The 110214-nt window shown below is 43.1% G+C and carries 90 protein-coding genes, 2 tRNA genes and 1 pseudogene; 13 read left to right on the top strand and 80 right to left on the bottom strand.

What is annotated here, in order from left to right; all coding sequences use genetic code 11:
• Nucleotides 1-288: 288 nt before the first annotated feature.
• The 14 genes from metF to H8704_RS09020 form a co-directional block, all read right to left on the bottom strand.
• A complete protein-coding gene (gene metF / locus H8704_RS09085) occupies nucleotides 289-1146 on the bottom strand; it encodes a methylenetetrahydrofolate reductase [NAD(P)H] (protein WP_249298048.1) in 858 nt (285 codons plus the stop codon).
• A gap of 80 nt (nucleotides 1147-1226) precedes the next feature.
• A complete protein-coding gene (gene metE, locus H8704_RS09080) occupies nucleotides 1227-3494 on the bottom strand; it encodes a 5-methyltetrahydropteroyltriglutamate--homocysteine S-methyltransferase (RefSeq protein WP_249298047.1) in 2268 nt (755 codons plus the stop codon).
• A gap of 174 nt (nucleotides 3495-3668) precedes the next feature.
• Nucleotides 3669-4568 (bottom strand): LysR family transcriptional regulator, encoded by a 900-nt coding sequence (locus H8704_RS09075; RefSeq protein WP_022465299.1) that lies wholly within the window; start codon nucleotides 4566-4568, stop codon nucleotides 3669-3671.
• A gap of 36 nt (nucleotides 4569-4604) precedes the next feature.
• Nucleotides 4605-4907, bottom strand: coding sequence for a Dabb family protein (locus H8704_RS09070; protein ID WP_022465300.1), 303 nt, complete (start codon nucleotides 4905-4907; stop codon nucleotides 4605-4607).
• Nucleotides 4908-4929: 22 nt separating this feature from the next.
• Nucleotides 4930-5664, bottom strand: a complete 735-nt coding sequence (gene pflA / locus H8704_RS09065; RefSeq protein ID WP_249298046.1) for a pyruvate formate-lyase-activating protein — start codon at nucleotides 5662-5664, stop codon at nucleotides 4930-4932.
• A 220-nt stretch (nucleotides 5665-5884) separates the two neighbouring features.
• A complete protein-coding gene (pflB, locus tag H8704_RS09060) occupies nucleotides 5885-8137 on the bottom strand; it encodes a formate C-acetyltransferase (protein WP_249298045.1) in 2253 nt (750 codons plus the stop codon).
• A 246-nt stretch (nucleotides 8138-8383) separates the two neighbouring features.
• Nucleotides 8384-9007, bottom strand: coding sequence for a DUF5104 domain-containing protein (locus H8704_RS09055; RefSeq protein WP_249298044.1), 624 nt, complete (start codon nucleotides 9005-9007; stop codon nucleotides 8384-8386).
• Entirely contained in the window at nucleotides 9004-12450 is a 3447-nt protein-coding gene (locus H8704_RS09050; RefSeq protein WP_249298043.1) for a VWA domain-containing protein, read from the bottom strand. Before H8704_RS09050 ends, H8704_RS09055 begins: the two co-directional genes overlap by 4 nt.
• Before the next feature lie 307 nt (nucleotides 12451-12757).
• Nucleotides 12758-15121, bottom strand: a complete 2364-nt coding sequence (gene yicI / locus H8704_RS09045; RefSeq protein ID WP_249298042.1) for an alpha-xylosidase — start codon at nucleotides 15119-15121, stop codon at nucleotides 12758-12760.
• A 171-nt stretch (nucleotides 15122-15292) separates the two neighbouring features.
• On the bottom strand, nucleotides 15293-15817 hold the full coding sequence (locus H8704_RS09040; RefSeq protein ID WP_249298041.1) for a nitroreductase family protein: 525 nt from the start codon (nucleotides 15815-15817) through the stop codon (nucleotides 15293-15295).
• Between the two features lie 4 nt (nucleotides 15818-15821).
• Complete coding sequence (locus H8704_RS09035; RefSeq protein ID WP_249298040.1) at nucleotides 15822-17198, bottom strand: MATE family efflux transporter; 1377 nt, start codon at nucleotides 17196-17198, stop codon at nucleotides 15822-15824.
• 23 nt (nucleotides 17199-17221) lie between these two features.
• Nucleotides 17222-18193, bottom strand: a complete 972-nt coding sequence (locus H8704_RS09030; protein ID WP_249298039.1) for a C-terminal binding protein — start codon at nucleotides 18191-18193, stop codon at nucleotides 17222-17224.
• A gap of 17 nt (nucleotides 18194-18210) precedes the next feature.
• Nucleotides 18211-19314, bottom strand: a complete 1104-nt coding sequence (locus tag H8704_RS09025; RefSeq protein WP_178659286.1) for a pyridoxal phosphate-dependent aminotransferase — start codon at nucleotides 19312-19314, stop codon at nucleotides 18211-18213.
• 17 nt (nucleotides 19315-19331) lie between these two features.
• On the bottom strand, nucleotides 19332-20336 hold the full coding sequence (locus H8704_RS09020; RefSeq protein WP_022465308.1) for a dimethylarginine dimethylaminohydrolase family protein: 1005 nt from the start codon (nucleotides 20334-20336) through the stop codon (nucleotides 19332-19334).
• A 357-nt stretch (nucleotides 20337-20693) separates the two neighbouring features.
• On the opposite strand from H8704_RS09020, the gene H8704_RS09015 reads away from it, so the two are divergent.
• Together H8704_RS09015 and H8704_RS09010 are read left to right on the top strand one after the other, a co-directional pair.
• Nucleotides 20694-21416 (top strand): amino acid ABC transporter ATP-binding protein, encoded by a 723-nt coding sequence (locus tag H8704_RS09015; RefSeq protein ID WP_118678912.1) that lies wholly within the window; start codon nucleotides 20694-20696, stop codon nucleotides 21414-21416.
• A gap of 44 nt (nucleotides 21417-21460) precedes the next feature.
• Entirely contained in the window at nucleotides 21461-23101 is a 1641-nt protein-coding gene (locus H8704_RS09010) for a M20/M25/M40 family metallo-hydrolase (RefSeq protein ID WP_022465311.1), read from the top strand.
• A 108-nt stretch (nucleotides 23102-23209) separates the two neighbouring features.
• On the opposite strand, the gene H8704_RS09005 is transcribed toward H8704_RS09010, so the two are convergent.
• The 10 genes from H8704_RS09005 to H8704_RS08960 form a co-directional block, all read right to left on the bottom strand.
• The gene (locus H8704_RS09005; RefSeq protein WP_118678884.1) at nucleotides 23210-24049 is read right to left on the bottom strand and encodes a polysaccharide deacetylase family protein; all 840 of its coding nucleotides are present in this window, start codon (nucleotides 24047-24049) and stop codon (nucleotides 23210-23212) included.
• Complete coding sequence (locus H8704_RS09000) at nucleotides 24042-24896, bottom strand: polysaccharide deacetylase family protein (RefSeq protein WP_182439787.1); 855 nt, start codon at nucleotides 24894-24896, stop codon at nucleotides 24042-24044. The genes H8704_RS09005 and H8704_RS09000 overlap by 8 nt, the downstream gene beginning before the upstream one ends.
• A gap of 137 nt (nucleotides 24897-25033) precedes the next feature.
• Nucleotides 25034-25699: an amino acid ABC transporter permease gene (locus H8704_RS08995; protein WP_022465314.1), complete on the bottom strand. Its 666-nt coding sequence runs from the start codon at nucleotides 25697-25699 to the stop codon at nucleotides 25034-25036.
• A gap of 31 nt (nucleotides 25700-25730) precedes the next feature.
• Nucleotides 25731-26567, bottom strand: a complete 837-nt coding sequence (locus H8704_RS08990) for a substrate-binding periplasmic protein (protein ID WP_249298038.1) — start codon at nucleotides 26565-26567, stop codon at nucleotides 25731-25733.
• 78 nt (nucleotides 26568-26645) lie between these two features.
• Nucleotides 26646-27383, bottom strand: coding sequence for an aspartate/glutamate racemase family protein (locus H8704_RS08985; RefSeq protein ID WP_118689617.1), 738 nt, complete (start codon nucleotides 27381-27383; stop codon nucleotides 26646-26648).
• A 113-nt stretch (nucleotides 27384-27496) separates the two neighbouring features.
• The gene (locus H8704_RS08980; protein ID WP_249298037.1) at nucleotides 27497-28753 is read right to left on the bottom strand and encodes an aspartate aminotransferase family protein; all 1257 of its coding nucleotides are present in this window, start codon (nucleotides 28751-28753) and stop codon (nucleotides 27497-27499) included.
• A 24-nt stretch (nucleotides 28754-28777) separates the two neighbouring features.
• On the bottom strand, nucleotides 28778-29887 hold the full coding sequence (locus tag H8704_RS08975; RefSeq protein WP_249298036.1) for an iron-containing alcohol dehydrogenase family protein: 1110 nt from the start codon (nucleotides 29885-29887) through the stop codon (nucleotides 28778-28780).
• Nucleotides 29888-30027: 140 nt separating this feature from the next.
• A complete protein-coding gene (locus H8704_RS08970) occupies nucleotides 30028-30678 on the bottom strand; it encodes a GntR family transcriptional regulator (protein ID WP_249298035.1) in 651 nt (216 codons plus the stop codon).
• Nucleotides 30679-30718: 40 nt separating this feature from the next.
• Complete coding sequence (locus H8704_RS08965) at nucleotides 30719-31324, bottom strand: cytidylate kinase-like family protein (RefSeq protein ID WP_249298034.1); 606 nt, start codon at nucleotides 31322-31324, stop codon at nucleotides 30719-30721.
• Between the two features lie 116 nt (nucleotides 31325-31440).
• Nucleotides 31441-32370, bottom strand: coding sequence for an AEC family transporter (locus H8704_RS08960; RefSeq protein ID WP_249298033.1), 930 nt, complete (start codon nucleotides 32368-32370; stop codon nucleotides 31441-31443).
• A 261-nt stretch (nucleotides 32371-32631) separates the two neighbouring features.
• On the opposite strand from H8704_RS08960, the gene H8704_RS08955 reads away from it, so the two are divergent.
• Nucleotides 32632-33087 carry an Lrp/AsnC family transcriptional regulator gene (locus tag H8704_RS08955; RefSeq protein ID WP_022465322.1) on the top strand — a complete coding sequence of 152 codons (456 nt, stop codon included), beginning with the start codon at nucleotides 32632-32634 and terminating at the stop codon, nucleotides 33085-33087.
• Between the two features lie 4 nt (nucleotides 33088-33091).
• Here H8704_RS08955 and H8704_RS08950 read toward each other — a convergent pair whose 3' ends face one another.
• The 8 genes from H8704_RS08950 to H8704_RS08915 all read right to left on the bottom strand — a co-directional run bounded on the left by H8704_RS08950 (nucleotide 33092) and on the right by H8704_RS08915 (nucleotide 39831).
• On the bottom strand, nucleotides 33092-33922 hold the full coding sequence (locus H8704_RS08950; RefSeq protein WP_249298032.1) for a DUF4392 domain-containing protein: 831 nt from the start codon (nucleotides 33920-33922) through the stop codon (nucleotides 33092-33094).
• Nucleotides 33915-34697 carry a LamB/YcsF family protein gene (locus tag H8704_RS08945; protein ID WP_249298031.1) on the bottom strand — a complete coding sequence of 261 codons (783 nt, stop codon included), beginning with the start codon at nucleotides 34695-34697 and terminating at the stop codon, nucleotides 33915-33917. Before H8704_RS08945 ends, H8704_RS08950 begins: the two co-directional genes overlap by 8 nt.
• A 12-nt stretch (nucleotides 34698-34709) precedes the next feature.
• Nucleotides 34710-35507, bottom strand: coding sequence for a putative hydro-lyase (locus tag H8704_RS08940; RefSeq protein WP_330605911.1), 798 nt, complete (start codon nucleotides 35505-35507; stop codon nucleotides 34710-34712).
• Nucleotides 35508-35549: 42 nt separating this feature from the next.
• Nucleotides 35550-36470 carry a 5-oxoprolinase subunit C family protein gene (locus tag H8704_RS08935; RefSeq protein ID WP_249298030.1) on the bottom strand — a complete coding sequence of 307 codons (921 nt, stop codon included), beginning with the start codon at nucleotides 36468-36470 and terminating at the stop codon, nucleotides 35550-35552.
• 11 nt (nucleotides 36471-36481) lie between these two features.
• Complete coding sequence (gene pxpB, locus H8704_RS08930; protein ID WP_022465327.1) at nucleotides 36482-37201, bottom strand: 5-oxoprolinase subunit PxpB; 720 nt, start codon at nucleotides 37199-37201, stop codon at nucleotides 36482-36484.
• A gap of 23 nt (nucleotides 37202-37224) precedes the next feature.
• On the bottom strand, nucleotides 37225-38064 hold the full coding sequence (locus H8704_RS08925) for an aminotransferase class IV (protein ID WP_022465328.1): 840 nt from the start codon (nucleotides 38062-38064) through the stop codon (nucleotides 37225-37227).
• 251 nt (nucleotides 38065-38315) lie between these two features.
• The gene (locus tag H8704_RS08920) at nucleotides 38316-39419 is read right to left on the bottom strand and encodes a metal ABC transporter substrate-binding protein (protein ID WP_249298029.1); all 1104 of its coding nucleotides are present in this window, start codon (nucleotides 39417-39419) and stop codon (nucleotides 38316-38318) included.
• Nucleotides 39409-39831 (bottom strand): Fur family transcriptional regulator, encoded by a 423-nt coding sequence (locus H8704_RS08915; RefSeq protein ID WP_022465330.1) that lies wholly within the window; start codon nucleotides 39829-39831, stop codon nucleotides 39409-39411. The genes H8704_RS08920 and H8704_RS08915 overlap by 11 nt, the downstream gene beginning before the upstream one ends.
• A gap of 183 nt (nucleotides 39832-40014) precedes the next feature.
• Here H8704_RS08915 and H8704_RS08910 point away from each other — a divergent pair, with 183 nt between their 5' ends.
• Genes H8704_RS08910 through H8704_RS08900 form a run of 3 tightly spaced genes read left to right on the top strand, consistent with a single transcriptional unit; the run spans nucleotide 40015 to nucleotide 42191 of the window.
• Nucleotides 40015-40698: a rhomboid family intramembrane serine protease gene (locus H8704_RS08910; RefSeq protein ID WP_249298028.1), complete on the top strand. Its 684-nt coding sequence runs from the start codon at nucleotides 40015-40017 to the stop codon at nucleotides 40696-40698.
• A gap of 19 nt (nucleotides 40699-40717) precedes the next feature.
• Nucleotides 40718-41740 carry an SCP2 sterol-binding domain-containing protein gene (locus H8704_RS08905; RefSeq protein ID WP_249298027.1) on the top strand — a complete coding sequence of 341 codons (1023 nt, stop codon included), beginning with the start codon at nucleotides 40718-40720 and terminating at the stop codon, nucleotides 41738-41740.
• Between the two features lie 25 nt (nucleotides 41741-41765).
• Entirely contained in the window at nucleotides 41766-42191 is a 426-nt protein-coding gene (locus H8704_RS08900) for an HIT family protein (RefSeq protein ID WP_022465333.1), read from the top strand.
• A 116-nt stretch (nucleotides 42192-42307) separates the two neighbouring features.
• Here H8704_RS08900 and malQ read toward each other — a convergent pair whose 3' ends face one another.
• From malQ to thrS, 5 genes are all read right to left on the bottom strand, one after another.
• On the bottom strand, nucleotides 42308-43807 hold the full coding sequence (gene malQ, locus H8704_RS08895; protein ID WP_249298026.1) for a 4-alpha-glucanotransferase: 1500 nt from the start codon (nucleotides 43805-43807) through the stop codon (nucleotides 42308-42310).
• 39 nt (nucleotides 43808-43846) lie between these two features.
• Nucleotides 43847-44386, bottom strand: coding sequence for a flagellar export chaperone FliS (locus H8704_RS08890; protein WP_182439789.1), 540 nt, complete (start codon nucleotides 44384-44386; stop codon nucleotides 43847-43849).
• 30 nt (nucleotides 44387-44416) lie between these two features.
• Nucleotides 44417-45745 carry a flagellin N-terminal helical domain-containing protein gene (locus tag H8704_RS08885; RefSeq protein ID WP_249298025.1) on the bottom strand — a complete coding sequence of 443 codons (1329 nt, stop codon included), beginning with the start codon at nucleotides 45743-45745 and terminating at the stop codon, nucleotides 44417-44419.
• 14 nt (nucleotides 45746-45759) lie between these two features.
• On the bottom strand, nucleotides 45760-49068 hold the full coding sequence (locus tag H8704_RS08880; protein ID WP_249298024.1) for a DUF6240 domain-containing protein: 3309 nt from the start codon (nucleotides 49066-49068) through the stop codon (nucleotides 45760-45762).
• Between the two features lie 147 nt (nucleotides 49069-49215).
• Nucleotides 49216-51204 carry a threonine--tRNA ligase gene (gene thrS, locus H8704_RS08875; RefSeq protein ID WP_249298023.1) on the bottom strand — a complete coding sequence of 663 codons (1989 nt, stop codon included), beginning with the start codon at nucleotides 51202-51204 and terminating at the stop codon, nucleotides 49216-49218.
• Between the two features lie 595 nt (nucleotides 51205-51799).
• Between thrS and H8704_RS08870 the strand changes: the two genes are divergently transcribed.
• Together H8704_RS08870 and H8704_RS08865 are read left to right on the top strand one after the other, a co-directional pair.
• A complete protein-coding gene (locus H8704_RS08870) occupies nucleotides 51800-52546 on the top strand; it encodes an NAD-dependent protein deacylase (protein WP_249298022.1) in 747 nt (248 codons plus the stop codon).
• An 18-nt stretch (nucleotides 52547-52564) separates the two neighbouring features.
• Complete coding sequence (locus tag H8704_RS08865) at nucleotides 52565-52831, top strand: TIGR03905 family TSCPD domain-containing protein (protein ID WP_022465340.1); 267 nt, start codon at nucleotides 52565-52567, stop codon at nucleotides 52829-52831.
• A gap of 146 nt (nucleotides 52832-52977) precedes the next feature.
• Here the strand turns inward: H8704_RS08865 and pyk are convergent, their stop codons facing one another.
• Nucleotides 52978-54399, bottom strand: coding sequence for a pyruvate kinase (pyk, locus tag H8704_RS08860; RefSeq protein ID WP_022465341.1), 1422 nt, complete (start codon nucleotides 54397-54399; stop codon nucleotides 52978-52980).
• 215 nt (nucleotides 54400-54614) lie between these two features.
• Between pyk and H8704_RS08855 the strand changes: the two genes are divergently transcribed.
• Nucleotides 54615-55481 carry an AraC family transcriptional regulator gene (locus H8704_RS08855; RefSeq protein ID WP_118679689.1) on the top strand — a complete coding sequence of 289 codons (867 nt, stop codon included), beginning with the start codon at nucleotides 54615-54617 and terminating at the stop codon, nucleotides 55479-55481.
• Between the two features lie 16 nt (nucleotides 55482-55497).
• Here H8704_RS08855 and H8704_RS08850 read toward each other — a convergent pair whose 3' ends face one another.
• From H8704_RS08850 to H8704_RS08775, 16 genes are all read right to left on the bottom strand, one after another.
• Complete coding sequence (locus H8704_RS08850; protein ID WP_249298021.1) at nucleotides 55498-56931, bottom strand: ABC transporter permease; 1434 nt, start codon at nucleotides 56929-56931, stop codon at nucleotides 55498-55500.
• Entirely contained in the window at nucleotides 56918-58738 is a 1821-nt protein-coding gene (locus tag H8704_RS08845; RefSeq protein ID WP_249298020.1) for a COG1361 S-layer family protein, read from the bottom strand. The genes H8704_RS08850 and H8704_RS08845 overlap by 14 nt, the downstream gene beginning before the upstream one ends.
• 44 nt (nucleotides 58739-58782) lie before the next feature.
• Nucleotides 58783-59505, bottom strand: a complete 723-nt coding sequence (locus H8704_RS08840) for an ABC transporter ATP-binding protein (RefSeq protein WP_022465345.1) — start codon at nucleotides 59503-59505, stop codon at nucleotides 58783-58785.
• Nucleotides 59506-59731: 226 nt separating this feature from the next.
• Entirely contained in the window at nucleotides 59732-60706 is a 975-nt protein-coding gene (locus H8704_RS08835; protein ID WP_249298019.1) for a leucine-rich repeat domain-containing protein, read from the bottom strand.
• 126 nt (nucleotides 60707-60832) lie between these two features.
• A complete protein-coding gene (locus H8704_RS08830) occupies nucleotides 60833-62731 on the bottom strand; it encodes a GGDEF domain-containing protein (RefSeq protein WP_249298018.1) in 1899 nt (632 codons plus the stop codon).
• A 35-nt stretch (nucleotides 62732-62766) separates the two neighbouring features.
• Nucleotides 62767-63072, bottom strand: coding sequence for a hypothetical protein (locus tag H8704_RS08825; RefSeq protein ID WP_249298016.1), 306 nt, complete (start codon nucleotides 63070-63072; stop codon nucleotides 62767-62769).
• Between the two features lie 18 nt (nucleotides 63073-63090).
• Nucleotides 63091-63663, bottom strand: coding sequence for an RNA polymerase sigma factor (locus H8704_RS08820; protein WP_249298015.1), 573 nt, complete (start codon nucleotides 63661-63663; stop codon nucleotides 63091-63093).
• Between the two features lie 93 nt (nucleotides 63664-63756).
• A complete protein-coding gene (locus H8704_RS08815; protein WP_249298013.1) occupies nucleotides 63757-66441 on the bottom strand; it encodes a CotH kinase family protein in 2685 nt (894 codons plus the stop codon).
• Nucleotides 66442-66765: 324 nt separating this feature from the next.
• On the bottom strand, nucleotides 66766-68115 hold the full coding sequence (locus H8704_RS08810; protein WP_022465351.1) for a glucose-6-phosphate isomerase: 1350 nt from the start codon (nucleotides 68113-68115) through the stop codon (nucleotides 66766-66768).
• A 118-nt stretch (nucleotides 68116-68233) separates the two neighbouring features.
• On the bottom strand, nucleotides 68234-69580 hold the full coding sequence (gene dnaB, locus H8704_RS08805) for a replicative DNA helicase (RefSeq protein ID WP_022465352.1): 1347 nt from the start codon (nucleotides 69578-69580) through the stop codon (nucleotides 68234-68236).
• A gap of 23 nt (nucleotides 69581-69603) precedes the next feature.
• On the bottom strand, nucleotides 69604-70053 hold the full coding sequence (gene rplI / locus H8704_RS08800) for a 50S ribosomal protein L9 (protein WP_022465353.1): 450 nt from the start codon (nucleotides 70051-70053) through the stop codon (nucleotides 69604-69606).
• Between the two features lie 12 nt (nucleotides 70054-70065).
• Nucleotides 70066-72123 (bottom strand): DHH family phosphoesterase, encoded by a 2058-nt coding sequence (locus H8704_RS08795; RefSeq protein ID WP_249298012.1) that lies wholly within the window; start codon nucleotides 72121-72123, stop codon nucleotides 70066-70068.
• 207 nt (nucleotides 72124-72330) lie between these two features.
• Nucleotides 72331-73191: a class I SAM-dependent methyltransferase gene (locus H8704_RS08790; protein ID WP_118679667.1), complete on the bottom strand. Its 861-nt coding sequence runs from the start codon at nucleotides 73189-73191 to the stop codon at nucleotides 72331-72333.
• A gap of 66 nt (nucleotides 73192-73257) precedes the next feature.
• Entirely contained in the window at nucleotides 73258-73872 is a 615-nt protein-coding gene (gene ispF, locus H8704_RS08785; protein WP_249298011.1) for a 2-C-methyl-D-erythritol 2,4-cyclodiphosphate synthase, read from the bottom strand.
• Nucleotides 73873-74058: 186 nt separating this feature from the next.
• Nucleotides 74059-74132: transfer RNA gene (locus H8704_RS08780), tRNA-Met, on the bottom strand.
• A 28-nt stretch (nucleotides 74133-74160) separates the two neighbouring features.
• Nucleotides 74161-74233: transfer RNA gene (locus H8704_RS08775), tRNA-Val, on the bottom strand.
• 163 nt (nucleotides 74234-74396) lie between these two features.
• Between H8704_RS08775 and H8704_RS08770 the strand changes: the two genes are divergently transcribed.
• On the top strand, nucleotides 74397-75263 hold the full coding sequence (locus tag H8704_RS08770; RefSeq protein WP_249298010.1) for a VanZ family protein: 867 nt from the start codon (nucleotides 74397-74399) through the stop codon (nucleotides 75261-75263).
• A 275-nt stretch (nucleotides 75264-75538) separates the two neighbouring features.
• On the opposite strand, the gene H8704_RS08765 is transcribed toward H8704_RS08770, so the two are convergent.
• The 5 genes from H8704_RS08765 to H8704_RS08745 all read right to left on the bottom strand — a co-directional run bounded on the left by H8704_RS08765 (nucleotide 75539) and on the right by H8704_RS08745 (nucleotide 81482).
• Nucleotides 75539-76147, bottom strand: coding sequence for a phosphoribosylanthranilate isomerase (locus H8704_RS08765; RefSeq protein ID WP_249298009.1), 609 nt, complete (start codon nucleotides 76145-76147; stop codon nucleotides 75539-75541).
• 82 nt (nucleotides 76148-76229) lie between these two features.
• Nucleotides 76230-78959, bottom strand: a complete 2730-nt coding sequence (locus tag H8704_RS08760) for an FtsX-like permease family protein (RefSeq protein WP_249298008.1) — start codon at nucleotides 78957-78959, stop codon at nucleotides 76230-76232.
• Nucleotides 78959-79660 (bottom strand): ABC transporter ATP-binding protein, encoded by a 702-nt coding sequence (locus H8704_RS08755; protein WP_022464269.1) that lies wholly within the window; start codon nucleotides 79658-79660, stop codon nucleotides 78959-78961. Before H8704_RS08755 ends, H8704_RS08760 begins: the two co-directional genes overlap by 1 nt.
• 123 nt (nucleotides 79661-79783) lie before the next feature.
• Nucleotides 79784-80443 (bottom strand): TetR/AcrR family transcriptional regulator, encoded by a 660-nt coding sequence (locus H8704_RS08750; RefSeq protein ID WP_249298006.1) that lies wholly within the window; start codon nucleotides 80441-80443, stop codon nucleotides 79784-79786.
• A gap of 304 nt (nucleotides 80444-80747) precedes the next feature.
• Entirely contained in the window at nucleotides 80748-81482 is a 735-nt protein-coding gene (locus tag H8704_RS08745) for a DUF3800 domain-containing protein (protein WP_249298004.1), read from the bottom strand.
• Nucleotides 81483-81670: 188 nt separating this feature from the next.
• Between H8704_RS08745 and hcp the strand changes: the two genes are divergently transcribed.
• Nucleotides 81671-83242 (top strand): hydroxylamine reductase, encoded by a 1572-nt coding sequence (gene hcp / locus H8704_RS08740; RefSeq protein ID WP_249298003.1) that lies wholly within the window; start codon nucleotides 81671-81673, stop codon nucleotides 83240-83242.
• Nucleotides 83243-83251: 9 nt separating this feature from the next.
• On the opposite strand, the gene H8704_RS08735 is transcribed toward hcp, so the two are convergent.
• From H8704_RS08735 to H8704_RS08680, 12 genes are all read right to left on the bottom strand, one after another.
• Nucleotides 83252-84607 carry a sodium-dependent transporter gene (locus H8704_RS08735; protein WP_249298002.1) on the bottom strand — a complete coding sequence of 452 codons (1356 nt, stop codon included), beginning with the start codon at nucleotides 84605-84607 and terminating at the stop codon, nucleotides 83252-83254.
• A gap of 34 nt (nucleotides 84608-84641) precedes the next feature.
• Nucleotides 84642-85997: a sodium-dependent transporter gene (locus H8704_RS08730; protein WP_249298000.1), complete on the bottom strand. Its 1356-nt coding sequence runs from the start codon at nucleotides 85995-85997 to the stop codon at nucleotides 84642-84644.
• An 11-nt stretch (nucleotides 85998-86008) separates the two neighbouring features.
• A complete protein-coding gene (locus H8704_RS08725) occupies nucleotides 86009-86506 on the bottom strand; it encodes a gamma carbonic anhydrase family protein (protein WP_022464264.1) in 498 nt (165 codons plus the stop codon).
• A gap of 153 nt (nucleotides 86507-86659) precedes the next feature.
• Nucleotides 86660-88804, bottom strand: a complete 2145-nt coding sequence (locus tag H8704_RS08720; protein WP_249297998.1) for a glycosyltransferase family 39 protein — start codon at nucleotides 88802-88804, stop codon at nucleotides 86660-86662.
• A gap of 106 nt (nucleotides 88805-88910) precedes the next feature.
• Nucleotides 88911-91352: a 6-pyruvoyl-tetrahydropterin synthase-related protein gene (locus H8704_RS08715; protein ID WP_249297997.1), complete on the bottom strand. Its 2442-nt coding sequence runs from the start codon at nucleotides 91350-91352 to the stop codon at nucleotides 88911-88913.
• Nucleotides 91353-91363: 11 nt separating this feature from the next.
• A complete protein-coding gene (locus H8704_RS08710) occupies nucleotides 91364-91825 on the bottom strand; it encodes a 6-carboxytetrahydropterin synthase (protein WP_022464261.1) in 462 nt (153 codons plus the stop codon).
• Nucleotides 91797-92918 carry a hypothetical protein gene (locus H8704_RS08705; protein ID WP_249297996.1) on the bottom strand — a complete coding sequence of 374 codons (1122 nt, stop codon included), beginning with the start codon at nucleotides 92916-92918 and terminating at the stop codon, nucleotides 91797-91799. Before H8704_RS08705 ends, H8704_RS08710 begins: the two co-directional genes overlap by 29 nt.
• Before the next feature lie 3 nt (nucleotides 92919-92921).
• Nucleotides 92922-94289, bottom strand: coding sequence for a TIGR03111 family XrtG-associated glycosyltransferase (locus H8704_RS08700; RefSeq protein WP_249297995.1), 1368 nt, complete (start codon nucleotides 94287-94289; stop codon nucleotides 92922-92924).
• Nucleotides 94273-94869, bottom strand: coding sequence for an exosortase family protein XrtG (xrtG, locus tag H8704_RS08695; protein ID WP_022464258.1), 597 nt, complete (start codon nucleotides 94867-94869; stop codon nucleotides 94273-94275). Before xrtG ends, H8704_RS08700 begins: the two co-directional genes overlap by 17 nt.
• Complete coding sequence (locus tag H8704_RS08690; protein WP_249297993.1) at nucleotides 94870-96510, bottom strand: Firmicu-CTERM sorting domain-containing protein; 1641 nt, start codon at nucleotides 96508-96510, stop codon at nucleotides 94870-94872.
• Nucleotides 96511-96700: 190 nt separating this feature from the next.
• Complete coding sequence (locus H8704_RS08685) at nucleotides 96701-97471, bottom strand: hypothetical protein (RefSeq protein WP_249297992.1); 771 nt, start codon at nucleotides 97469-97471, stop codon at nucleotides 96701-96703.
• 333 nt (nucleotides 97472-97804) lie between these two features.
• The gene (locus tag H8704_RS08680; protein WP_249297991.1) at nucleotides 97805-98551 is read right to left on the bottom strand and encodes a tyrosine-type recombinase/integrase; all 747 of its coding nucleotides are present in this window, start codon (nucleotides 98549-98551) and stop codon (nucleotides 97805-97807) included.
• Between the two features lie 197 nt (nucleotides 98552-98748).
• On the opposite strand from H8704_RS08680, the gene H8704_RS08675 reads away from it, so the two are divergent.
• The gene (locus H8704_RS08675) at nucleotides 98749-99672 is read left to right on the top strand and encodes a transposase (protein WP_249297990.1); all 924 of its coding nucleotides are present in this window, start codon (nucleotides 98749-98751) and stop codon (nucleotides 99670-99672) included.
• Nucleotides 99657-100064, top strand: coding sequence for a transposase (locus H8704_RS08670; protein ID WP_330605915.1), 408 nt, complete (start codon nucleotides 99657-99659; stop codon nucleotides 100062-100064). The genes H8704_RS08675 and H8704_RS08670 overlap by 16 nt, the downstream gene beginning before the upstream one ends.
• 522 nt (nucleotides 100065-100586) lie before the next feature.
• Here the strand turns inward: H8704_RS08670 and H8704_RS08665 are convergent.
• The 9 genes and pseudogenes from H8704_RS08665 to H8704_RS08625 all read right to left on the bottom strand — a co-directional run.
• Nucleotides 100587-101423 (bottom strand): SDR family NAD(P)-dependent oxidoreductase, encoded by an 837-nt coding sequence (locus H8704_RS08665; RefSeq protein ID WP_022464249.1) that lies wholly within the window; start codon nucleotides 101421-101423, stop codon nucleotides 100587-100589.
• A gap of 8 nt (nucleotides 101424-101431) precedes the next feature.
• On the bottom strand, nucleotides 101432-103189 hold the full coding sequence (locus H8704_RS08660) for a thiamine pyrophosphate-binding protein (RefSeq protein WP_249297989.1): 1758 nt from the start codon (nucleotides 103187-103189) through the stop codon (nucleotides 101432-101434).
• A 46-nt stretch (nucleotides 103190-103235) separates the two neighbouring features.
• Nucleotides 103236-104786, bottom strand: a complete 1551-nt coding sequence (locus H8704_RS08655) for an MATE family efflux transporter (protein ID WP_249297988.1) — start codon at nucleotides 104784-104786, stop codon at nucleotides 103236-103238.
• Nucleotides 104783-106015, bottom strand: coding sequence for a polysaccharide pyruvyl transferase family protein (locus tag H8704_RS08650; protein WP_022464246.1), 1233 nt, complete (start codon nucleotides 106013-106015; stop codon nucleotides 104783-104785). The genes H8704_RS08655 and H8704_RS08650 overlap by 4 nt, the downstream gene beginning before the upstream one ends.
• Nucleotides 106016-106027: 12 nt before the next feature.
• Nucleotides 106028-106957 (bottom strand): CgeB family protein, encoded by a 930-nt coding sequence (locus H8704_RS08645; protein ID WP_022464245.1) that lies wholly within the window; start codon nucleotides 106955-106957, stop codon nucleotides 106028-106030.
• A gap of 38 nt (nucleotides 106958-106995) precedes the next feature.
• Nucleotides 106996-107910 carry a glycosyltransferase gene (locus tag H8704_RS08640; protein WP_249297986.1) on the bottom strand — a complete coding sequence of 305 codons (915 nt, stop codon included), beginning with the start codon at nucleotides 107908-107910 and terminating at the stop codon, nucleotides 106996-106998.
• A gap of 24 nt (nucleotides 107911-107934) precedes the next feature.
• Nucleotides 107935-108966, bottom strand: a complete 1032-nt coding sequence (locus H8704_RS08635; RefSeq protein WP_249297985.1) for a glycosyltransferase family 2 protein — start codon at nucleotides 108964-108966, stop codon at nucleotides 107935-107937.
• Nucleotides 108967-108981: 15 nt separating this feature from the next.
• Nucleotides 108982-109890 (bottom strand): glycosyltransferase, encoded by a 909-nt coding sequence (locus H8704_RS08630; protein WP_249297984.1) that lies wholly within the window; start codon nucleotides 109888-109890, stop codon nucleotides 108982-108984.
• An 18-nt stretch (nucleotides 109891-109908) separates the two neighbouring features.
• Nucleotides 109909-110214: pseudogene (locus H8704_RS08625) on the bottom strand (hypothetical protein); the annotation flags it as partial.

The raw sequence follows: 110214 nt of genomic DNA, 5'->3' as shown, positions 1-110214 counted from the left end.
TCTATCTGGCTACCATGGACATCACTAAAAAATGGACCGGACGCCGCAGGGACTGGTCCCAGATACGAGCCCAGCTGGAGATCTATTTTGAAGAACGGCTGGAAAAAGCAGAATTCTAGAGATTCTATTTGACATGTGCATTTATACCTGTATAATGCAGATAAGAGCAGAGAACCAAAATCTGGTCTCTGCTCTTAGTAACTATCAATAAAATCTTATGTCAGTTTTTTGAGTTTACACAAAACTTGAAACGGTCTCTTCGTAACACTCCGGCAAAAAGTTCAAAACTTAAATAATATTCCGAATCCCATCACAGATCCTGCGCGCCACCAGCGGATTATTCATGGTGTACAGATGGATCCCATCAATATCACTGACCAGCAGATCAATGATCTGGCTCAGTGCATAGGACATACCGGCATCAAACAGTGCCTTTTTATTATCCTCATATTTATGAATGATCCTCTGAAAACGTTCCGGAAAGGAGGCTCCGCACATAGTTACCATCCGTTTGATCTGGCGTGCATTGATCACCGGCATAATACCCGGAATGATCGGCACCTGGATCCCGGCGATCCGGCAGTCCTCCACAAACTTAAAAAACTGTTCGTTGTCAAAGAATAACTGGGACAATAAAACCTCCGCTCCGGCATCCACCTTTTCCCGGAGATGTCTCATTTCACGGATCTTATTTTCCGACTCCGGATGACATTCCGGATAACAGGCTCCCAAAAAACAAAAATCCTCCTTTGGTTTTAGATAACGGATCAGATCGGAAGCATGTTTAAAATCCTCTTTTTCCGGAATATCGGGATTGCGGTCCCCCCGGAGTGCCAGCACATTCTGGATGCCTTCCTCCGTGAGAACCCGTGCAAATTCATCGATTTCTTTTTTGTCATAATGAAGGCAGGTCAAATGAACGACAGGTTCCACGTGATACTGATTTTTGATCTTTTTGGCCAGTTCAATGGTACGGTTACAGTTCGAGCTGCCTCCCGCTCCAAAGGTCACACTGATAAAATCCGGATCACATTCACATAAAACCGCCAGTGTCTCATCTATATTTTCCAGATCCTCCGTCTTTTTCGGCGGAAATATTTCAAAGGATAAACTCTTTTTTTCGGAATAGATATCTGATATTTTCATTTCTTTGTCCTGCTTTCTTTTGTTTCTTTCCCTCTCTCATACGGAAAGGAATGGTTTCATTTGCTGATTTTTCCGTCATTCTACTTCTGTCGTATTTCTTTTGCCGCCGCTACCATATTACGAAGACTGGCATCGGTCTCCGGCACACCTCTTGTCTTAAGACCACAATCCGGATTGACCCAGAGCTTCTCCGGGCTGATCTTGGTCAGCATCCGCTCCAGTGCACGCACCATCTCCTCCACTGACGGCACTCGTGGAGAGTGAATATCATAAACGCCCGGTCCCACCTCTGTCTCGAAGTGATTCTCCCGCAATGCATCTAAGATCTGCAGATCGGAACGGGATGCCTCGAAGGTGATCACATCCGCATCCATATCATCAATGGCAGGGATAATATCCGTAAACTCACTGTAGCACATATGAGTATGAATCTGTGTCTCCGGCTTCACCCCGCTGTGGGTCAGACGGAATGCCGGGATTGCAAAATCAAGATATTCCGTATACCAGTCTGATTTTCGTAACGGAAGCTTTTCACGCAGAGCAGCCTCATCAATCTGGATCATCTTGATGCCACTTTTTTCCAGATCAAGCACCTCATCACGAATGGCCAGTGCAATCTGGGAAATAGATTCTTTGATAGAGATATCCTCTCTAGGGAAGGACCAGTTTAATATGGTCACAGGTCCGGTGAGCATTCCCTTCATAATCTTCTCTGTCTGGGACTGTGCATAGACAGACCATTCTACCGTAATCGGTTTTTCTCTGTACACATCTCCCCAGATGATCGGCGGCTTTACACAACGCGTACCATAGGACTGTACCCATGCCTTCTCGGTAAAAAGGAATCCTCCCAATGCCTCGCCAAAGTATTCCACCATGTCGTTTCGCTCATACTCACCATGCACCAGTACATCCAGTCCGATCTCCTCCTGCCACTTGACACATTCCGCGATCTTCTTCTGATTAAATGCCACATATTCTTCTCTTGTGATCTCCCCCCTGCGGAATGCAGAACGATTCGCCTTGACATCCTTTGTCTGTGGAAAAGAACCAATGGTTGTGGTCGGGAATTCCGGCAGACCGAGAACCTTTTTCTGCAGAGCCTGACGTTCACTCCGCTTTGGCAGTCTGGTATAATCCTGATCTGTGACCTTTGATAATCTCTCGGTGACCTCCTGCTTCTGACAATTTCTGTCTCCTGCAAAAAGTCTGCGGTTTTTCTGATATGCCGGGTTGTCCTGGCAGGATGTCTGATCTGCCAGTTCACTCAGCTCTTTTAATTCCAAAAGCTTCTCCTGTGCAAATGCAAAGTAAGCCTTATATTCTCCGGAAAGCTTCTCCTCATACTGCAACGTATACGGAACGTGAAGCAGAGAGCATGAAGTGGAGAGTACCATCTGAATTTCCTTATCCTTTAATTCTTTTAAAACAGACAGCGTTTTTTCATAATGATTTTTCCAGATATTTTTGCCATTGACCAGTCCCGCAAAAAGCACCTTCTCCTGTGGGAATCCATATCGCCCGATCAGATGACCGGTCTCTTTGCCTTCCAGAAAATCAAGACCGATTCCGTCAAATGGCATCCGGATCAGCTCCTGATAAATATCCCTGACATCTCCAAAATATGTCTGCAGCAAAATTTTACAGTTTCCCTTATCTGCCAGGATCTTGTCATAAATCCGATGGAATAATGCGATATCCTCCAGGCTCATATCCTGTACCAATGCCGGCTCATCAAACTGCACCCATGCAATCTGATCTTTTTTACATTTTTTCACAATATCCTGATATACCGTCACAATATCATCCACAAAATCACCGGCTGTTTTCTTTCCGGTATAACGGGTGAGCTTTAATATAGTATAGGCACCAATGATCACGGGCTTTGTCTCAATTCCCAGTGCCTTTGCTTCCTCGTATTCATCCCATGGTTTTGTTCCGGAAAGGGAAATTTCCGTGTCATCCTCAAGCTCCGGTACAATATAATGATAATTGGTATTAAACCATTTCTTCATGGCAAGTGCCTTCACGTCACCGGATTCCCCCTGATATCCTCTGGCAAGTGCAAAATATGTATCCAGCCCGGAAAGCTTCAGCTCCTGATATCTCTTTGGCACAATTCCCAGCAAAACTGCTGTGTCCAGAACCATATCATAAAACGAAAAATCATTACTGGAAATAAAATCAATCCCTGCTTTTTTCTGCGAGTTCCAATGCTGCTTCCGAAGTTCTGCAGCCGTCTGCAGTAATTCCTCCGCTCCGATTTCCTTCCGGAAATACTCCTCCGAAGCAAATTTTAATTCTCTTAAGCTTCCGATTCTTGGATAACCGATCACTGATGTCTTCATATTCGTCCTCCTTTTTTCGCAGACTGCCCGTACCCGATTGTTACACAGGCTCCTTCTGCTGCCAGATTTAATTTGTTCCTTATGATGACATCATTATACGTTTCCATTAGGCATTTGTATAATACATAAAAAATGGGTTGTTCATAGCTTTAAACTATATACAACCCATTTCGACTATCCCAAATACTTCCGCAACGCCTCCAGATATGTAGCTGCCAGTCTGCCGGGAACTGCTTTCCTATGAGTAATATAACCGATCCGCATATCTCCCTCGTCCTGCAGAGGCACCGCAATGATATCCTTACCGTTGAGCTTCTTATCGATCACACCGCTGCAGACGGTATACCCGTTCAATCCGATCAGCAGATTAAACAGCGTAGCCCGGTCTCTGACCCTGATGTTTTTCTTTCTTTCCGAAGTTGAAAATATCTCCTCCGAAAAATAAAAGGAATTGTGCTCGCCCTGCTCAAAGGACAGATACGGATATTCCTCCAGCTCCTGATTCGTGATCACCTGCCGGTCCGCCAGAGGATGCTTTCTGCTGATAAAAACATGGGGCTTTGCCACAAATAATTCGTGAAACTCCAGATCATTTGTTTTCAGGATCTTGCGAAGCACCGTCTCATTAAAATCATTCAAAAACAAGATTCCGATCTCACTTCTCATGTGAGCCACATCCTCGATGATCTCATAGGTCTGGGTCTCCCGGAGACTGAAATCGTACTCCTCCTGTCCATACTCCTTGATCAGATCTACAAAGGCATTGACCGCAAAGGAATAATGCTGTGTGGACACACAAAACTGCTTTTTTCCACCGCCGTTTCCCTTGTATTTGTCCTCCAGAATCGATGCCTGTTCTAACACCTGTCTTGCATACCCCAGAAACTCCTCGCCCTCCCCGGACAACAGAATTCCCTTGTTGGTTCTCTGAAAGATCACCAGATTCATTTCCTTTTCCAGCTCATGAATAGCATTGGTCAGACTCGGCTGGGAAATATATAATTTCTTTGCGGCCTCCGTGATGGTTCCTGTCTCAGCCACAGTAATCGCATATCGAAGCTGTTGAAGTGTCATATGATTTCTCCATTCTACACTCTTGTCATAGACTCATTATATCTCAAAATCCATACAGACTCTCGTCTTGGTATAAGGACGCACCTTGCTGTCCGCTACCTTTACATGCTCCGGATGAACCGCATATCCCTTCAGTGCCTCCTCATCTACAAGCGTAGTATCAAGCATCACATCTGCATTGGAGGATGCCAGCCCCTGCGTCTGTACATGTACCTCTGTCAGTCCCGGAACCTTGCCTGCAAGACCTTCCAGTCCCTCCTTGATCCCAGCCTTAACAGTCTGTTTCTCTTCTTCTGATAATTCATCCTTTAACTGCCACAAAATAATATGCTTTACCATTATACTTCCTTCCTCTCTATTTTTATATTCCGAGAATCTTCTCTGCCTTCTCTACTTCCTCCAGGGTCGGTGTCCGTACCCCCTCCAGTGGATAGACAATCCCCAGATTCTCCCATTTAAAAAGCCCCAGCGTATGATACGGCAGGATCTCCACGCGCTCCACGCTGGTCCACTGATCCAACTTCGCCCTGAGCGCCCGTAAGCCCTCCTCATCATCTGTCAGAGCCGGCACCAGTACATGACGGATCCACATGGCTTTGCCATGATCACTGAGCCAGTCTGCCAATGCCAGAATATTCTCATTGGTCTGCCCAGTCAGTGCTTTATGCTTCTCCGGATCCATTTCCTTGATGTCCAGCATTACCAGATCCGTAACCTCCATAAGCTTCTCAAATTTATCCATAAACTCCGGTGAATCCGGATCAAAAGGATTGGCACTGGTGTCCAGTGTGGTGTGGATGCCCTTCTCCTTTGCCAGCGTAAAAAGCTCTGTCAAAAAATCGATCTGCAGTAACGGCTCTCCGCCACTGACGGTCAGGCCGCCGTTGTCCTTCCAATAGCTTTTGTAACGATATGCCTTTGCAAATACTTCCTGAGCTGTCTTTTCCTCTCCTTCATCCAGCTTCCAGGTCTCCGGATTGTGGCAGTATTTGCACCGCATGCGGCAGCCCTGCAGAAACACCACATACCGCACTCCCGGTCCGTCCACCAGACCAAAAGTCTCCACGGAATGAATCCGCCCCTTTACCTGTCCCATGTTCTCTCTCCTTTTCCTGCAAACAGATCACTACTGACACCCACTGCATTTCTCAGCAGTCGGCTGCTCTCTGTCTGCCTCTCTTTTCTCTTTTATACAGCACAAACCTTGCGTCTCGGTTTTATTGTACACCAAAACGCAAGGTTTGTATGCATTTATTCTCACGAAGACAAGGGATTCGCTTTTCCCTGCTGCCCTCGCTTGTTTCTAAAATTTCTGACTACATCTGTGCATGGCAGGTTCTGGAAATAACATCCATCTGCTGCTCCTTAGTCAGATCAATAAACTTAACGGCGTAACCGGATACACGGATCGTAAAGTTAGCATACTCCTCTTTCTCCGGATGCTCCATTGCATCAATGAGCTTCTCCTTGCCAAATACATTGACATTAAGGTGATGTGCTCCCTGATCAAAGTAACCGTCCATAACCTGTACCAGATTTGTCTTGCGCTCCTCTTCCTCATGTCCAAGTGCGTCCGGATTGATGGTCTGCGTATTGGAGATACCATCCAGAGCCCACTCATAAGGGATCTTCGCAACAGAGTTAAGAGATGCCAGCAGACCATTCTGCTCTGCACCATAGCTTGGGTTTGCTCCCGGTGAAAGTGGCTGTCCTGCTTTTCTGCCGTTTGGCATAGAGCCGGTTGCCTTACCATAAACCACGTTCGATGTGATCGTAAGGATAGATGTCGTCGGCTCAGAACGACGATAGGTATGATGCTTCTTGATCTTCTCAAGGAAGGTACGGAGCAGCCATACACCGATCTCATCGGCACGGTCATCATCATTACCATATTTAGGGAAATCACCCTCTGTCTCATAATCTACGGCAAGTCCGCTCTCATCACGGATCACCTTAACCTTTGCGTACTTGATCGCACTCAGAGAATCAATTACATGAGAGAAACCTGCAATACCTGTGGCGAAGGTACGGCGTACATCCGTATCGATCAGTGCCATCTGGGCTGCCTCATAGTAATATTTATCATGCATATACTGGATCAGGTTCAGTGTATTTACATAGATATCTGCAAGCCAATCCATCATTGCATCATACTTCTCCATAACCTCATCATAATCAAGGTACTCAGAAGTAATTGGCTGATACTTTGGTCCAACCTGTACTTTATTCTTCTCGTCAACACCACCGTTGATCGCATAGAGGAGACATTTTGCAAGGTTTGCTCTGGCGCCGAAGAACTGCATCTCCTTACCGGTCTGTGTTGCAGATACACAACAGCAGATTGCATAATCATCACCCCATACAGGCTTCATGACATCATCATTCTCATACTGGACAGAGCTGGTCTTGATGGAGATGTTTGCTGCATATCTCTTGAAGTTCTCCGGAAGATCGGAGGAGTAAAGTACCGTGATGTTTGGCTCCGGAGCAGGTCCCATATTCTCCAGGGTATGAAGAACACGATAATCTGTCTTTGTCACCATATGACGACCGTCTACACCGATACCGGCAAGATCGATAGTAGCCCATACCGGATCTCCGGAGAAAAGCTCGTTGTAAGACTTAATACGTGCAAACTTGACCATACGGAACTTCATGGTCATGTGATCGATGAGCTCCTGTGCCTCTTTCTCTGTCAGTGTGCCGTTCTTTAAATCTCTCTCAATATAAATATCAAGGAATGTGCAGACACGGCCGATACTCATTGCAGCACCGTTCTGTGTCTTAATAGCAGCAAGATAACCGAAATAAGTCCACTGAACAGCTTCTTTTGCATTCTTTGCCGGCTCAGAGATATCGTAACCGTAAATGGCTGCCATCTCCTTCATTCCCCTGAGGGAATTGATCTGCTCCTGCAGCTCCTCACGAAGACGGATCACTTCACCTTTCATGCTTCCGCTTCCGCAGACTGCCTTATCCGCTTCCTTCTCTGCGATCAGATGATCGATACCGTAAAGAGCAACTCGACGATAATCACCTACGATACGTCCACGTCCGTATGTATCCGGAAGACCTGTGATGATCTTGTTCTTGCGGACTGCTCTCATCTCCGGTGTATAAGCATCAAATACACCCTGGTTATGTGTCTTATGGTACTCAGTAAAGATCTTATGAAGCTCCGGATTTGGCTCATAGCCATACATCTTCAGAGACTCCTCTGCCATCTTGATACCACCGTAAGGCATGAATGCACGCTTTAACGGCTTATCTGTCTGGAGACCAACAATCTGCTCCAGATCCTTTAAATCCTCGCTGATATATCCTGGTCCGTGGGAGGTCAGAGACGATACAATATCCGTGTCCATATCAAGGACACCGCCCTTTGCACGTTCCTCCTTCTGCAGCTCCTGCAGCTTGCCCCAAAGCTTATCGGTTGCTTCGGTTGGTCCCTCCAGAAATGACTCATCTCCATCATATGGAGTATAGTTATTCTGGATAAAATCACGGACATTGATTTCTTCTTTCCAGAGACGTCCTTCAAATCCGTCCCATTCTTTAAAATTTACCATTTCGTCTTTTCCTCCTTAATGTTGTCTCATTTCACTTGTAGTATTACACTGCCTATTTTCTCTAAAAAGTCCCCTTTTGTCAACAAACAGTTTTTAACATAACCTACACTAACATTTTTCAATCTCTATGACAAGACTGCTATTGACGGTTTTTATTCAATAACATGTTCTTTTACAGCGAAACTTTCTCTTTTATTTTGCCGCTCAACGGGAGGATTCTTTTACCATATCGGTTGGAAACTATCATTACACGCTATCGCCTATTTCATAAACTTCATGATCCGTATTAAGTTTTTCTTCTTCCCAGACATATAATAAATTAATTCCCACCTTATCTTCCGACTGGGAGTTTGAGTAATATCCATATAATTTCATACAATATGTTTTTCCCGTGTCTGTTTTAATATTTCTCAAGCTTTCCTCTGAACGTACATAAAGGTATCCTTTTTCTGCATCATGCTGATATCCCCCCGTCCATCCCTCTGCTTTCTGGACGCTGACCACATTTCCTTCTATTTTCTTAAATAATTTTTTTATTTCTTTATCCAGATCATATTGTTCTGCTGTATATGGGGAAAACATCTTTTTTATACTTTCACGATCTCCTTCTTTTAGTGCTTCATAAACTTGATCTGCCTGTTTTGTCAGCTTCTCATCTCCTTCCATCAAATCAACATCCACATAATCATCATCTTCCCCATCACTCGTCCATGCATTCACCAAACCTTTCACCAAGCCTTCTCCCAGCCCCACTAGAAGATTAAACCCTTCCTTTATGTATGAGCTTTTTATATGGGACCTGCCGCACCCACACAACAAACTCGCCACAAGCAGGAGACATAGAAATCTTTTAGCATATTTTATCATCATTCATTACCTCCCCACATAATCCAGATGGTATTACTATTTTTGTTTAATATGATATCTCCAAAAATTTTATTGTCCTTAAATTTTTTCTTAATTTCCTCCCTGACTATTTGAGCCATGCCTGTTTTCTCGTCAAAATCAATCTTTCCAATCGTTACCAATTTTTTAGGATCTGATTTCGGATGTCTCCAATCAAATGCAGTAATCCACCATTGCTTGTTATAAATCGGATTCCAATTATAATAACTTCCATAAACCTGCCCATTTGAATATTTATATGTACTTAACTGCATGGGACATAGAAAATCCACAGCATCATAATGGGTTCTGCTCTCTACTGACTGCTGATATAAACCAATCTCTGAACCTGTGCCAAGATTCCAATAGTCGCCCTTCCACATCCATAAAACATATTCTTTATTATTATAATTATAATGAATATCTTCCACTGACATATTAGAACCAATTCGAAATACATCATCAAAAAGCTTGTTATAACCATACGTTTTCTGCCATGTTGCCGGCAAGGAATGATACGCACTCTCTTTATCATCATATACAAAATTTAAGATATATGCACCTGCTGCTGCAGCAATCTCGTTATTAAAATGCTTTTTTACTTCCATTGCAACTTCTCTAATTCCTTTTTTATGCTTTTTCAAAAAGTCATCCAAATTATCCTTATAATTTATAATTGCTTTTCTAATATTTTTCTCGATTTCATTAGTTGCCCACTCAACTATTTTCCGCACAGCATCCTTATCTGCTTTATTTTTTATATACTGATCTGTCAACTTCAGAAACTCCTTTTTTACTTGATCCTGACTTCCTTCTCCTGAATATTTTTCCCCCACAGTCCCCTTTTCCATTTCATAAATATGCTTCTTCCATAAATTGTAAGTTCCATTGTACTTCAAACAGTTATTATCCTTGGGGGCTATTACAGAATTTCCCCGCTTTATATCTGTATTGTCCAGTAACCCATCCCCATCTGAATCCTTTAAGGTTGGATTAGACTTGAGCTTTGCATAAATTCTATACTTCTTTTTGGAAGCGTTATATATTTTCTTAATGACAACTTCTTCTCCGTCTTTCAAACCATCCCCATCCGTATCTGCATTATTTTTATCACACTCAATTATCTTTCCATTAAAACACGGTAGATTATCTTCATAAAAATCCGGTAATCCATCTGCATCACTGTCTGTTAAAAGATTAATATCAGAAGAAATTTCATCATATATATTTTCCAGATCATCAACCTCATCTGCATAAAAAAAATCTCCTCCTGTTTCCTCCGACAAAGCTTCCAGATCTCTTTGAAACCAAGAATCACTGCATTCCAGACCAACACTATATATTTTAACTTTTTTCTTCTTAGCATTCTTAATTATCTCGTCCAACTTATCCTCATCAGTTGCTACTCCGTCCGTTAATACAACAATTACTTTTAAAGTATTATTGTTACCTTTTCCAAAATCCTTCAGCGCTGCTTGTAGAACCGTATTAAGACAAGTTTTTCCTGACGATCTAAAATAATTTGTCGTTAAATAACTTTTTAATTTCTTTTTTTCATTTGTAAAATCACAAATTTTTTCAAAGCTCGATGCAAATTTATAAATATTTGCCTTAGCATTGATTGGAAGATTGCCAACAAATTTTCGCGCCACAGAAAGTCGTATATTATCTTTATCATTTGTTTTCATACTTCCGGAATCATCCATTATAATTGAAATTTTACCACTAGTATATCCATCGATTTTACTACTAGTCCATTTTTTGCTTTCTTCATACCAATGTCTGTCAACCAATACATATTCTGAAAAATGCGTAGTAATGGCCATCGCTTTATTACCTATTACCGTTGTCTCAAGAGGCATAAGATCCTGCTCTTCTTCGTCAAAATAATAAATTACAGGGTCAAAATCCATTTTTTTATTTAATTCCTCATCATATTCAAAAATGAGTTTAGCTTTTTCAAATTCTCCTGACATATTTAAATCATACGGACATCCAATATACCCCGGCATATCATAAGGAAATAGCGTTTTATTATATACCGGATCGATTGTTAACGAATCCACCTGTTTTGCTGTCAAACCATCAACGGAAACTGAAAACGATATATTAGCGATATCTGTATCACCTTTTTTTATATCTGCTGTAATATCAAACGTATCATTGTATACTACAGGATCTGTCTTATATAAAAGTTCTTTGTCATCATCCAGACCATCCCCATCTGTGTCTTTTTTTACCGGGTCGGTTCCATAGATGGTAACTTCTATTCCATCTTCCAGACCATCCCCATCTGTATCGACATAATCTGGTTTTGTATTTAATTCAAATTCCTTAATATTGGTAATACCATCTTTATCCGCATCCTCATCTCCATCTGAAATGCCGTCGCCATTTGTATCCTTTTTACACGGATCGGTATTCAGATCATAATACATCTCATCATAATCAGATATTCCATCTTTATCTGTATCATTAGAATATCTGTCTGTTCCAATTAATTTTTCATATTCATCGCGAAGACCATCACCGTCTGAATCCGTGGTATCGCTGTCATGATACCATCCCGCATGTAATACGATATCCTTTGTTACGGGGATTTCATCAAATTGATAATAATGCTCCAGGTTTTCATCCAGATACCATCCAATAAATGTATAATCATCATTTGCAGGAGTGTCCGGTTTTACCGCATAATCCCCCTTTGTGACAAGCTGTGATGGAACCTCTGTCGTTTCAACACCACAAAGATCAAAAGAAATTGTATATTTTTGAGTTGTTTTGTCATCTGTTCCGTCTTCCTTTTTTTGATCATTCCCATCTTGTGATTTACCCTCTAGGATCACTCCCCCTAATGTGCTGTTATAATTTGCATTTACATTAGAACAGTCAATTACAATTTTATCGGCCACCATGATAACACTGTTCATGTTTAGATTTTTTGCTTTGATCGTTATCGTCCCATTCGGAGCGTAAATCAAGCCATTGAGGTCAACATTTTCAGAGTCAATAGTTATATCTCCACAATAACAGGCAACTACATCATCACTTCCATATCTTACTTCTTCTTTTAATAAGATATCTTTTTCACTGATCGTGCTGTTATTCCCGCCGCCGTTATTTTCAATCCATTTCCAGAAATCTGGTGCAGTAATGTTCTCGTGTTCTCCTTTTTTACCATTTACGTTCAAAGTACCCGAACATTTTATGGTACCGTTTGTGCCAATATCTCCATTCACGCACACGTTACCTGTCTGAAACACAATAGAACCCTCGTCATATGAACTGGCAAAAATCGTATAAGGATATATTTTATCCTTAGCAGATTCTTTTTCAGCCGTCACATCTGCCGTCACACACGATAACGGAAGAGAGGTGACAACCATAACCAATGCCATCAACATACATAATAATTGCTTCTTTTTCATACCTTCAAACCTCCAATTTCAACTTTTCTCCTAAACCATAATACAATAAAACTACTATTGACATAATATATTTTATTCTATAATATATATTATGTCAAATCAAAATTACATCATTAGTTTTCAAGTATAAAAGTATTTTCAATGACAAGTAAAAAGTTACTATTTACAATAACGATAAAAATCCCCATAGACACTACATCTATGGGGATTTTTATTTACCGGTGCTCCGGCAAAAAACCTTTTAAATCTAACTGATGTAAGGATTGCTCCATTGCCGAGCAATTTCCACAATCCTTACATCATTATATTACAAAGTAATCTGTACGCTTGTGCTTCCGGCAGCAGCATCCACTGTCTTTCCTTCTGCTGTGATCTTGAAGCTTCTGTCGCTTGCATCGTATGTTACGTCGATCACATTGCCGTTTCTGACTGCCTTGATCTGGGTCAGCTTGTTAGATTCACTGTCATAGATCACTGCGGATGCACTCTTGCCATCCTCAAGGCCGTAGATCACTGTCTCTGCATCCTGCAGATAATCATAAAGAACCGTCATCTTGTCCTCTGCATCGAAGTTACCGTAAGTAACAATGCTGTTTGGACGAGCCAAGATCGGAGTCTGGAAGTAATCACACTGTCTTGTGTAATATCTGCCACCCTCATACTTCTCACCGGACTGGATATCTGTCCAGGTACCACAATCAGGTACATAGAACTCAGCTTTTCCTTCCTCATTCATAACCGGCACGATACACAGGTTATCACCCAGCATATACTGCTGATCCAGATACTTGCAGGCGGTATCGTCTGTAAACGCAATAACCATAGAACGCATCATTGGTACACCAACCTGATGTGTTTTATTGGCCTGAGCCCACAGATAAGGCATCAGACGTCCCTTTAATACAGTGTAGTGACGAAGCACATCACATGCCTCTGTATCGCCGTCCTTGTCATAAACCCAAGGCACACGGTAAGAGGTTGAACCATGGAGACGGCTGTGTGTAGAGAGAAGACCGAATGCACACCATCTCTTGTATACGTCAGCCGGTGCAGTTGCCTCGAATCCACCCATATCATGGGAGAAGAAGCCGAAACCGGAGGAGCAGAGGGAAAGTCCGCCACGAAGTGTCTCTGCCATAGCAGAATACTCAGCGTAGCAGTCACCGCCCCAGTGTACAGGGAACTTCTGTCCACCAACAGTAGCACTACGTGCAAACAGACAAGCCTTATCCTTACCGAAGTACTCCTCAAGAGCCTCGAATACAACCTTATTGTAAAGGTATGTGTAGTAGTTGTGCATCTTGATCGGATCCATACCATTGTAATACTTACACTTGGTTGGGATTCTCTCACCGAAGTCTGTCTTGATGTTATTTACGCCCATCTTAAAGAGCTCCTTGAGCATACCCTTGAACCAGTCGCAAGCCTCCGGATTGGTAAAGTCAACGATTGCCATACCCGGCTGCCACAGATCTGCCTGGAATACGCTTCCATCCAGATTCTTGATGAAGTATCCCTTCTCCTTACCGATATCGAACAGCTTAGACTGCTGTGAGATGTAGGAGTTGATCCATACGCAGACCTCAAGTCCCTTGTCCTCGTGAAGTCTCTTGAGAAGACCTTCCGGATCCGGGAACATATCCTTATCCCACTCGAAGTTACACCACTCATACTCCTTCATCCAGAAGCAGTCGAAATGGAATACCTGCAGAGGGATCTTTCTGTCTCTCATACCATCAATGAAGCTCATAACGGTATCCTCGTCATAGCTTGTGGTGAAGGAAGTAGACAGCCACAGACCAAATGTATATGCCGGCGGAAGAGATGGCTTACCGGTCAGTGTGGTATAGTTCTCCAGAACTTCCTCCAGATTGTTACCGCCGATCACGAAATACTCAAGCTCTTCGCCCGGCTGTGTAAATGTTACCTTGGAAACAGTGTCTGAGTTTACCTCGAAGGAAACCTTATCAGAGCTGTTTACAAATACACCGTATCCCTTAGAAGAAATATAGAATGGGATATTCTTGTAGCTCTGGTCAGAACATGTACCACCATCACAGTTCCATGTCTCAACAACCTGTCCGTTCTTTACAAATGGAGTGAACTTCTCACCGAAACCATAGATGCACTCACCGATGTCAGTCTTAAGCTGCTCTCTGATGTATGTACGGTGTGGATCCTGTGGATAATTGAAGAACTCATCGTCCTCCTGCATCTCCATACGCGCATTTGCTGCGAACTGGCTCTCGTTAATAATAGAAGTAGAACGCCATGCACCACCTGTCAGATGCTTATCCTTATGATAGAACTGTACATCCCAGTCATCACCGATCTTGATCACTACCTTTGTGTCACCGGAAACAAGCTCCGCCTTATCCTCGGTCTGCGTGATCTGTGGCACATAACCGGTATCCTCATTCAGCTCAAACTGTGGAATATTATCAAGACCGCCCTTGTAATGTACGATATGAACCTTAATGATATTCTCTGATGTAGAAGAATATGTAATCTCAAGGTTTGGTCCGCCCAGTGTCATACCTCTGTTCATTACTGTGTAAGGTGTGGCAATTACCTTGATAGAATTCTCTGTTGTTGTCACCTGATATGCCTGAGATGCATATCTTACATCATAACCCTTTTTGTTCAACCAAAATCCGTCTGCTACTTTCATGTTGTAAACTCCTTTCAAAATAAATAAAATCTACCTGTGTACAACAGATGAGACCCCATATACAAACCGACCTCTGCTGTACTGTATGATAACATTATATCTTTATATTTTTATTCCGTCTACAATTATTAAGCTAAAAAGTAACATTATTTTGATATTTGATACAAAAAGTCAATCCACATAAAGAATTCGACCGGGTTTTCGCCGGGGTGCCGGACGCTCTCTTTCATCAGAATATCCCAAAATACAAAAACCAACCCCCTGGTACTCCTCCGGAATATTCCATTTTTTACACAGCTCCCGTCCAAAAGGAGTCTCCATCTCCTGTCTCGCCCAGTGGATCCAGCAGGAGCCAAGCCCCTGCGCATAAGCAGCATTTAACATATTTCCAATGACAAGGGAACCGTCCTCTACCCAGGTATCTACCCGGCTGTCCGCCATGACCAGAACCAGAACCGGTGCACCATAAAAAGCATCTCTGTCAGGATTGCTCTCATAGGACGCATTGATCCTGGATAATTTACGGATCAGCTCCGGATCCCGGATCACAATAGAGATGGTTTCCTGATGATTTTCCCCGGAGGGCGCATATATTCCTGCTTCCAGCACTGCATCCAGATCTTCTTTTTTTACCTTTTCCGGCTTATATTTCCGGATACTCCTTCTTTCCAAAAAAAGGCTTTTTTTTTTATCCATAGACTCACTGCTCCTTTCTGTTATCAACCGGATTCCATATATTATCTTTTTTTTCTATAAATTTGGACATAAGTATTGCAGACACCATGACCGTCACCCAGGAAACCGTATAAGAACTTAACACCACTGCCAGCGTATGATGTATTTTTACTGCCACGGCAAGGTACAAAAAGCGTACAACTACAAGATTGAACAGCATAAGCAGCATTGTCTGGAACGACTTGCCACATCCACGGAAAATCCCCGCGTATACATGAGCCACTCCCAGCATCCAATAGCCCGGTGTCATCACCTGCACCATAATCTTTCCACAGGCAATCACGGCTTTATCATGGGAAAACAGACCGATCAATGGTGTCCCAAAGATCCATACAAAGACAGATGCCGGAATAATATAACACATACATATGATCATTGTCGCACGTTTTCCCAGCAGAACCCTTCTGATATTGCCCGCACCCAGATTCTGGCTGGTATAGGTCATTGCTGCCAGTCCAAAGCTTACCAGCGGAAGTACCAGAATTCCGTCAATCTTCAGAAAGGCACTGCAGCCTGACACCGCATCCACACCAAAATAATTGATATTCGTCTGTACAACGACATTGGAAAATGCAATCAGTCCGCTTTGAATCCCGATGGGAATTCCCATTTTTGCAATTTCCCCCATGGCTTTTTTTTCCAGCCGGATCTGTCCCGGTTTTAACTGATGCATCCCCGTATCACGACACAATACATATAAAACAATGAACGCACTGATCCCCTGCGAGATCACCGTGGCCCAGGCAGCACCGGCAATTCCTGTCCGAAATACACAAACAAACAGAATATCCAGCAGGATGTTACTGATACTGCTCAATATCAAAATATAAAGCGGCCTCCCGGAATCTCCGATCCCCCGGAGAATTCCTGTTCCTGTATTATAAAAAACCAGAAACAGAGAACCACAAAAATATGTCTGTAAATATTTTAGAGCTGACGGTATCATCTCCTGTGGCGTATTCATCCATTTCAAAATATGTGGCGTTATAACAATTCCGAAAATAATCAGAAAAACTCCTGCAAGAATGCTGAATGCGACAGCAGTATGAACCGTTTTCTGCAGTCTTTCACCATTTCGTGCGCCATAATATTTTGCCACAACGGCACTGACACCGGTTGCCATGCCAATAAATATTTCTATCAGCAGATTGATAATGGTCGTACCTGATCCAATCGCCGCAAGTGCTTCTTTTCCAACAAAATTTCCAACGATTACGGAATCCATAATACTGTACATCTGTTGAAAAATATTTCCTGCGATGATCGGCATGGCAAAAAGTAAGATTCCACGAAACGGAGAGCCCTGCAGCAACAGATCCACTGAGGCTTTTCTCTCCTTCATACTTCTTTTCCTCTCTCCTTTTGTCAGCAGACAATATTGGAAATTTTATTCTTCTGACCACCAAAATAATATATTACATTTCGTGCCGGAGTTTCTGCGAGAAACTCCATCACTTCCTTTGAATAAAAAGCAGAGTGGGGTGTCAGGATCACATTCGGACGATGACATAAATTGGTCTTTTCCAGATCCGGCTGCGTCCCCTTCAGAACATCTAATCCGGCTCCGGCAATCTCTCCTTCATCCAGTGCTCTGGCAAGTGCTGTTTCAGAAACACAGGCCCCACGTCCCACATTCACAAAATATGCTGTTTTTTTCATCTGACAAAATTTATCCCAGTCAAAATAGTCCTCATTTTCCGGTGTCTGGTTCATATGATTCGAAACGATATCCGCTTCCTTTAATGCCTCTTCCACGGATACATAGGTCGCTCCGTTCTCTTTCTTTCCATACTGCTCCGGATGACGTGTTACCGCCAGAATCTCAAACCCAAAAACGGCTGCCCGTTTTGCAACAGCCCTGCCAATCCTTCCATAACCTACAATCGCAAGTTTCTGTCTGGAAATCTTCACCGGTGCCTCCAGCTCACGGAAACGATACACCTGCTTCTCCTGAATCAGTTCATCATATGGTTTCAGCTGCTTGACCAGCGCCAGGATCAGTGCCATGGTATGATTTGCCACCTCATCCGTACAATAATCTCCGAGGGTCGCAACACAGATTCCTTTTTCCTTTGCTGCATCTACATCCACATCACCATATCCCGTAGCATCCACACTGATCATTTTCAGCTTTGGAGCATGCTCTAACAGCACACGGCCAATTTTCAGGAAGCAGGTCATGATCGCATCTGCATCCGCAACCTTGTCATACAGCTCCTTTTCATCGCCCTCATATACATATTCTTCAAAAACAGCTCCGGGAATTTCTTTTTCTATCAATTTCTTTTCATAGGTATGAGGAACCGGAATCTGATAATCGCAAAATAAGATTTTCATATCTGCCTCCTCCTGCCCTACTTTCCAAGGACTTCCTTTAATTTTTCAATGACCCGCTGATTCTGTTTTCTTGTGCCGATGGAAATACGAGTATAGTCGTAATCTCCACGAAGAATAATTCCAAACTGCTGCATTTTTTCGCAAAGCTTCATAGAATCCGTCTGTAAATCCACAAAAATAAAATTAGTATCCGATGGACAGACATAATATCCCATCTTTTCCAGTTCCTGCGTCAGATAAATACGTTCCTCGCGAACGGTACTTAAAGTTAATTCTTCAAATTCTTTATCATCCAGAGCCGCCAGCGCTCCGGCAAGCGCAAGCTTATTGGTACAAAAATAATTGACCATACGGCTCAGATAGCGGATAACCTCCAGACTGGAAACCACATACCCCACACGGGCTCCTGCCATTCCGTAAACCTTCGAAAAAGTACGAATAACCATTACCCGGCAGTTTTCCTCTGTAATAGCGTCCAAAGCTGTTTTATAATCTTCCCTGCGGATAAACTGGAAATATGCCTCATCTACTACAACCATTACATGATCAGGAACCTTTCGGATAAAATCCAGAAGCTCCTCATCATTTAACGCCATACCGGTTGGATTGTTGGGATTGCAGATAAAGATCAGTTTCGTTTTCGGCGTAATGGCATCCAGAACAGCATCCAGATCAATCCCCTTATCACCCCTCATAGGAACATAAACCGGCGTTCCCTTAAACCGTTTTGCCGTGTTTCCGTAGGCACCATACGATTGTGCCGGGATCAGTACCTCATCCCCCTCCCGGATAAACACTTCTCCGATCACATTGATCGCAACACTGGCTCCTTCCGTGATCATATAGTGATATTCTGACAAGCCATACCTTTCGGCAAGTTTTCTCCGGAGTGCTTTTCCGGTTCCTTCCGGATAATAATTGCATAAAACCGCCGTCTCCTGCATTGCTTTTACTGCCTTCGGAGATACTCCCAGCAGATTTTCATTCTCATTCATTTTACAGATGTCATCGCGGAAGTCAGCCAGCACATAATCCTCCCGCACATCATCCATCGTAATTCCTACCCGGTAAGCCGGGCTGTCTTTTACATAATCATTAATCATATCTGCTAACATAATCATAACCTGTACCTTTCCAATTAATACGTAATAAAATCACGGATTAGTGGAAGACTGGAGCAATGCAGTCCACCACCATTCTTCTGGATCTCACTGTACTCAACCTGAATCACTTCAATGCCTTTCTTGGCAAGAATATCTGCTGTATAATCGGTTCCCTCCATCATAATAACCTTGCCTGGTTCCAAAGGAACACAGTTGATCGGATTAGCGGTATCTCTCCGGTCGATCTGGATCATTTCAAAGCCCAGTGATTTTAATTTTTCCAAAATGAAATACGGTACATTTTCCGGCTGATAGATTGCCTTGTGATGATCCACGATCATAAAGCATCCATCAATGTGAAGACGGAAACCGGTTAACGGAATGACCAGAAGCTCAATTCCCATACCGTTTAAAACCTCCCGTAACTGACGGATTCCCTCCTCATTTGTTCTCTGGGAATAACCAACGGCTGCATGCTTATCATCAATAAACATAAAATTGCCGCCCTCAAAAGTACCGGTACCTGTGATCGTACGAATGATCGGCATTCCAAGCTTTGCAACAGACATAGAAGCTCTCTGCTCCTCACCACGTCTCATCAACGGGGCAAATCTTCCTACAACAAAGCCTCCCGGAATCGCTGTTCCTACATCACGGCAATTGACAGCCTTTGGTCTGTCCGGATCAATTCCATCCAGATAAACAACCTCTGCTCCATTGTCCCGCAGCACTTTGGCAAATGCCTCGTGCTCCTCGATCATTTTATCCAGATCCGGCTCCTCTTTATCTCTCCAATACCAGGATCTGTCCGGTGCAATGATTGCTCCTACTTCATCATTCCAAAGTTCCTTTTTAATACATTTCATTTCCACTCCCGGTTTATGAAGCAGTATCATACGAAGCTTTCCGATTTCACTGTTTACTCCCCATGCCTTTCCCCAGTGTTTCACTAACTGATCCGGCTCCTCAAAAGCAGGTGATGGTGAAGGTGGAAATAATTTCAATACTTTGTGGTAAGCGTCCTGAGATAATGATGACATAATAAAGACCCCTTTCTTTCTAAATATAACTATCGTAATAATGAATCAAGCCATCGGAAATAATAAAATTTCCAAAAAATAAAGGCGTCGAGTTTATGATCACTCAACGCCTTCGTTTTGCTTGTATACAGTATACGACCCTTTTCCCGGTATGTCAACTATATTTTTTAACTTTTTTTCACTTTCTTTTATTGACATCAGGCAATTCCGATAGTATACTGTATACAGAGTATCGTAAAACAAAGGCGTTTTTTGAAACACATTTTTCAAAGAACGTCTTTTTTATTTCCAAAAAATATGTTTTGGAAATTACCAGTTTCTAATAAAGAAAGGATGGATACTATGGAAAAAGAAAATATGATACATATGGAACACCTTTATAAATCCTTTGGAGACCTGGAGGTTTTAAAAGATATTTCTCTTGATGTTCAAAAGGGAGAAGTTCTTGTTATTATCGGTCCCTCTGGTTCAGGAAAATCTACCATGCTTCGATGTATGAATCTGCTGGAAACACCAACCTCCGGTTCCATCACAGTATGCGGCACAGAAATTACCGCCAAGGGCGCCCCGATCCGGGAAGTTCGGCAGAAAGTCGGCATGGTTTTCCAGCATTTCAACTTATTTGAACATATGACCATTATGAAAAATATGATCTATGCCCCAATGAAAACGAAAAAAATACCAAAAGCGGATGCCATTGCGCGGGCACATGAGCTTCTGAACCGCGTCGGTCTGGATGACAAGGCAGATGTTTATCCCATCACCTTATCCGGTGGACAGAAACAGCGTGTTGCGATTGCCCGTGCCCTTGCCATGGATCCGGAGGTAATCCTGTTCGACGAACCAACCTCTGCCCTTGATCCGGAAATGGTATCTGAGGTGCTTGATGTAATCAAGGAGCTTGCCAAAACAGGTATCACTATGATCCTTGTCACCCACGAAATGGGATTTGCCAAAGAAGTGGCAGATCGTATTATCTTTATGGATGAAAGCGTGATCGTGGAGGATGCTCCTCCCGAGGAATTCTTTAACCATCCAAAGTCTGATCGTGCAAAGAAATTCCTGTCTAAAATGTTATAAAAATAAAAACTTGAACATATTTCCAGAAAGATGAGGTGATATTTATGTATAACGAAATGGAAACATTAACAAAACAACTGGTGTCCATTTCCAGTGTCAACAGCGAGCCGGAAGGAGAAGCAAAAATTGCCGAGTTTATCTATGGATATTTTAAGAACCTTCCTTATTTTCAGGAACACCCGGAGTATCTTTGCACCATTCCTCTGAAAAATGACCCGCTTCAGAGAAAAAATGTGTTTGCTCTGCTCCGTGGTACTGCAGGCGACTATAAAGATACGATCCTGTTTCACGGACACATCGATACTGTCGGAGTAGAAGATTTTGGTCATTTTAAGGAGTATGCCTTTGACTGTGACAAGCTGCTGGATGCTATGCTTGCAAGCAATGATATCCCTGAGGTGTTGAGAAAGGATATTGAAACAGGGGATTATCTGGTAGGCCGCGGAAGCTGTGATATGAAAAGCGGAGATGCCGTATTTATGGTATTGATCAAATACCTGTCCCAAAATCCGGACAAGTTAAAAGGAAATATTCTGGTGTCCTTTAATCCCGTAGAAGAAAATCAGCATACCGGAATTATTGAAGGGCTGGATCATCTGCTTGCCCTTCAGAAAAAATATGGCTTACAATACAAGTTTGCAATCAATAATGATTATACCTGCCCCCTTTATGAGGGCGATCCCCATCAGTATATCTACACGGGAACTGTTGGAAAACTTCTTCCCTGCTTTTATATTTACGGAAAGGAAACTCATGTCGGACAGTGCTTTGAGGGATTTGATGCTGCCAATACAGCCGCCGAGCTGGTCCGGCTGATCAACCTGAACCACGAGTCCTGTGACGGGTATCACGAAGAATATACTCTGCCGCCCTCAGTCCTGTATATGAAGGATCTGAAGGATTTCTATAATGTGCAGACAGCACAGTCGGCATATGTTTATTTCAATTACTTTGTCCACAACAAATCCATGGATACCATTATGACAGAACTGAAAGCATACGCCCGGACAGCACTGGAGCATATGATGACACGGATCAATTCACAATATAAGGAATTCTGCCGGATCAATCATCAGGAATATCAGCCATACAGTTATCCATGCGCTGTTCTTTCCTACGATGAACTTTATCAACGTGTAAAAGAAACCTATAAGGGCGACCTTGATGGATTCCTGTCCGAAAAAACGGCCAGAGAACTCTCGGAAGGGGTGGACAAACGAGAGATTCCACTCCATCTGGTTGAAACACTTCTACCTCTAGCCCAGATAACAACACCGACTATCGTGTTGTTCTTCTCTGCACCGTATTGTCCTCATAACACTTTAAAAGCAGAGATACCGGAGGAAAAGGAGCTCTACGACCGGATTGCAGATATCGTCCATAACTTCAGTGAGGAAGAACAGCTTCCTTACAAGATACTGCAGTTCTTCCCAAGTTTAAGTGACAGCAGTTATTTAAAAATTGATGATGATGCTGCATCTGTTGATCTGCTGATCCGGAATTTCCCGGATATGAATGCACTTTATCCATTGCCGGTTGATAAAATACAGGAATTAAATATTCCTGCTCTGAATTACGGATGCTACGGAAAAGACGCCCATAAATGGACTGAACGCTTATATAAGCCGTATACTTTCGGTGTACTTCCAAAGCTGATCCTGAAAACCATTGACAATTTCCTATAGATTGAATATACATTCCTCAAAAGAAAATCGCTTAGATTTTGATCTAAGCGATTTTCTCATGTAAACAATTTTTATTTTTATCGAGACTTTTCTTTTCTGATCCTGAATTTATCCAACAGCTTCACAGTAATCGTAAATTTCTTTTCCGGTAGCAAACCATACATCCCGGTCCTTCTGAATATATGTCAGAAGCTCTTCCAGCATATAAATTTTTCCCGGATCTCCAATGGTCATAGGATTCAGCTGAAGCACATAGCACAGCCCCTCCTCACGAAATACATCATATTCCCATTTCCAGTTGGTCAGAACCTTTTTAAAGCTGGAGATACGCCCCTGACCATACGGTACCGGCGGCCAGAAATGAAATGCAAAATACGGCGCATCAAATAATGCCCAGTGGAATGGTATTTCCAGCATGGAGGTTCCCTGATCGTTCAGGACATTATAGTATGGTCTGTCATCATTTCCCAACGTACTGGAATAAACAATCCCGGCTTCCTTTGCGATTTTCAGCGTACGCCGCGTCAATTCTCCCTCCGGTGCCCGGAAACCAACCGGTGTCACACCGCAAACTTCCTTTACAGCCTCCACACTCTTCTCCATAGCTTCTTTTTGTTTTTCTTCCGGAAGCAGTGCAAAGTTTTCATGCTCATACCCGTGTACCCCAATCTCGTGACCATGCTCCACAATCTTTTTCATGGCATCCGGATACTCCTCTGCCACCTTTCCCGGAACAAAAACCGTTGCCTTCACATGATAGGTATCCAATACGGAAAGCACTCTGTCCAATCCTTTTTTGACACCAAATTCTGCCATGGTCTTAAAACCTGCCACCGCATTTTTATCCTCCGGATACTGGGCAATCCCAAAATATTCCGCATCCAGCGTCAAGCTGATCATCACGGCATTTTTCTTTCCCTCCGGCCATTGAAACTCCTCTCTATACATTGGCTGCACCTCCCTTTTTCTGCCAATAAGAAGCAACTTCTTCACAACTGGTACACCATATTTCCGGCTTTGATGTGATATACGCTAACAACTGATCCAGTATCTTGGACTTTCCGGGACTTCCTGATACCTGCGGATGAAATGCCGTTGATAGTACACCTCCAAAACGCAGGGTGCCATCCACCTCATCCTTAAAATTCGACAAAACATCTTCATAAGCGGATATACGGGGCAGTCCCGCCGGAATTGGCGGATACGCATTATAAACCATCTGAATATAATCATCCACCTCCTGTCTGCAGGAAATCCGGACCGTATGGGTCTTTTTGCCCTTCACCTCCATAAACACCGGCAGTTCGCTGCTCTCTCCCTGACAGGTGTACAATGTATTGGGATCATTATAAAGAACTTCCTCCGCTTCCTCGCAAAGTCCCCCGGTACACCGAAATCCTGCTGCCGGTTTTCCGATAATCCGTTTAAATATCTCCTGGCTTTTATCTATGATCTCCAGCTGTTCCTCCACCGTATCGCCATAAGACGGTTCATGGTAAAGACCGTGATGGGCGATTTCGTGTCCATTGTCCAAAATACGTTCCACCAGAGGAACATTTCGTTCCATATTAATTGCCGGAATAAAAAAGGTGGCTTTCACACCATATTTTTCCAGCAGATTCATAATGCGATCCACTCCTCGTTTCGGTCCATACTCTCCCACCGAAGGTCCCTTAATAAACTGCATGCCATTTTCCATATCTTTGATCTTATTAAACCAGATCAGATTGGAGTCCATATCAAAGCCCAGGCAAAAAGCACATTTTTTTCCCTCCGGCCAAATATTTTCTGCCATATTCATCACCAAACCTTTCCGGATCACCTCAAAATTCGGGGATCCTTTTCCTTTTTGATGGATCACTGACCATCCATTACATAAATCGTGAAAACATCGGCGTAAACTACAGTTACGCCGACATTTCATTTTATTATTTATCGAATTTCACTGACGCGGATCCGTTTTTCCAGTCTGTTTCCAATCATACTCATTGATTTAACCAGAATATAATAAATGACTGCCGCAACCATTAACGGTTCAAAAGATAAATAAGAATCCGCCATAACCTGTCTGGAAGCTCTCATCAGATCCACCACACCAATAATAGATACCAGGGAAGTCCCCTTCAACAGTCCGATCGTCTCATTGATCATCGAAGGAAAAACTGCCTTCAACGCCTGCGGAAGTACGATGTCTTTCAGCGTATCCACCTGACTGATACCAAGTGCTTTGGCTGCTTCTCTCTGACCGATATCCACACTCAGAATACCGCCTCGCAGCGCTTCCGAAATATATGCTGCTGCATTCATGGACAGGGTAATAAAAGCGGATGTCATTGCGGTAAAAGTAATACCAAATAACTGCGGTGCCGCAAAGTATACCAGATAAATCTGAACCAAAGAAGGAAGGGCTCTGAAAATATCTGTATACAAAAAGCCAATAAAATTCAGGATCTTATTTTTTGTAATTTTAATCATTGCCAATGGAATAGATAAGATCAGACTGAAAATCAGAGACCCCAGCGTCACATAAATTGTTGTACGAAGTCCTTCTAGATACATTGGCCAATATTCGAATACGGTATTAAATTGAAATGTCATACTGCCTCACTCCTTCTTTGGGTTTCTCTTTTTATTCTTCTGCTACCTTTAATGCGTCGGTGTATTCTTTACCAAACCACTTTGTCTGCAGTTTCTCCATGGTTCCATCTGCCTCCAGTTCATCCAATGCCTTGTTAAAGATATCTACATATTCCGAATTCTTTGGAAGAACGATACAATATGGGTTATCGAGAACACCTTTGATCTCATTCATCGGAACTACCTTGTAAGTCAGATTGTCATATTTGTTGCAATACTCAAAAGCATTGGAGCTGTCCATAATGCAGGCATCCAGTTCAGAGGTACCGATCAGCGGGATCGAAGTGGCAATGCTCTCATATGTAATGGTCTTTGCTCCCTTAATCGTCTTTGAAAAGCTTTCAAACTCTGTTCCGAGAGTAACACCAATCTTCTTGCCCTTCAGATCAGCAGAAGATTCAATACCGCTGTCCTTTGGACAAAGAATAACCGTTACCGGTGTATAATAGCCCTGTGAAAAATCTACCACTTTCTTTCTTTTTTCGTTGCTGGAAAGAGCGGAAATGATATAGTCACATCTCTTGGATGTAATGGAACCGATCAAACCGGTAAAATCCATATCGTCCAGTTCAAAGGTATATCCCAGTTTATCTGCCAGCGCCTGATTCAGATCCACATCGAAGCCCTCAATGGTTCCACTTTCATTTTTACTTTCAAATGGTGCATATTCTGCATTGATCGCCATTACCAGCTTCTTTCCCTTTAACGGGTTGGAATCTGTTGCGGCAGCTGTGTCTTTTTTACCGGAGCTTCCTCCACAGCCGGTAAGACTAGCTGCCATTAATGACATTACTAAAGTGAGTGCTACAAACCCTTTTAATTTTCTCATAATGTTGTCCTCTCTTTCATATGTTTTTTATAGCAATATCCTGATAGAATAAAACCATTCTCTGTTGTGAAATGTATACTAAAAGAAAAATTCTCCCCCCTGCCAGCTTCTGGTCTGACGTCCGGGTGACGGCCATGTTCTTTTGGAATGAGTAAGACCTGTGCTGTATAAAAGCTCAGCCATGGAAACAATCGCATAAGCCGGATCCACCACTGGGATACCCAGCCGTTTTGATACCTCCGGTCCCATACCTGCAAAAACAAGACATCCCAGGATCAATACATGGGCACCGTCCTTCATACACTGCCTGCCACATTCTGCGATCCGTTCCAGCAGGGCTTCCTGATCCTGCGAGCCTGCCGTGGCGATATCCACCTTTACACTCCGGATCGATGCCAGTCTGCTATAGTCAATCCCTGATTTTCGGATCGTCCGGTCCGGTCCCACATCGCTGTCTGCGGAAGTGATCCAGGAAAACCGCTGCCCCAGTCCCACAGCTATCTGCAGAGAGCTTTGACCTGCTCCGATCACCGGTATGCTGACGGCCTCCCGGATGGCATCCATTGCCGGATCACCGGAACAATACAATCCGATCACATCATATCCGTCTTTTTCTGCCTGAACCGCTTTCTCAATTAATTCCAGAGAAGTCACCGCAACATCCAGTGCACTATCCACACATATTTTTGTTTTTTCCTGCACTTCCATATCAATCTGTGTATCCGGCCGTGCGATCTGTTTCATCCGTTTTTCCCGAAGAGCTATCATTTCTTTTGTTAAACCGGTATTATCCGGATTTAATACTTTTAGCTTCATAACCTGTCCCTCCAAAAGAAAAACGGCGCTATTACTAATTAGTAATAACGCCGTCGTTATCTGTGTTTTCATTGTATTCAGTATACAGTATATCTTTCCAAAAAACAAGTCTTTTATAAAATTTTCTCCAAAATCTCCATTGCCTTGTCAATTTCCTTTTCTGTTACGATCGTTGGAGCAATAAAACGTACCACGTTTTTGTTTGTTCCGCAAGTCAGAAGAATCAGTCCTTCCTCCAGAGCTTTTGACACAATCTCCGTAGTCTTTGCCTTGTCCGGAGCTCCCGTTTCATCAACAATTTCCATAGCAAGCATCAGTCCCAGTCCACGGACATCTCCGATGCAGTCATGCTGCTCCTTTAACTGATCCAGCTTTCCTCTGAAATATTCTCCCATTTTGGCCGCATTTTCCAGTGCACCATCTTTTGTCAGCACATCCAATGTGGCTAATGCTGCTGCGCAGGCAACCGGGTTTCCGCCAAATGTTCCGCCATGTGCACCTGCATTCCATGTTTCCATAATCCCTTTTCTGGCGATCACCGCACTTAACGGAAAGCCGGATGCAATTCCCTTGGCACTTGTCCATATATCAGGGCGTACCCCGAAATGCTCATATGCGTATAATTTGCCGGTACGTCCCATACCGGTCTGTACCTCATCAAAGATCAGAAGAATTCCATATTTATCGCAAATTCTGCGAACCTCCTGTACAAACTCCTTCGGTGGGACGATATATCCCCCTTCTCCCTGAACCGGTTCCATAATGATCGCAGCCACCATCTCCGGATCCACCAGCGTATGGAACATTTCTTCGAGCCTGTCAACATACGGTTTCCATCCCTCTTCCTTATATGGACTCCGGTACAGATATGGATATTCTGCAAAATATACACTCGGCATCAGGCCTTCGTAATATTTCCGGTAAAGGGAATTGGAACCCGTAATGGACACCGTTCCCAAGGTACGGCCATGGAAAGAATCCCGGAATGCAATGATAGCCGGACGTTTTGTGTAATGCTTTGCCAGCTTGATCGCTCCTTCGTTTGCCTCAGCACCACTGTTGCTGAAATATACCATGGTGTCCCCTCCGGTAAGTTCCACCAGACGCTCTGCCAGTCTGACATAGCTTTCATAATAAACAACATTGTGTCCACCGTGAATCATCTGATCCACCTGTTTTTTGGCTGCCTCCACAACCTTTGGGTGATTATGGCCAATGTTGCACACTGCAACACCACTTGCAAAATCAAGGTATTCTTTTCCATCCTCCGCTGTCAGATAACAGCCCTTTGCACTTACAATGCCCAGCTTTGTTGACCTTCCTGCTGCCGGAGGCATCACCTTCATACATCTCTCATACATACTGCTCATAACTCATTCCTTCTTTCTCATTATTTATTCTGCGTGATCATTTTGCTTTTCCCATACCCGGGCAATATCTTCCTCAGATAATTCAAATGGTGTATTGCTGATACTGCCTGCCTGAAGAAGACTTAATTTTGCATACTGCTCTATCTGTTCCTGATCTAGCTTTGGCGGTTTTCCAATAAGCTGCTCCAGCGTGTCGCCAAAAGAATCCACGCTGTTCTCTCCCAGAAGTTTTAAGACCACATCCACTTTTTCTTTCACCGTTGTCTCACATCGCTTTAAATATTCCCTCACAAATAACCCATTGGCAATGCCATGAGGAATCTGGTGAAAATAAGTATAACAGTACCCCAGCCCATGAGGGAGTGTCACTCCGGTCTGGGCGATCACAAGACCTCCCATCAAAGAAACATATGCCGCTTTCTCCCGAAAGTTATAATCATATTTTTTACTCTTTAATCCGGGAATACATTCTGCAAAGGTTTTCATTCCCTCCAAAGACATCATTGTACTAAAAATGGTACTCCGTTTTGCAAGATATCCTTCCATTACATGAGTAAAGGCATCGATCAGAGTACTTACCGTTGTCTTGTCATTCATGGAAACTGTATACCCGGGATCCAGAAGAGCATACGCAGGATAAGTAAGGGAATTTCCAAAGCTGACTTTTGTTTCCATATCCTTTCTCAAAAGAACACTATACGGAGTTACCTCGCTTCCCGTTCCGGAGGTAATGGGAATTGCCACAACGGGGAATGCCTTTGTGAAATCATTCTTAAACAGATCCGCTGCGTGCATCTCATTGGCTGCCAATACAGCAATGGCCTTGGAAGCATCGATTGGAGATCCTCCACCGATTCCGATAATAAAATTCGCCTTAAATGCTTTTACCTTTTCTGTAATGTCTTCAACCGTTTCAATACTTGGATTGTTCTCAACCGAATCATATACTTCATATGCAATTCCGGCATTTTTTAAAACATTCGTCACATCATCCAATGCACCGCTTGCCTTTGCGGAATGTTTTCCCGTCACGATGGCTGCGCGTGATCCGCAGTATGTGAAAATTTCCAAATGATTTGTAATACAGTTTTTTTCAAAATACACTTTTGTTGGAATTTGAAATGTAAATTTCATAAATCTTTCCTCCATTCTTCCTGATGCTGTTCTATTTTTAAAATATTTCGAATGCAACAAAGGCGCCACCACATAAGTGATAGCGCCTTTGTTATCTGTATACAGTATACACCTTTTGTATGGATTGTCAATATATTTTATCAAGAAAGTAACATTCTTTCTCCTGCATTTTTTACATGCTCATACATTGCCTCGGAAGCTTCTTTAATCTTATTTTGCTCTAACAGATCAACAATTCTTTGATGCTCCTCTAATGCCGTTGGTGTATATTTATCCAAAGTACCCGAAAGAACTAAGTAACGTTTACAGACCATATTGATCTTTTCAATCATATCATATAAAAAAGTGTTGCCGGCATATCTGGCAAACGCCAGATGGAAATCATACTCTGCATCCAGAAAAACCTGATGATTTTTGGCCTGCGTCAATTTTTTCATGATTTTGTTTAATTCCTTGATCTGTTTCGTTCCAATCTTTCCCTCTAACAAAGAAACGGCAAGAGGTTCCAGACTGCAGCGAACCACCAGAACATTGGAAATATCCTGACTTGTCACATTGGAAACCGTTACGATCTTGTTTTCATTTACTTCTGCCAGATGCTCCATGACAAGCTGCTTTAAAGCAGACCGGATCGGCGTACGGCTGATGGACAGCCTTTCTGATAACTGCTCCTCCGTCAACAGATCTCCCGGCTTAATCTGATTTGTAATAATTTCATCTTTAATGATGGCGTATGCCTGCTCCGACAAAGTGACTGGTTTTACTATCTTTTTCTTTTTATCTGTGCTCATATATAATCTCCTTTTCCAATTATACCTATAATACTATATTTTAAAACAACCAGTCAAATTTCTTTTTTACCATATCCACCAGATATTCTGCGGTTCCATCCACTCCCAGCAGACTGCTGTTGATGAGAATATCTTTGTAATTGATATCCTGCGGCTCATATTTTGCATATCTCTTGTGATACTGCAGTCTGGCCCGGTCTACCTCCTGAATCATCCGCTTCGCTTCTTTTGGATTCATATTTAAGCTATTGACACAATTATGATATCTCGCCTCAAACGGAGCATAAATATACACATTAATACAGTTCTTATAATTCCGCAGAATATAATCCGAACATCGTCCAACAATAATACACGATTCTCTGTCAACAATATCCGTAATTATTTTTTGCTGGATCTGAAATAACCGGTCCTGCATGCTGCGCTCTCCGGTACCAAGTGGAAAACGCATCTTAGATAAAAGACTGTTCCCGCTCTCCTCAATATCACTGACAACGGATACCGGCTGCTGCATCTCTTTTGCCGCCATTTCCACAATGTCTCTGTCATAATAATCGATATCAAGCATCTTTGCCATTTCCCTGGCAATGGGACGTCCTAAGCTGCCAAACTGTCTCGTGATCGTAATAACATATCTTTCCTGCATATTTATTCCTCCCCTTCGCATTTTATATTAAGCAATGTCCGGTGCGGCTTTGCTTGTATACAGTATACAGTTTTTTTCTTTTTCTGTCAATTTACATATCATTTTCCTAATAATATTTAGAAAAGACGATAACAATATACTAAAAACGGGATAGAAACTATAGATAATAAAGAAGATAAAATAATACTGTCAGAACATAATGTCTCTTTCATATGATTTTCTTTTAATAAAAGTACCGTCATGCTTCCCACCGGCATTGCCATCAGAATGACACTGACCTGGGCAAGCTCCTCTGATATGGGTAACCTTTTTAATACCACCGCCATAAAAAGCGGTACGAGGATCATCTTGACGATCAAAAAAAGATACAGCTTCCACTGACAGAAAATACGGTATAAATGCTCCTGCTGTCCTATGGATATGCCAATGACGATCAGCGCCAGAGGTGTCGCCACATTTCCAAGATAGGTTATGGTTGTTCCTAAGATATACGGAAGCCGGATATGACAGACAAAGATAAGTAATGCCAGCAGACAGGACAATGTTCCCATATTAAGAAGCGATTTTAAACTTCCCGGATGAAACTTGCTGTCAGAAGGCATAACCAGCAGATAACCATATGTATATAAAAGAATATTATACTCCAGAATAAATATCGCTACATAGATCAATGCCCCTTTGCCAAATATGGACTGTACGACCGGTATCCCGATAAAACCGAGATTGGAAAATACAAAGATTAAAGAATATATCTTCTTTTCTTCACAGCCTCCTGCAAATATCTTTGATATGGGCACTGCCAGAAGAATCAATACAAGAAATAAAACGGCTGCCAGAAAAACGGTACCTGTAATATTTTCTTCCCCATTGTTGGAACTTCCGATCACACTGCTGACGATGATTGCCGGATTAAAAACCTCTACGATCAGCTTTGATAAGCATGCGCCATCCTTCTGTGTCACAAGCTTCTTTTTCTGTAAAATGTATCCCACCAAAATCAGCAGAAATATAACAACCATCTGCTTTAATACAATCCCTGCGTTCATTTTCTCTCCCCTTTAATCTGCTGACGAATTGTGTCATATCAGATTTTATTTCTATAACTTTTCAGCATTTTGTATACAGTATACAACTGTATTTTTCTATTGTAAACACATTTTATCATAATTATTTTAAAACTTATTTTCTTTTGTTTAAATCAAAAAATTTTGAAGAATTGCTATTTTCTTTTTGATGAAAACGTTATATAGTGTATACTGTATACAGAAAATCCTTTTAACAAAAATCAGAAACAGGAGGTATCGCATATGGATCCGATCGACTACAAAATTCTTGAAATCCTGAAGAAAAATGCCCGTGAAAAAGCTTCCAATATCAGTAAGGAAATACATCTGTCTGTTTCTTCCGTTATTGAGCGTATCCACCATATGGAAAAGGAGGGGATCATTCAGGGATACACCACTCTGATCGATGAGAACAGTCTGGGTAACGATCTTACTGCGCTCATCGAAGTGCGTCTGGAGCATCCACAGTACACTGAAGATTTTGTGTCCTTCGTCAATCAGATCCCCTATGTGGTTTCCTGCTATTATCTTACCGGGAATTTTGATTATCTCATAAAAATCAGCTGCCGCTGCTCAAAGCATCTGGAGCAGCTTCATCAGATCATCAAAAATCATCCCGGTGTCGATAATACCTGCACTCATTTTGTCTTGAAAACCACCAAAAATATTTATCATGTACTTCCAAAGGATTCTGCATAAAGTTTCAGGCGATTGCCTCCTTCAGGGAGGTAATGATTTCTTTTTCTATCTCCATACTAAATCCGTCCGTTCCCATTTTCCTTTGTTTCGTAACACCATCAACACATCCCAGTGCCACGATCTGTGCCATATATTCCTCGATCTCTTCATAAGTAATAAATACCGGCCTTCCGGAAAGCTTCGCCATATAAGCTGCAAGCGCATATGCCCCCCAATTGGATGTGGTAGCAATGATCAGATCATCCACGGTAACGACACATGGATTTAATTCAAGTTTTTCCAAAATCACCTGTCTGACATTTCCCATGCCAATCTCATTTCCTCCGTCCCCTACTCCAATTGTTGGGATTTTCTTTTCGGCAGCCAGTTCAAATAAAGTATCAATACATGCCGTCTGTCCGGTTATACTGTCTCCCCGCATATTGGCATATTCGTTTTCCAGATTATGACCACACCTCTCAATAGAGATCATGTATACCGGCCGGTATTTTTCAAGAATCTCCTCATAAACAGACTGATCTGCATCGATCGCAACATACTCCACAGAAATATTTTTTAATTCAAAGAAACCTTCACAATATTTGTCTGTAATCACAATCCCATGATAGCCTAATCCCTCCAGTGCTTTTGCCACAGCCAGTGTCCCAATGGGTCCGTCCGTTTCCGCATATCCGGCAACATAAAAACCTGTTGTGATCAGTACATTACCCTTTGGTGCCTGAAGCAGCTTCTCTGCTGCCATTTTACAATAATCTTTCTGCAGATATTCTTTTAACAGTGTCATTCCCCGTTTGGAATAACGTAACGTCACTTCCTCCGGTGTCCCTTTATTCATAACATTCTCCAATCACCCGGCTCATTGGTGCTGTTGCAATGCCTGCTTCATCCAATGCCTTTTTTATTTTTTGTACAAACAACAATGCTTTCTCTCCATCCCCATGAACACAGACAGAGTCTGCTTTCACCGGTATTTCTTTCCCTGTTATGGCAGTAACAGTCCCCGTCTGTACCATTTTCAGTACACGTTCGATTGCTTCTTCTTCCTCTTCAATCATTGCTCCCGGCTGTGTTCTCGGCACTAACGAACCATCCTCCATATAGGCCCTGTCGGCAAATACCTCTCCTGCTGTTTTCAGCCCTGATTTTTGGGCTGCCTGAACCATTTTTCCACTGCCGGGTCCCAACAGGATCAACTCCTCATCCACTGCCCGGATTCCCCTGCAGACTGCCATGGCAAGCTCCTCATCCTTATCGGCCATATTATATAATGCACCATGGGGCTTTACATGCTGCATCTTGACGCCATACGCTGCACAGAACGCTTTTAATGCTCCAATCTGGTATATAATGAGATCCGTGACCTCTGCGGGAGCGACCTTCATATTACGTCTTCCAAACCCTGCCAGATCCTGATATCCCGGATGTGCTCCAATCTTAACGCCACATTCTGCCGCCATCCGGACAGTTTTGTCCATGATCACCGGATCCGATGCGTGGAAGCCGCATGCAATATTTGCCGATGTGATCCATGGCAATACCTGCTCATCCATTCCAATCTTATAATTTCCAAAGCTCTCACCCAGATCACAATTTAAATCTACCATTTTCATCCACGATCCCTCCTAATCTGATCCATACTTCAATTCAATATTTCTAACATCTGTGATCAGCATATGTCCCGGCGCATGGGTGATACAGAAATCCGGCTTTGATTCCATAATGACATTTTGCGGTGTCACGCCACATGGCCAGAATACCGGCACTTCTCCCGGCCGGATTGTAACCATATCCCCAAAATCCGGCCGGTCCAGATCACTGATCCCAATCTGCTCCGGTGCTCCAATATGAACCGGAGCCCCGTGAACCCGGGGCATTGCCCCGGTTACCATAACAGCCTTCGACACCTGTTGATACGGTATCGGCCGCATGCTGACCACCATATTTCCCCGAAACACTCCTGCAGACTGACATGGAATATTGGTTTTGTACATTGGAACATTACACTTTTCTTCAATATGACGGACAGGTATGCCGGTCTCCAGCATCTCTGCCTCAAAGGAAAAGCTGCATCCGATCAGAAAGCTCACCAGATCTTCTCTCCAAAAACTCGATATTTCCGAATATTCCCCCTGAAGCTCTCCATTTTTATAAATGCGGTATTTGGGAATCTCCTTTGTAATATCGCAACCGGGTGCCATTGTTTTCAAAAAAGGATCTCCCATATCCCCCACTTCAAGCAACGGGCAGGACCGGGGATTTCTCTGGGTAAACAGCAGAAAATCATACGCATATTTCTTTGGCAAAATAACCAGATTGGCCTGTGCATATCCTGCACACATACCAGCCGTTGGTCCGGTAATTTCCTGCGCTGCAATCCTGTTTCTTATGTCCTTTGGTTTTGCATAAAAATAATCCATCATTAACCCGCATCCTTCCATATCATCATTTTTTTGACGTCTCTTCTAAAAACATTCTTTTGATATCATTTCTTTGTACAGCTTCTGTGCCTTATCTACATCTATTTTTTTAAAGTGGATCCGATCCCCCGGCTTACACTGTGCAACCTTACTAAGATCCATCCGGCATACGGTACCAATCTTGGCGTAACCTCCCGTTGTCTGATGATCCGCCATCAGAATGATCGGTTTTCCGCTTGCCGGAACCTGAATGGAACCAAAGGTGATTCCATCGGATACAATGTCTGTACCATTTTTGCTCTCAATCATGCTGCCATCCAGCCGGTAGCCCATACGGTCACTATCCTCCTGCACCCGATAGTACCCGGAATAAAAAGTATGCAGCCCCTTCTGGGTAAACATTTCTTCCTGGGGACCCGGAATCACCCGTACTTCCACCTCGCCCGAATACTCCGGGATACTTACTTTCCGATTTTTAATTTTGGAAAACGACACACTATTCTGTCCAATTTCCAGCACATCTCCCCGTTTCAATTTTCTCCCATGAAAGCCGCCCATTTTACATCGTATATTTGTGGCATAGCTTCCCATAATCAATGGAACCAAAAATCCACCGGATACAGCAAGATACGTCCGACATCCCCTGGACGCCATCCCCAGATTCAGAACGTCTCCCTGCTTCGCTGTAACGGCCCGGTTTGTTTCCACCGGCTGTTCCCCTATCTCAGCCCCCATATCAGCTCCTGTGAGTGCAAAGACGGTATCCTGCGTGAACCTGTAGCTGCCACCATATACCGTAAATTCCAAAACTGCTGCAGTCTCTGGGTTTCCCACCAGATAATTCGCTTTTCTGTACGCCTGCTGATCCATAACACCGGAACAGGTCATACCTGACTGCTGATACCCGTACCGTCCTAAATCCTGTACAGTGGTCAGCATCCCCGGAATAATAACCTCAACTGCCATAATCGCTCCTTTTACTCCTGTATTACATCAAGTGAATATGTTCCCTTTAAAATCTCCTGTCGTATATCGTAATAATCCATAATAGAAATTGGCACAAAACGTATATATTCTCCGGCCTTAAAAAGAACAGGATCCTCCCGGTGCGGATCATAAAGATCTACCGGAGTTCCTCCGATCAGACGCCAGCCTCCGGGGGAATCCATGGGATAAATTCCTGTCTGATCACCACCAATTCCAACCGCTCCCTTGCCAATTTTGACCCGTGGTGTATCAAGACGCGGAACCTCCAGACGTTTATCCAACCCGCCTAAATACACAAACCCAGGCAAAAATCCCAGCATATATATTTTGTAATCTGTCCCGCTATGAAGCTCTATGATTTCCTGTCTGGAAAGACCTGTTAATTGTTCCATTCCCGATAAATCCACGCCAAACCTTGCACCATAACAGCACGGAATCCGAATAATTCTTTTATGTACCGCCGTGTCTGTTTTCAATTCTCTGCCAAGGACAGAGATTATCATGGAAAGTCTGGAATAAGATATCCGGAGCATATCGTAATAAATCATCAGAGAGCGAAAAGTAGGAACCATCTCCGTAATTCCGGGAATATTCTCCCGGCGTATTTTCTTCGCCAGAGCATGTACTTTCTCGTTGACTTCTTCATCTACCGACGTTCCAAATTCCGCCACCAGTGCGCTGTCACCTGCCGGCATTACCTTTATATCCATAATAATCCTACATCCCTCTTTTCTTATTCCGTTGCATCCATATATTCCTTTAAAAGTGCCTGTCGAAGTTTGTTTACAAGCTCCGTTGCCTTACCGCCAACCGGTTTTCCATCCAGCTCATCCGCACATAAACAAAGCTTGCTGGAGCTTGTCACAAGAATCTCATCTGCTGCAAACATCTCTTCCAAGGTGTAAGGAGTCTCACTGACCGGAATTTCCAGTTTTTTACACATTCTTATCAAATGTGCTCTTCCTATCCCCGGAAGGATCAGATTATCTGTTGGTGCTGTGATCAGCTTTCCATCCTTAATGATATGGCAGTTACTGTGTGCACACTCTGTCACGCGTTTTCCTGGCCTGTATAATACAGTCTCATCTGCCCCTGCCTTCTTTGCCTTTTCTGCTGCCATGACGGATGGAATCAGATTTAAAGTCTTGATATTGCAATGGAAAAACCGGGTATCCGGTGTTGTGATCAGTTTGATCGGTTTGTCTCCGGCATCTACCGTATCAGGCTTTAACATGATCCAAAGATTTGCTTTTCCCTCCGGGAAGACGTGATTTCGGATACCGGTTCCCCTGGTCACCTGATAATAAACAAACAGATCACCGGTGTCCATTTTCTGAACCATTTCCTGAAGCAGCTCCTTCAGCTCCTGTTTTGTAACCGGCATTTCAATGTCCAATAATCCGGCACTGTTAAAAAAGCGGTCAATGTGTTCATCGATTGCAAAAATCTTGTAGTTTCTGCATGGACCGGCATCATATACTCCATCACCAAACCAGCAGACACGGTCATTCATGGGAATACTCATTTCCTCAAGCTCTCCAAATTTTCCATTATAATATCCTAAAGTTTTCATCGTTTTTCCTCCATTTCATTTCTAAAATAAAAAAGACAGCAATAGAGCTTTTGAAAGCTCCATTGCTGTCCGTCTGTTGATATTACAACAAGTATTTTTATGATTCACCCAAAGTGTATGCCGGTTTTTCGGGCTTGTCAAGACGAATGAAAATTTGCCAAATTTTTTCGGATATTTTGTTTTTCATCAAAAAATTTTCTGTCTGTTATGAACCTTTTTTTATTATTTAAGCCTGACATAGATCCATATTTTTAACCTTCTAATGCATCCCTCAATACCTTTACATTTTTTTCCATCAGACTCACGTAGGTTTCTCCTGCGTCAAACTGCTGCCTTGTAACATTGTGGCAGGTATAAAAGGTCTCCACCTTTACCTCGTGCTCCTTCGTGGATGTTGCTTCCGCTACTGCCTTCGCCACCTTATCACTTGTCAGTTCAATCTTTAATACCACCGGAAGCTTCCGTTCTTTCACCTGACGTGTGAGATATGTGATCGTCTCCGCACTTGGCTCCGTATCACTGCTGCAGCCCGCAAATGCTGCCGTATAATCAAGACCATATTCCTCCACAAAATACCGCAGTGGAAAACGATCCGCAAATGCAAGATATTTGTGCTTCGCCCGGCTTGTCACCTGCCGGATATCCTTATCCAGCGTCTGCAGCTTTTTAATATATTTGTCCGCATTTTTCTGATATTGTTCCTGATGCTCCGGGTCCACCTCTGCCAGATCCTTCGCAACCTGTGCCACGATCTTCTGTGCATTTACCGGGGAAGTCCAGATATGTTCATCTATCTCACCTGACGCATCAGAAGCTTCGTCTGTTTCATGATCGTGCTCTTCCTTTTCAGATGCGATATGATCCGAATCTTCTGTGCCATGTTCTTCGTGATCATGTTCCTCACCCTTTTCCTCCTGCATCCCTTCGACATGCTCTTCCACAAGAGTATCCACATGCCGCATCATCTCATCTGCCACAATGCCTTTATTATCCGCAGACTCTAATACCTGTCCAACCCATTGCTCATTTTCACCGCCATTATACAAAATCAGATCGGCCTGTCCCATCTGAATCATATCCGATGCCGTCGGTTCAAAGGAATGGGTGTCCATCCCGGCCGGCAGGATCAGAGACACATCGGCATATTTGCCTGCCACCTGTCTGGCAAAATCATAATATGGAAATAATGTTGCTACCACTTTAACCTTGCTGTCCTTTTTATTTTGCCCGGATGTCTGGTCTGTGCCTGCGGAAATGCTGCATCCGCTGACAACCAGCATGACGGCACTAAAACATGCCACTATCTTCCATAAAAACATTCCTGTTGTTTTTTTATCTGTTCTTTTAATTCTCATTTTTGTTTTTTCTCTCCATACATTCATTACACATACCATAAAACATCGTTCTGTGAGGATTTACCTGAAAGCTGTGTTCCTCCAGCACATGATCATATAACTCCTCCATATGGCTGCAGGCCATGGGGATCATATTGCCACAATTTTCGCATTTCAGTAAAAACGATCCCTCATCCTCTCCGGTATACTGATAGTGTGCCCCGCTGTTGCCATCCAATACAATCTTATGGACAAGGCCTTCCTGCTCAAATTTGTCCAAATGACGGTAGATCGTCGTGAGACCAACCGACTGTCCCTGCTCCTTCAGATGAGCAGCAATCTGGCTCACGGTCACATAACGTTCTCCCCCTGTCATCAGATATTCCAGAATGATCTTTTGCTGTTTTGTATGATAATGTTTTCCTTTATTCACTTAATTCACTCCATTCCCTCATAAAAGAATTTTCCGGCTCCCACCCCAAAGCCTCCAGGGGGGAGTTATTTGTCATATTTGAAAACCGTTTTCATATTACACACATTTAAGGAAAATGTCAATCCATTTGACCTTTCTGTTCTTTATGACTACAATAGAAAAAAACAGAAAGGATACGATGATATGGAACCATATACAGACAATGATATGACAGAAGACGTCTCCGAAAATGATGACAGCGATATCCATCGTTATCTGCACTCTGCCACCGCTATTCTGATCCTGATCAATGTAATTATCTTCTTGAAGACAGATATTTCCGGTATGATCGGCGGGGAGGACGTCTGGATCGACAAGGGATGCCTCTCCTGGTATCATTTTTTTTACCGGCATGAATATTACCGTGTACTGACCTGCATGTTTCTCCATGGAGGAATTGATCATATTTTTAACAATATGCTCTGCCTTTTTTTTATGGGAAGCTTTCTTGAACAGCACATTGGCACTCCCCGCTTTCTGATCCTTTATTTTTCTTCAGGAATTATTGCAGGCTTTACGTCTATGGTTTATAATATGCTATTAGGAATAAACACATTATCCATTGGAGCATCCGGTGCGATTTTTGGTATTACCGGAGGTCTTCTTGCACTGGTACTTTTTCACCGTAAGGAAATTGAAATTGATTACCGCCAGATGATATTTGCTGCTTTCCTGAGCCTGTACAGTGGTCTGACGGATCAGGGTGTGGATAATGCAGCCCATCTCGGAGGCTTCTTAGGAGGACTTCTCCTGGGTCTTCTGGTTGGCATCCGTAAGCAGAGACAGCAAACAAAGGATTCCTTCGGATCCGGCTCTCTCTGGAAATAATTAGGAAATGAGGAAATATATGCAGCGAATCAATATTTATTATGGTGGCCGCGGACTCATTGAGGATCCCACCATCTATGTAATGAATAAACTCACAGAGGTTCTTAACGAGCTGAACATTGATGTAAAAAAATATAATTTATATGAGGATAAACGCGGTATTTCCGTACTCCCCAAAACACTGAAGGAGGCAGACGGCGTCATTCTTGCCGCTTCTGTAGAATGGCTTGGCATTGGCGGTCTGCTCCAGCAGTTTCTGGACGCCTGCTGGCTGTACGGTGACCGGGACCGCATCCAAAATCTCTATATGTTCCCACTGGTCACGGCGACAGCTGCCGGAGAGAAAACGGCATACCAGACGCTGGTTCAGGCATGGGAAATACTTGGAGGCATTCCCTGTGAAGGAATCTGTGCTTATGTGGAGGATTATACGGAGTTTGAAACCAATCCGGACTATGCTCTTCTGATCGAGAAAAAAGCTGAGAGCTTTTACCGTTCCTTCTCCAAAAAGATAACGATGTTTCCATCCAGTACCAATTCCATCTGCGAAAATGTACTTCAGCCCAAAACCATGCACCTGACCCCTCAGGAAAGTGAGCAGTTATCTATGTATGTTTCCGACACCAATTACGTTCAGAAACAAAAAGAGGATATCGAGGAACTCACCAGTATGTTTAAGGGGCTTCTGGGAGATGATGCAGAAGAAACGGAGACCACACCGTCAGATATCTCGGAAGATCCATTTGCTTCATTTTTGAAGGAGCATTTTCAAGCTGTGACACCGTTGCACGTATGTTATAATCTCCAGTTTGAGGACGGAAGAATTCTTTCCCTTGAGATTGATAACGAACATCTGGAATGCCGTAATAAAGAAAACCCTTCTGCTAATGTCCAGATTAAAATAAATCACCAAACAGTAAAACAGCTTATGAACGGTGAGATTACCATGCATAATGCATTTCTCTCTGGTGCCGTATCTGCAAAGGGTGATTTCAAACAGATCCGTACATTTGACACGGTTTTTCCTTTTCAGCGGGCTTAATCAAAAAGAAAAGAGGTAAAATATTATGAGTAAAAAAATGGTAGACGATTGTATTTTCTGTAAGATCAACAAGGGAGAGATTCCTTCCACCACAATCTATGAGGATGACGATTTTAAGGTTATGCTTGATATCAATCCGGCTTCCAGGGGACATGCTGTGATCCTTCCCAAAAATCACGCAGCAGATCTCTTTGAGCTAGAGGACGAAGATGCAGAAAAGCTTTTCAAGGTAGCCCGCAAATGCGCCAAAGCGATGAAGGAGGTACTCCACTGTGACGGCATCAATGTACTCCAGAATAACGGAGAAGCCGCCGGTCAGACGGTCTTTCATCTCCATGTGCATCTGATTCCACGTTACAAGGGCGACACCGTCAATATCTCCTGGGAACCCGGTACACCGGAGGAAAATGCGGCAGAGCTTGCGGCTCAGATCAAAGCAGCAGTCAGATAATAATTATAAACGAAATCATCTGGTATTACTTATTTCCCAAAATATTAAAATAAGCCACCTGATCAACATCCGGGCACCTGTTGATCAAGTGGCTTGTACTATTTTTCGTACAGATATTAACGATTATAAATCCGGCACAGCTTTTTCAGATAACGGCAATGCTCCCTGGTAAATGCTCCCGGAAGCATACGCCAGCGCCAGTTTGTTCCCACCGTCGAAGGCAGGTTCATCCGGGCACGATTATCCAGTCCGAGGATATCCTGCATCTGGAAAATTGCAGTATTGGCAATGCTCCCATATCCCAGCCGGATCATCTCCATAGGAATCTGCTTTTTTTTCTTTACCTGTAGATAATCCATCACATATTTCAATTCTTTTTTCTTTTTAACTCCATAAAATCCCATGATCGTTTCATTGTCATGAGTTCCACCATATACAAGACAGTTGGGATCTTTATAATTATGTGGCAGATATTCATTATCTGCCGCGCCATCAAATGCAAACTCCAGAATCTTCATCCCCGGCCAGCCTGTCTTTTGTATCAGCTTCCGTACATTCGGTCCAACCACACCCAGATCCTCGGCAATAATATCGGTTCCTTTTGTTGCCTCTTTGATCACATCCGTAAGCTTTTTGCCCGGTCCTTTTCTCCATTTGCCATCTACCGCTGTCGGGCAGGATGCCGGAATGGACCAGAAATTTACAATCCCGATAAAATGGTCAATACGGATCACATCATACAGCTTTGCATTTGCTTCCATGCGCTTATACCACCAGCGGAAATGATCTTTTTCCATTGCTTTCCAGTCGTAAAGCGGATTACCCCAGCGCTGTCCGTCTGCCGAAAAACAATCTGGCGGTACTCCCGCAATATTGATGGGTTTCTTTCTCTCATCCAGTTCAAAAAGATCCGAATGTGCCCATACATCGGCACTGTCCATAGAAACGTACAGCGGAATATCTCCGATCAAACGAATCTTTTTCTTGTGGGCATACTTTTTAAGTCGGTTCCACTGCTGATAAAACTTATACTGACAAAACTCCCAGAAAGCGATTTCGTCTGCCAGCTTTTTCTGCCATTTTTTCACTGCATCCTTCTGACGGAATCGAATATCCTCCTCCCAAAGCTGCCATTCCTTATTGTCATTTTCAAACTTTAATGCCATATACAGACAATAGTCTGCGAGCCAGTAAGTATTTTGACGGCAGAAGGTACGATATGAAGATTCTTCCTGATGCTTGCTTCGATTATATGCTTTTTTCAGCACCTTAAAACGGTTTTGAAAGAGAATGGCATAATCTATGTCCTCCGGATCCTCTCCCCACTCCTCACTTTCTACCTCCTGAATCGTCAGAAGTCCCTCCTGAATCAGGGTATCCAGATCAATAAAATACGGATTGCCTGCAAAAGCAGAGAAGGATTGGTACGGACTATCCCCAAAACTTGTAGGTCCTGCCGGAAGTACCTGCCAGTATTTCTGTCCTGCTTTTACCAGTCTGTCCACAAAATGGTATGCTTCCTCACCCAATGTACCAATACCATACGCAGAAGGCAGACTGCTGATGGGCAGCAATACTCCGGCTCCTCTGTCATCTAAAAAATTTTTCTTTTCCATATTTCATTTATGCCTTTCTCATATATTTATGATGTTTCACTATACCTGAAATCCTCTCCCAAGTGTTCCGGGATCAATCGCGACCTCATTGAGACTGCCTTTACCGTAGGTCAGTCCGGCATACACCTGCTGGCTGTTTTCCATGACCGGTCCCGACGTATCCTGTTTGGCAATCTCCTCAAAGCTTTCTTTCAATCCTTGAAGCACCCGCTCACAGGAAGCCAGCCCAACATTTTTCTTTCGTGTGATTGATTTTACCAGTTGTTCATTCACATATCGATATAACGAAGCCAGACGATAAGATACAGGGAACTGAAAGTCAAGACTGCCCCTTAATTCACAAAGGAAGCCTTGTACCCGTTTTAATTCCACATCTGCAGTATCAAAATCCTCTTTTTCAAATGCCTGACCTGCCTCTGCAAGGCTTTCCAGCATCAGTTCATATATGATCACCACCAGCTCGCTGCGGTTTGCCTGACTGATCCGTGTCGTATATATTTTTTTATTTTCTTTGTCCATACTAATCCAGCATTCCTTTCCCAGCCCATTCCCATTGAGCCGCAGATACAATATTGGCATAGCGGATTCCATTCGCTTTCGCCATTATCATTACTGCAATAATGACATGATCTGCTGTGGTCTGTTATTTGCCTGTGCAAGCATAGATGTTGCCGCCTGGGAAAGCACCTCATACTGTGTATATTTTGTCATCTCATCTGCCATATCCGTATCGCTGATCCGTGACATTGCCTCTGTAATATTCTGGCTGCTGAGGTCCAGACTGGAAGTCGTTGTCTCCAGACGATTCTGATAAGAACCAAGTGTCGATCTGGCTCCGGATACCTTTTTGATTGCCCGGTCCATACTGTTCAGTGCATTCTCTGAGCTGTATTGAGTACACAGATTGATCTTGTCATTTCCATCGGAAGAACGCAGTCCCAGATTCAGGCAGGATACCTCCGGAAAATTCATATTCAGTGTCTGTGACTCATTGGCTCCGATCTGTACTGTCATATACCCTGCGTCAAAAATTCTTAAATCTGCATCTCCTACCGCATTTGTCTCGATCTGCATCTCAAAGCCTTCATTATCACGGATTGTTACCAGATTTCCATCACTGGAATAGGTTGCAGTACTGCTAAAACCATCCTGAAATGTGATTTTGGCCTCTTTTCCATTCGCAACCTTCTCTCCCGTACCATCAGAATATGTAATCTTTTCCAGACTTCCTGTGGCTCTTGTTTTAAATGTAACAGACCCGCCGTTTCTCTCCATGTCAATATTCATGGCGTCACAGGCAGCCTGAAGCTTCTCTGCAACGGCATCATCATTCATGGTTGCCGGAAATTCAATTAATGTCTTATTTAATTCGATACTGCCCGGCACAGACGGCAGCGGAACAGTGAGCTCTGCCGGTTCTGCCACCTGATCCACCGTCAGCTTATAATCTCCCTTCTCAACACTCATAGAGGTATAGACCGGTTTAATATCAATGTTACTGCTTCCAAAGGTACGGGCTGCAGAACCATCCAACAATGCTGTTCCGTTGAACTCCGTGGTCGTCGCAATACGATCTACTTCGTCCAGAAGCTCATCCACTTCTTTCTGAACAGCCTCGCGATCCTCCAGTGCATAGGTATCATTTGCCGTCTGCACTGCCAGCTCTCTGACTCTCTGAAGAATAGTTTCAATCTCCCCCATCGCTCCCTCAGCGGTTTCAATAATCGACTGTCCATCCTGTGAGTTGCGGGATGCCTGATCCAGTGCACGGATCTGTGCCCTCATTTTATTGGTAATGGCCATTCCTGCCGAATCATCCGCCGCCTTATTGATCTTGTAACCGGAACTCAGTCTCTCCAGACTGGAGGAAAGACGGGAATCCGTTCTCTTTAAATTTACATTTGCCATCTGTGCTGAAATATTGTGATTAATTCTCATATTTTACCTCTTTTCTATAAGTCAGTGTCATCCTGCTTCATCGTATCCATTACATAACGTACTACGGTTTTGGCTATCCGGTACAGAGAAGAGGACGGTACCTTTTCTCCTGCCTTTGCCGTCATTGCTTCCACACGGGATCTGTGGTTCATGCTGTAGGATATATTTTTTACATTGTAACCATCCTGCTGTAATGCCTGGGTAAGCTTCTCCCCATCTCCGGAAAGTGTGTCATATCCCTCCCGGTCATCACACAAGACAAGTCCCTTGATCTCTCCCTGCTGAACACGAAACTCCGCCGATATATTGTCCATATAGATCTGCACTCTGCCGGTATCCTCTTCTCCCTGAATCAGGGTAACATTCATAGTGGTAACCTGATCCCCCGTCACAACCGGCACATCATAGCTGTATCTGCCGGCTCTGCTGCTCTGAAAGATCATACCGGTACGAAGCTGTTTCAATCCCCGAAGCTCATCACTGGTGATCATTTCTTTTTCATAAGAATGTTCCAGTATCTTTTCCATGCTTTGGCCAAGCCGGTCATAACTCTGAAGCAGCATATCCTCCTGATCCAGCGAATCAGGGATTTCCTCCATACTCTGACGAAGCTCATCCTGTTCGTCCCCGGACACATCCCGTCGCCGCTCGTGGATCTCATGATATACGTCATAATTCTGACAGATCAATTGATGTGCTGCCTGAATATTGTTAATCGTATCCGGAAGCCCCATCTGCTCCAGATACCGGATGCTTTCCTGACTCTGTTCCACAGTCTCCCGAAGCTGTGAGGCAAGCTGTTCATACAAACGCTGCTGCGTCTCCCGGCTTCCCTCTGCCTGTTTCAGCTGCTCCTGCAGACGCTCCAACGAATGATCCAACAGCTGTTCCATATCCCCATCGCTTATCTCTCGCAGCGCTGCCGGTTCCATTTCGTTCATTATCTGCCTGCTTAAGCGTTCATAATATTGCCGTGTACTATCTGAAGAAGAGTCTCCGGAAAATTCTTTGCCGGAAAACGCATTATCAATCTGTTGTGTAATATTTTTGGAAGTATACCGTAAATCGGACAAACCACCAAAATCATCATCGATGCGGGTGTCCACGCCTTTTCGTTTTTGCGTCCGTACTGCTTTTAATAAACTGCGAAGATTCATCTCCCAGCCGGCCTCCATTACACTTCCAATGGCTGCCCCATCCGAATCCTCCACCTGATGCATGAGACGGAAAAGACCGATATACCCGTCTCTTTCCTGCTTTGTCAGCCCCTGTTCCTGTTCCAGTCGCCAAAGATAACGGCTGTATTTTTCCTCCGATGAGATATCCTGCTCATCCGCAAGTTTCGCCAGTCTTTGATCCAATTCATCCAGCGGCAGATCCAATGGATTCTCTCCCTGCTGTACCAGCTTCATCACCAGAGTCGGCTTCATATGGTCTAACACGGAATTTACCTGCGCATCCAGTTCCTTCACTTTCGTTATGTTCTGTTCGGTAATTTCCAGACTGTTATATCCCAAAATACGGACAGCTCTCTGATTCGCCTGTGTATCTTCCATACCAAGACTATCTAAAAGCTCCGGTACATTCTGAAACGCCTTCTGGAGCGAATCTCCCAGATCAGTTCGAACCTGTGTCCCCACCGCCTCATAATCTGTCTGATACTGTCTTGTCTGTGCTGCGGTGCTGACCGCCGCGCGGTGAAGGACGTTCATCGTCAGAAGCTCATGCTGTCTGGCACCAATGCCAAGTATCGATGCAGGTGCTTTCCGGATATCCTCCGCCCGGGCAATGCTGTCCTGCACCCGATCCCACTGTGACTCATCCAGTTTCATATCCGGCAGAATCTCCTGATAGTCCTTCTGCTCCTGCTGTCTCAGTTCTTCTACCAGTGCCTTTAGCGGAGTGACCTGTATATCAATTCCCTTCTGCGCCATTCTTACGGCAGCCGGAAGTGTCATTCGCAGCCGCAGTTCCTCCAGCTGACGCTGTGTCACGGTAATCATTTCCGAAAAAATTGGCCGATTATCTGTTTGAGAGCCTCCATTCTGCTGCGCTTCAGAAGCTTCTGTAACATTGTCCGGGTCTTTTCTTTCACTCTGTCCACTATTCCGGACATCTACTGACTGTTTCAACTGTTGCATTGTCACTTCACTCTGTCCGACATTTCGCACAGTATTTTCCACATCCTCCGGAGTGATCTCCTCCAGAGTCTGCAAGGCATCTATCGCAATAACGATCTGTCGGTCATCCAGTGATGCCTGCTCCGGTGACGCCCCTGTCTGCATCGCATATATGATCTGATCTAACACTTTCTCCGGTGTCATATTTTCTGAAATGTCCCTCATCACCTGCATGACATTGATATTTTCCGGTGTCACTGCAATTTCATTGGCAAACAGCCATTTGGCATCTGCCAGCACCGCTTCATCCACGGAAATACCATTTTCCTGTAAAAGTCCGGTAATCTGTCCCTGAAGCTGCTGCCATACCTCTTCATCTACTACTGAAATATCCAGTGCTCCCGACGCAGAATACTGTCCATGATACAAATTTTCAATGGTAGGCGCCATCTGATTCTCCAAAATATAAGCCTCGGCATCCTGTGACAGCTCCGGCAGAATCGTGGTCATCTGAACCGCAGATGCTACCCTCGCTACATTAGCCTTTGTTACCGGCAGATCCGCTTCCCTTAAAGCGTTTTCAATCTGTGCCGGATCCATAAGCTGTGTTACTCCCTGTTCCTGCAGATTTTTGATGGTTTCCCGGTATTCCTTACTGTTCTCGATATTTTTTTGTACATTCTCCTTCTGCCACTGACGATTCTCCTTATGGCGTTCAATGGTCCGGTCAAGTGCCGACGCTTTATATTCCTCCAGAGCTCCCTGCTCTGATTCTATATTCTGATAATCTTCTCCTGTCAGCACGGCAATATTTTGTCCTGCCTGCTGCTTTGCCCCGGAAACTTTTCCGCTGTCATTCAGATGATCAGAAAAAGAATAGGAGGATGCGCTGACCGTTGTTGCGATCATCGCCCTGCTCTCTGAAGAGTCCGCTCTTCCAACCTCTTTCAGTACAATCCTTTCCTTTGACACTTCCATGATCTTAAAATTTCTCGTTTCGCCTTCCGTGGCATTTTGTACTGACGACGCAGGGACTGAAACCTCTGCGCCCTTAAAGCTGATGGAAACCTTGTCCGATACCCCGGAGATCACTCCCTGCACCACCTGACCCCGTCTGCCAATCTGCAAAAAGGAATCTGAACCAAATGCCGTCTTCCTTCTGCTGACATTGGCGGTCTGTGCTATGATATCATTTACATTCATGTTTCGCTCACCTTTCCAGTCTGTTTGTTTCGTTTGCTTCATCAACGAATACTCTGTTATGTACATCGGCAAAATTGCAGAAAATATTAAGAGGGAGCAGACCATTCTGTTGATCTGCTCCCTCTCGTTATATACTTTTATTATTGCTTATTTCTTCTCGTCCTCCGGAAGCTCCTTGCGAATCTCCTTGGTACGGATCTCCTGACAGATATCATTGATGAAATCTGCCAGAGGCTTCTGACCCTCATCTCCGGCAAAACGGCTGCGGACAGAAACAAGACCTGCCTCTTCCTCCTTGCCGCCGACAACCAGCATATACGGAAGCTTATCCATACGTGCCTCACGGATCTTATAACCAATCTTCTCAGAACGTCCGTCTACTGTAGCATCGATGCCGTTCTTCTTCAGCTCTGCCAGTACACTCTGGGCATAGTCCATATACTTGTCAGAAATCGGAAGCACACGAACCTGCTCCGGACAAAGCCATGTCGGGAATTTGCCTGCATACTTCTCGATCAGCCATGCAAGAGTACGCTCATAGCATCCGAGAGATGTTCTGTGGATAATATAAGGACGCTTCTTGTCACCGTTCTGATCAATATAATACATATCAAAACGCTCGGCCAGGAACATATCCAGCTGGATCGTGATCATGGTGTCCTCTTTTCCGTACACATTCTTTGCCTGAATATCAAGCTTTGGACCGTAGAACGCAGCCTCTCCTGCCTCCTCTGTATATTTCATACCGATATCATCCAGGATCTCACGCATCGCACCTTCTACACGATCCCATTCCTCAGCATCACCAAGATACTTGTCCGGATGCTCCGGATCCCACTTGGACATACGATAGGTAACATCTTCCTCCAGTCCCAGTGTCTCCAGACAATATTTTGCCAGGCGGACACAATTCTTAAACTCGTCGGCAATCTGCTCCGGTGTACAGATCAGATGTCCCTCAGAGATCGTAAACTGACGGACACGGGTCAGACCGTGCATCTCACCGGAATCCTCGTTACGGAAGAGAGTCGATGTCTCACCCATACGATAAGGAAGGTCACGGTATGACTTCTGGCGTGCCTTATATACATAATACTGGAACGGACAGGTCATTGGACGAAGCGCAAAAATATCGCGGCCAGAAATGCTGTTTCCATTCTCGTCCTCATCATCCTCTCCCAGGAGGAACATTCCCTCTTTATAATGACCCCAGTGATCCGAAATCTTATAAAGATCTGATTTTGCCATCAGAGGGGTACGGGTACGAACATAGCCCCACTCATTATCCTCCAGATCCTCGATCCAGCGCTGCAGCTTCTGGATCATCTTCGTTCCCTTTGGCATGAACAGCGGAAGTCCCTGACCAATCACGTCAACGGTAGTAAACAGATCCATATCACGGCCAAGCTTATTGTGGTCACGGTTCTTAATATCTGCCAGATACTCCAGATATTCCTCCAGATCGGCTTTCTTCGTATAAGCAGTACCATAAATTCTGGTGAGCATCTTATTGTGCTCGTCTCCTCTCCAGTATGCTCCGGAAGAAGCAGTCAGCTTAAATGCCTTGATCGGCTTTGTACTCATCAGATGTGGTCCCGCACAAAACTCAATGAAATCACCCTGCTGATAGAAACTCAGTTCATCGGTATCCGGATGCTCCTTGATCATTTCTACTTTATACGGCTCATCTCTCTCTGTCATAAGCTTGATCGCCTCATCCTTTGACAGAGTATAACGCTCCAGACGGTCTCCCTTTTTGATGATCTTCTTCATTTCCTTCTCAATGGCATCCAGAGCATCACGGTCAAGGCTTGGCATATCAAAATCATAATAATATCCATTGTCAATAGCCGGTCCGATGGTCAGCTTTGCGTCCGGATAAAGATTCTTCACAGCCTGAGCCAGAACATGGGCACAGGTATGACGATATGCTTTCTTTCCTGCATCGGAATCAAAGGTCAGAATATTTAAGGTACAATCCTTGTCTACAATAGTACGAAGATCCTTTGTCTCTCCATCAATCTCTCCCACACATGCTACGCGTGCCAGTCCCTCACTGATATCAAGAGCGATATCGTAGATGGACATTGGCTGGTCATACTCCTTAAAGGAGCCATCTTTTAATGTTACTTTCATGATTTCCCTCTTTTCTGCGCTGCCGCATTTTACGAATCCCGACGCAGCGCCCGCCACAGATCCGTCTTTGAATCCTTGTCAGAAGAAGACCATAAGTTTCCTGGTAAAATCCAAACAAAAAAGCCCCCTCTGACATACCATGTCAGAAGGGGCGTAAATTCATACGCGGTTCCACCCTCGTTCGTGGGATCAAATTGCCAAAAAGCTTTATCATAATCCCTCCGGTCATATACGCCGGATCGATTCAAATAATCCTGCTATGGATCATATCTGATCTCACCTTCATTGTGACGGTAACGGTGTCGGCCGGGCTGGATTAAAGCCACTCAGAGCTGGTCTTCCATCGCTTTGTGAATGAGGCAGTCACAGCAACCGGTATATCCGGTCTGCCTCTCTCTGGAATCACGCACGCCATGTACTCGTCTCTTCAACGTATTATCTTTTATTAGAATATCACAATTTTTAAAAAATGCAACCATTTTATTTCACTTTCAAATATGCTACACTAAAAAAGGGCAAAGCCTGTGTTTTCCCCTCCAAGAATTGCTTCGCAGTTCTCGTTGATTTGATCATCCAATTGAAAGGAGACTTGCTGATGGACGAAAAAATATCACAGCTTACAAATATTTTACAGGAAAGCGATAACATCGTTTTCTTTGGCGGTGCCGGTGTTTCCACAGCATCCAATATTCCGGATTTCCGCAGCTCCAACGGACTATACAGCAAAAAGCTGGGACAGAATTTTACCCCGGAGCAGTTAGTATCCCACACTTTTTTTGTCCGCTATCCGGAAGAATTCTTCGCCTTTTATAAAAAGAATCTCGTTTACCCGGATGCCAAGCCAAACGCCTGTCACATAGCTCTTGCCAAGCTGGAAGATATGGGCAAGCTGAAGGCCATCGTCACCCAGAACATTGACGGTCTTCATCAGGCGGCAGGAAGCAAAGTGGTTTACGAGCTTCACGGCTCTGTCCTTCGTAATTACTGTACCCGTTGTCATGAATTTTATGATGCTGATTTCATTTTACAGTCAGAGGGCGTTCCTCTCTGTCCGAAATGCCATGCCCTGATCAAACCGGATGTAGTCCTTTACGAGGAAGGACTTGACGATACTGTGATCACCAGATCCATCGAGGCCATTCAGGCAGCTGACACCCTGATCATTGGAGGTACCTCTCTGGTGGTATATCCCGCTGCCGGTCTGATCAATTATTTCCATGGGAAACATCTGGTACTGATCAATAAAAGCTCTACCCCTGCCGACGGAAAGGCAGATCTGGTTATCAATGACTCTATTGACAAAGTGATGGAAAAAGCGGTATCATCACTACAATCACAATAAGATAAGGGAGATGTTATAATGAACTATGTATATAAGACAAGCGGAACCTGTTCCTCTGAAATCCACTTCGATATTAACGGTGATGTGGTAAGTAATGTATCCTTTACCGGCGGATGCAATGGCAATCTGCAGGCAGTATCCCGTCTGGTAGACGGTCAGACCGTAGACTGGATCGAGTCAAAGGTGAAGGGCATCAAATGCGGTTTCAAGCCAACCTCCTGTGGAGATCAGCTTGCCAAGGCTGTCCGTGAGGCATACGAAGCAGCGCAGAAGCAGATGGCTTAAGACTTTTGCTTAGATTGGCAATATTTGTTAATTAAATCAGCAGCAGCTTTTACTAACAAAACAGGCAGGATCACTTTAAGAGAATCTCTTAAAATGATCCTGCCTGTTTTATGTTAATGTGGTTTTATCTCTCCATTTCCTACAGATTACCGCACCGTTTCCACCTTGATCATATTGGTAGTTCCGGAAACTCCCACCGGTACACCGGAGGTAATAACCGCAGTATCTCCGCTTTTGATAACACCATGTGCCTTTGCCACCTCAATCGCATGATCAAACAGCTCAAAGACATCATTTTTTTCCTCAACCGGGAATGGCGAAACACCCCATGACATATTCAGCTGGCGGCATACCTTTTCGGAGGTGCTGCCCGCAATAATATCACAAGCCGGACGATACCTGGAAATCATTCTTGCCGAACGCCCGGACTTCGTTACGGTCACAATGGCACTGGCATTTAAATCATATGCCGTCGTACATGTTGCGTGACAGATCGCATCCGTCACATCCGGATTTGCCTGTCTGGCTCTGCTGTAAAAGCGTTTCTGATAATCTACATCCTGCTCCGTACGGCTGGCAATACGCACCATGGTCTTTAATGCCTCTACCGGGAACTTGCCTGCTGCCGTCTCTCCGGAAAGCATAATGGCACTGGTGCCATCATAAACGGCATTGGCCACATCTGCCGTCTCCGCTCTGGTAGCACGGGGATTTTTCATCATGGAATCCAGCATCTGAGTCGCAATGATAACCTGCTTTCCGGCCTCATATACCTTATTGATGATCATCTTCTGCACGATCGGCACTTCCTCCTCCGGAAGCTCCACTCCCATATCTCCGCGGGCGATCATAATGGCATCGGATTCCCGGATGATCTCATCAATATTGGCAACTCCCTCTGCATTCTCAATCTTTGCAATAATATTTACCGCAGAGCCACCATTGGCATCCAGCAGATTACGGATCAGCTTAACATCAAATGCCGTGCGCACAAAGGATGCGGCAATAAAATCAACATCATTCTTAATACCGAATAAAATATCGGACCGATCCTTCTCACTGAGATATGGCAGGTTTACATGACCTCCCGGCAGATTCACGCCCTTATGATCGGATACCACACCTTCATTTTTGACTACGCACTGAATCGTGTTTTTGACGATTGCTACAACCTCTAACTCCACCAGGCCATCATCGATCAGTACCGGGGCTCCCACTGTCACATCCTCACAGAGATGATCATAGGTTACTCCTACATGTGCATTATCTCCCTCAACCTTTTCTCCGCAGACCAGAGTAAACTTCTGTCCCCTCTTTAATAATGTCTTTCCTTCCTTAAAGGTGTCCAGACGAACCTCCGGTCCCTTTGTATCAAGAAGGATCGCTACCGGCTTATCACATTTTTTTCGTATTCTCTTTAACCGGTCCATTCTCTGTTTATGCTCCTCATGGGAACCATGGGAAAAATTGAAACGGGCGACATTCATCCCCTCGTTAATGAGCTGCTCAATCACCTCATCCGAGTCCGTTGCAGGTCCAAGTGTACATATAATCTTTGTTTTTCTCATAATCCTTTCTCCTGTCCTTTCCTCACATCATATAATAATCCGCCACTATTATCTTACATTCCGACCCGGTGGTCAATAGATTTTACATACCTTTTTCATAACAAATTTTTATCTCAGACTTTTCATCCTTCCACAGCTGCGCTATACTATCAACACAGAATAATCGCTATTTGGGCACCACATCAATTTTCTCTTCGAAAGGAATGGTTATAAATATGAATTATAATAATGATCAGGAAATCTCCTCTTTTCACAAACATCTGAAAACCGGATATCTTAACAGCAATTTTAAATTCTTTCATCTCAAAGATAATACCCGAAAGGATTTTCCCTTTCATTATCATGATTTCAACAAAATCCTACTCTTCCTTCAGGGAGATGTCAATTATACCATCGAAGGAAAAAGCTATGAACTCCAGCCTTTTGATCTGGTTCTTGTCCGCGCCGGGGAGCTTCACCGGCCGGTCATACATTCAGAGTCTGCCTATGAACGGATCATCTTATACCTTTCCCCGGAATTTATTGCACAATATAGCGGGGAGAGCTATGATCTGGAAAAATGCTTCACCCTTGCTGCCGATGCTTCTGCCCATGTTCTGCGGATCCCTTATTTCAAGGGAAGTGCCCTGTATCAAACCATAAAGGCGCTGGAAAATTCCTATGAACACCCGGAGGAGTATGCACAGGAGCTTTCCCAGCGCCTTTTATTCTTACAATTTATGATCCATCTGAACCGCGTTGCCATCTCCGATAATCTGGAGTTTTTGGAAACAAGCACCTCCAACACCAAGATTCTGGAATGTCTCGACTATATCAACACACATCTGCAGGAAAAGCTCACGGCAGACGTGCTGGCAGATCGATTTTTTGTCAGCAAATATTATCTGATGCATTCTTTCAAAGAAGAAACCGGCAGAAGTATGGGATCATATATCACCACCAAGCGCCTGCTTCTCGCCAGACAATACATCTCCGGAGGAATGCCCTCCACCCAGGCCTGCTACGAATGTGGCTTTCACAATTACTCCACCTTCTACCGCGCCTGGAAAAAGTTATTCGGCACCTCCCCAAAGCAAAATTAACGTTAGAGAAACGACTTTATTCGGTGTGTATCGCCGCCAATGGACTCAGCTTCATGGCACGTCGTGCCGGAAAATATCCGGCAACCATACCCATCAATGTAGAGAATGCTACTGCCGCCAACGCTAACCACCACGGTATCAAAGAAATATTTCCTCCAATCCCTTCCATACCGGCCGAGAAATGATTGATCAGCGACGACACACCACAGCTCAAGAGAAGCCCCACTATACCTCCGATCAGCCCAATGAATCCGGCCTCAGCCAGAAACAGCTTCTGGATATCTCTCATATCACAGCCCAGCACCTTCATAACACCGATCTCTTTGGTTCTCTCGTAGGTGGACATCATCATGGTGTTGGCAATGCCAATTGCCGCTACCAGAAATGCAACCATACCGATACCGCCAAGTACCAGCTCCACGATCTGAAGACTCTTCTGTGCGGAATCGATCAACTCTTTGTTGCTGTTTGCAAAAAATCCCATATCCTGAATACTCTTCATGACATCTTCTACATTGTCTGCCTGATCCACTTCTACTACAATCGTCGTATAAACCCACTCGTTTAACGGCTTTCCGTTTGGCTTTGGCTGTCCCGGTATCTTGCCCTTTCCAAAGTTCTTGGTCAGATAGCTTTTCAGATCATCGAGGTTTACCAGGAGGCTCTGGCTGTAATTATTGTACTCCTCCAGACCTCCTGCCATAATCCCCGTGATCTTAATCCGGAAATTCAGCATGGAATTATCCTCCGCCGGCTGCGCAGCTGCATCGTCCCCGGCAGAATCACTGTCTCCGTCTCCGGAGGAATCCTCCGTGGAAGCATCGGTGGAAGCGGTCTGATCCACCGTCTCGGACTCAGCTGCATCATTATACACCTGCAGCTGATGGATCTGCGTCATCAGATCGATTGGCGGAAGCTCCCCGGTAGAATAATAATCTACATACTCGTCCCCCTGCACATAACCAAATCCGGTAAGCAGCTGATTGCCACCAAGCACCTGAAGCGTGCCGGAGTTTCCTGCTTTCGGAACCTCCCCCTTGTCTAACTCCTGAGAATCTAACATACTCTGATCCACACCGATCATATTGGCATAGCCGCTGTAACGGCCACTCTTCATCGTTCCGTCAAATGTAAGCTGCGGTGATACGGACTTGACATGCTCCATTCCCTGAAACATTTCCATGTTGGACTCTGTCAACATCGTGGAAGTATCCGTCTGGCTGCCGGAGGAATCAGAGTCCATCCCTCCTCCCGGGCTCACATTGATCTGTGTCACCGAACCCATACTTTCATACTGCTCCATCATCTGCTGTTTCATTCCAAACGCAAGAGAGAGCATAGCAACAATGGATGTAGTGCCAATCAGTACACCAAGCACCGTCAGGATTGTCCGCAGCTTTCTGCGCCACAGATTTCCAAGACTCATGCTCATGAGATCATAGAAGCTCATCGTCCATCAACTCCTCTTCTTTTTTCTTGCGTTTCTTTTTCACAATAATACGCACCACTATGATCACAACCACCAAAGCAGCTACACCGATTCCGATTTTGGCTGCCAACGGAAGACCTTTCTTCGTCTGCGTTTCATCCATGCCATCATCAGCAGGCATATCAGCATCCCCCATATCCTCGGATACAAACACATTTGTCTTTTCTGTATACTTTTTGGTCTGTCCGGAAGCATTCTCATATTTAACAATGATCGTGCATTCTCCATCACTGTCATCCGGGGTTGCCTGATCACCGTTTAATGTCACAGTTGCATATCCTGTTGCTCCGGCGGCAATATTTCCCACAAAAGATTTCTCACAGGAGATTTCCTTTCCTTTACAGATAACAGAGACATTATTTAACGCTCCACCCCCCAGATTGTTAATAGAGAAGGACAGGTCACCTGTGCCACCTACGCTGAGCATATCCGGCGGTGTAACCTCCGTCAGACTGATGCGGTCCTTCTGTACTACTGGAATAGAAACATGATCCTCTGCATTATAGCCACTTGCTTTACCATCCTCATACTCTGTCTTGACCGTAACCTGGTAAGACTTTGAGCTAAGGCTTGCTGCCGCTTTCATCCAGAAGGATACCTTTGCTGTGGACTTTGCTGCGATACTGTCCAGATATGCCGTGCTTGCACCGCTGAGTGGCAGAAATTCTCCGTTTTCCGTGGACATTGTCAGTTTGATATTATGTACTGTCTGGCTTGCATTATTGCGAAGCTCCAGTGTCAGAAGGAATTTGGCATTTGGATGAACCGTTTTGACATCTGTGGTAAAACCTGACACCATCACACGCGGGGTACTTGTTTTTCCCTTTGCGTTTGTTTTCTCCTTGGCCTTTCCCTTCAACTCCACATTAACGGTTTTGTCTTCTGTTACATCCTGACCGTTTTTGACATATCCGATCCGGAATACAACCCCCTGATATCCTGTAGATACATTGTTTTTTACTTTAAAATGATAGCTGCAGGACAAGCTTTTCGTGCCGCCGGAACGAACGACCTTGTATGCGTCCGTGGTACTCTCAAACGGAAAATTATTGTCAATCACAGGCACTACACTTTTAATTTTGTAATTCCGGCTGCTTGCAGTAAATGCCACACTGCAGCTTCCGCCATAAACACCATAAGGATCATTTTTCATTTTCAGGGAAATATCTGCATCCTTTGCCGTTTCCTGCTTATCTGCCGGCTTTTCGGTTGCCTTTGGTTTCCCTGTGATCTTGACATTGATACTCTTATTCAGAGAATACTCGCTGTCATATGCCTTCACAACTCCATCCGCAGACTTCCTGGTATATACCACGGTAAACCCTGCCATATAATATGCCGTTTCCAGATTGTCCTTTGCATGGAATGTATAGCTGCAGTTTACAGAGCCTCCATTGCCGTTTGTAACACGATATGCTTCGTTATCCATTACAAACGGGAAACTGTCATCGAGTACCGGATAAATCTTTTCAATGCTTTCTATGTCATAATGCTTTTTATTGTTTTTATTGCCGGTCACGGTAAAGGATACTTTAACCTTTCCCCCTGCTTTACTGCCGGACACGCTTACATTGGATAAACTGATATCTGCGCTGTTGCCAGTCATCATCTCGCTCTGGAGACTGTCATCTCCCTGCTGGCCGCCTGTGATTCCCTGATCATTCCCCTCACCGGCTGCCCATACATTTTTTGTATTTTGTACCGGCACCATACTTGTCACCATTGCCAGACTCAGCAATGCCGCTATCCATAATTTTTTCTTTTTCAAAATCTTATCCTCCATTTTCTGAATGATTTCGGACTTTCTTTTCATCATTCCTGTACATTTTCCACAATTTTGCCATCCTTGATGCGGATCTGTCTGTCAGCCAGAGCTGCCAGATCATTGTCATGTGTAACCATCACCAGAGTTTTGCCTCTCTCGCTAAGCACATGGCGCATCAGCTCCATCATCTCTGCAGATGTATTGGAATCAAGATTACCTGTCGGCTCATCTGCAAATACAATACTTGGATTCAGCACGAGAGCTCTCGCCATACCCACACGCTGCTGCTGCCCACCGGACATCTGATTTGGCTTATGTAAGCGGTATTTCTTCAGACCAACCAGATCGATCATCTTCTGCGCCCGCTTCATGCGGACATTTTTGGAGATGCCCCGAAATACCAATGGCAATGCTACATTTTCTACTGCATTCATAGTCGGGATCAGGTTAAAAGACTGAAAAATAAATCCCACCTTTTCCCTGCGAAACTGTACCAGCCGATTCTCCTTGTACTTATCAATACGTTCCCCTGCTACCATGATCTGTCCTTTTGTAGGCTTTTCCAGTCCGGCAAGCATGTTAAGCAATGTAGATTTTCCGGAGCCTGATGTACCTACAATGGCACAAAATTCTCCCTCATACACCTGGAAACTGACACCATTCAGCGCCCGTACTTCATTTTTGCCAATGGGATATATCTTATAAAGATCCCTGACGTCAATGACGCATTTGCGCGATTCCCCTTTATTACTTGTTTCCGGTTTTTCCAAGGTTCCCCCTCCTTTCTGAAATTTCTGTGTGTATTCCCTGTAATGTTTCCCCAGCTATCCACAGTACTTTTACAGAATACCATATATTTTTTTCACAATCTTTAAGATATTCTTAAATTTTCGAAAATATATCCTTATTTTGTTACAAAAAAATTCACAGACCACCGTTTCGTCACGATAGTCTGTGAGTTTTCATTTTATATTATTTTGTTATATGAGAGGATCATTAGTATACATAAATCTTTAATTTCGAAGCCTTTGCTCCCAGCAACAGGGAACGATATGTATTCTTCTTGCCGGAAGGAACTACTACATAGCAACCTGACTTTACATATCGGAATGCATTGCTGTTAATGGTATTGATCTTCTTTGAATTAATGATCACTGCTTTCAGCTTTTTACAATTCTGGAACGCTTTTTCCCCTATAAATGTAGTCTTGGCCGGAATGGTCACCTTTCGAAGAGATTTGCAGCCTGCAAATGCAAATTTTTTGATTTTTGTAACACCGCTTCCAATCGTAAGTGATTTCAGAGAAGTCATTCCCTGGAATGCCCGCTTGCCAATATAAGTCACATTCTTTCCCACCTTGACGGAAGTAAGCTTTGTATTGTCTTTAAATGATTTCTCATTAATTCCGCTGACAACATAATCCACTCCCTGCCATGTTACAGAAGCCGGAATTGTTACACTGGTCTTGGTCTTTCCATCCACACTGAGACCTCTTACCTTAACTGCCGCCTTTACGTTTCCTGCTGCTTCCGCAGTAATGCTGTAAACAAAATTGCCTGCTGTAAATCTCTCGCCCACCTTTAATGCTCCATTTGTTGCAATTGCTGCCGGACTTGTTGTGGTAACCGCTGCCGGAGTTACTGTGGCTGCCGGAGTGTTCACCGGTGTCTGTGCCGGTGTCTGTGCCGGTGCCTCTGTCGCAGCAGCCGGTGTCTTTTCCGGCTGATCTGTTTCTGCCGGTGTCCCGCTTTCCTGCTCCGGTGTTTTCGTCTCCTGTGAAGCATCCGGTGTTTTCACTGCATCCTCCGGTACAGTGGTTACCTCCGGTGTCCCCGTGCTGTCAGCTTCCGTTTGGACTGCTGCAGCTGTACTGTTACTTACTGCTGCTGCCTTTTGAGGTGCTGCCTCCATACCAAGTCCGGTAAAAACCATAGAAAAACTTAATATCATTGCCATTGTTTTTTTCTTCATGTCAATTCCTCCATTCGTATATGAAATATTTGATAGGACATATACTACTAGCCTCATATGTCAACTTTTCGGCGGAATTGTGTCAGATTCCGGCTTTTTTCTCGTCAGGAAAATGGCAGATTTCCTTTATGATATCCGGGTTGTTTTTTTGCGTGCTTTTACCTGATATAAAAGCTTGTCTGCCTCTGTTACCATCTCCTCCAGAGACTGCACCTCTGCTGCCGGATGCACACAGTATCCGCAGCTGCATGACACCTCATAAGGCCATGAGTTCCGTTCGTTGTACTCTTCTAAATACTCCTCCACTCTTTGTATAAAGGCTCCTGCATCCCCTTCCCTTTCTGCAATGCCAAAGACCAGATACTCATCTCCACCACTTCGGATACAGACCTCACGCCGCTCCGATGCCTGCCGCATAGCATTGGCCACCTGAACGATCGCATTGTCTCCCGCATCATGTCCATAGGTATCATTAATCTTCTTTAAGCCATCCAGATCCAGCTCTATACACATAACAAATTTGTTATCACGCTTTGCGACCTTCATAATCTTTTCCACAAAACGTCTCATACCAAAACGGTTATACAACTTTGTCAGTTCATCACGTACATACATACTGTCCAATTTATCTACCAGCGTATCCTTTTCCTTGAGAAGACACAGATCAATGATGGCACTGTTCATAACTGTCAGCATAGCATAAACCATCGACGCCTCCTGCATACAGTATTTGGCCGATATCCACAGATATCCTACGGTTCTCTGATTGAGATAAAGGGGCACAAACGACAGTCTTATACCTTCCTTCCCCTGCAGATCAAGAGGCGGCAGAATATCCGGATAAAATACCGGTTCCATTTCCAACGGCTTTCCCTTCCGGCATTTGACCAGTGTCATATTCTGAGAATAGCCGTGAACCCTTTTGCTTCTTTTGATCCCCTGCGTAATAATGTCATCACAAATACAAAAATTAAAAGCATCCCATTCAAAGAAATCCAAATAAGAACATATTACCTCCAGCATATTCTCCACAGACTTTTTTTCGGACACATCTCTCCAAAGCTCCGTAATGTGATGAATAAACATATCCCGTCTGGTAATATCCCGAAGCTTCTCCTGATTGATCCGATTAAGATCCAGTTTGGTATGCTTCGTACAGCCACAACTTTGATTCAGTACCAGATGTGCCGGTACAAGACTGTTCAAAGGAACCTCTTTCCCTTCCCAAAGCTGTTCCAAAAAATGGACAGCCTGTGTTCCCGATTCAAACAATGAACGTTCCACCGATGAGATAGACGGCTGATACTCGGATGCCTCTTTGGTATGATCAAACCCTGTAACGATTACATCCTCCGGTACCCGATAACCATGATCATTTAAATACTTTATGACAAACATCGCCATAGTGTCATTTGCGCATACAAAAGCATCCGGCATATCGTGGCTGCTGAGATATTCTCTAACCACATCAACTGATTTTAAGTAGAACTGGCCATATCCGATATTTTCCTGTCGAAACGGAATGCCTTCTTCCTCAAGTGCACTTCGATATGCCTCTTCACGATCCTCAGACTCCTTATTTCCCTTGAATCCGGATATAAAATAAATATTCCGGCAATGATGTGTCCGAATTAAATGAAGAACCATTTTCTTCATGCCAACGGTATCATTGTATCCAATCTGATAACAGCCATCATAGGTATCATTTACATCAATTACCGGCACCCCGGCTCTGGCTGCATTACCTATGATCTTCTTCATCATATCGGAGCGCAAAACCTCCCCCAATATGATTATGCCATCAAACATTCTGTAATCCGGAACCGCATAAATAGCTCCCTCTCCGGAAACAACCTCATCCGACAGTTCTCCATGCTCATATGCCGGTTTTTTCATAAGACTGTGAAAAATTAATACATTATAATCTTTGTCTGTTGCTTCTTTTAATACCGCCTTGGTAATGATACCCTCCTGAAGGATATCATCCCCTTCCAAAAACAGTCCGATCGTCTTACGTGTCCTCATTCGTAATCTCCATTTCCCACTTAGTATTATATCATTTACAAAAGTAACAACGCCAATATTATAATAATTATAACATATATCAGCACCACTGCAAGACATCTTCTCTGACGCTGTCTTTTCTTTCTGACCTGTTCCAGTTTACGACTCATATTTTCCGGGCGCAGACTCTCCGGCGTACTTAAACTTTCACCGGCAGCAAGGATCATTTCTTCTACTTCCTTTAAAGACTGCTCCTCAACAAGCGGTTCCTGTCCCGACCGATGCTGCATATGATATTTGGGGGGCAGAATACCATGAATTCGATGAGATGCCAGCCGTTCCATTTCATTTTCTTCTTTCATGTTATTGACATCCCCCTTTCACGGATCCAGTTTTTTTCTCATTTTCATCAATGCCCGCCGATATTTTGAACGAAGAGTACTCGCTCCTATCCCCAGGCTCTCTGCAATTTCTTCACCCCGGTATCCTGCCAGCAGAAAAGAATTGACAATATACCGCTCCTCATCCGTAAGAACCGCAAATGCATCCCGGACCCACTCCCGGTCCGTTGCCTCCTTCTCTAAATCCTTTCCGTCACTGATATCCGGATCTTTATCCTGCTTTGTCTCGCCCCCAAAGCTCCTGCTGTGGTGTTTGTTTCTCTCCGCATAGGATTTGAGTTTTTTCCTGCATTTATTGGATAATATTTTAAAAAGCCATTGCCGAAAACGATAAACATCCCTCAGCCTGCCGATGGACTCATATGCTGCCACAATGGTATCTGCCACAACATCTTCCGCATCCTGTTTGTGATGCAGCATATAACATGCATACGCATACAATTCATGATAAAAAAGCTGATACAGCTCCATAAAAGCATCCTGACTTCCCTTTTGGGCCATCCGCACGGCATCTGCTATCTTTTCCGCATCTTTCTCCGATGCTGCTCCCATACCGCTAACCATACCTTTCCAGATCTTTATATTGTTATATCGGATAAAGACAGGGCTTCCTTTAAGAAAGCCCCGTCTTTTTATTCTTTCTTTTTATTTTATGATCATTGTTTTTTTCGCAAATCCCGTTTTCTTTTCGAACAGCTTCTGATATGCTTTTTTCTTTCCCTTCGGACAGATAATCTGTACCTTTTTATGGACACCCCGGATTGCATTTTTCCCTACCTTCTTTAACCTGACAGATCGAATTGTGATTTTTTTCAGGCTGCTGCAGCCCCGGAATGCATCCTGACCTATGGCCACAACATTTTTTCCGATCGTTATCTTTTTTAATTTGGATAATCCCTGAAATGTCCCTTTTTCTATTTCTGATACTCTCAATGATTTTCCATTAATTTTCTCCACATCCCTGATAACGACAGACGTCTGATTTTTCAATGCAGTCTGATTTTCCTTCTGATAGCACAGAGTATTATCTGATTTCAGAAGATATATTCCCGTTTTTGTCTCATATTTCGTGGAAACTGCCTTCCCTGCTTCATCTGTTTTTTTGATCACAATAGTGCCATCCGCCAGTTTTTCTTTTTTGACAGAAGTACTCTTTGGTGTTTCAGATGGTGCCGTTGTCTGTACCGGTGCCACACTCGGCTGTACCGGCGCAGCCGATGGACTGCCTGTCGGCAATGCCGGAGTCTCTGTCACCTCAGCAGAGGCAGTTGGCACAGCCGTGTCCGTTGGTTTCGGAGATGGCGTGCTGTCCGCTGTATACTGCTTCCGGATATAGCTTGAGATCTTCGCCACCTGCTTGTCCCGTCCATTCAGAAAATTTCTGATGGCCTTTAGTGTTCCATATGCATTTCCTCCATCTCCGTTAACCGCTTTATCCGCTGTCATCCCGCTGTTTGTCGGAAAACGGTCAAAAAACTGCTGCAGGATTGGCTGATATACTCCTTGAAACAGATCAGCCCGTTCAATGGCACGGTTATACTCAAACATTCCGGTGGAAAAGCTTTCAAGACGGGCAATAAACTTCTCCCGAAACGCCTCATTGGTCATCATCAGCGCGAAACATCTTACATGTGGTTTGTCGTGATTTACACTGTCCGGATCGGCTGTTCCTGTCTGAAGAAGCCCCGAAGCCTTTATGGCATTTCCGCTTTTATCATCGGAACCGCTGATTCCGCCAAACTCCACATCATACACCATAAAACGCCACTTACCATCGGCATACGGATTTGTTTCATCCGTAACGGTAGATTTCCACATAGACCAGTTTTTGCCCGGCCAGTCCCATTTATTGTTGATCCATACCTCAGTCGCAAAGTAATCTATAATGGAATCCTCATCTACCATCGCAGCAAGCTCATCATAATCCTTCTGATCACTGACATCCTTATGAGTACTCATAAAGCTCTCCAGATCCTTCAGATAATAATCCTCGTCGGTGACACCCTCCGGCAGATCTCCTTCGTCCAGTTTATAGCCCAGAGGCTGGATTGCTTCTGCGTCGCCTTTATAGATCACCACGTTATCCTTATTGACACCGTGTTTATTTTCCATAAATGCACCACAGAAATCATCCTGAAGAATATAAACACCCCAGTACTCTCCATTCAGATATACGACACACGGACGGGCACTCTGGTTATCACAATCAATCTCCTGAAGCAGCGACTGCCAGTAGGAATCAGAAAACTTCGTAGTGAATGCACAGTTTCCGCCATTTCGGAGGACAATCTTTTTATATTTGTTAATTACATTACCCTGATCATCTACTGCATTGTCCCAAAAATCGTACTTGAAGTTTTTCTTTCCATATTCATCTCTGGCATAAAGACGAAAACTCTTCTGGTAATCTGATCTGGAATAATTTCCCTGAATGCGGATACCGCAATCCTGCTGAAGTTTACATTTCGTTTTGGTTCCATCACTCTCAAAATAATCAATATGAGTCTTTCTTTCCCAATTTCTGCCCTTCTGCTTGTAGTTTGCATCCAGGCCGCGGCAGGTGTCAGAAGCATTCCAGTCATTAATGGTTTTTCCTGCTGCAAGATATTCCTTCAACGCATTTTCAAAAGTATCTCCCTTGACATAGATTCCCTTGGTAGAATCAAACAGATCGTCTGCATCCATACTGATAGACATAACCGCCAGATTCTTTCCTGCCGCCTCACAGCTCTCGCTGATGCCATCAATATGCTCTGCCATATCCCCCACAAAATAGGTATTGGTAAATACTGCCGAATATGTACCATCGGCATGCTGTGCTGCCGCTTTGATCACGGTACATTTGTCCACTGCTTCCTTCGATGGTTTCTGAACGGTGCTTTCAAAGTTTTTCCCATCCTTTGATGCCGTTACGTTGACACTGTCAAACAAAACGGGATCAATTGCAGACAAAACATTTTCATCATTCGACCGGTCTGCAATCGCAATCCCGCCATCCTGATATAAAATTCTGTTTTTATTGTCAGGGTCTGACGGGTCACTTCCATCCGTCGTATAGTAGAGTGCTGTATCTCCCTCTGTACCACTCAGCTCCAGCTGAAACGCATCTCCATAGGTACCGCTTGCTTTGGAAAAGGTGACCTCAGCTGCCGCTGTATCATCTTTTGCTTTTTGTTTTACTACGCCTTGAACTGCCTCTGATCTTTCAGATGCCTTTGCCTGCTGCATTGAAATACTACGTACCGTCGCATGTCCAGACGACGGAGCCATACTGATCGTCATACTGACCGCCGCAATCACAGCAACGAGTTTTTTCCCTGTTTTTCTCATGGATAATCTCCTTTCTGATATGCCGTATTTTCTGTTTCGTCCCGTCCCTGTTACTGATACCTTATTTTACCATCTGAAACTTCTTTATGAATACATTATTTTTCTTAGCCATTTTCTCTATTAATTCTAGACCTTTCGATAAGTGGAAAAACTAGATTGTACAATTCTATTCGAAGTCTTATAAAACACTCCTAAAAAGTAAAACAAAAAAGGGAACCTCTACGTTACGTAGCATTTTCCTATACCCTAAAAAAGGATGCCACCATATAAGTGACATCCTTTCGATTTATCGACATTCACATATTCACTATGAATTACAATCATTTACAGTCTCTTCATCAGAGCCTCTCTCTGCTCCTCAAATCCCGGCTTGCCAAGAAGAGCAAACATGTTCTTTTTGTAGCTCTCTACACCCGGCTGGTTAAATGGATTTACTCCAAGAATATAACCACTGAGACCACATGCGAACTCATAGAAGTAGAATAACTGTCCCAGATAGAACTCATTCTGCTCCGGCACCTTTACGACAAGGTTTGGTACATTTCCATCCGTATGGGCAAGCTGTGTACCCTTCATCGCACTCTTATTGATGAAATCAAGTGTCTTTCCAGCAAGATAATTCAGACCGTCAAGATCAACATCCTCCTTCTGGATCGTCAGATCAAATGCAGGCTTCTCTAACTCCATCACTGTCTCGAACATAATACGGCTTCCGTCCTGAATAAACTGACCCATGGAATGAAGATCTGTGGTAAGATCCACGGATGCCGGGAACAGACCCTTCTGATCCTTTCCTTCACTCTCTCCAAAGAGCTGCTTCCACCACTCTGCCACATAGTGGAAGATCGGCTCGTAGTTGCAAAGGATCTCTACTGACTTACCCTTGCGGAGAAGAATATTACGAACTGCCGCATACTTCATAGAATCGTTCTCTGCGAAGTCCTTGTTCAGACATACCTCACGCATAGAAGCAGCACCTTCCATCAGCTTTGTGATGTCTGCACCGCTGACAGCGATCGGAAGAAGACCTACTGCTGTGAGTACAGAGAAACGTCCTCCGACATCATCAGGTACTACAAATGTCTCATAACCTTCCTCTGTGGCAAGACTCTTGAGTGCACCCTTTGCCTTATCTGTGGTTGCATAGATTCTCTTTGCAGCCTCCTCCTTGCCGTACTTCTTTTCCAGCATCTCCTTGAAGATACGGAATGCAACAGCAGGCTCTGTGGTTGTACCTGACTTACTGATAATATTTACTGAGAAATCTCTGTCACCAATGACATCGATCAACTGAGACAGATAAGTTCCGCTCAGGTTATTTCCACAATAATAGATCTCCGGTGTCTTACGGATCTCTTTGGATACATTATTGTAAAAGCTGTGACGTAAGAACTCAATTGCAGCTCTTGCTCCAAGATAAGAACCGCCGATACCGATTACAAGAAGTACCTCTGAATCAGACTGGATCTTCTGTGCTGCCTTCTGAATTCTTGCAAACTCCTCCTTATCGTAATCAACCGGAAGGTCGATCCATCCAAGGAAATCATTACCTGCGCCACTCTTCCCTACTAATACGTCCTTTGCGTCCTTTGTGATCTTCTCCATTGCCTTCATCTCATCCTCTGAGATAACGCCGGCAGTCAGAGAATAATCAAACTTTACCTGTTCAGCCATTTCTCTCTTTCCTCCATTCGTTACTAAGGTTTACACCGTGTTACATTCTACTCGTTTCGCGTCTGCAAATCAAGTATCTTTGGCAAATTTAGATATTTTTAATAGAAAAATGTCGTTTCTATTGTTCATTTTCCCTTTCCAAATTACCAAACTTTGTATATTGAGCAAGCCATGCCAGCTCTACTGTGCCGGTAGGACCACTTCTCTGTTTTGCAATGATCAGCTCTGCCTGACCCTTTTTTTCGGAATCCGGTTTGTAATACTCCTCGCGGTACAGAAACATAACCATATCCGCATCCTGCTCGATGGCTCCGGACTCACGCAGATCGGAAAGCATCGGTTTTTTGTCCGGTCTCTGCTCCACTGCACGGGAGAGCTGCGACAATGCGATCACCGGCACATTGAGATCTCTCGCCATAACCTTCAATGCACGGGAAATATCAGAAATCTCCTGCTGGCGGCTGTCGCCTCTGCGCTTGCCGCCACCACTCATTAACTGCAGATAGTCAATGATCACCAGATCAAGTCCCTTTTCCATCTTAAGACGCCGGCACTTGGAATGGATCTCAGACGCAGTAATGCCGGAACTGTCATCGATCACCAGGTTGGAATTACCGAGACGGCGCACACTGTCTACCAGCTTGCCCCAGTCCTCATCCTCCAGATTACCGGTACGGATCTTCTGGGAGTCCACCTTGGAGTTCATGGAAAGCATACGCTTTACCAGCTGCTCCTTGCTCATCTCCAGACTGAACATTGCGATCGTGCTCTGACTGTGAAGTGCGATATATTCTGCCAGATTCAATACAAATGCTGTCTTACCCATGGCAGGACGTGCTGCGATCAGGATCAGGTCTGACGGCTGCAAACCGGCTGTCTTGTAATCCAGATCACGAAATCCCGTCTGCAGTCCGGTAATATGCCCCTGCTGCTTTGCCGCTGTCTCAATACTATCCAATGTCCGGATCACCACATCACGGATATTTTCAAACTCCCCGGAGTTTCTCCGCTGCACTACATCATAAACTTTCTTCTCGGCATCCTCCAGAATGTCCTCCAGCGGATGCTTGTCCAGATAGCAGTTACCGGTAATGGATTCCGTCACCTTGATCAGACTCCGCAGTACGGATTTCTCCTGTACGATCTTAACATAATGCCGGACGTTTGCAGAGGTTGGTACACTGTTGATCAGATCTCCAATATATTCTACACTTGTAAGCTCTGGCGGAATCTCCATTTCCCGCAGCTTTGCCTGAATTGTGACCAGATCGGCTCCAATTCCCTGCTGATGCATTTCCACCAACGCAGCAAAGATCACACCATACTGGCCATTATAAAAATCCTCTTTCTGAAGCTGCTCGGAAGCAATCTGTACCGCATCCTGATCCATCATCATAGATCCGATCACTGCCCGCTCTGCTTCATCATTATGAGGCGGTATTCTTTTAAATACAGCTTCGTCCATGTTTCAAGTCCTCTCTGCCCTGACTACTTTGTCTCCTGCACAATTACCTTCAGACTTCCCAAAACCTTCGGGTGAAGCTTGATCGGCAAATCAAAGATTCCCGGACTCTTGATCGGCTCCGGAAGCACCATCTTTTTCTTGTCCAGCTCATAACCGAGCTGTTCTTTTGCGGCTGCAGCAAGCTCCTTGGTAGAAACGGAACCAAAACTTCTTCCGCCGCTTCCTGTCTTGATGGAAACAGTAATGGATTTCTCCTTTAACTCCTCCGCAAACGCCTTTGCGTCATCTAATTTTTCCTGCGCAACCTTTTCCTCATGCTTCTTCTGAAGCTTGAGATCGTTCTTATTCTTTGCTGTTGCTTCAATGCCTAATTTCTTTTTGAACAGGAAATTCTTGGCATAGCCGTCACTGACATTGACCAGCTCTCCCTTTTTTCCTAATGCCTTTACATCTGCTAATAAAATAACTTCCATCTGTCTTACCTCCTATTGTGTAATGTCCCCATCAGCAATCATCTGGTCGATCATCTGACGCAGCTTTTCCTCTGCCTCCTGTACCGTGCAGTCTTTAAGCTGCGCTCCCGCCATATTGATATGACCACCGCCGCCCAGTTTCTCCATCATGACCTGTACATTAACCTCATCGATGGATCTGGCACTGATATATATCTTATCATTATAATTTGTCAATACAAAGGACGCTTTCACCCCGCTGATATCCAGCAGCTCATTAGCAATCTTTGCCGCCAGAACAGTCGGACTGTCTGTGCCCTCTGCCTTACTCTCCGTAATGGCATAGCTGTCCAGATACAGATTGGTTGCCTCAATGGCAGCCGCCTTGATCCGGTACTCACCCATATTTTCCCGAAATGCCTTCCGAAGACGGATCACATCCACACCATTCCGGCGCAGATACGCCATTGCTTCAAAGGTACGCACGCCTGTCTTATCTGTGAAATTGTTGGTGTCAATCATAATACCGGCATAAAGAGCCTCCGCCTCTGCCGGCTTCAGCTTGAGACCATTCCCGATATACTGTGAGATCTCAGAAACCATCTCACTGGCTGAGGACGCATATGGCTCAATATAAAACAGCACCGCCTGGGAAATAGCATCTCCCGCCTGTCTGTGGTGATCAATAACCACAACAGACTGTGCCTGATCCACCAGCTCCGGACATTCTGTATAATCTGCTTTGTTCACGTCTACGATCACAAGCAGGGCATTTTCATCCACAAGCTTCTGAGCCTCTGCCCGGTTGACGATCATATCCTCCTCGTAATCTCCATTATAAAAGCGGTCGCACAACGGCTTGACGGAAGGACTGCACTGATCCAGAACCACGTAAGCCTTTCGCTCCAGTGTCTTGGCAATACGGTAAACTCCCACAGATGCACCGAAGGAATCGGCATCTCCAATGGAATGTCCCATCACAACCACACGCTCCTTGCTCTCGATCAATTCCTTCAACGCATGAGCCTTCACACGGGCTTTTACACGGGTATTCCGCTCCGCTGTGACGCGCTTTCCTCCGTAGAATTCCTCGCTGTCACTTCCCTTAATAACCGCTTGGTCACCGCCACGGCCAAGAGCCAGATCGATCGCTGCTCTGGCATTGTCATACAGCTCTGTATATGTCTCCGACCCGGTACCAATACCGATGGATATAGTACAGGTCTGGTCATTTCCTATATTGATCGCACGAACCTCTTCCAGAATAGAAAATCTTGACTCCTTCAGAGCCTGCAAATGCTCCTGTTTGAATACAAATAAGAATTTATCTTTCTCCAGCTTCTTGGAGATCGCATCAATCCCCTGCATATACTTGTTGATCTTCCGATCGATCAGTGCCATCAAAAGAGACTGGCGCACCTCATCAATACTTGCCACTGTCTCTTCATAATTATCAATATATAAAAGACCAACTGTCAGCTTCTCTGCGGCGATGGTCTCCTCTAACTTCACCATCTCCGTCTCATCATAAAGGAACATGACAATAATGCTCTGATCATCAATGAACTGATCTAACTCCAGATCATCCGAAAAATCATCCACCAATGCCGCATCAATCTGGCGAAGAACTGCGCGGTATGTCTGATCCTCTCTGGTCACACGGAGAACAACATCCCCTTGCGCCGCCTCCGGCAGCTTATCCAGTGTGATCTCCGGAAAAATATTGGCAATGTTTCGTCTGGCTGCCTTTTTGTTGACTGCCACACTTAAAAATTCATCATTGCCCCACAGCAGATGACCCTCTACATTTAATACGGCAAAAGGTACTGCCATTTCCTTCATCATCTTCATCTGAAGTCTGCCGTAGCTCTGGGCAAACTGGATCAGATCCTGCTGAAGCTTTTTACGCCCGGTCATGCGAAGCATCATGGCAAACACCAAATAAGCCAGCGTGTAGCCTGCCACACAATATCCGGCTTTATGATTTACCATATAAATCTGAATCGTTGCAACCGCCCACAAAAGCGACAACGTCATCGGCCATCTCAGATATGTCTTTAGATTGCCGGTTAATTTTACCTGATGATTCATGCTCTAAGACCTCTTTTTCACGTTTCCATTAACCGTATAAGTATATCATTTCCCGTAGGTACAGTCAATTATATATAGGATGTAGTCCTTTTTCTTTCTCAACCCGCAAACTTTGGACCACAGGCACAAAGTTGCAGTATGAAATTTTTCACTTATATAAAGCATAGCACTCCTTAGCGGCGTATTTCGCCGCTTTAGGAGTACTCTTTATATTGTCCAACGTCCCGAAGCGCCACATGGAAGCACCAGCCCATTAGAGCTGACCGGTAATCCGATCTCCTCCGCCTCTACATGACCTCCCACTTTTGAGACCAGCGCTGTCTCCAGCATATATTTCAACACAGCCGGCTGTAATCCCGTCGTGTAGGAATTCACCAGGAAAAACAGAGGCTGATCCGAAAGGATCCGGGTACACAGCTCAATAAACGGAAAAATCTTCTCCTCGATCTTCCAGATCTCGCCCTTTGGACCTCTGCCATAGGATGGCGGATCCATAATGATTCCGTCATAATGATTGCCCCGGCGGATCTCTCTCTCCACAAACTTCACACAATCATCCACCAGCCAGCGGATTGGCCGGTCAGACAATCCGGAAAGCTCTGCATTTTCCTTTGCCCATGTAACCATTCCCTTGGAGGCATCCACATGAGTAACGCTTGCCCCGGCCTCTGCTGCCGCCAGCGTTGCGCCACCGGTATAAGCAAACAGATTAAGTACCTTCACCCGTCGTCCGGCATGACGGATCTTATCCCCGAACCAATCCCAGTTTACTGCCTGCTCCGGGAATAATCCCGTATGCTTAAATTTGAAGGGCTGCAAACCAAATGTCAGGTTTTTGTAGGAAATCTGCCATGTCTTTGGCAGGTCAAAAAACTCCCATTCTCCGCCGCCACGATTACTTCTATGATAATGAGCGTTGAGCTTACGCCAGTTTTTATTTTTCTTCGGTGTATCCCAGATCACCTGTGGGTCCGGACGAAGCAGGATATAATCCCCCCATCGCTCCAGCTTCTCTCCCCCGGAGGTATCAATCACTTCATAATCTTTCCAATCGTTTGCTATCCACATAATAATCCCACATTCCTTTCACTCTAATCTCCTTTTCGGAGTAACTTAAAATCACTGTTTCTCTTATCATTCTACATCAGTAGTACTCTTAACATTCTGACACGACGCTGCCGACGGACATGCCCCGCAGCCCCCACTGCAGCCTGCCGGTGCCGACGGAATATCACCGGATGTTACATCCACCGAAGAAACCAAACCGGCCTTATCATAAATAGGCTCCAGACAACAGATTGCATGGGACGAAATTCCTGCGCCCTCCCCGGTAAATCCAAGTCCTTCCTCTGTGGTTGCTTTCACATTGACCTGATTTATTTGAATCCCAAGAGTCTTTGCGATATTTTCCCGCATAGCATCAATATAATCTCTCATTTTGGGTCTCTGTGCGATGATCGTGGCATCGATATTTTCAACCAAATACCCCTCCCCCTCAATAAGCTCTCCTACATGCTGCAGAAGTTTTAAGCTGTCTGCTCCTTTGTATTCCGGATCCGTGTCCGGAAAATGCTTCCCGATATCTCCCAGTGCCGCAGCTCCAAGGAGTGCATCCATGATCGCATGAAGCAGTACATCCGCATCTGAATGACCATCCAATCCCTTCTCATAAGGAATCTTTACGCCCCCTATGATCAGATCCCGTCCCTCCGCGAGACGATGAACATCATAACCCATTCCTACTCTCATATATATAAATTCCTTTCTTTTCTGCCATATTAGAATCTCTCACAATCATATCATTCCCGGAGGATAAATTCAATGGGGCTGCACACACGAATCTAATCGCGTGGCGGCCCCATCTTTTTGTTTCTTATTTATAAAACAAAAAAAGACATCTATCAAAAGATAAATGCCTTTTAGACAAAAAAATAATAGCGAGAGGGAGATTCGAACTCCCGACACCACGGGTATGAACCGTGTGCTCTAGCCAACTGAGCTATCTCGCCATATATAACCGATGAAAAACTCATCGAATGGGACCTACAGGGCTCGAACCTGTGACCCTCTGCTTGTAAGGCAGATGCTCTCCCAGCTGAGCTAAGATCCCTTTCGTCTGCGCCGTCCGTTTCACGCGACTTGTATAATATACCAAACTCTTTTATATATGTCAATACCTAATTTTAATTTTTTTCGTCTACTTTACTATGGAACATTCTCATAAAATCTGCTATGATATCTTATGTAGTTTTAAAGTACAGGGGGATATCATTATGAACAATCGCGCCGTCAATATCAGCAGTCTTGTGATTCTGCTCAGTCTTGTAAGCTTTATCGCAGAGGCCTGCCTTTATTATCTGATCAATTATCACTGGGTCAGCATTTTATTTGCTGTACTCTTTTCCGTCGGGCTTTCCCACTTCTGTCTGGAGTCATCGCTGAATTATGGATACAGCTTTCTTCATGCTGCATTTATGGTAACGATCACTTTTATCTTTTCTACCGTAATTTATCTGATCCAGCCAAACCAGTGGATTCACTATGATTTTTCCATGGTCGTACTTGTTCTCGTAAACTGGATCACTCCGTTTATTTACTGCAATATCCGCGATATGATGGACCGTGGACCTCGTTTTGATGGTTTTCACTTATTCTTCCAGAGAATGAGTATTCTTTTCATTGTATTTTTCCTGTTTGTCGTGGTCAAGCAGTATTTTCTGACACCGATCACTCCACCTTATCAGGAGCTGCCATTTGGTGCCCATAATTTCGTTCCGATGATGACGACCGCATCTTATATTGAATTTGCGATCAACAGCCATACTTCACTGTTTCCTCTTTTCTGCTATATTGCAGAGATGATCGCACTTGGTGTTCCAATCGGCTTTTTTGTACGGATCTACGGAGCAAAACTTCCATTTTTCCTGAGACTGGCGATCTATGCCGGTATTCCGATCATTTTGGAGCTTTTGCAGGAGCTTACGGGTCGTGGCTGGGGCGACATTGATGATGTTACCATGAGCCTTTTAGGAGTACTCATCGGTGTGATCCTGTTCTATCTTCTAAACGGTCTGTCACAGTCCGTCTCCAACCGGGAGTATATGATGAGCCGCAACCAGACATCTAACTACTTTTCATAAAAACGGTCACAGATCGCCCGCCCATAAAAAATGCCGGTCCGGCGTACAAGCTCGCTTGTATCAGCCGACCGGTATTTTTATGGGCAGGTGATTAGCCTGACTTTCCTGTAATGACAAGTATAGCGTAAACTAAATGCCTGTCACTTTGACGCAGGATGATTTTATCAGATGCAAGGCGGAGGAATGAGGCGTAGCGGCGGCTACGTCGATTGACGACAACGCTGTATCTGATAAATCAGACAAATCAAAGTGCTGGTAATTTGGTTTACGCTATACTAAGCTTTCCGCACTATCTTTACAAATGCTTCTATCTTTTCCGGATCTTTTCCCGGTTCTAAATCTCTTTCCACTCCTGAGCTCACATCTACCCCGTCCGGATGCATTGCCTCAATCGCATTCCCCACATTAGCAGGATTTAGTCCCCCTGCCAGCAGGTACGGTTTCCCATCCTCCGGCAGATTTGGTATGCTGCTCCAGTCAAAGGTTTCACCGCTTCCCGGTTTCACTGCATCAAACACATAACCGATGCATTTCGGCTCTGCCTCGTACCGCTCCCATTCCTGCATATTATCTACATTAAACGCACGGAAAAACGGAATCTGCAAAGTCTCCAGAGCCTCCGGAAGCACCTGTCCATGAATCTGGACAATATCAAATCCGTTCTCCTGAATCTCCTTTATCTGTAAGGCTGACGGAGAAACCACAACAGCCACTTTCCTTATCTGTGGCGGCAGGTATTTCATAATTTCCTTTGCCTGATCTATCGTAATATTTCTTTTACTTTTCGGAAAGAAAAGCACCATTCCCACATAATCTGCCTGAGCCTTTGATACCCAACCGGCTTCCTGTGGTGTTGTCAATCCACATATTTTAATTTTTGTCATACTCCCTTAACCATGCCTTTCCAAAATTCTGACTTTTTCATCATAGCACTCCCCACATATTTCATCAACATAACAAAATATTTTATTCCCTGTTTTTCAGAACCTCTGCCGGCGTGATCTTTTGCAGACGACGCACCAGGAAGAAATTGATCACTGCATACAGCAGCAGAATCCCAACATACATCCCTATATAAAGTACCGGTGAAAAATGAAGATTCATTCCACAGGCAATATTACTGACCATCAACGGATACATAGCATCCATACACAGTTTGGAAAGCGGAATGCAGATCAGTGCTCCCACTGCTACAATACAGAAATTACTGTTCAGGTACAGCTTCCGGATCTCACTGATCCGGTATCCAAATATCTTTACCAGTGAAATACCAAAACTGGAACGATCGATCATCACCTTCATCATCAGATACATGACTACACAGAAGATCAATGCAGACATAATCATCAGGGTCGAAACCATCGGCATCATCATATTGACGAAAATATCAGAATTTTTCTCTACCTCCGATTTCTTTAATGTGCCATAAAGCCGTCCTGACGGAATATTCAGCTTATGATCGGCAAACACAACATTATAATAATCATCATCTTCACCAAACAGTTCCCGCATACTGTCAATGTCCATAAAAACGTACAGACCGGTAGAATACTGTGTGACGCCATCCACCGTAAATGCATAGTCCCTTTCTTCGTCTTCATCATTCAGTACAAACTGATCTCCTTTTGCAAGAGCAAACTTCTGTGCTGCCGCACTGGACAGGATCACACGGCTCTTTCCTTTTTGTACATCAGCATCAAAGAAAGAGTTATCCTTCGTAATTCCCAATACTGTAACATCCAGATTGTAACCAAAGCGTTCCCGTTTTAATGTCCTGGCATAAGCTTCCTCACCCCCGGCCGGTGCCTTCCCGGTGGGATATTTGTAAGTATACATATATTCAAACTTTGTATCGGCTCTGTTTTCAATGCCCACATTGGCACACATCACATAACAATCCAGACTGAGCATGCAGATCAAAAGGGAAACAAAAAGTCCAAAGATAACCGTCAGACCGGTTCGAAGCTCCCGCAAAAACTGACGGATACAAAATCTTGGCACAAATGCCATATCCCCCAGATCCATGCGGCCAAATCTCCCCTGCTTCTGTTCCTTCCTCATCAGCTTTAACGCGGGCTGTGCCAGCTTCTTCCGGATTACCAGCCAGTTTACGATCACTGCCGCCAGAACAGGCATCACAGCGCCGTAGATCAGCAGGTATACCGGATACACATCCGGTACCTCCGGGAAGGAAAAATAGTTATAGGTGTCTGCCATCTGCTGCCGCACACCAATTGGCGAAAAACCTATTGCCATCCCGATCATTCCCGATATAAATGTAACGCAGACCGGCAGGGTCAGGTAATGCATGATCAAGTCCTTTCCGGTAACACCCATTGCATACAGTGCACCGATCACACCGCTCTCTGCCTCGATTGTATGTACGACAAACACCGAGATCACATAAGTAAATAAGATCATAATAATCACACCGGCGATCAGGCCAGCCAGCTTATTAATGACCTGATCGTCTGTGGTTGCACCAATTCTCATATTTTCCTCTGCTGTGACAAATTCTGTCATATTGCTTAAAGAAATATCAAAATATTTATCCACAAGCTTATCAGTTCCTTTTTTCAGCTTACGGACACCATCTGACAGCTTTCCGGCACCATCAGCGGCCTCTCCCACGCCATCCGTATATTTTACGATTCCATCCTTATAGCTTTTCAGCATGGTGAGCTGATCCAGCAGGGAACCAATGGAAAGCCGCACAATTCCATTATCATTCCTGTCCTTCAGCTGTGTCAGCTGCTCTTTAAAATTTTCCTCGGTAAGTGCTTCCGTGAGACCATAATCCTTCAATGCATCGGAAGCCTGCTCCAGATATGTATCCAGAAGCTGACCTGTACCCTCCTGCAGCTTTTTGTTATTTGAAGCAAGCTCTGATAGTCCATCTGAAAGCTCCCCGGATCCGTCTGCCAGCTTATCGATTCCCTTTGTCACCTTATCCTTCTGACCGCCGGTCCGACGCCAATATTTTTTAAACCAATTATCCGTTATATCACTAGCATCAATTGTCTGATCCTTAAGCCATTCCTTAAGCTTTTTGTCCGTCATTCCCTTCTTCAATCTGTACGAATAATTGTACACCTCTGTCTGGGCACTTTTTCCCTGATCCTGCATTTTTTTATACTGTCCGGCAGTTACAAAAGCAAGACCAAACTGCTTACTTCCCACGGTACTGTCTGACAGATTATGATATGGCGCATTATAGTCCGGTACACAGCCGATTCCTGATACTTTCAGCGTTTCTCCACCGATTGTCACTTTATCTCCCACCTTGATCCGATGTTCCTCACTGTATCTCTGCTCCAGCATTACTTCATCATCAGCCTTTGCAAGCCGCCCTTCCCGAACAACGGCAAGATTGATCTTCTGCCGGTTTTGAAATACCCGCAGCACACTTTGGTCCTTCATATTGTAATCCAGATAAAAATTTTCTTCCAAACTCAGTCCTTTTTGGGTGATTTCATTCTTTTCGGAGGCTGTCAACGGCACAAATACAGAGAACTGGCCATCCTCAACCTTATGCTCCCGGTCAGAAGCCGCTCCTCCCTGCATAATTGTTTCAGATGCTCCCACCAGAGAGACCACCAGATACATACTCATAATGATCAGCACTGCCAATGCCAGATAACGGAATTTATTGGCACACAGATCCCGCAAGATTCTTCTTCTCAATACTTTCTGCATTACAAATCCTCCAATTCTGCTGCCGGTACTCTAGTTTCATTGTAATATTCCTTACTGATCTGGCCATCCTTGATCCGGATCACCTTATGTACCATGTCTTTGATGGAATTGTTATGAGTAACGATCAGCATCGTAGTTCCATACTTTGCATTGATGGTTTCCAGCAGCACTAAAATGTCCCTGGAGGTTTTGGAATCCAGTGCACCGGTCGGTTCATCACAGAGAAGAAGCTTCGGATTTTTGATCAATGCTCTGGCAATGGCACACCGCTGCTGCTGACCACCGGAAAGCTGTGACGGAAATTTGTTCTGATGTCCTGTCAGCCCCAATGTCTCCAGAAGCTCATCCATATCCAGCGGCGTTTTGGTCAGGTATTCACAAACCTGTATATTTTCCCGTACAGTCAGATTAGGGACCAGATTGTAAAACTGAAAAATATATCCCAGATTATCCCGGCGATACTCAGAAAGCTCCGTCTGGCTCAGGCCTGCAATTTCCTTTCCATCCACCACCACAGAGCCGGAATCAATGGTATCCAGGCCACCAATACAGTTTAAAAATGTGGATTTTCCGGAACCACTGGTTCCCTGTATCACACACATATCTCCCTGCTCCACTCCCGTGGTAATTCCTCTCAGAACCTGCACAAAACCTTCTCCTGCACCATAACTCTTTTTCAAATCCTTCACTTCCAGATACATGATCGTCCTCCTTATTGATATTATTTATCATTAACGTAACACTGTTATGTTGCTGTTGTTTTTTTAGGAACTGCCGTAACAGTTCCTTTTATCCCGAAACCTTCTATCCCTGCTCTATTCTTTTCAAACAATATCTCCGCTTCCCATCATATCCGGCGTTACACCAAACATTCCATACCAGCCACAGACCATATATTTCACTGCACGATCCATATATCTGACCGCTTCCTCCTCTGTGTCAATATGTGTCACCGCATAAACAAATACATCGATCTGCATATGTGCGATCCAGTGAATCACGTCATGTTCGATCCTCTCTCCCCCGATATGCTGCTGCATCATATCAGCCAGCATCCGGTAATGTCCCTCGCAAATGCGAACGACCTCATCCACAGCTCCCTCCACGGAACTGCCCTGGGACTTCTCCAACAGAAGCCGGAACCGGTCGCGATACCGGTAAAGCTCATGAACAATATTCAGAGTCGTACGGTAATCATCCGCTTCGCCCTCCTGTACTTCTCCACTAAGCAGTTCTCCCGATTCCATTGCCTGCTTCTCCCCCAGGAAATGCATTTCCATTGCCTCGCGTACTCCCGCCAGAGGCTCCTTCACCAGAGAAACAAACAGATCATCCTTATCCTCAAAGAAAAAATATAAGGCTCCCGTAGTGACCCCTGCCTTTTTACAGATGCTCCGGAGAGATGCCTTCATAAACCCCTTCTCCAGGAACTCCTCCAGGGCACATTTCTGAAGCCTTTTCCTGGTCTCCTTTTCATCCTTCATATATGCCTCATTTCTATGTCACCTCATCACGTAACACCGTTATGTTAACATGGTCATATGATAATGTCAAGAAATTTATTATAATCAAAAAAAGGCTATCATACCAAACAGTACGACAGCCCCTCGTGCAAATAATCCCCCTAAAGCAAAAGAACATCCCATATCTGGAATGTCTCTCTAACAAAAACGTTGAGCCGGACAGCTTACATCTGCCTTACATCCTCATGCGGTTATCAACGATTTACTTTGCTGAGATTATAATAACACCCAATCTATTATTTGTCAAATTCAACGCAACAATTCATTATAAATTCAAAGCAATATCCCGGCTTTCTGAGAAGTCAAAAATATCCCTATTACATAGAGTATTCAACCACATTCCAATTGTTTCCTTACTTTCTTGATTTCTCTTTTCAATATTACGATAAAATGAATTTGCTACAAAATCCGACAGCTGAACCAATTTCTCGTTTTTAGAGTCTGTATAAGTCACTTCAAACAGATCACATATGGGATTTTTTAAGGTCAACTGTTGATTAAGATATCCACACAACTCATATTCCGCTCCTGTTGCAATATTTTGCTCATCAATGATCAATTCTATCTTACCATATCCTTTCATAAACTTACTATGATTACGAAAATAGCTATCTAAATATGTTTGAATCATATAATTAAATGATCTGGCATGATTTTCAATAAATTTATCTGTAGTATATTCATTATCTAATACAATAAGACCCAGTTCCAGCTTTTCTGCACCATGCTCTAAAATATGCTTATATACTTCTTTTTTGGTAGTTTCTGATATATCCGACCCCTTTATCTCTTTTTTCATTCGAATCATATCTTTGTATTTATCATTCTTTTTCATCATTTTGGAAATTTTCTTTTTAAATAATCTGCGAATTGTAACTGGATCATCTGTAAAGACCATCGCTATAACAAAATATCTATTATTGCTGATATTAGTTTTTGTAATGCTTCCTGATTCGTCAATATAAACATATAATGTATTCTGTAGTGTCTTCTCTGTCATTTAACACAGCCTTTCATAATTTAGTACATCTCTTTTTTCAACAGTATACTACTACACATTATTATTTTCAATTTACTTTTTCAATTAATTATTTCACCTGTTTCCATGTATGTATACTCCGCACAAAAATTGGAAAAACTGGTTTTAAAGTATCTAAATAGCATATCGCATTGATTGGAGGAGTAACCATGTCTAATATGTTTTGTTTTCAGTGTCAACAGACCGCAGGCAACAAAGGCTGTGTCAACACAGGCGTCTGCGGCAAGCAGCCGGAAACCGCCAGACTGCAGGATGAATTGATCGGCGAGCTGATCCGCCTGGCCACAGCCGCCCACGATGCAGGAAAACATTCCCGCCTGACGGATCGTCTGCTGATAGACGGACTTTTTACCACATTAACCAATGTCAATTTCGACGATGAAGCGATCCGTGAATTTACAGACCGTGTCATAAAAGAACGCAAAAAACTCAGCGACGAAAAGATCCCCGTCGTAGCACTCTGGGATGGAAGTAACGACGAAGTATCCCTTCGTTCCACTTTGCTTTTCGGTCTGAAAGGTATGGCGGCCTACGCCCATCACGCCATGAATCTCGGATATGAAGATGAAAGCGTTACAAAATGGTTTTACAAGGGACTTTGTGAAATAAATAAAAAACATTCTGCCGAGGAATGGATCGAGCTGATCATGGAATTTGGCAAAGTCAACTTTAAATGTATGGAGCTTCTGGACCGTGCCAATACAGAAACCTTCGGTTCGCCATCACCGGTAAAGGTACAGACCGATATCAAAAAAGGTCCTTTTATCGTAATATCCGGTCACGACCTGAAGGATCTGTCCCAGCTTTTGGAGCAGACAAAGGGCAAAGGGATCAATGTCTATACCCACAGTGAAATGCTGCCGGCTCATGGATATCCGGAGCTGAATAAATACGAACATCTTGCAGGTAACTTTGGAACCGCATGGCAGAGCCAGCAGAAGGAATTTGACAATATTCCTGCCCCGGTACTTTTCACCACCAACTGTCTGATGCCTCAGAGACCAAGCTATCAGGACCGGATTTATACGACATCTGTAGTGGGATATAAAGGTCTTCGCCATATCAGCGGAGACAAGGACGGAAATAAAGACTTCTCTCCGATCATTGAACATGCCTTACGGCTCGGAGGCTATGAACACGACCACAGCATGAGCGGGATCAACGGCGGCCACACACTGACCACAGGTTTTGGCCACTCCGCCGTTCTTTCCCATGCAGAAGAGATCATTTCCTCGATCAAGCAGGGACATATTAAGCATATTTTCCTGGTGGGCGGATGTGACGGTGCCCATCCCGGCCGTAATTACTATACCGATTTTGTAAAACAGACTCCGATGGATTCCCTTGTTCTGACTCTCGCCTGCGGAAAATACCGTTTTAATGATCTGGATCTCGGGGAGATTGATGGCATCCCACGTATCCTTGATATGGGACAGTGCAATGATGCCTACAGTGCGATCCGGGTAGCTCTGGCACTCGCCGATGCATTTGACTGTACGGTCAACGATCTGCCTCTGACACTGGTGCTGTCCTGGTATGAACAGAAAGCAGTCTGTATCCTGCTGACACTGCTTTCCCTCGGTATCCGCAACATGTATCTGGGACCAACTCTTCCGGCTTTTATGTCAGAAACCGTTGTGAAGTTTCTCGTAGACACCTACAACCTGCAGCCGATCACCGCACCGGAACAGGATATGGATACCATTCTGGGACGCGGATAAATTCACATTTTACCGCAATCCAAGCACAAGAATCACAAGAATAATACACGGGAGCACAAAGGTCACATATCCCCGCAGAGCCTTTGGAAACTTCGCCCCAATACCGGTATTCGTCTCTTCGAGATATTTATCAAAGCCCCAGCCCCATTTTGTCACACAGAATAACAAAAAGATCAAAGAACCGCCCGGAAGCAGCAGATTGCTTACAATAAAGTCCTCCAGATCCAGCACTGTACTTCCGGCGCCTCTTGGCTGGAAGCTGCTCCAGATATTATAACCAAATACCGCCGGTAAAGAAGCGATCAAAATGATCACGCCATTGATAAGAGCAGACTTTTTGCGGCTGATATTCCATTTATCCATACAGCAGGCAATGATATTTTCAAAAACCGCTATGATCGTGGAAAATGCCGCAAAAGTCATAAACAGGAAGAAAAATGTCCCCCAGATCCTGCCTCCCGGCATCTGGATAAAGACATTTGGCAGCGTAATAAAGATCAGCTCCGGTCCTGCTCCCGGATTGATTCCGTAAGCGAAGCAGGCCGGAAAAATGATCAGACCGGACATAATCGCCACAAAGGTATCCAGCGCGGCGATCCGCAGGGATTCTCCTAAAAGAGTATGCTCTTTACTCATATAGCTTCCAAAAATCTCCATAGCACCAATACCAAGGCTCAGAGTAAAAAATGCCTGATTCATCGACGCAATAATTACATTAAAAAGACCAACCTCCTCAACCTTTTTCCAGTCGGGGATCAGATAAAACTTCAGTCCATCCACGCCGCCCTTCAAAAGGATACTGTTGACCGCCAGCACCACGATCAATGCCAGAAGTCCCAGCATCATCGGCTTACTGATCTTTTCTACTCCGGCCTGCAGACCAAAGGAACAGATCAGAAATCCCACAACAACGATTACGATCATCCAGAAGGTCATGCTCTTAGGATCTGCAAGCATATGAGAAAACTTATCCGTGACACCTTTCGTATCCAGCCCCTTAAAGTCATTGATCAGGAAACGATAAAAGTAACTGATCATCCAGCCTGCCACTGTCGTATAAAACATCATCAGCATATAATTACCAAATAACGCCGCATAGCCATGCAAATGCCATCTGCTTCCCTCCGGCTCCAGTACCTCATAGCCTTTCACTACACTCTTTCCGCTGGCACGGCCGACTGCAAACTCCATGGTCAGCACCGGCACGCCGACTGCGATCAAAAAGAACAGGTAAAACAAAACAAAAATACCACCGCCATTTTGTCCTGCCACATATGGAAACTTCCAGACATTTCCAATCCCAATGGCGCATCCCGCTGAAATCAGAATAAAACCTAATCTGGATTTGAAACTTTCTCTTTTCATGTTTCTAAAAACTCCTTTTATCTTAGTTATATTTCTATATCAAACCCAAAATAATGATCGCAAAAATGATACATGGCATTACATAGGTCAGGTAACCCCGAAGAATCCGGGGCATTTTCAATCCCATTCCTGTATTGGTTTCTGCCAGATAATTTTCGAAGCCCCATCCCCATTTCGTCATACAGAACAACAAAAATACAATGGCTCCTCCCGGCAGGATCAGATTACTTACCAGAAAATCCTCCAGATCCAGTATCGTACTTCCCGCACCTCTCGGCTGAAATCCTTTCCACACATTATAACCGAGTACCGCCGGCACAGAACCGATCAAAATAATAATTCCATTGATCAGGGACGACTTTTTCCGGCTGATCTCCCATTTATCCATACAGCTTGCAATGATATTTTCAAAAACACCAATGATCGTAGAAAATGCCGCAAAGGTCATAAACAGGAAAAATAATGCTCCCCAGAATCTGCCTCCCGGCATCTGAACAAAGACATTCGGCAGCGTAATAAAGATCAGCTCCGGACCTGCTCCCGGATTAATTCCATAGGCAAAGCACGCCGGAAAAATGATCAGACCGGACATCAACGCAACAAAAGTGTCCAGCCATGCTATCTGCAGTGACTCACCAAACAGACTGCGCTCCCTGTCCATATAGCTTCCAAAAATTTCCATGCCTCCCATACCCACACTCAGGGTAAAGAATGCCTGATTCATCGCCGCAATGATCACATTCAGCAGGCCCACCTCGTGAACCTTCTTCCAGTTGGGTACCAGATAAAACTTTACACCCTCTATGCCGCCTTCCAGCATCACACTATTGACTGCCAGAATTGCGATCAATCCCAAAAGACCTATCATCATGGGCTTGCTGATCTTTTCCACTCCATTCTGCAAACCCATAGAGCAGATCAGAATCCCCACAACCACGATCAACACCATCCAAAATCCCATGCTCCACGGGTTCGAAAGCATATGATCGAACTTGTCCGAAACCCCCTTGGTATCCAGCCCCTTAAAATCATTTACCAGAAAACGGTAAAAATAACTGACCATCCAGCCTGCCACCGTGGTATAAAACATCATGATCACATAATTACCCAGCAATGCCACATAACCATGAAGATGCCATTTACTGCCCATGGGCTCTAACTCCTGATAACAGCCCAACACGCTTTTCCGGCTGGCCCGTCCTACTGCAAACTCCATAGTCAGTGCCGGCGCTCCTACCATCACCAGAAACAACAGATAAAAGAGCACAAAAACTCCACCGCCATTTTGTCCTGCTACATATGGAAACTTCCATACATTACCAATACCGATCGCACACCCCGCCGAGATCAGGATAAAACCTAATCTGGATTTAAAATTTTCTCTTTGCAATGTCTTCTCCTTTATTTTTCCTTTGCATAAACAACATACTCCGCTGCATTATCCTTAATATGGGACACATCCTCCGGTGTTACCGGACGATATACTCTGACCGGATTGCCAAAAGCCACTGACCCCTCCGGTACTTCCTTTCCCTCCGGAACCAGCGTTCCCGCTCCTATAATACAGTTTCTGCCGATCCTTGCCCCATTTAATATCACTGCCCCCATGCCAATGATACAGTCATCTTCAATCGTACAGCCATGAACAATTGCCCCATGTCCCACTGTAACTCCATTTCCAATCACGGTCGGGAATCCATTATCCACATGTACCACTGCATTATCCTGAATATTGCTTCGCTCCCCCACTTTGATCGATGCCATATCTCCGCGGACCACGGCATTATACCACACGGAGGACTCCTTTCCCATGGTAACATCTCCTGTCACCACACAACCGGGAAACAAATATGCTCCGTCTTCCGTTTTCTTCCATTCGGTTACTCTTTTTTCTTTCATAATTAACTCCAAAAAATGATTTAGCTAAGGCCTGCGTCAGCAAACCTTAGCCTGTCTATCATACCATTTATTCTATTATCCATGCAAGTAATATTTTGAAATATTATAATAATAGAAATCCTGCAAAAAACTAAATAATTCCTATTAAAAAAATCAGCTTTCCGACTTCTTTCGAAGAATACTCATTGAAAGATCATAGAATGTTTTTTTACCGTTAATATACAAGCTTCCATAAGGATATGGATCCAGCTCAGGAAAGCGGCTGACCTTCGGAATCATAGTATAATTTTTTCCGTAATGATGTAAGCGGATCACATACCCCTTCGATGTATCCTTCGAAATTTCAGGAAGACGGATCACCAGTTTTCCGTTTCTGCTAAACTGATCATTCCGTACTTTCCTGCTATATAATTTCTGTCCGGTTTCCAAAGATAACACTTCTATTTTATATTCTTTTTTGGGCTGTAATTTTTTCAATTTATTTTTAGAAAAATTTTTCTCCTCTCTTTTATCAAAATTAAGTATAATTTTCTCTTTGTCTCCTTCTTTCGTTAACTGCCCCTGACGTATAATCTGTTCCAGTAAAACCGGCCTTTGAAAATGCTTTTTTTCTTTTCTGCTTACGTCACTCACCGCCACAGAATCCGGATTATTCCGGCAATGATATATAACATTCTCCTGTGCCGAAGCCGTCTGTGACGCTATTGTTATCTGTATATAAGATACCAGTACGATACAAACCATTGTCATAGCCGCCATGACAATCCGGGAATTTTTCCGCCGCAATATCACGGACTGCTTCTGTCTCATCCACTGCAGACAACGCCCAATCCCATCTGCCATCAGAAGCAGACAGACTCCCATAAAGCATACATTATATTTCCGATTTGCCTCCCAAAGCACAAAAAACAGGACAGCTCCCAAAAAAGTCAAAGAAAGCACATAGGAAGAATCGTATTTTTTCTCTCTGATCTGTCCCAGAACACTCCCACATAAAAACAAAAATGTTACCACCCGGAATGCCTGCATAAACAACAGATACCATGTATTATCTTTTCCCATAAAATACCGGTACCAGCCCGGGAAATCACTGGCATATGCCGCCTTATTAAAACAATCGTCATCCGAAAGTGCCCACACACCAAACATTTTCGCCATCGCCTGATAAACCAGACCGGTTCCTCCAAGCTCTTTGACACGTTCCCGTATCCGTTCTACATCGGCCCGGTGCTTCCGGTCTTTGGTATCAAAACTCATGGTGTAGCTCTCATCCTCCCTGGAAAACTCACCAAAGGTATCCGTATTTAGTCCCATCATGATCCAATGAGTCACCGGAAACTGTCCGGTCAGCCTGCTTCGGTCCATATGACGGTCTACCAGTCCGCGGCATCCCATGAAACAGCCTGTAAATACACCAGCCGTAAGCACTGTTCCAATCAGACACCTTACCACTGTTTCCTTTTTCATTTTCTGTGTTCCGCGCACGATAAAATACAATGCAACCGCTATGATGGGAATGATCGTTGTGGGACGTATCCAATATCCCACGGCCATTCCAGCCCCCAGCAGTGCCCATAAGCTTTGATGACCGTTTTGTTTCTCTGACTCCTCCTGAAGCCGCAGGCACAAATAAAGGATCAGCATCACAAAAGGAAAGGAGATGGTATTGGTATAAACCGTAGTCAGCCAGACATAGGTCGTTGGACAAAAAATAAACAGACACAACAGCAGATCTGCCATTGCAGCTCCCTTCCACCGACGCGCAATCAGCCAGGAAAAAATAACTCCTATATCAATCGAGATCAAATTTAATATAATCGTAGGAATCCATACCTTTTGTATTCCCATAAAATACAACATTTTATAAAAATAGTAGAACAAAACCACAATAAAATGGTTATTGGGATATCGCTGAAAATACAGATCCTGCATATTCATCTGTCCATGCTGCTTCTGCACCATCATCAATGCCTCATGCTGCACTCTGGCAGGATCACTGATCGCCATAGGATGAGAAATAAATACCAAAAAGAAAATCTGAAAACAAACAAGCACACCAAACAAAAGAATACTTCTGTAACGACTTTCCTTTTCCAGCTTGCGACCCAGAATCAGAACTCCCCCCGTGACCACAGCCGCCATCAAAAGCATGGCAAATGTCATTATTCCATAATGATCATTCCCATACATAATCCCATATACAATCATTGCCAGACATGACATTAGCAGCAGGCAGCCTCCGATCCCCAGCGTCATTCCCTGACTAAACCGATAAAATAGATTTGTTATTTTCTGCATATTGAGCACCTTCCATATCATTAATGTTCCCATCCACAGATAAATATAACAAATAAAATAAAAGAAACTCTCAAGATAATCTTAAGAATTTCTTTTATTTGTTAAATTATTTCTTAATTTTATGACGATCTCCGGCACGCTTTAACCACCATATCAGCAAAATATATCCCACAAGCCCTGCCAATGTCATTATAATACCCCGCCAAAGATAAGGATATTTCATACGGATCACCGTGACACCCTGATGCACCACCAGCAGATTATGTTCTTTAAAACTCTTCTGCCGGCTGCCAAATATATCATGATATGCCAACGAAGTATTTACCTTCTCTTTTCCCGACGTAATCCGGATCTGGTTTCTTCCATAGTGGATCTTTAAAGGTACAATGGTCCGTTCCGGCAGCTCCTTCAGATCCTCTCCTATCAGCTGTTGTAAATATGCACCCACATTTTCATCCTGCGTCAGAAAACAATGATAGGATAAATTCAACCCCACAAAAACAATATTGTCATTATAAACAGAGCCGGAAAAGTCCAGACGTCTGCCGGAATCAAAAAGATATCCATCTATTTTTTCCAGTCCATTGAGATATACTGTTTTCCACTGTGAGACGCTTCTGTCAAACAGTGCGGTATCCAGCTCTCCCTCCGATGTGTATAAAACAGGATAACCATTTTGAAAATAAATATTCTGACAACTGATCCCCAAAAAGGAGCGTTCTTTCGTTCCGGAGTCCTCCGGAATCCCATCCCCGCTGATCACTATTTTCACACCGTTATCACTGAGCTTTTTCACCAGCTTTTCTGCCCTCTCTCTGTTGGTGTACGCAAAGCCGGACAGATAAATCACCTGATATTCCGACAGCTCCCGAAATGTATAATCATCTAACGAAACAGAATCTCCCTTTGTAATATCCGGATTGCCATAAGTGAGGGAAGCTGCTGTATCGCCAATGGCTATTCCGTCATATTTGCATACTGTCCCAAAAGACGCATAGGTATCCATATGATATAACAGATAACTGTCATTTTGATCCGTCAGGCGATACCCCAGCTTTGCTGCCGCATCACTGACTTTCCGTATATCACCGGTTCCCTGCTTCAATTCCTGAATCTGTATCAGAACCGTATCATTGCCAAGCTCCAGCGCCCGGTCAAAAAGATACAGATAATATCCTTTTTCTGCCGCCTCCTCCAGCTCTGCGATATTTACCGCCGTAGCAGCCGAAATATTTCCCGTACCAAATGTTCCTTTCACTTGTTTTTTGTCATAACCAGTCAACAGATACGGTGCAACCGCTCCCAGGCTTCCTCCATCCAGAATCGCCGCCCTCTGGCTTGTCACCTCTCTTGCCTTTGTGATCAGGCAGGCATCTGCCGTCCGGTGCAGACGTTCGTCTGCCGACACCGTTCCCTTCCCCTGATAAATCAAAGAGAACGATGGAATGCAGTCTGCCACCAGAAGGACGCAGCATATCACCACAAACCCACGTTTTAAAGAATTCCATTTCATAAAACTGTAAAGAATCATTCCCGCAGCAACGGAAATAAAAGATAACATCCATAAAGGATGACCGGCCGAAAGCTTATCCAGTACAGCATACACAGAGGTCGTCGTCCCGGCAAAAAGAAATAATGCCGTCCAAAATCCTGCCATAGATTTTCTTTTGCTGCACAAAGCACCAAAAACAGCAACCATAAAAGAAGATAAACCAAAATAAAAATCAACATTTCCGCGTGTCAGACGGCGAATAGGGTTCAAGGAGATCCATGCATCCTGAAACATCCCCCGCATCACACCGGAACTTCCCGTGTTTCCTCTTCCCTTCATAGAAGCATAGAGCCATATTCCCGTGATCAAAAAAGCAACAAGCATAGCCCCTATCACAGGAAGACATTTTCCCTTTCTGTGATACAGCAGCCGGTATATCAGCAGAAAGAGAAGCATCGCCGCCGATATCATCACAGCAAATCCCGTCTCACAAAGAACCATCATCGTAAATACAGGAACCGCCTTTGTCAGAGCTTTTCCATCATCCTCCAGCAGATATGCACTGATCCAATGAAGCCATAAGGGCATCCATACCAGGGCAAGTACCCGTGGCAGATTTCCCTCTCCAAAAAGAATATAAAGATTATTGGGAATAAAAAACCACAGCATTCCCAGAAATGCTCCCAGACCCGGACGATTGCTGCAACACCCTATATAAAACCAGACCAACGCTCCCAGATAAAAAACAAGAGCCACAAACACCAGATATCCATCGAGGTCATTTCCTCCGGCAATCCACTGGCAAAATGCCAGAAAATAAACCGGCAGAGGCGCCTGATAACGCATGGTCTGTACTCCGTTAAACCACAGACTGTCATAAAGAGGATACCAGTCCCCTTTTTCCATAGCATCATAAAGCATATTCCCTTTATAAAGGTATCCCAGAGTATCCGTCCCTGTAGGATAATTCCCACTGAGTATGACCAGATATGCTATAATCACAGCGACTGCCGCATAAATCAGTATCACTGCTATCATTCCTGCTTTTTTCTTCACTGTGCACTCCTTTAATCAATAATACGATCTAAAATGCCATCAATCACATCACTCATCTGCTGCTTAGAACTCTTCCGGATACTTTCCAGATATTCCTGTTCTCTCTCAAAGCTGATCACATAGCTTCTGGTAGGAGTCTCACTACTCTCCATCTTGACCAGATGACCACCCAGCTCTTTGACAATACCCCGGATCTCATCCGCAAAATAATCCGACATATTTTCCAGTGTCGGTACCATATGATCAAAAGGCTCTACCTCGTTTAATATCCGATTCTGATATTTATTAAAATACTCATCAATCGCTTTCTCATATGCATCAAACTGTACGAATTTCTGGTCACTCATAAGGACATCCACCATAAACTCCCATGTATGCGGATGAATTTCACCCTCTTTTCCGTTAATGACAATAAAATGATTGGCATTAAGATAAAACTTAAATTTATATTCCCGAAACGTGGTCCGCGCCATGCTCTTTCTCCCCTTCCTGCGATATCTGTGCCATAAAGCTCCCATAGGTTTCCTGTAATTCAGATGCTTCCCGGCATTCCATCCGCCTCTCTATCCGAAAGGATACCTTTTGTAATGTCATCTGTTCCAGCGCCTTTTCCATTTCCTGTACCTGATACTGTAAAAACAGAAGGATAAGACCATCTCCGGATTCCCTCTCAAAGCGTACCACTTTTTCATCCAAAAGAATCTGCGCTTTCTGGAGAAAATCATTTCTCTGCTTTTCGGAATCAAATGCCACGCTCACAAAAACAACAGGTACAATCTGTCTCTGTACGATTTTTTGTACAAACATTTCCATTGCAGACGGTTTAAAAACACTCCATCTGGTATGATACCAGTTCATTTCCCGTATCATTTCCGTCTGCTCTGTCAACATCTTATTTAATCCGGTAATATGCTCCTGCATTGCCTTCATCCGTTTCTCCCGCAGATCCAGAACATTGGCAAAGATCATGGATACCACCAAAAGCAATCCCAATAACAGGACACCAAACACATACAGGCCAATCTTGGAAGAGAGGAAAATATTATTATCCAGAATCACCGTATCATTGGTCAGCAGACAGATCTTATATTCTGCACTGTTATACTCAAATATCACACCGGATGCCACATATCTTACCCCATCCATCTGAATCGTCTCATGGATCACCCGGTTGATCTCCAGATCCTGCAAAAACCTTGCCGCACTGTCCGAAGTAAAAAATGTCTCCGTGGTGAGACCCTTATAGCGGTTGGTTTCCGTGACATCCTTCACAAACAAAAGTGCCTGATCCTTTGTCAATGTCCAGTATTTCCTGCCGGAGGTATCCAGAGAACCCAGAATCTTCTGAACAATCTCCTCATCACTCCGTTCATCCAGCACATTGATCTGATCCAGTACCAGCTGCACATAAGCATCCTGCTGTTGTGCATAAATTGCCAGCACACTTTTTTCATATTCTTTCGCCTCATGCCATCCGATCACTGCCATAACCGCTGCTGCCAGAATGATCAATACCGATATCACCTTTACGTTGGTCAGCATCTTCCAAAATCTTTTTTCTTTCACTGCTTACTCCTTATTATTTACAAAATCTCTGATTTTTCCAAAAAATCCGGTCAGGATCCCAAAGTCGTCCTGCACTGTTTTTACAAAACTTTCTCTCTCCTGGGTAAAATTTTTTGTTTTCCAGGCGCTGTCCGTATTAATGCTGTTGATCACACCCGCAAAACGCATAAAAAATACCATCAAATTAAAAAACGGCAACAACGGGATCACATACCATTGCTTCGCATAATAACGTCTGATCTCCTTAAATCCTTTCAAAAATCCCACTGTAGAAATGTAATAAAACACACCGATCAGCACATAAAGACCATATAAAAACAAAGTGGAATACCCAATCTGCGCAAAAGAATAATTCATACACAGCAGACAGATCAGTGCCAGATACCAGATCATTCTCGGAAATGCAAAGGTATGGTCGTACAGCAATGTCCTCACGCCCACATTAGTAAACATTTTTCCTGCCTTCAGTTTATCCTTTAAAAACAGATGCGAAACCTCCAGACTGCCTCTCTGCCATCGTTGTCTCTGGGTATACAGCCGGTTCATATCCTCAATAGGATCTACGAAAAAGATCGCATCCTCGCAGATTCCTACTTTCGTATTCTGCAGATATTTCATCTGAAAAGTAATCTGTGTATCCTCACAGATCGTATCCGTATTATATAGCTGCGATTTTAATACCGCTGATTTACGAAATGCGGAAAATGCGCCTGACAATGTATAAACAGCATTCACCTCTGCCGCATAATTACGCCCCGCCAGAAATGCCTGTGCATACTCCATAAATTCGATCTTGCGGAGAATTCTCGGCATTACCGGTGGATACTGCTGCACCTGCTTCGGATCTGTCAGGATCACCCCCGTCATACACTCGATGGACTGATCATCTTCAAACCGGTATACCATATTGCGGATGGCTGACCGCTCCAGCAAACCATCGCTGTCAATATGAATAATATATTTTCCTTCACTGTTAAACAATGCCAGATTCAACGCCTTCGACTTTCCCTGCTTTGCATTCAGCCACTGCATCCGAAGCTGCGGATACTTTTGCTGACATTCACAAAACACCTGAAAGCTGTCATCCTGCCCCTGATTATTTACCAAAAAAATACGGATTTTCTCATCGGGATAATCACTCTCATCAATGGAACGGATACACTGCTCCAACGTATCCATGGAATTATAGATCGGTACGATCAGAGAAATCTCCGGATCAATCGCAGGCTTCACAATCTTTCTGCGGAAAATATGCTTCTTGATCAGCACAAAAACACTTCCCACAGAAGGTACGATCTCCATCAGGACCGGAATAATGATCCAGGCCGCCCAGAATAAAAAAGAATTGCAGAATCTATTTATCAGTTCCATAAGTAAATCCACCTACTTTCTGGCGCACGATCTGGGTCTTCGTAAACACAAAGAAGTACAATAAAACAGACAGGCCATAAAAAATGAGTCTTCCAATAAATGTATGGGCTACATAATAGGAAGGCATGCCCCAGATATAAATGATCACACAGATAGCAATGATCCGAAGTGCATTGGCAAAAATAATATAAAACGTACCCAGAATCCCCACCACAACTCTCTCATATACCGTATATGCACGAAAAAAAGCCACCAAAGACACAAATGCCATGATTTCCAGAATCCCGGAACACTCAAAATCAATCAACAGAGAAATGGCACCGGCCTTGGAATCCACAAAGATCACACCATATTTAAAATATGCTGAAAACATCCCTGTCAGCTTTCCAAAACCGCCCGCGATCACTGCTACAAACTGCGCCAGCGGCTGCATACAATACGGCCGCACAAATACCATCATCAATACAAAAAGACCACAGCTTCCCCAGATAAAACGCCACGCCGGAAGCTCACTTTTGCGGGTAACCCGCAAAACATAAAGCCACACCACCACAATCAGCAACGCAAAAATTGGTGTCATTTATACCACCTTCCGCTTGAACTTCCGGTATCCAAACACTGCCAATACAGAAAGTCCGCAAAGAACAAGTCCCAGCCAGGTACCGGTAGAAGTTCCTGCAATGGATACCCATTCCTGACCAATATTAATATACTGCGCCTGGATCAGTTTCATATCGGAAGCATCTATACCAAAATGATCTGCCAGTTTTTCCAGATCCACCTGATACTCCACCTCATCAGATACAGACTTTCCCTCTGCTGTCTGATTTACTGTCAGATACATTTTTCCATACACAGGAGCATCCTTGTCACTAATATTTGCAGCGGTAGAACCTGAATTTAAATCCCATAAATAGTACTCATATGTTCCTGCATCCAAATGATCCAGCTTACAGTCCTTATCAATATTACCATCCTTATCCACTGCTACCAGCCGGAAATTAATGGCTGTGTTGTCATTTTCATTTACCCGGATCGTAAAAGGCTGAAACTCCTTTTCATTCATATGAAGCATGGAGAGTACATGACCGTATAATGTCGTGCCATCCATATAAAGTGCTGCCTCAGCATCATTTCCAACACCTCCGCTGGTGGAATACTGGATCAGCTGATGTGGATAATAATCCCAGTCGGAATATTTTCCATCATAAACAATCTTATAGAAATTCTTGTCTATCTGTGTATCCTCTTTGCGATTGGCAATATTATCAATTAGAACATCCTCATCCATATAATATCCGAAAGAGATGGTTTCTTTATACTGACGAATCGCAGATGCCGGAATCGCAATCTCGTACTGACGGTTCGAATAGGATACCTTTGCCCCGTCAATTCCCTCAATATGATCCTTGCGAAGCTGAAACGTGGTATGTCTGCCCAAATCCGTATAAATCGTATATTTCCCATTACTGCTTGATCCTGCTCCTGTCGCAGAACCAGTCTCCTGCTCCTTCACATACAGATACAGATAATCTCCGTCAAATACAGCTGCCGTCTCACGGATCCACTGATCCTCCACCTGCTTCTTTGCAACGGCATCCCAATCCGTAAAAGTACCATCAATAGTAATCCCCTGATAAACAGCCGTTGTCGGCGTTGGCTGCGCAAGCTCCTTCACATCTTTTATATCTGTACTCTCCACAGAACTGCCACAATATGTGATGGTATAATCCTCTTCTACAAAGAAAGTTTTCGGAACCGCAAACTCTATTTCATACTTATCTGCTTCCTTGCTCGGAGAATACACCCCCCGGGCTCCATCAATATCCCCATACCAGGCATCCTTAAACTCCTTCATCATATTGGCAAAACGGATCTGTGTATGGCTGCCTCCCTGCCCGCTCTGATATTTAATACTTACAAATGTATTGGTAATCGGAAGACCATACTCATTGCCGCCATTCTGCTGCACATAAAAGTACACATAATCCTCATCCTGCATCACAGCCCACTTCGCCACGGCACTGTCCGTAGAAGACTGCATCTCTACTCCGGTCCACTCCTTCGGATCTCCGTCCACACTGACATTAACAGCTGCCGCCACCTGTGCTGTCGTCACGGAATGAACTCCAATTGCCGCCAAAGCCACTACTGCCGCTCCTGCAAATATCCTTCCTTTGTCATATATTCTCTTAAATCTATTTAACATCCTCTTTCGCATCTCTATCACTTCCTCTTATGTCTTTCCTATGTCTGTTGAAGTTTTTAGTATCTATAAAATAAGGGTAGGAAATGATTATTTCCTACCCTCTCATATATTTTATCGTCTGATATACAAAGAAATATTATAGCAGAATATACGGATTCGTCAAATGGAAAAATGTGAAAATTGAATGAAATAATGGCATATTTTACCCTTGCGCTAACAACTCTTTCTCGGCAGCTTCCAATTCAGTCTCAGAATAATCCAAAGAAAGAATCATTTCCCTGTTGAATCCGTTTTGAAGCATTTTTCGGATTGCATTCATTCTTTCCTCTGAACGCCCCCGTTCAAGGCCTTTTTCCAGTCCTATCTTTTCGCGTTCTTCCGCATAATCCTTTGCATAGTTCTTTGCATAATCCTCTACTGTTTTACACATCTCCCCAAAACCTCCTTCCGTCTCTTTGAAATACTTTACCGCCCTGCTTAATTCCGGAAATTTTACATCCTCAAATGCATCTTTCCGCAAAAAAAACTGAAGCAGCTCGGATTTGTCCGAATCATCCCTGACCACGGTATTTGCAAAAAAAATTTCTTCCCCATCATCAACTGGTACATAGCCTTCTTGGGTATCCATGCACCGCTTCACGCGCGTGATCATCTGTCCGTTATGCAGTGCATCATATTCCGTGATATACAGAATGACCACCTGCGGAATATCTGAAAAGTCCGTTCCTTTTGGCGTATATGCACCATTTTTCAGAATACATAGCACATCAAGAACAATCTCCCTGTACAGACTCGTGATAACACACTGCGGTGTTACTTTTAATCCCCTTAACTGTGGTCTGTCCAATAGTGTGCGGAGTATTTCCTGACAAGCTTCTTTTCTTTCCGCCACCAGCCGAAACATGGCATCATCAATGATCCTCAGATTTTCTGCCGTTTCCTTTGTGGCTTTTGAGTACTGTGTATTACCCACTATTTTACCTCACTTTCCCTGCTTATATAGAACTGTCATAAAACAAGTAAAGTGTAGCTTATCTGTCTAGTATTTATATCTCATATCATATCATCATCCGTCCCGCAAATCAACGCCAGCTTTCCTTGTTTTATTTTGAGCCAAGATTATCATTCTTCCTTGGAAACTTCAATATATTCTGGAAAATTGCCGCGTCACAGCATGCATTATCATGAAATTGCCGTGTACACAACGACGTAATGATAACAACAGTGCATATACGTTCAGCAAACATATATCTACGATAGTATCAGTCCCACAAAAAAGGGACGATTTCTCGCCCCTTACCCACTCTCATTCCTGACTACTGTCAGGATAAGATATCGTATAGTATTGTCGGATCAACTGCCGCTTCAAATTCTGTGGATACACTTTCTCCTGGTCTACCCCTGCTCTTTCTGCCAACAACTTCATCTGTCTCCATATGTATCCCCGGTCAATCACATTTCCACTGGAGGTCCGAAAGATCACTCCCGTCTGCAGTCCCTGATGAGCAATATATTCCTCCAGTCCCTGCAGCAACAGCTCCGGCAAATAAATATCATACTCCTCACCGGCACGAAGCACCGGCACAAAGCCATCCTGTACCGCCTCTACAGTCAGATTACCCAGTTCACTGATCCGAAGTTCTGTCCCTCCCAAAACCTGAATCAGCTGCACCATGCGGTAATCCTTCCTCTCCAGTGCCGTATCAACCAGCCGTTTATATTCCTCCGGAGTCAAACGAAGCAGCCTCTCCTGATTACTTTTTTTGCGAATCTTTAAGCTTTTGCAGTAAATATCGGTCCGCCCCAGAAATTTACAGAAAGATTTGATGCCGGCAATGACAGAATTTACACTTCTTATCTCGTAACCGGCATCAATCAGACTCTGCAAATATTCATCCGTCGCCGCCTGGGTAAACTCTCTTTGTTTTTCCAATAAAAATGTGCGGAACTTCATAATGTCCCGCACATACTTTTTAATTGTATTGATGTTCTTGTCCGATTGGACAAGATAAGATTCAAAATTCGAAATATCTGTTGGGGTTATTGAATACATAAAAACCTCCGTAAAATGCTGTTATATATGGTTCTCCTTTTTTTCTTGGGGTTTCTACTCATTTTTATGGGGTTTCCCCCCACAAAGTCGCATGTTTACGACTTTCGAAACCATTGTTACTACCGATTCCGATGCTATAATGGCATCATGTTGTTCTTGACCTAGGACAATAAATAAAAAAACAGGAGGTAGCAACAATGGCTACGAAAATCGTAAATTCTTTAGCCGGTCTCCCGGCAGAAGTAACTGTCAAAAAACTGGTAAAGCGTTCCAACTATGACGAACTCTGGATCTCATTTCCGGAATCAGAACGTATCTGCCCACACTGCAGTTCTCAGGACTGCATTATCAAGGATTCCGGCAAGAACTATACCGTCTATCATTCTGCAGTCCATCACAGATCGACCCACCTGCATATGCAGCGTAAACGCTACTATTGCAAGTCCTGCCGCCGTACCTTTATGCAGCATCCGGACTGGCTTCACCCGACACTGCACATCACACAGCTGCTCCACATCAACATCTGTCTCTCTCTGACAAAAATGCTGTCTCTCCGGACAGTTGCCGAAGAAAACGGTGTGTCAGAATCCATCGTCTACTCGGACCTTGACCTGATCAGTTTTGACACTGTAAAAAGCCTTCCGCAGACGATCGCCATCGACGAATTCAAAGGCGACAGCAGTACCTGGAGCAGCGACCGGCAGCGCTGGATCAAAGCAAAATACCACACGAACATCATCGATGGTGACAGCCGTTCGGTGATCGACATCCTTCCGGTGATCCGTGCTTCTGACCTCAAAAAATACTTCCGCCAATTTCCAAAGCACGAACGCGATAACGTCCACTTTTACTGCTGTGACATGCACAACGGCTTTGTTTCCGTGGCAAGAGACGTCTTCCCTCAGGCTGTGATCTGCATTGACATGTTCCATGTCATCAAGCATCTGAACGACTGTGTCAGCAAGATCCGCCGGCAGCTTCAGCGCGAACTGGAACCCACTGACCCAGACTACAAGCTGCTGAAAGGCTCCATGCGGATGCTTATTGCCAAACAGTCCAGCATCGACGCCAAGTACGATCAGAAAGCTCCTGTCGTGAAAAAAAGATTGATAAACTGTTAAAGACCTACCCAGACCTTGATGAAGCCTATCAGGCACTCCAGTCTTTCCACCGCATAAATGATATGACCATGTTCGTTTTTCAGCGCACACAGCTCACAGAATGGCTCAATGCCTACTGTTCCTCCGAAGTACCGGAAGTCCGCAGCGTCGCCAACATGGTCCGGCACTGGCGGGGATATATCCAGAACACCTGGAAATACGGCAAGTCCAATGGTGTCTGTGAGGGCTACAACAACCGGATCAAGGTTTTCAAACGTACCTGCCACGGTCTTCACAACTTTGAGTCCTTCCGCAAACGGATCCTGCTCACCTGCGGTGTCACGCAGTTTGTCACGAATCCGGCATCTCTGTTTCAGAGAAACCGCACTAAGAAAGGAAGCTCTCCGTTATAATCGACCGCACTCGCTATTAGAATACTAAGGAACCTTTTCCATACAGATCCTACATCCAGGAACTGGAAACAGAGCTTGCTGTTGCTGAATATACGATCCAGGAAGCCAACGAAGCATTCCAGTCTCTCCGGCAGGATTACCATAGACTTTTGGATCATGCTGCTATGCTGGAAGAAATCCTCCATCAAAACGGCATTCCATTTCCAGAAACCGATGAATAATCACTGCATCCGGCAGTAATAAACTGCCCATGTCATGACCAAATAGAAAGGAGGCTGATACCCCAAAAACTTCACTTAAAAAAGGACTATCTCGTCTTCTCGTGTACATTGTAGGGTAGTCATTATATGACCAAATATCCACTTCTTTTTCTGACCACCACATAGACAATTTATTAAAATTTCCCCTTTCCCCATTATCCAGTTTTAAAAAAGCTTTTCTTCCTTATTTTTCAATACATGTGAGATATTTTCCCACATTTAGATGAAGAACCTCGCAATTTTTCCGTTCCCCTTCACATTATCAATATTTAGTAGTTCCAGACCCTCCACTAATGTAAAAAGTATCCCCCACTACCAAATTACACATATCACTGACCATTATTACTGCTAATTGTCCAATTTCTGAAGGTGTTGCAAATCGCTTGGCCGGTATACAGTCAGTATACAATGTATCTTCCGCTTTACGTCCAAGCATTGCCGTTGCAACTGGTCCTGGCGCAATCGCATTTACAATTATACCATACGGTATCAACTCAGCTGCTGCTCCCAGTGTAAATGATCGCACTCCACTTTTTGATATTTCATAAGGTGTATAGCCTGGTTTTAAAGCTGCTGCTGAACTAACATTAAGAATATGTCCTTTTATTTTCTTCTTTTTCATATAATTGCTCACTGACTGCGTCATAAAAAACATTCCCTTAAGATTCGTATTCATAACTGAATCATATGTTGTTTCTGAAACAGTTCCAAACTTTTGATTTCCATGCACTCCTGCACAATTCACAAGAATATCAATTTTGTTTTCCTGGAACAATGTGACAGCCTGTGACACTTTATTATCAAACATTGTTACTTTATTCAAATCTATCTGTACACCTCTTGCAGAATTGCCAAGTTTTTCAACAGTATTCTTTACCTTTTCTTCTTTTGTACCCGAAACAATAACCTTTGCACCAGCCGCAATAAATGCTTCAGCAATCGCCACTCCGATTCCTCCAGTTCCGCCAACTATCAATGCAACTTTATTTTCCAATAAATTGCTTTGATTTTTAGGAATATTAATTGAAACAATATTTTTTTCATTCTTTTTTGAGTAATAATAATCTATTAACTCTCGAATTTTTAAGCCTACACTCATTTTTCACCTCAATCATTTTTACGCATAATTTTTTGACTTATTTTTACACCTTTTCGTCCAAGAATATTTTTTGCAATTTTTTTTGTTTTTTTTATAACATTTTGTTCGCTTTCCGAAAAATCAGCTAAACTCTGAATCAAATCAAGTGCACTTACATCCTCCTGTTCATCTATAAACACTTCAAAAAACATTGGTTTTTCTTTATGTTCTGTTGCGGTAAACTCTTTCATTGCTACAAAAAAACTCTTTTTATCAGTCGCGGATAAATACTGAAATCCCAAATCTTGTGCATAATGTTTTAAAAGTTCTGGCGATTTTTCACCATAATGCCCATAAGCCGAAATATATTCATTTGCCAAATCTCCAAGGCCTGCTTTCTGAACATTTCCTAAGGAATTTTTGAACTCTCCTCCTAATCCATTATTAACAACAAGAATACGTACATTAGATGCAATATGCTTATTTCCCAAGCTATTCATGTCATAAAAAAAAGCTAAATCTCCAAATATACCATAATATATTTTATCAAAATCCACAAATGATGCACCTATTAGACTTGAAACACCACCGTCAATTCCAAAGCCCCCCGTATTTGAATAACCTCGAATGCTATGGTCAATTTCAAAACAATTCCAACAACGGAGAGAATTCAAAATTCCAAAATGGATAATAGAATTTTTAGGCATATTTTTATGCATGTTCTGTGCAATCCACAAAGAAGAAAATGCCATATCATTATCATAGTTCTGCATTGCCTCTATTCGTAAATTATATACAGCGTGCCACTTTTCATATTGTGTAGTCTGACCTATTTGATAATAGTCGCAATACGCCATAAAAAAATCTTCCTCTTGCATTTCAAATACTTTTGTAAGATGTTGGTATGTGTCCCGAATCTCACCATCAGAATTCACTCTCCATATTTCTCTAGCCGATGATGGCCATGATGCCGATATATTTCCCAAGTGGATCAAAAGATCTATCTTTAAATTAGGAAATCCTCCAATATCGAATAGTCCACAAGGAATGCCATACTTTCCTGTGTAATTACTTGTTTGATCATAAAAAACAAACGCATTATATTGTTCACAAAATGATTCAACCGCAACTTTTAATTTTTCACTCCACGCCGAATGAGCTCCCACAAATATTGCAATATTGCCATTAGATAATTTAGGTAACTCCCTCCCAAAATTAATTCTTTGAATAACACGTTCTTGTGGAAGTTTACTTACGGAAAAATCAAGGCTATAGGATGTAGTCAAATTAATATGCACCGGTCCTCTTCCGTTTCGATAAAGTTCCATCAGGGCATCATTAATCTTCAAATTGCATTCCCATTCTTCTTGCTCATTCAGTATGACTGGAAGATGTACACTTTTTACTGCAATGTCATTTGGTATAACGGTTCTATCAATCAGTTGATCACGATTTTGTCCAAGCCAAGCAATTGGTCGTGTTGCCGTTACTGCAACAATAGGTAACTTTCTATAATATGCCTCCGTCAATCCTGGCATATAGTTTCTTGATGCCGTAGCTCCAGTACAGCAAATCACAACAGGTTCTTGAGATTCTTCTGCCAACCCACAAGCAATATATGCTGCGGATCGTTCGTCAACAGATGAGTACAATTCAAACTCTCCATCATATTGTGCACTTGCTACAAAGGATGCATTGGCACTTCCTGGACTTAATACCATTTTTTTTATTTTGTGTGCTTTTAATAGTGCCAATAACATTTGTACATTTCTTTCACTTGAATACATATTTCTTTTCCCCTTTACTATACACTTTTGCAGAAAAGTCTCTTCGTTATTTTTTTATCATTTTTAATACTTTCGTTATTTTATACTTGGTTATCTTATCAACCAGTTCAACCATCTGATTATAATAACTGTTTTCTCTATATATAGCAAACATTACTATATTCGATAAAGCGACCGAAAGAATTAAATTTATTATAACCTGCCCCAACAAAGATAACCCTCTTGTTGTTCTGCACAAGATCCAGCACAAAAATGCAATAATACATGCAGCAAAGAAATATATCACAAACTCTTTCACAAATTGTTTCAAACTTCTATGAAACACATATTTAAAAACATTACTAATCATCCATGGCATTGATACAAAAACATAACTAATGATAGTTGAAAGCAATATTGCGTAAATGCCCCAATATTGAACTAATGCAATATTAAAAAACATATTAACCATTGCCGCAATAAGTGGACGGAATCTATCCTGATGCCACACGCCTGCAGCATCTTTATACATTCCATTTACTTGTTGCATCGTTACAAGATAAAAATAAACACAAAAAAGTGCAACAACAATTTCATCAAAAATATAATCTTTTCCTACCCAAAGTTCGATAAATGGTTGATATATTGTTGCAAAGCAACACATACAAACGGTAACTATCCAATTTGTCAAAAATGTAAGAACTCTAAAATCGTTATAATTTTTTTCTGCGCTTTCCATTACCATGCTATTACCGACCCCAGCCAAACAGGAACTAAAAACTACTGTCAAAATCCCCATAACTGAAGACATAATAAAATAGTAGTTTTGATACATGGCCAGAATTGTCAAACCCAGAAATGCCGAAATAACAATCGTATCTGCAGAATTAACAATCGTCGCTCCAAGTTTTGCAGTAAACAGGTCTTTAATTCTTTGATTGATTGTTTTTACCATTTTATCAGGCAAATTTCCTTTTGGTTCCATATCTGAATATAAACGCGATGCTACCATTGCAGTAATAACATTCGCCATCGCCTGCGTAAAAAGCATAACAATAATGTAAAGATAATAGTTATGAAACACCCACAAAACCATCAGTTGTATAGCATATTGAAGCGATGTTGTTATAATTGTTATCTTACTCGCTATGTCACTTCGTTGATAAGCCTGAAGCAAAGAATTCTTATAAGCAAACATCCAATATGTCATTACCGTGGCTGCCAAATTTATCAAATACAGAATATAAACATTTAACTGTTCAGGAATATCCCCGTTTATTAGTTTTGGAATCAAAGGGGTCAATAATGCACCAACACAAGCAATTATTAGCCCTACGAAAAAATAGTATTTTTTGTACAGCCTCAACAATGCACAAATTGTTAATTTGTCATTCTCAGCAATTGGTTTATACATACTATAGACCATTGCCGAACCTACTCCAAGTTCTGCAAGATTCAAAACTTGCAAAACGGATGTAAACAAACTATTTAATCCTAAATACTCTACTCCCATCAGATAAATCATTGCTGTTCGCATCAAAAAAGGCAATAAAATTTGGTAAAGTTTCAAGATGACTCCAAACACCATATTTCTTGTTGCGTTTTGGGTTCTGTTCATATCACTGTGTCTTCTCTTTCTAATATTGTTTCTAAAATATCTGTCGTTTTATGAGCTTCAGTTTTCATAAAGGTGTGTTTATTACAAAGGAACTTTTTGTACTCATCATACTGCTTTACAAGGTACTCAAAACGATTTTTCAAAACATCTTTCGACAGATTTTGAAGATCAATGCAATACTCTACTAAGTCCATTTTTTCCATAAATCCTTTCATCTTCTGTTCGTATGATATCGAAATGAAAGGTGTCCCCATCTTGGCAGAAAAAATATTACTATGGTATCGCATACCAATAACTGCGTACAACTGACCTACCAAATATTGTTGAAAATACGCATCATATCGTCCATCATTTGCTGTCACTATAAAATAATCATTTGTATCACAACAGAATTTACACATCAAATCATAATCGTTTGCGTTTCCGTATAATTGAGGAATAAACACTACACCATAGCCAATCTTTGTAATACTTGAAAAGAACTCATGAAATATATCACGAACGTTTTTAGCAATTGCAGGATCCTTTGAATACACTGGATGCCACTGTAAATCAGTAATAGTAACACCTACGCATTTTTCATGTTTTTCTAAAAATCTCTTCAAGTCTATATATTGATTCAGCTTTTCTTGATTCTGTTCAGTATTTACATCATGTTGAAATGCCGAATCCAAAGTCGAAGAAACTTTTTTGTTTGGAACAATACTACGTACATATTTCTCTGAAATGGGATCTCTTAACACAATCGCTTCTGAATGTTCCAGAATCTTTTTACGCCACGAATTACGTTCTTCTCTCTGAAATGGTCCCATAGACGGAGCATAAAACATATATGGCTTATGCATTGCAATCAGCAAATCATAAATTGCAAGATAGGTTGATTCATCACTATAGTATGTATCACCTATGCTTGGACCTCCCGGTGCATGTAAAATAATATCAGATTTGGAAATCTCCGAAATCAATACCCTCTCATTTAAAGAAATTGATATCTTTCCGTCCGTCAGCACAGCAATTCTATGTGCAACTTTAGCTTTAAAAGAAATTGGCATAAACTGATGAATCATTTTAACATTGGACGGCATATTAGGATATTTTGTTCCTGCACCACGGATGGCTAGTATAATTTCAACTTCCGGATGTGCAACACTTATTTCATCTACCATCGCATGAACAGCAGCTTCATCACCACGATTATCCGAATGACAGTTAATAACTAGAATTCTCATTTTTATTCTTCCTTATAAATTAAATTTTTTCAACCATTCTAAAATAGTCAATGCTTGATAGCCGGTTTCGATATATGGCTTATTCATAAATTCATCATCTATCACTATATTGTTCCTGTCTACAATCAAGATGTTATCAGAATAAATTGGATATTCCTTTATATACGAATTTACCGTAATCACTTTCGTCTTTGTTAGCAATGCATCAAATGAACGTGTAGTAGGACCCTCTTGTGTGGATTGCGGTACATCTATAAGAGCTTTAGACTTCCGCATATATTCTATATATTTTTCATATGTCAACGGCTGATCGTGACAAAACCGTCCATTCGTATGTGTTGGATCATATAAATAAATAAATAATCTATACTTTTTCCCATACTTTACATACAATTCATCTGCAATTTTCTGTCTATCCGAGTGTGCCGATCCAATAAAAAGAATGTCGTATATATCTTCCGAATTATGTCCAACTGTTTTATTTTGGACAAACATTGGGCAATACGAGAAATTATATTTTTTACACTCGGAAATATTATATGCAAACTTCTCATCAAAAAGCTTGATATGTGATTGTTTTATCAAGTTTCTCACATCATCCCACGCATAATAGATATAACGTGCTTGCGGATTTCTTTCCTTTATTACCTGATAAAATTTATCAGATAAAAAAGACCCATTAATGCAAAATACCACCGAATAGTAATTTTTCGCTGCATTCACCTTTTCAAGCGTTTGCATCAAATACTTAGCTTCAGCTCTCTCTTGATCATGTTCCTTAATTATTAAAAAAATTTTTCGCAATATCCACCGAAATTTACTACACTTTTTATATTCATCAAGAATTGCCTTATCAAATTGGTCACAATTAAGCAATGTTACTTCATATTTTTTTTCCAACTGATTTTGCAAGCTTTTTTCATATCCCATAAATGAGGGCATTAAAAGCAAAATCCTTTTCAATGATACCATCCTTTCAATTATGTGTGCTCTCTTAGTAACAATGTTGTTTTTTCAACGATGTCTCTCCAAAAAAAACAATTTTTCGGAATTTGTGTAGCAGCTTTAATTTTTTTAATACATGATCCATTTTTTATTATTTGTTTTTCGTTTTTATAGCGTGTAAGCTGCTCAACCTGCCTATGGAATTTTTCAGAATCAAGAAATTCTGTAATGGACTCTTCCGTTAGCAAATCAATCCGTTTCATATTTTGAGCAAGATAATCTCTTAGAAGAAATTGTTCTGCCTCGTGTGATTTTGACACGCCACTCTTACGTATTCTATAACTTAGTTCAACTTTAGGTATATTTCCAATTTTATATCCATTATTTATTGCCCGTAGCATAAAATCATAATCTTCACAATGTGGTGTTTTTCGGTACCCATGTAATTTTAAACAAACTTCACGCTTTAAAAACCACGTGGGATGACAACTACAGCTTCCCCATCGCATAAACTTTGCAATCTGATTATGTTTCTCTGGAAATCTCATCAAAGATTTAATCGTTTCTCCGTGCTCATCAATCGTTTCAATATAACTACCAATCATATCTAAATGATTTTTTTTTAAATATAGCAACTCATCCTGTATTCTTGATTGACGACTTATATCATCGGCATCCATTCTAGCCACGTATTGACCTTCACATAATTTCAATCCTGCATTTAAACTTTTTACAAGCCCTAAATTCTTTTCATTACGAATAATTCTAATTCGACTGTCTACATATGTTTTCAATGTTTCTTCCAACTCGCAGTTATTAGGGTTATCATTAATAATTAAGAATTCAAAATTGGAATACGTCTGATGTAAAATAGAATTTATACTCTCATCCAATTCTTTCGGTGTTTCATTGTAGGTACTCATAAGAATAGAAACTAAAGGAGCTTCCATATCACATCCTCCATTTTCAAATATTTACTCAATTCTCTTCTTTTTATTCTGAAGCCACGTCAAAAAATATACCATATAAACCAACATATGCTCCATTGCAAAGTTGTAAACATATTGTGACTTGTTAAAAGAAGTTTTAGGATAACTTCTTATTAACCTTTGAACATCTTTTCGGGAACAAATCTTTCTGATGTTTTGAATTGCCGTTCCAAAACCATTTTTATCTGTATAAAATACTTCAAGTTTAATGCAAGTACGAATATGTCCAATAAAATTTGTATCTAAACGATATTGTGCTTCCCCCGGCAAGTTCAAATCCTGTATTTTAACGCCCATATAATGATACAATTCCATAACAAGTTCCAACTTGTTTGGCTTGTATGTATGCGTTAAGGATTCTTCATTAAAGCAATAATAATAAACAGGTTTATGGAGAATATATACCTTTTCACATAAGGGATACGCTTCTACGCTAAAAGCAAGATCCTCCCAAATAAGTTTTCGCTCAGACGGAAAAACAAGATTATTTTTTATAAACAATTCTTTTTTATATAGTTTCCAACATGCCGTATAAGAAAGAGCATCTAACTTATTACCTTTATTTCCCATCATATGAACCATAAGTGTTTCTTTAATTTCGTTTCCACTGTAGATACGCTCTGACACTGTAACTCTCTGTTCTTCATTTTTATAGTAATGACTTGCAATTACCACATCTACGTCTGTCGCAATTGCTCTTTCCAACATGACTGCAATCGCATCCAATGTTAAATAGTCATCCGAATCAACAAATGTGATATACTCACCAGTGGCTCTTTCAATACCATAATTCCGCGTCAGGCCAAGACCCTCATTTTCTTTATGAAATACTCGAATTCGTGAATCTTGTAATTCATATTTCTTACATATGGAAAGTGAAGAGTCTTTTGATCCATCGTCCACCAAAAGAATTTCAATATTTTGGTAGCTTTGTCCGAGAAGCGAATCCACGCATCTCTTCAGATATTTTTCTACATTATACACTGGAACAACAATTGTTACCTTCTGCTCTTTCATTTCTTTCTCCCTTCCTCAATACCAATTTAATAAAATCCCAAGTTTTAGTGCAAACGTTCCACTGAATGTCAGCCTTTTAAAAGTCGGATCAAATAAAAGCGACATTTTATCATAGAACACTGTTTTGTAATCGCTCGCTTTTTTTAAAAAAGCCCGATCATTAGGCTGCAAAAGGTCACTGTAAAACTCTAATATTGCTGTGCTGATGTTAGGATACGACTTCTTTTGCAACGTCTTTTTCAGCCTGTATTGAATCCCTGTTCCTTTTGTTCCCTCTCCTGTAACACTGGTATCATACCGAATCCAATAATAAAGTTCTTCATCTACATAATATACTTTACCAAACCAATGACATAATGTTCCAACCCACATATCATGTGGCAAATCGTCCACTTCGGGCCACACTCTGCAAACCAGCTCTTTCGCACTCTTATTGATAACCGTCGCCGCGCCATAATTATATGTTTTAATTAGTGTAAGTTTTTTTGTCAACTGTTCCGGTTTCAAAATTTCAACCTGTTCATCCAAGCGATTCAGTCGAACATCACTACGTTGCATTTTGCAATACGCCAGTTGCGGAATCTGATCTGCTTCCTGCATTACATCAATACACCTAATTAGCTTATTCGGTTTCCAAACATCATCCTGATCTGCAAATGCATAATAGTCTGCATCGCCACTCATTGAAAGCCCCAACCAAAAACTTTTTGCAAAGCCAACATTTTCTCCCTTGATGATTTTAATCTTATTTTGCGGATGGTTTTGTACATATTTTCGCACAACTTCCAACGTATTATCTTTACTGCAATCATCTCGTATCAAGACTTGAACTTTTACACCAGTCTGCCCGAAAATAGACTCCAACTGTCGCTCAATATACTTTGCACCATTATATACAGAAATTACAACCATAACTATTTTCATACTTTTATCTATCGTCCTTTATATTCCTTCTATTTTATATTTTAATTTTTCAAAAATGCTGTCAGTTCTAAAATCATTAAATGCCCAGAGAATAAATGGTAGGAACGAGTAGTCAACCAAGTCATTATCAACAAAATTTATCCAAAAAACAGCCATCAACGTCCCCAATATACACACATTTCGTTTATTCGTTTTTGCTAAACGATAAGCAATCAAAAAATAAACAAATAAAATCAGAATTCCATATCTCAATATTATATACAAATATCCATTATCCAAAACAATCGTACTTAGATTTTTTCCATTAACATAGGTAATATTGTC

Origin of the sequence: Jutongia huaianensis (genome assembly GCF_014384985.1) — a bacterium.
Classification (GTDB): domain Bacteria; phylum Bacillota; class Clostridia; order Lachnospirales; family Lachnospiraceae; genus Jutongia; species Jutongia huaianensis.
Note: the sequence above shows the minus strand (reverse complement) of the source record. Positions and strands in the feature narration are given on the sequence as shown.

Bases quoted from the DNA above. Each gene is read 5' to 3' on its own strand.
- H8704_RS08855 (WP_118679689.1), top strand. From the start codon at position 54,615: ATGAATTATAATAATGATCAGGAAATCTCCTCTTTTCACAAACATCTG.
- H8704_RS09050 (WP_249298043.1), bottom strand. From the start codon at position 12,450: ATGAAAAAGAAGCAATTATTATGTATGTTGATGGCATTGGTTATGGTT.
- H8704_RS08970 (WP_249298035.1), bottom strand. From the start codon at position 30,678: ATGAGCACAGATAAAAAGAAAAAGATAGTAAAACCAGTCACTTTGTCG.
- H8704_RS09000 (WP_182439787.1), bottom strand. From the start codon at position 24,896: ATGGCAGAAAATATTTGGCCGGAGGGAAAAAAATGTGCTTTTTGCCTG.
- pyk (WP_022465341.1), bottom strand. From the start codon at position 54,399: ATGAGAAAAACAAAGATTATATGTACACTTGGACCTGCAACGGACTCG.
- H8704_RS08885 (WP_249298025.1), bottom strand. From the start codon at position 45,745: ATGAGAATTAATCACAATATTTCAGCACAGATGGCAAATGTAAATTTA.
- ispF (WP_249298011.1), bottom strand. From the start codon at position 73,872: ATGAGAGTAGGAATGGGTTATGATGTTCATCGTCTCGCGGAGGGACGG.
- yicI (WP_249298042.1), bottom strand. From the start codon at position 15,121: ATGAAAGTAGCAGACGGATTTTGGTTGAACAAAAAGGGTTATGATGTA.
- H8704_RS08725 (WP_022464264.1), bottom strand. From the start codon at position 86,506: ATGAAAGAAAAAAGAGTAACCGAATGGAAGAAAACGGAAGACGGAGCA.
- H8704_RS09035 (WP_249298040.1), bottom strand. From the start codon at position 17,198: ATGAAGGAGAGAAAAGCCTCAGTGGATCTGTTGCTGCAGGGCTCTCCG.
- rplI (WP_022465353.1), bottom strand. From the start codon at position 70,053: ATGGAAGTTATTTTATTAGCAGATGTAAAGGCATTAGGAAAAAAGGGA.
- malQ (WP_249298026.1), bottom strand. From the start codon at position 43,807: ATGGAAAAGAAAAATTTTTTAGATGACAGAGGAGCCGGAGTATTGCTG.
- H8704_RS08965 (WP_249298034.1), bottom strand. From the start codon at position 31,324: ATGCAGGAAAGATATGTTATTACGATCACGAGACAGTTTGGCAGCTTA.
- H8704_RS08735 (WP_249298002.1), bottom strand. From the start codon at position 84,607: ATGAAAAGAGAAAGTTTCAAATCCAGATTAGGTTTTATTCTGATTTCA.
- H8704_RS08865 (WP_022465340.1), top strand. From the start codon at position 52,565: ATGAACTATGTATATAAGACAAGCGGAACCTGTTCCTCTGAAATCCAC.
- hcp (WP_249298003.1), top strand. From the start codon at position 81,671: ATGTCTAATATGTTTTGTTTTCAGTGTCAACAGACCGCAGGCAACAAA.
- H8704_RS09025 (WP_178659286.1), bottom strand. From the start codon at position 19,314: ATGATTATGTTAGCAGATATGATTAATGATTATGTAAAAGACAGCCCG.
- pxpB (WP_022465327.1), bottom strand. From the start codon at position 37,201: ATGGATATAAAGGTAATGCCGGCAGGTGACAGCGCACTGGTGGCGGAA.
- H8704_RS08890 (WP_182439789.1), bottom strand. From the start codon at position 44,386: ATGCCAATATTGTATCTGCGGCTCAATGGGAATGGGCTGGGAAAGGAA.
- H8704_RS08815 (WP_249298013.1), bottom strand. From the start codon at position 66,441: ATGAGAAAAACAGGGAAAAAACTCGTTGCTGTGATTGCGGCGGTCAGT.
- H8704_RS09020 (WP_022465308.1), bottom strand. From the start codon at position 20,336: ATGTCATCATTATCTCAGGACGCTTACCACAAAGTATTGAAATTATTT.
- pflB (WP_249298045.1), bottom strand. From the start codon at position 8,137: ATGGTAAATTTTAAAGAATGGGACGGATTTGAAGGACGTCTCTGGAAA.
- H8704_RS08975 (WP_249298036.1), bottom strand. From the start codon at position 29,887: ATGAAATTTACATTTCAAATTCCAACAAAAGTGTATTTTGAAAAAAAC.
- H8704_RS08675 (WP_249297990.1), top strand. From the start codon at position 98,749: ATGGCTACGAAAATCGTAAATTCTTTAGCCGGTCTCCCGGCAGAAGTA.
- H8704_RS08795 (WP_249298012.1), bottom strand. From the start codon at position 72,123: ATGAATCATCAGGTAAAATTAACCGGCAATCTAAAGACATATCTGAGA.
- H8704_RS08680 (WP_249297991.1), bottom strand. From the start codon at position 98,551: ATGTATTCAATAACCCCAACAGATATTTCGAATTTTGAATCTTATCTT.
- thrS (WP_249298023.1), bottom strand. From the start codon at position 51,204: ATGAAAGTAACATTAAAAGATGGCTCCTTTAAGGAGTATGACCAGCCA.
- H8704_RS08700 (WP_249297995.1), bottom strand. From the start codon at position 94,289: ATGGAACTGATAAATAGATTCTGCAATTCTTTTTTATTCTGGGCGGCC.
- H8704_RS09040 (WP_249298041.1), bottom strand. From the start codon at position 15,817: ATGGATAAAAAAAAAAGCCTTTTTTTGGAAAGAAGGAGTATCCGGAAA.
- H8704_RS08910 (WP_249298028.1), top strand. From the start codon at position 40,015: ATGGAACCATATACAGACAATGATATGACAGAAGACGTCTCCGAAAAT.
- H8704_RS09005 (WP_118678884.1), bottom strand. From the start codon at position 24,049: ATGTATAGAGAGGAGTTTCAATGGCCGGAGGGAAAGAAAAATGCCGTG.
- H8704_RS09070 (WP_022465300.1), bottom strand. From the start codon at position 4,907: ATGGTAAAGCATATTATTTTGTGGCAGTTAAAGGATGAATTATCAGAA.
- H8704_RS08955 (WP_022465322.1), top strand. From the start codon at position 32,632: ATGGATCCGATCGACTACAAAATTCTTGAAATCCTGAAGAAAAATGCC.
- H8704_RS08880 (WP_249298024.1), bottom strand. From the start codon at position 49,068: ATGAATGTAAATGATATCATAGCACAGACCGCCAATGTCAGCAGAAGG.
- H8704_RS09075 (WP_022465299.1), bottom strand. From the start codon at position 4,568: ATGACACTTCAACAGCTTCGATATGCGATTACTGTGGCTGAGACAGGA.
- H8704_RS08950 (WP_249298032.1), bottom strand. From the start codon at position 33,922: ATGAATAAAGGGACACCGGAGGAAGTGACGTTACGTTATTCCAAACGG.
- H8704_RS08665 (WP_022464249.1), bottom strand. From the start codon at position 101,423: ATGAGTGTAGGCTTAAAAATTCGAGAGTTAATAGATTATTATTACTCA.
- H8704_RS08985 (WP_118689617.1), bottom strand. From the start codon at position 27,383: ATGAAGCTAAAAGTATTAAATCCGGATAATACCGGTTTAACAAAAGAA.
- H8704_RS08790 (WP_118679667.1), bottom strand. From the start codon at position 73,191: ATGTGGATAGCAAACGATTGGAAAGATTATGAAGTGATTGATACCTCC.
- H8704_RS08825 (WP_249298016.1), bottom strand. From the start codon at position 63,072: ATGAAAGAAGAAAATGAAATGGAACGGCTGGCATCTCATCGAATTCAT.
- H8704_RS08655 (WP_249297988.1), bottom strand. From the start codon at position 104,786: ATGAACAGAACCCAAAACGCAACAAGAAATATGGTGTTTGGAGTCATC.
- H8704_RS08830 (WP_249298018.1), bottom strand. From the start codon at position 62,731: ATGAGGACACGTAAGACGATCGGACTGTTTTTGGAAGGGGATGATATC.
- H8704_RS08635 (WP_249297985.1), bottom strand. From the start codon at position 108,966: ATGAAAGAGCAGAAGGTAACAATTGTTGTTCCAGTGTATAATGTAGAA.
- H8704_RS08755 (WP_022464269.1), bottom strand. From the start codon at position 79,660: ATGTATCTGGAAGTGAAGGATTTGAAAAAGAGTTATGGTGCAGGAGAA.
- H8704_RS08870 (WP_249298022.1), top strand. From the start codon at position 51,800: ATGGACGAAAAAATATCACAGCTTACAAATATTTTACAGGAAAGCGAT.
- H8704_RS08745 (WP_249298004.1), bottom strand. From the start codon at position 81,482: ATGACAGAGAAGACACTACAGAATACATTATATGTTTATATTGACGAA.
- H8704_RS08650 (WP_022464246.1), bottom strand. From the start codon at position 106,015: ATGAGAATTCTAGTTATTAACTGTCATTCGGATAATCGTGGTGATGAA.
- H8704_RS08835 (WP_249298019.1), bottom strand. From the start codon at position 60,706: ATGAAGAAAAAAACAATGGCAATGATATTAAGTTTTTCTATGGTTTTT.
- H8704_RS08750 (WP_249298006.1), bottom strand. From the start codon at position 80,443: ATGAAGGATGAAAAGGAGACCAGGAAAAGGCTTCAGAAATGTGCCCTG.
- H8704_RS08690 (WP_249297993.1), bottom strand. From the start codon at position 96,510: ATGCGAAAGAGGATGTTAAATAGATTTAAGAGAATATATGACAAAGGA.
- H8704_RS08820 (WP_249298015.1), bottom strand. From the start codon at position 63,663: ATGGGAGCAGCATCGGAGAAAGATGCGGAAAAGATAGCAGATGCCGTG.
- H8704_RS08945 (WP_249298031.1), bottom strand. From the start codon at position 34,697: ATGAAAATGGTAGATTTAAATTGTGATCTGGGTGAGAGCTTTGGAAAT.
- H8704_RS08850 (WP_249298021.1), bottom strand. From the start codon at position 56,931: ATGAGCTTCTATGATCTCATGAGCATGAGTCTTGGAAATCTGTGGCGC.
- H8704_RS08995 (WP_022465314.1), bottom strand. From the start codon at position 25,699: ATGACATTTCAATTTAATACCGTATTCGAATATTGGCCAATGTATCTA.
- H8704_RS08920 (WP_249298029.1), bottom strand. From the start codon at position 39,419: ATGAGAATTAAAAGAACAGATAAAAAAACAACAGGAATGTTTTTATGG.
- H8704_RS08770 (WP_249298010.1), top strand. From the start codon at position 74,397: ATGAACAATCGCGCCGTCAATATCAGCAGTCTTGTGATTCTGCTCAGT.
- xrtG (WP_022464258.1), bottom strand. From the start codon at position 94,869: ATGACACCAATTTTTGCGTTGCTGATTGTGGTGGTGTGGCTTTATGTT.
- H8704_RS08990 (WP_249298038.1), bottom strand. From the start codon at position 26,567: ATGAGAAAATTAAAAGGGTTTGTAGCACTCACTTTAGTAATGTCATTA.
- H8704_RS08935 (WP_249298030.1), bottom strand. From the start codon at position 36,470: ATGGCAGTTGAGGTTATTATTCCGGGGATGCTGACCACTGTACAGGAT.
- H8704_RS08925 (WP_022465328.1), bottom strand. From the start codon at position 38,064: ATGAAAACTTTAGGATATTATAATGGAAAATTTGGAGAGCTTGAGGAA.
- H8704_RS09010 (WP_022465311.1), top strand. From the start codon at position 21,461: ATGTATAACGAAATGGAAACATTAACAAAACAACTGGTGTCCATTTCC.
- H8704_RS08980 (WP_249298037.1), bottom strand. From the start codon at position 28,753: ATGAGCAGTATGTATGAGAGATGTATGAAGGTGATGCCTCCGGCAGCA.
- dnaB (WP_022465352.1), bottom strand. From the start codon at position 69,580: ATGGACGAAGCTGTATTTAAAAGAATACCGCCTCATAATGATGAAGCA.
- H8704_RS08960 (WP_249298033.1), bottom strand. From the start codon at position 32,370: ATGAACGCAGGGATTGTATTAAAGCAGATGGTTGTTATATTTCTGCTG.
- H8704_RS08630 (WP_249297984.1), bottom strand. From the start codon at position 109,890: ATGAAAATAGTTATGGTTGTAATTTCTGTATATAATGGTGCAAAGTAT.
- H8704_RS08640 (WP_249297986.1), bottom strand. From the start codon at position 107,910: ATGGAAGCTCCTTTAGTTTCTATTCTTATGAGTACCTACAATGAAACA.
- H8704_RS08940 (WP_330605911.1), bottom strand. From the start codon at position 35,507: ATGATGGATTATTTTTATGCAAAACCAAAGGACATAAGAAACAGGATT.
- H8704_RS08710 (WP_022464261.1), bottom strand. From the start codon at position 91,825: ATGGCGCGGACCACGTTTCGGGAATATAAATTTAAGTTTTATCTTAAT.
- metF (WP_249298048.1), bottom strand. From the start codon at position 1,146: ATGAAAATATCAGATATCTATTCCGAAAAAAAGAGTTTATCCTTTGAA.
- H8704_RS08660 (WP_249297989.1), bottom strand. From the start codon at position 103,189: ATGTATTCAAGTGAAAGAAATGTACAAATGTTATTGGCACTATTAAAA.
- H8704_RS08645 (WP_022464245.1), bottom strand. From the start codon at position 106,957: ATGCCCTCATTTATGGGATATGAAAAAAGCTTGCAAAATCAGTTGGAA.
- H8704_RS08765 (WP_249298009.1), bottom strand. From the start codon at position 76,147: ATGACAAAAATTAAAATATGTGGATTGACAACACCACAGGAAGCCGGT.
- H8704_RS08810 (WP_022465351.1), bottom strand. From the start codon at position 68,115: ATGGCTGAACAGGTAAAGTTTGATTATTCTCTGACTGCCGGCGTTATC.
- metE (WP_249298047.1), bottom strand. From the start codon at position 3,494: ATGAAGACATCAGTGATCGGTTATCCAAGAATCGGAAGCTTAAGAGAA.
- H8704_RS08720 (WP_249297998.1), bottom strand. From the start codon at position 88,804: ATGCAGAAAATAACAAATCTATTTTATCGGTTTAGTCAGGGAATGACG.
- H8704_RS08900 (WP_022465333.1), top strand. From the start codon at position 41,766: ATGAGTAAAAAAATGGTAGACGATTGTATTTTCTGTAAGATCAACAAG.
- H8704_RS08905 (WP_249298027.1), top strand. From the start codon at position 40,718: ATGCAGCGAATCAATATTTATTATGGTGGCCGCGGACTCATTGAGGAT.
- H8704_RS08760 (WP_249298008.1), bottom strand. From the start codon at position 78,959: ATGCAGAAAGTATTGAGAAGAAGAATCTTGCGGGATCTGTGTGCCAAT.
- H8704_RS09055 (WP_249298044.1), bottom strand. From the start codon at position 9,007: ATGATGATAAAATATGCTAAAAGATTTCTATGTCTCCTGCTTGTGGCG.
- pflA (WP_249298046.1), bottom strand. From the start codon at position 5,664: ATGGGACAGGTAAAGGGGCGGATTCATTCCGTGGAGACTTTTGGTCTG.
- H8704_RS09030 (WP_249298039.1), bottom strand. From the start codon at position 18,193: ATGAAAATCTTATTTTGCGATTATCAGATTCCGGTTCCTCATACCTAT.
- H8704_RS09015 (WP_118678912.1), top strand. From the start codon at position 20,694: ATGATACATATGGAACACCTTTATAAATCCTTTGGAGACCTGGAGGTT.